97 protein-coding genes, 1 tRNA gene and 3 riboswitches (1 of these 101 running past the window's edge) are annotated in these 115,343 nt (G+C 63.2%); of the genes, 62 read left to right on the top strand and 36 right to left on the bottom strand.

The genetic code is table 11. From position 1 onward, the window contains the following. The 5 genes from ACIQC5_RS04255 to ACIQC5_RS04275 form a co-directional block, all read left to right on the top strand. The coding region (locus tag ACIQC5_RS04255) for an L-serine ammonia-lyase, iron-sulfur-dependent, subunit alpha (RefSeq protein WP_400278707.1) at nucleotides 1-195 on the top strand (195 nt) is incomplete at its 5' end. A 38-nt stretch (nucleotides 196-233) separates the two neighbouring features. Continuing rightward, nucleotides 234-1,055: a DNA/RNA non-specific endonuclease gene (locus tag ACIQC5_RS04260; protein WP_400278709.1), complete on the top strand. Its 822-nt coding sequence runs from the start codon at nucleotides 234-236 to the stop codon at nucleotides 1,053-1,055. Between the two features lie 143 nt (nucleotides 1,056-1,198). Then, nucleotides 1,199-2,287 carry a lipid II:glycine glycyltransferase FemX gene (locus ACIQC5_RS04265; protein WP_400278710.1) on the top strand — a complete coding sequence of 363 codons (1,089 nt, stop codon included), beginning with the start codon at nucleotides 1,199-1,201 and terminating at the stop codon, nucleotides 2,285-2,287. Between the two features lie 107 nt (nucleotides 2,288-2,394). Continuing rightward, nucleotides 2,395-3,708 carry a peptidoglycan bridge formation glycyltransferase FemA/FemB family protein gene (locus ACIQC5_RS04270; RefSeq protein WP_400278712.1) on the top strand — a complete coding sequence of 438 codons (1,314 nt, stop codon included), beginning with the start codon at nucleotides 2,395-2,397 and terminating at the stop codon, nucleotides 3,706-3,708. A gap of 27 nt (nucleotides 3,709-3,735) precedes the next feature. Continuing rightward, nucleotides 3,736-5,223 (top strand): threonine/serine exporter ThrE family protein, encoded by a 1,488-nt coding sequence (locus ACIQC5_RS04275; protein ID WP_400278713.1) that lies wholly within the window; start codon nucleotides 3,736-3,738, stop codon nucleotides 5,221-5,223. Nucleotides 5,224-5,338: 115 nt separating this feature from the next. On the opposite strand, the gene ACIQC5_RS04280 is transcribed toward ACIQC5_RS04275, so the two are convergent. Next, nucleotides 5,339-6,181 carry a siderophore-interacting protein gene (locus ACIQC5_RS04280; protein ID WP_400278715.1) on the bottom strand — a complete coding sequence of 281 codons (843 nt, stop codon included), beginning with the start codon at nucleotides 6,179-6,181 and terminating at the stop codon, nucleotides 5,339-5,341. A gap of 52 nt (nucleotides 6,182-6,233) precedes the next feature. Next, nucleotides 6,234-7,001 carry a uracil-DNA glycosylase gene (locus tag ACIQC5_RS04285; RefSeq protein ID WP_400278717.1) on the bottom strand — a complete coding sequence of 256 codons (768 nt, stop codon included), beginning with the start codon at nucleotides 6,999-7,001 and terminating at the stop codon, nucleotides 6,234-6,236. A gap of 107 nt (nucleotides 7,002-7,108) precedes the next feature. Here ACIQC5_RS04285 and ACIQC5_RS04290 point away from each other — a divergent pair, with 107 nt between their 5' ends. The 5 genes from ACIQC5_RS04290 to ACIQC5_RS04310 all read left to right on the top strand — a co-directional run bounded on the left by ACIQC5_RS04290 (nucleotide 7,109) and on the right by ACIQC5_RS04310 (nucleotide 11,782). Continuing rightward, nucleotides 7,109-7,444, top strand: coding sequence for a DUF3263 domain-containing protein (locus ACIQC5_RS04290; RefSeq protein ID WP_400278719.1), 336 nt, complete (start codon nucleotides 7,109-7,111; stop codon nucleotides 7,442-7,444). A gap of 49 nt (nucleotides 7,445-7,493) precedes the next feature. Further along, nucleotides 7,494-8,111, top strand: a complete 618-nt coding sequence (locus ACIQC5_RS04295; protein ID WP_400278721.1) for a LytR C-terminal domain-containing protein — start codon at nucleotides 7,494-7,496, stop codon at nucleotides 8,109-8,111. A 147-nt stretch (nucleotides 8,112-8,258) separates the two neighbouring features. After that, nucleotides 8,259-8,462: a cold-shock protein gene (locus tag ACIQC5_RS04300; RefSeq protein ID WP_216926027.1), complete on the top strand. Its 204-nt coding sequence runs from the start codon at nucleotides 8,259-8,261 to the stop codon at nucleotides 8,460-8,462. A 302-nt stretch (nucleotides 8,463-8,764) separates the two neighbouring features. After that, nucleotides 8,765-10,390 (top strand): chaperonin GroEL, encoded by a 1,626-nt coding sequence (gene groL, locus ACIQC5_RS04305; RefSeq protein WP_400278724.1) that lies wholly within the window; start codon nucleotides 8,765-8,767, stop codon nucleotides 10,388-10,390. Nucleotides 10,391-10,642: 252 nt separating this feature from the next. Beyond that, nucleotides 10,643-11,782: an RNase H family protein gene (locus ACIQC5_RS04310; protein ID WP_400278725.1), complete on the top strand. Its 1,140-nt coding sequence runs from the start codon at nucleotides 10,643-10,645 to the stop codon at nucleotides 11,780-11,782. A 70-nt stretch (nucleotides 11,783-11,852) separates the two neighbouring features. Here the strand turns inward: ACIQC5_RS04310 and ACIQC5_RS04315 are convergent, their stop codons facing one another. The 4 genes from ACIQC5_RS04315 to ACIQC5_RS04330 form a co-directional block, all read right to left on the bottom strand. Beyond that, nucleotides 11,853-12,143, bottom strand: a complete 291-nt coding sequence (locus tag ACIQC5_RS04315; RefSeq protein WP_400278727.1) for a WXG100 family type VII secretion target — start codon at nucleotides 12,141-12,143, stop codon at nucleotides 11,853-11,855. A gap of 175 nt (nucleotides 12,144-12,318) precedes the next feature. Then, nucleotides 12,319-13,764 (bottom strand): sensor histidine kinase, encoded by a 1,446-nt coding sequence (locus ACIQC5_RS04320; protein ID WP_400278729.1) that lies wholly within the window; start codon nucleotides 13,762-13,764, stop codon nucleotides 12,319-12,321. 2 nt (nucleotides 13,765-13,766) lie between these two features. Further along, nucleotides 13,767-14,477, bottom strand: coding sequence for a response regulator transcription factor (locus tag ACIQC5_RS04325; RefSeq protein ID WP_026543233.1), 711 nt, complete (start codon nucleotides 14,475-14,477; stop codon nucleotides 13,767-13,769). 87 nt (nucleotides 14,478-14,564) lie between these two features. Further along, nucleotides 14,565-15,209, bottom strand: a complete 645-nt coding sequence (locus tag ACIQC5_RS04330) for a LysE/ArgO family amino acid transporter (protein ID WP_400278731.1) — start codon at nucleotides 15,207-15,209, stop codon at nucleotides 14,565-14,567. A gap of 68 nt (nucleotides 15,210-15,277) precedes the next feature. On the opposite strand from ACIQC5_RS04330, the gene ACIQC5_RS04335 reads away from it, so the two are divergent. Both ACIQC5_RS04335 and ACIQC5_RS04340 read left to right on the top strand, forming a co-directional pair. Next, nucleotides 15,278-16,204 (top strand): LysR family transcriptional regulator ArgP, encoded by a 927-nt coding sequence (locus ACIQC5_RS04335; RefSeq protein ID WP_400278733.1) that lies wholly within the window; start codon nucleotides 15,278-15,280, stop codon nucleotides 16,202-16,204. Nucleotides 16,205-16,358: 154 nt separating this feature from the next. Continuing rightward, the gene (locus ACIQC5_RS04340) at nucleotides 16,359-16,586 is read left to right on the top strand and encodes a hypothetical protein (protein WP_400278735.1); all 228 of its coding nucleotides are present in this window, start codon (nucleotides 16,359-16,361) and stop codon (nucleotides 16,584-16,586) included. Between the two features lie 3 nt (nucleotides 16,587-16,589). Here ACIQC5_RS04340 and ACIQC5_RS04345 read toward each other — a convergent pair whose 3' ends face one another. From ACIQC5_RS04345 to ACIQC5_RS04365, 5 genes are all read right to left on the bottom strand, one after another. Further along, the gene (locus tag ACIQC5_RS04345; protein WP_400278737.1) at nucleotides 16,590-18,878 is read right to left on the bottom strand and encodes a multicopper oxidase family protein; all 2,289 of its coding nucleotides are present in this window, start codon (nucleotides 18,876-18,878) and stop codon (nucleotides 16,590-16,592) included. Nucleotides 18,879-18,890: 12 nt separating this feature from the next. Continuing rightward, a complete protein-coding gene (locus tag ACIQC5_RS04350; protein ID WP_400278739.1) occupies nucleotides 18,891-19,364 on the bottom strand; it encodes a hypothetical protein in 474 nt (157 codons plus the stop codon). A gap of 200 nt (nucleotides 19,365-19,564) precedes the next feature. Beyond that, the gene (locus ACIQC5_RS04355; RefSeq protein WP_400278741.1) at nucleotides 19,565-21,208 is read right to left on the bottom strand and encodes a DNA repair helicase XPB; all 1,644 of its coding nucleotides are present in this window, start codon (nucleotides 21,206-21,208) and stop codon (nucleotides 19,565-19,567) included. Between the two features lie 10 nt (nucleotides 21,209-21,218). Then, nucleotides 21,219-23,687: a helicase-associated domain-containing protein gene (locus ACIQC5_RS04360; protein ID WP_400278743.1), complete on the bottom strand. Its 2,469-nt coding sequence runs from the start codon at nucleotides 23,685-23,687 to the stop codon at nucleotides 21,219-21,221. 54 nt (nucleotides 23,688-23,741) lie between these two features. Then, a complete protein-coding gene (locus ACIQC5_RS04365) occupies nucleotides 23,742-23,957 on the bottom strand; it encodes a hypothetical protein (RefSeq protein ID WP_400278745.1) in 216 nt (71 codons plus the stop codon). A 237-nt stretch (nucleotides 23,958-24,194) separates the two neighbouring features. Between ACIQC5_RS04365 and ACIQC5_RS04370 the strand changes: the two genes are divergently transcribed. From ACIQC5_RS04370 to ACIQC5_RS04380, 3 genes are read left to right on the top strand one after another with little or no spacing between them, the layout of a single operon-like run. After that, nucleotides 24,195-24,578 (top strand): cold-shock protein, encoded by a 384-nt coding sequence (locus ACIQC5_RS04370; RefSeq protein ID WP_400278746.1) that lies wholly within the window; start codon nucleotides 24,195-24,197, stop codon nucleotides 24,576-24,578. Between the two features lie 8 nt (nucleotides 24,579-24,586). Next, on the top strand, nucleotides 24,587-25,210 hold the full coding sequence (locus ACIQC5_RS04375) for a DUF3027 domain-containing protein (RefSeq protein WP_400278747.1): 624 nt from the start codon (nucleotides 24,587-24,589) through the stop codon (nucleotides 25,208-25,210). A 43-nt stretch (nucleotides 25,211-25,253) separates the two neighbouring features. Next, entirely contained in the window at nucleotides 25,254-26,567 is a 1,314-nt protein-coding gene (locus ACIQC5_RS04380) for an MFS transporter (RefSeq protein WP_400278748.1), read from the top strand. Nucleotides 26,568-26,696: 129 nt separating this feature from the next. Here the strand turns inward: ACIQC5_RS04380 and serC are convergent, their stop codons facing one another. Then, the gene (gene serC / locus ACIQC5_RS04385; protein ID WP_400278749.1) at nucleotides 26,697-27,827 is read right to left on the bottom strand and encodes a phosphoserine transaminase; all 1,131 of its coding nucleotides are present in this window, start codon (nucleotides 27,825-27,827) and stop codon (nucleotides 26,697-26,699) included. Nucleotides 27,828-28,122: 295 nt separating this feature from the next. Between serC and ACIQC5_RS04390 the strand changes: the two genes are divergently transcribed. The 11 genes from ACIQC5_RS04390 to ACIQC5_RS04440 all read left to right on the top strand — a co-directional run bounded on the left by ACIQC5_RS04390 (nucleotide 28,123) and on the right by ACIQC5_RS04440 (nucleotide 41,618). Continuing rightward, the gene (locus ACIQC5_RS04390; protein ID WP_400278751.1) at nucleotides 28,123-28,818 is read left to right on the top strand and encodes a metal-dependent transcriptional regulator; all 696 of its coding nucleotides are present in this window, start codon (nucleotides 28,123-28,125) and stop codon (nucleotides 28,816-28,818) included. 203 nt (nucleotides 28,819-29,021) lie between these two features. Next, a riboswitch (cyclic di-AMP (ydaO/yuaA leader) is annotated at nucleotides 29,022-29,263 on the top strand. Nucleotides 29,264-29,267: 4 nt separating this feature from the next. Beyond that, the gene (locus ACIQC5_RS04395) at nucleotides 29,268-30,098 is read left to right on the top strand and encodes a M23 family metallopeptidase (protein ID WP_400278753.1); all 831 of its coding nucleotides are present in this window, start codon (nucleotides 29,268-29,270) and stop codon (nucleotides 30,096-30,098) included. A 140-nt stretch (nucleotides 30,099-30,238) separates the two neighbouring features. Further along, nucleotides 30,239-30,407, top strand: a riboswitch (cyclic di-AMP (ydaO/yuaA leader). Nucleotides 30,408-30,411: 4 nt separating this feature from the next. Next, nucleotides 30,412-31,119, top strand: a complete 708-nt coding sequence (locus ACIQC5_RS04400) for a C40 family peptidase (RefSeq protein WP_400278755.1) — start codon at nucleotides 30,412-30,414, stop codon at nucleotides 31,117-31,119. A gap of 101 nt (nucleotides 31,120-31,220) precedes the next feature. After that, nucleotides 31,221-31,988 carry an NlpC/P60 family protein gene (locus ACIQC5_RS04405; protein ID WP_400278756.1) on the top strand — a complete coding sequence of 256 codons (768 nt, stop codon included), beginning with the start codon at nucleotides 31,221-31,223 and terminating at the stop codon, nucleotides 31,986-31,988. A 312-nt stretch (nucleotides 31,989-32,300) separates the two neighbouring features. Then, nucleotides 32,301-32,801, top strand: a complete 501-nt coding sequence (locus tag ACIQC5_RS04410) for an HNH endonuclease (RefSeq protein WP_400278758.1) — start codon at nucleotides 32,301-32,303, stop codon at nucleotides 32,799-32,801. A gap of 42 nt (nucleotides 32,802-32,843) precedes the next feature. Further along, nucleotides 32,844-33,491, top strand: coding sequence for a molybdenum cofactor guanylyltransferase (locus tag ACIQC5_RS04415; protein ID WP_400278760.1), 648 nt, complete (start codon nucleotides 32,844-32,846; stop codon nucleotides 33,489-33,491). A gap of 21 nt (nucleotides 33,492-33,512) precedes the next feature. Then, nucleotides 33,513-33,839 (top strand): DUF6457 domain-containing protein, encoded by a 327-nt coding sequence (locus ACIQC5_RS04420; protein WP_400278762.1) that lies wholly within the window; start codon nucleotides 33,513-33,515, stop codon nucleotides 33,837-33,839. After that, nucleotides 33,836-35,179 carry a molybdopterin molybdotransferase MoeA gene (locus ACIQC5_RS04425; protein WP_400278764.1) on the top strand — a complete coding sequence of 448 codons (1,344 nt, stop codon included), beginning with the start codon at nucleotides 33,836-33,838 and terminating at the stop codon, nucleotides 35,177-35,179. Before ACIQC5_RS04420 ends, ACIQC5_RS04425 begins: the two co-directional genes overlap by 4 nt. 55 nt (nucleotides 35,180-35,234) lie before the next feature. After that, on the top strand, nucleotides 35,235-37,544 hold the full coding sequence (locus ACIQC5_RS04430; RefSeq protein ID WP_400278765.1) for an FdhF/YdeP family oxidoreductase: 2,310 nt from the start codon (nucleotides 35,235-35,237) through the stop codon (nucleotides 37,542-37,544). 7 nt (nucleotides 37,545-37,551) lie between these two features. Continuing rightward, nucleotides 37,552-38,418: a formate dehydrogenase accessory sulfurtransferase FdhD gene (gene fdhD, locus ACIQC5_RS04435; protein ID WP_400278767.1), complete on the top strand. Its 867-nt coding sequence runs from the start codon at nucleotides 37,552-37,554 to the stop codon at nucleotides 38,416-38,418. A 173-nt stretch (nucleotides 38,419-38,591) separates the two neighbouring features. After that, nucleotides 38,592-41,618: an alpha-mannosidase gene (locus ACIQC5_RS04440; protein WP_400278769.1), complete on the top strand. Its 3,027-nt coding sequence runs from the start codon at nucleotides 38,592-38,594 to the stop codon at nucleotides 41,616-41,618. Nucleotides 41,619-41,667: 49 nt separating this feature from the next. On the opposite strand, the gene ACIQC5_RS04445 is transcribed toward ACIQC5_RS04440, so the two are convergent. The 5 genes from ACIQC5_RS04445 to ACIQC5_RS04465 form a co-directional block, all read right to left on the bottom strand. Then, nucleotides 41,668-42,483, bottom strand: a complete 816-nt coding sequence (locus ACIQC5_RS04445) for an amino acid ABC transporter ATP-binding protein (protein ID WP_400278771.1) — start codon at nucleotides 42,481-42,483, stop codon at nucleotides 41,668-41,670. Then, nucleotides 42,470-43,129: an amino acid ABC transporter permease gene (locus ACIQC5_RS04450; protein ID WP_400278772.1), complete on the bottom strand. Its 660-nt coding sequence runs from the start codon at nucleotides 43,127-43,129 to the stop codon at nucleotides 42,470-42,472. The genes ACIQC5_RS04445 and ACIQC5_RS04450 overlap by 14 nt, the downstream gene beginning before the upstream one ends. Continuing rightward, nucleotides 43,130-43,945, bottom strand: a complete 816-nt coding sequence (locus tag ACIQC5_RS04455; protein WP_400278773.1) for an amino acid ABC transporter substrate-binding protein — start codon at nucleotides 43,943-43,945, stop codon at nucleotides 43,130-43,132. A 242-nt stretch (nucleotides 43,946-44,187) separates the two neighbouring features. Further along, nucleotides 44,188-44,895, bottom strand: a complete 708-nt coding sequence (locus ACIQC5_RS04460; protein WP_400278774.1) for a hypothetical protein — start codon at nucleotides 44,893-44,895, stop codon at nucleotides 44,188-44,190. Beyond that, nucleotides 44,892-45,614 carry a hypothetical protein gene (locus ACIQC5_RS04465; protein WP_400278776.1) on the bottom strand — a complete coding sequence of 241 codons (723 nt, stop codon included), beginning with the start codon at nucleotides 45,612-45,614 and terminating at the stop codon, nucleotides 44,892-44,894. Before ACIQC5_RS04465 ends, ACIQC5_RS04460 begins: the two co-directional genes overlap by 4 nt. 246 nt (nucleotides 45,615-45,860) lie before the next feature. Here ACIQC5_RS04465 and ACIQC5_RS04470 point away from each other — a divergent pair, with 246 nt between their 5' ends. Next, complete coding sequence (locus ACIQC5_RS04470) at nucleotides 45,861-47,522, top strand: ABC-F family ATP-binding cassette domain-containing protein (protein WP_400278777.1); 1,662 nt, start codon at nucleotides 45,861-45,863, stop codon at nucleotides 47,520-47,522. A gap of 4 nt (nucleotides 47,523-47,526) precedes the next feature. Continuing rightward, nucleotides 47,527-49,440: an ABC transporter ATP-binding protein gene (locus ACIQC5_RS04475; protein ID WP_400278778.1), complete on the top strand. Its 1,914-nt coding sequence runs from the start codon at nucleotides 47,527-47,529 to the stop codon at nucleotides 49,438-49,440. A gap of 92 nt (nucleotides 49,441-49,532) precedes the next feature. Here the strand turns inward: ACIQC5_RS04475 and ACIQC5_RS04480 are convergent, their stop codons facing one another. The 3 genes from ACIQC5_RS04480 to ACIQC5_RS04490 all read right to left on the bottom strand — a co-directional run bounded on the left by ACIQC5_RS04480 (nucleotide 49,533) and on the right by ACIQC5_RS04490 (nucleotide 50,463). After that, nucleotides 49,533-49,949, bottom strand: coding sequence for an NUDIX domain-containing protein (locus tag ACIQC5_RS04480; protein ID WP_400278780.1), 417 nt, complete (start codon nucleotides 49,947-49,949; stop codon nucleotides 49,533-49,535). Then, entirely contained in the window at nucleotides 49,946-50,389 is a 444-nt protein-coding gene (locus ACIQC5_RS04485; RefSeq protein WP_400278782.1) for a DUF6314 family protein, read from the bottom strand. Before ACIQC5_RS04485 ends, ACIQC5_RS04480 begins: the two co-directional genes overlap by 4 nt. A 1-nt stretch (nucleotide 50,390) precedes the next feature. Beyond that, nucleotides 50,391-50,463, bottom strand: a tRNA-Arg gene (locus tag ACIQC5_RS04490). Between the two features lie 106 nt (nucleotides 50,464-50,569). Between ACIQC5_RS04490 and ACIQC5_RS04495 the strand changes: the two genes are divergently transcribed. Continuing rightward, a complete protein-coding gene (locus ACIQC5_RS04495) occupies nucleotides 50,570-51,364 on the top strand; it encodes a hypothetical protein (protein ID WP_400278783.1) in 795 nt (264 codons plus the stop codon). Nucleotides 51,365-52,059: 695 nt separating this feature from the next. Beyond that, nucleotides 52,060-52,899 (top strand): hypothetical protein, encoded by an 840-nt coding sequence (locus ACIQC5_RS04500; protein ID WP_400278785.1) that lies wholly within the window; start codon nucleotides 52,060-52,062, stop codon nucleotides 52,897-52,899. Here ACIQC5_RS04500 and ACIQC5_RS04505 read toward each other — a convergent pair. Then, nucleotides 52,835-53,464: a hypothetical protein gene (locus ACIQC5_RS04505; protein ID WP_400278786.1), complete on the bottom strand. Its 630-nt coding sequence runs from the start codon at nucleotides 53,462-53,464 to the stop codon at nucleotides 52,835-52,837. The two genes, ACIQC5_RS04500 and ACIQC5_RS04505, sit on opposite strands and share 65 nt — an antisense overlap. A 33-nt stretch (nucleotides 53,465-53,497) precedes the next feature. On the opposite strand from ACIQC5_RS04505, the gene ACIQC5_RS04510 reads away from it, so the two are divergent. The 13 genes from ACIQC5_RS04510 to ACIQC5_RS04570 all read left to right on the top strand — a co-directional run bounded on the left by ACIQC5_RS04510 (nucleotide 53,498) and on the right by ACIQC5_RS04570 (nucleotide 69,264). Next, nucleotides 53,498-54,331 (top strand): inositol monophosphatase family protein, encoded by an 834-nt coding sequence (locus tag ACIQC5_RS04510; RefSeq protein WP_400278788.1) that lies wholly within the window; start codon nucleotides 53,498-53,500, stop codon nucleotides 54,329-54,331. Nucleotides 54,332-54,414: 83 nt separating this feature from the next. Further along, nucleotides 54,415-56,970, top strand: a complete 2,556-nt coding sequence (gene pcrA / locus ACIQC5_RS04515) for a DNA helicase PcrA (protein ID WP_400278789.1) — start codon at nucleotides 54,415-54,417, stop codon at nucleotides 56,968-56,970. Nucleotides 56,971-56,993: 23 nt separating this feature from the next. Then, entirely contained in the window at nucleotides 56,994-57,683 is a 690-nt protein-coding gene (locus tag ACIQC5_RS04520) for a hypothetical protein (protein ID WP_400278790.1), read from the top strand. Nucleotides 57,684-57,936: 253 nt separating this feature from the next. Next, entirely contained in the window at nucleotides 57,937-59,106 is a 1,170-nt protein-coding gene (gene sucC / locus ACIQC5_RS04525) for an ADP-forming succinate--CoA ligase subunit beta (RefSeq protein ID WP_400278792.1), read from the top strand. 12 nt (nucleotides 59,107-59,118) lie between these two features. Then, a complete protein-coding gene (gene sucD / locus ACIQC5_RS04530; protein WP_400278794.1) occupies nucleotides 59,119-60,021 on the top strand; it encodes a succinate--CoA ligase subunit alpha in 903 nt (300 codons plus the stop codon). A gap of 241 nt (nucleotides 60,022-60,262) precedes the next feature. Further along, nucleotides 60,263-60,667, top strand: coding sequence for a tautomerase family protein (locus ACIQC5_RS04535; protein WP_400278796.1), 405 nt, complete (start codon nucleotides 60,263-60,265; stop codon nucleotides 60,665-60,667). Nucleotides 60,668-60,830: 163 nt separating this feature from the next. Beyond that, entirely contained in the window at nucleotides 60,831-61,850 is a 1,020-nt protein-coding gene (gene iolC, locus ACIQC5_RS04540; RefSeq protein WP_400278797.1) for a 5-dehydro-2-deoxygluconokinase, read from the top strand. Beyond that, a complete protein-coding gene (locus tag ACIQC5_RS04545; RefSeq protein ID WP_400278799.1) occupies nucleotides 61,847-62,803 on the top strand; it encodes a deoxyribose-phosphate aldolase in 957 nt (318 codons plus the stop codon). The genes iolC and ACIQC5_RS04545 overlap by 4 nt, the downstream gene beginning before the upstream one ends. A gap of 6 nt (nucleotides 62,804-62,809) precedes the next feature. After that, the gene (gene iolD / locus ACIQC5_RS04550; protein WP_400278800.1) at nucleotides 62,810-64,756 is read left to right on the top strand and encodes a 3D-(3,5/4)-trihydroxycyclohexane-1,2-dione acylhydrolase (decyclizing); all 1,947 of its coding nucleotides are present in this window, start codon (nucleotides 62,810-62,812) and stop codon (nucleotides 64,754-64,756) included. A 37-nt stretch (nucleotides 64,757-64,793) separates the two neighbouring features. After that, nucleotides 64,794-66,305 (top strand): CoA-acylating methylmalonate-semialdehyde dehydrogenase, encoded by a 1,512-nt coding sequence (locus tag ACIQC5_RS04555; RefSeq protein WP_400278802.1) that lies wholly within the window; start codon nucleotides 64,794-64,796, stop codon nucleotides 66,303-66,305. 26 nt (nucleotides 66,306-66,331) lie between these two features. After that, nucleotides 66,332-67,249 carry a sugar phosphate isomerase/epimerase family protein gene (locus ACIQC5_RS04560; RefSeq protein WP_400278804.1) on the top strand — a complete coding sequence of 306 codons (918 nt, stop codon included), beginning with the start codon at nucleotides 66,332-66,334 and terminating at the stop codon, nucleotides 67,247-67,249. Nucleotides 67,250-67,291: 42 nt separating this feature from the next. Beyond that, on the top strand, nucleotides 67,292-68,305 hold the full coding sequence (locus tag ACIQC5_RS04565; protein WP_400278806.1) for a Gfo/Idh/MocA family protein: 1,014 nt from the start codon (nucleotides 67,292-67,294) through the stop codon (nucleotides 68,303-68,305). An 86-nt stretch (nucleotides 68,306-68,391) separates the two neighbouring features. Continuing rightward, a complete protein-coding gene (locus ACIQC5_RS04570) occupies nucleotides 68,392-69,264 on the top strand; it encodes a sugar phosphate isomerase/epimerase family protein (protein ID WP_400278808.1) in 873 nt (290 codons plus the stop codon). Between the two features lie 71 nt (nucleotides 69,265-69,335). On the opposite strand, the gene iolB is transcribed toward ACIQC5_RS04570, so the two are convergent. Both iolB and ACIQC5_RS04580 read right to left on the bottom strand, forming a co-directional pair. Further along, nucleotides 69,336-70,229 (bottom strand): 5-deoxy-glucuronate isomerase, encoded by an 894-nt coding sequence (gene iolB, locus ACIQC5_RS04575; RefSeq protein WP_400278810.1) that lies wholly within the window; start codon nucleotides 70,227-70,229, stop codon nucleotides 69,336-69,338. A 12-nt stretch (nucleotides 70,230-70,241) separates the two neighbouring features. Further along, nucleotides 70,242-70,982 carry a GntR family transcriptional regulator gene (locus ACIQC5_RS04580; protein ID WP_400278812.1) on the bottom strand — a complete coding sequence of 247 codons (741 nt, stop codon included), beginning with the start codon at nucleotides 70,980-70,982 and terminating at the stop codon, nucleotides 70,242-70,244. 314 nt (nucleotides 70,983-71,296) lie between these two features. Between ACIQC5_RS04580 and ACIQC5_RS04585 the strand changes: the two genes are divergently transcribed. The 4 genes from ACIQC5_RS04585 to ACIQC5_RS04600 all read left to right on the top strand — a co-directional run bounded on the left by ACIQC5_RS04585 (nucleotide 71,297) and on the right by ACIQC5_RS04600 (nucleotide 75,445). Continuing rightward, nucleotides 71,297-72,292, top strand: a complete 996-nt coding sequence (locus tag ACIQC5_RS04585) for a substrate-binding domain-containing protein (protein WP_400278814.1) — start codon at nucleotides 71,297-71,299, stop codon at nucleotides 72,290-72,292. A 53-nt stretch (nucleotides 72,293-72,345) separates the two neighbouring features. After that, nucleotides 72,346-73,395, top strand: coding sequence for an ABC transporter permease (locus tag ACIQC5_RS04590; protein ID WP_400278815.1), 1,050 nt, complete (start codon nucleotides 72,346-72,348; stop codon nucleotides 73,393-73,395). Nucleotides 73,396-73,407: 12 nt separating this feature from the next. Next, nucleotides 73,408-74,334: an ATP-binding cassette domain-containing protein gene (locus tag ACIQC5_RS04595; protein WP_400278817.1), complete on the top strand. Its 927-nt coding sequence runs from the start codon at nucleotides 73,408-73,410 to the stop codon at nucleotides 74,332-74,334. Nucleotides 74,335-74,422: 88 nt separating this feature from the next. After that, nucleotides 74,423-75,445: a Gfo/Idh/MocA family oxidoreductase gene (locus ACIQC5_RS04600; RefSeq protein ID WP_400278819.1), complete on the top strand. Its 1,023-nt coding sequence runs from the start codon at nucleotides 74,423-74,425 to the stop codon at nucleotides 75,443-75,445. A 369-nt stretch (nucleotides 75,446-75,814) separates the two neighbouring features. Here the strand turns inward: ACIQC5_RS04600 and ACIQC5_RS04605 are convergent, their stop codons facing one another. Then, the gene (locus ACIQC5_RS04605; protein ID WP_400278821.1) at nucleotides 75,815-78,712 is read right to left on the bottom strand and encodes a chitobiase/beta-hexosaminidase C-terminal domain-containing protein; all 2,898 of its coding nucleotides are present in this window, start codon (nucleotides 78,710-78,712) and stop codon (nucleotides 75,815-75,817) included. A 120-nt stretch (nucleotides 78,713-78,832) separates the two neighbouring features. Further along, complete coding sequence (locus ACIQC5_RS04610; protein ID WP_400278823.1) at nucleotides 78,833-79,633, bottom strand: gamma-glutamyl-gamma-aminobutyrate hydrolase family protein; 801 nt, start codon at nucleotides 79,631-79,633, stop codon at nucleotides 78,833-78,835. A gap of 84 nt (nucleotides 79,634-79,717) precedes the next feature. Between ACIQC5_RS04610 and ACIQC5_RS04615 the strand changes: the two genes are divergently transcribed. Beyond that, on the top strand, nucleotides 79,718-80,863 hold the full coding sequence (locus ACIQC5_RS04615; RefSeq protein WP_400278825.1) for an LOG family protein: 1,146 nt from the start codon (nucleotides 79,718-79,720) through the stop codon (nucleotides 80,861-80,863). On the opposite strand, the gene ACIQC5_RS04620 is transcribed toward ACIQC5_RS04615, so the two are convergent. The 3 genes from ACIQC5_RS04620 to ACIQC5_RS04630 all read right to left on the bottom strand — a co-directional run bounded on the left by ACIQC5_RS04620 (nucleotide 80,860) and on the right by ACIQC5_RS04630 (nucleotide 84,034). After that, on the bottom strand, nucleotides 80,860-81,792 hold the full coding sequence (locus tag ACIQC5_RS04620; protein ID WP_400278826.1) for a matrixin family metalloprotease: 933 nt from the start codon (nucleotides 81,790-81,792) through the stop codon (nucleotides 80,860-80,862). The two genes, ACIQC5_RS04615 and ACIQC5_RS04620, sit on opposite strands and share 4 nt — an antisense overlap. A 102-nt stretch (nucleotides 81,793-81,894) precedes the next feature. After that, nucleotides 81,895-82,797, bottom strand: a complete 903-nt coding sequence (locus tag ACIQC5_RS04625) for a matrixin family metalloprotease (protein ID WP_400278828.1) — start codon at nucleotides 82,795-82,797, stop codon at nucleotides 81,895-81,897. Between the two features lie 85 nt (nucleotides 82,798-82,882). Then, on the bottom strand, nucleotides 82,883-84,034 hold the full coding sequence (locus ACIQC5_RS04630) for a VIT1/CCC1 family protein (protein ID WP_400278830.1): 1,152 nt from the start codon (nucleotides 84,032-84,034) through the stop codon (nucleotides 82,883-82,885). Nucleotides 84,035-84,300: 266 nt separating this feature from the next. Here ACIQC5_RS04630 and ACIQC5_RS04635 point away from each other — a divergent pair, with 266 nt between their 5' ends. Continuing rightward, nucleotides 84,301-84,492, top strand: a complete 192-nt coding sequence (locus tag ACIQC5_RS04635) for a hypothetical protein (protein ID WP_400278832.1) — start codon at nucleotides 84,301-84,303, stop codon at nucleotides 84,490-84,492. Here ACIQC5_RS04635 and ACIQC5_RS04640 read toward each other — a convergent pair. Both ACIQC5_RS04640 and ACIQC5_RS04645 read right to left on the bottom strand, forming a co-directional pair. After that, entirely contained in the window at nucleotides 84,489-84,851 is a 363-nt protein-coding gene (locus tag ACIQC5_RS04640) for a hypothetical protein (RefSeq protein WP_400278833.1), read from the bottom strand. The genes ACIQC5_RS04635 and ACIQC5_RS04640 overlap by 4 nt on opposite strands. 15 nt (nucleotides 84,852-84,866) lie before the next feature. Next, nucleotides 84,867-84,986: riboswitch (SAM riboswitch) on the bottom strand. 225 nt (nucleotides 84,987-85,211) lie between these two features. Next, nucleotides 85,212-86,753: a sodium:solute symporter gene (locus ACIQC5_RS04645; RefSeq protein ID WP_400278835.1), complete on the bottom strand. Its 1,542-nt coding sequence runs from the start codon at nucleotides 86,751-86,753 to the stop codon at nucleotides 85,212-85,214. Nucleotides 86,754-87,021: 268 nt separating this feature from the next. Here ACIQC5_RS04645 and ACIQC5_RS04650 point away from each other — a divergent pair, with 268 nt between their 5' ends. Continuing rightward, the gene (locus ACIQC5_RS04650; protein ID WP_018777077.1) at nucleotides 87,022-87,597 is read left to right on the top strand and encodes a helix-turn-helix domain-containing protein; all 576 of its coding nucleotides are present in this window, start codon (nucleotides 87,022-87,024) and stop codon (nucleotides 87,595-87,597) included. 113 nt (nucleotides 87,598-87,710) lie between these two features. Here ACIQC5_RS04650 and ACIQC5_RS04655 read toward each other — a convergent pair whose 3' ends face one another. Both ACIQC5_RS04655 and ACIQC5_RS04660 read right to left on the bottom strand, forming a co-directional pair. Next, nucleotides 87,711-88,544 carry a DUF559 domain-containing protein gene (locus ACIQC5_RS04655; RefSeq protein ID WP_400278837.1) on the bottom strand — a complete coding sequence of 278 codons (834 nt, stop codon included), beginning with the start codon at nucleotides 88,542-88,544 and terminating at the stop codon, nucleotides 87,711-87,713. A gap of 281 nt (nucleotides 88,545-88,825) precedes the next feature. Beyond that, nucleotides 88,826-90,799 (bottom strand): amino acid transporter, encoded by a 1,974-nt coding sequence (locus ACIQC5_RS04660; RefSeq protein WP_400278838.1) that lies wholly within the window; start codon nucleotides 90,797-90,799, stop codon nucleotides 88,826-88,828. 230 nt (nucleotides 90,800-91,029) lie between these two features. Here ACIQC5_RS04660 and speB point away from each other — a divergent pair, with 230 nt between their 5' ends. From speB to ACIQC5_RS04700, 8 genes are all read left to right on the top strand, one after another. Beyond that, nucleotides 91,030-92,091, top strand: coding sequence for an agmatinase (speB, locus tag ACIQC5_RS04665; RefSeq protein ID WP_400278839.1), 1,062 nt, complete (start codon nucleotides 91,030-91,032; stop codon nucleotides 92,089-92,091). Then, complete coding sequence (locus ACIQC5_RS04670) at nucleotides 92,088-93,791, top strand: thiamine pyrophosphate-binding protein (RefSeq protein WP_400278840.1); 1,704 nt, start codon at nucleotides 92,088-92,090, stop codon at nucleotides 93,789-93,791. Before speB ends, ACIQC5_RS04670 begins: the two co-directional genes overlap by 4 nt. Before the next feature lie 195 nt (nucleotides 93,792-93,986). Beyond that, nucleotides 93,987-94,469 carry a MarR family winged helix-turn-helix transcriptional regulator gene (locus tag ACIQC5_RS04675; protein WP_400278841.1) on the top strand — a complete coding sequence of 161 codons (483 nt, stop codon included), beginning with the start codon at nucleotides 93,987-93,989 and terminating at the stop codon, nucleotides 94,467-94,469. A 10-nt stretch (nucleotides 94,470-94,479) separates the two neighbouring features. Further along, nucleotides 94,480-96,576 carry an MFS transporter gene (locus tag ACIQC5_RS04680; protein ID WP_400278842.1) on the top strand — a complete coding sequence of 699 codons (2,097 nt, stop codon included), beginning with the start codon at nucleotides 94,480-94,482 and terminating at the stop codon, nucleotides 96,574-96,576. A 238-nt stretch (nucleotides 96,577-96,814) separates the two neighbouring features. Next, nucleotides 96,815-98,548 (top strand): ABC transporter ATP-binding protein, encoded by a 1,734-nt coding sequence (locus ACIQC5_RS04685; RefSeq protein WP_400278843.1) that lies wholly within the window; start codon nucleotides 96,815-96,817, stop codon nucleotides 98,546-98,548. Beyond that, nucleotides 98,545-100,632 (top strand): ABC transporter ATP-binding protein, encoded by a 2,088-nt coding sequence (locus ACIQC5_RS04690; RefSeq protein ID WP_400278844.1) that lies wholly within the window; start codon nucleotides 98,545-98,547, stop codon nucleotides 100,630-100,632. Before ACIQC5_RS04685 ends, ACIQC5_RS04690 begins: the two co-directional genes overlap by 4 nt. 59 nt (nucleotides 100,633-100,691) lie before the next feature. Beyond that, nucleotides 100,692-101,108 (top strand): acyl-CoA thioesterase, encoded by a 417-nt coding sequence (locus ACIQC5_RS04695; protein ID WP_400278846.1) that lies wholly within the window; start codon nucleotides 100,692-100,694, stop codon nucleotides 101,106-101,108. Between the two features lie 9 nt (nucleotides 101,109-101,117). Further along, the gene (locus ACIQC5_RS04700; RefSeq protein WP_400278848.1) at nucleotides 101,118-101,885 is read left to right on the top strand and encodes a copper homeostasis protein CutC; all 768 of its coding nucleotides are present in this window, start codon (nucleotides 101,118-101,120) and stop codon (nucleotides 101,883-101,885) included. A gap of 92 nt (nucleotides 101,886-101,977) precedes the next feature. Here the strand turns inward: ACIQC5_RS04700 and ACIQC5_RS04705 are convergent, their stop codons facing one another. The 4 genes from ACIQC5_RS04705 to ACIQC5_RS04720 all read right to left on the bottom strand — a co-directional run bounded on the left by ACIQC5_RS04705 (nucleotide 101,978) and on the right by ACIQC5_RS04720 (nucleotide 105,744). Then, the gene (locus tag ACIQC5_RS04705) at nucleotides 101,978-102,415 is read right to left on the bottom strand and encodes a Rid family detoxifying hydrolase (protein WP_400278850.1); all 438 of its coding nucleotides are present in this window, start codon (nucleotides 102,413-102,415) and stop codon (nucleotides 101,978-101,980) included. A gap of 58 nt (nucleotides 102,416-102,473) precedes the next feature. Further along, nucleotides 102,474-103,865 (bottom strand): MFS transporter, encoded by a 1,392-nt coding sequence (locus ACIQC5_RS04710; protein ID WP_400278851.1) that lies wholly within the window; start codon nucleotides 103,863-103,865, stop codon nucleotides 102,474-102,476. Nucleotides 103,866-104,026: 161 nt separating this feature from the next. Beyond that, nucleotides 104,027-105,247 carry a MalY/PatB family protein gene (locus ACIQC5_RS04715; RefSeq protein ID WP_400278853.1) on the bottom strand — a complete coding sequence of 407 codons (1,221 nt, stop codon included), beginning with the start codon at nucleotides 105,245-105,247 and terminating at the stop codon, nucleotides 104,027-104,029. Next, nucleotides 105,244-105,744 (bottom strand): DinB family protein, encoded by a 501-nt coding sequence (locus tag ACIQC5_RS04720; RefSeq protein ID WP_400278854.1) that lies wholly within the window; start codon nucleotides 105,742-105,744, stop codon nucleotides 105,244-105,246. The genes ACIQC5_RS04715 and ACIQC5_RS04720 overlap by 4 nt, the downstream gene beginning before the upstream one ends. A gap of 90 nt (nucleotides 105,745-105,834) precedes the next feature. On the opposite strand from ACIQC5_RS04720, the gene ACIQC5_RS04725 reads away from it, so the two are divergent. The 4 genes from ACIQC5_RS04725 to ACIQC5_RS04740 all read left to right on the top strand — a co-directional run. Further along, nucleotides 105,835-106,398, top strand: coding sequence for a CGNR zinc finger domain-containing protein (locus tag ACIQC5_RS04725; RefSeq protein WP_400278856.1), 564 nt, complete (start codon nucleotides 105,835-105,837; stop codon nucleotides 106,396-106,398). A 191-nt stretch (nucleotides 106,399-106,589) separates the two neighbouring features. Then, complete coding sequence (locus tag ACIQC5_RS04730) at nucleotides 106,590-109,685, top strand: glycoside hydrolase domain-containing protein (RefSeq protein WP_400278858.1); 3,096 nt, start codon at nucleotides 106,590-106,592, stop codon at nucleotides 109,683-109,685. 1 nt (nucleotide 109,686) lies between these two features. Further along, complete coding sequence (locus tag ACIQC5_RS04735; protein WP_400278860.1) at nucleotides 109,687-111,624, top strand: DUF5107 domain-containing protein; 1,938 nt, start codon at nucleotides 109,687-109,689, stop codon at nucleotides 111,622-111,624. A 184-nt stretch (nucleotides 111,625-111,808) separates the two neighbouring features. Continuing rightward, a protein-coding gene (locus tag ACIQC5_RS04740; RefSeq protein ID WP_400278861.1) for a family 43 glycosylhydrolase crosses the window boundary here: on the top strand, nucleotides 111,809-115,343 show its 5' portion. The gene runs 776 nt beyond the window's last position; the window shows 3,535 of its 4,311 coding nt (coding positions 1-3,535); the start codon lies at nucleotides 111,809-111,811; the stop codon falls past the right edge of the window.

A 115,343-nucleotide genomic window follows, 5' to 3' on the forward strand; every position in this document is an offset into this window, starting at 1 on the left:
CCGTGTATTGAGCGGAACGCGATTGCTGCGGCGAAGGCGATCAATGCCGCGAAGATGGCGTTGTGGGGGGATGGGACGCACCGGGTGTCCTTGGACGAGGTGATCGTGACCATGCGCGAGACCGGCAAGGACATGTCCTCCAAGTACAAGGAAACCGCGATGGGCGGCCTGGCCGTGAACGTCGTCGAATGCTGACCCTTTTTACTGTCAGTCCCTAGTGCCATGCTGTATCCATGAGCGGGGGATACGACAAGGATTTCTTGAGGGCACGTCTCGAACTGCCTAGTCCGTCGGCAACGACGATTCTGTTGGATTACACGCATTTTTCCGTGCGCTTTCGGGCTGCACGGAAACTTGCGGCGATTGTGGGCGTCAACATCAGTGGCAGGGAACTGAGTCCGTTGGCTCGTGAGGGGACGTGGCACTTTGATGACAGGATTCCCAAGGAGCAGCAGGCAGGCCCGGACGTTTACAAGAACAATGCCTTCGACCGCGGACACCTGGTCCGCCGGCTGGATCCAGTGTGGGGAGACCCTGCAACGGCCAAGAAAGCGAACCAGGACACGTTTGCGTTCACCAATGCCGCGCCACAGGTTGATGACTTCAATCAGGGCAAGGAACTGTGGGTAGGGCTTGAAGACCACGTGCTGGGCCATGCGGACGCGTACGACGCCAAGCTCACCGTGTTCACCGGGCCCGTTCTTCTCGACGACGACCTCCCGTACAGGGGCGTACAGGTTCCGCGGAAGTTCTGGAAAATCGTAGTTTGGACCAACGATGCCAAGCTGGCCGCCGCCGGCTTTGTGCTGGACCAATCGCCATTGCTGGGCAAGGTCGAACTGAAAAAAGCGATCGATCAACGGCTCCTGGAAGGCGAACCGCCGCCGTTGGGACCGTTCCGGACATTCCAGGTGCCCATTGGGCAGATTGCGGACCTGACCGGACTCAGCCTCAGCCGGCTCACCAATGCCGATCGCCTTACCAAGGGCCAGCGGGAGCTCGGCAAAGAACCTAAGGCCATCAAGTTGGAGAGCCCGGAACAGATCCGTTTGTAAGTAGCCTCTACGGCTCGCAACCGCTCGGTTTCCAGCAGATCCGGGCTAAATAGACGAATCGGCCCATTTTTCCCGGCCCGATAGACTTGAAGCTGCATGTCCGCATGCGCACCACGCTTTGAACACTGCACTGAACCCTGAGATTGGACACGGCCACCTTGCGAGAATTCACCGCCCGCTTTGCCACCGCCGAGGAAATCGAAAACTGGGACAAACACGTCACTGGCAATCCGAACGGCGGCAACATGCTGCAGTCGGCCGCCTACGCCGCGGTCAAGGACGGCAACGGCTGGCTGGTTCGCCACCTGGTTCTGGAAACCAAGGAGTATGCCAGCTACAACCTGCTCCTGGAGAAGAAGTTCCCTGTCCTGGGCCGTCTCTGGTATCTCATCAAGGGACCGGACGCGGCGTCAGTGGAGGACATCAAGCCCATGCTTGCAGCCATCTCTGCGCTGGCCCGCGAACAGAAGATGAACGTCTTCACCATCAAGATCGAGCCGGACGTGATTGATTCGGTGGAGGTGGCCGCTCAGCTGACCGGCGCCGGCTTGGTGAAGGCACCCAACATCCAGTCCAACGACTCCACGGCGCTGCTGGACATCTCGGCTCCAGCCAATGAGGTGCTCCGGAACATTTCGTCGAGGGCCCGCAATGCTGTTCGGCGGGCGGAACGCGAAGGCTGCGAAGTGTTGCAGGAGGAGCCCGGCGAGGAAACGTACCGCAAGCTTTATGCGCTGATGCAAAACACCGTCAACGCCAAGGGCGCAATGCCGCTGAGGAGCTATGAGTACTACTCCACATTCTGGGAAGAGTTCTGCAGCCGCGGCCAAGGGCACTTTTTCTTTGTCTACGAAGACGGCGCGCCAAGCGTAGGCGCCTTCGTGATCAATTACGGATCCAAGGCCACCTACAAGGACGGCGGTTCCACCCAGAACCGCAAGCAGTATGGTGATTCGCACTTGGCCCAGTGGGCTGCGATCCAGCGGATGCAGGACTTGGGGTGCGTGGAGTACGACTTCTGCGGCACGCCTTCGGCAACGAGGATCAAGGACAAGTCCCACCCGCTGTACGGCATGGGGTTGTTCAAGACGAGCTTCACCAAAACCGTCACCGACTTCGTTGGCTGCTATGACCTCGTCCTGGGACCTGTCCGGCATAAGCTGTGGCTCAAGGGTGCTGAGCGCATCTTCCGGCGCCTCGAAACCATGCGAACGGGTGGCCAGTTCTACTGACCGACAGCGACCAGCAGCCAAATCTTCAGGCCCGCCCCGGCCACCAACGGGTGCAAATCTACTTAGGTGAGGTAATTTCTTTGACTCCGATCGAGGCTGGAACCGACATGGAATTCGTGATTCTCAGTGACGCTGACTTCGAGACCTTTGCCAAGGGCCATCAGCAGGGCAGTTTCATCCAGTCAGTGGACCTCATGCGCTTCCAGCGCGCCCGAGGGCAGGAAGTGGAACTCTTTGGCGTGAGACGTGGCGGCAGCCTGATCGCCGCCGGCAAGCTCGTCTACACGGCGAACCGGATCGGTTACAAGATCTGTGACTGCGCCAAGGGACCACTGATGGACTACAGCGACGCCGCAGCGGTGAGTTTCGTCGTCGAACAGTTGAAGAAGCATGCTGCCTCAAAGAAGGCCGCGGAGCTGCGGATTTCGCCAAACGTGAGGTACATCGCCCGCGACGAAGAGGGCGCGGAGCACCCTGAAGTAGAGGACAACCGTCCACTGCTGAAGTCCTTGGAAAGCCAAGGTTTCAAGCACCAGGGCTTCGACATGAACTTTGCCAACATCAACTGGATGTTCATCAAGTCCCTCGACGGGATCGCGGATTCAGAAGAGCTCATCATGGGCATGAACTACCGGACGCGCAAGGCCATTCGGAAGGCCGAAAAGAACGGCGTTTACCTGGAGCAGGCCACGCTGGAAACGCTGGACGACTTCTACAACGCGCTGAGCACGGCCGGTGACGAAAAGGGCTTCACCTACCGCGAGCGTGAGTACTACGAGCAACTACTCCGCAACACCTCGGATGAGTTCACCAAGCTCATGATGGCCAAGATCAACATCCCGGAGTACCGGGCCTCGATCACCGAACGCCTGGATGCTGAATCGAAGGTTCTCGCGGACCTCAAACGGGAGGTCGAGGAGACCGGCAGCAAGAAGAAGGCCAACCGTGTCAAGGTAGTCCAGGATCTCGTGGACAGCTACGAACGCAGCCTCAAGGACATCGAGCGCTTCCCGGACTCTGTAGGTGTGGCCACCGTGGCTGCCATCCACTTTGCATGCTCTGGCGACGAACTCGTATGCGTCATCGGCGGCACGGTGCAGGACTACATCTACTTCAACGGCGCAACGTCGCTCTATTGGGGCATGTTGTTGCACGCCCTCAACAACGGCTACTCCCGCTACAACTTCTATGGAACATTCGGGATCCAGGGCCAGGACGAGACCGGCCATGGAGGTTACGAGTTCAAGAAGGGCTTCGGCGGTGAGGTGGTCCAGTTGATCGGCGATTTCGTTGCGCCCGTGAACCCCGTGGTATTCACGGCCTACCGCGTGGCCAGGAGGCTTGCAGGAGCCGCCCAGACGGTACTGGCAAAATTGCCGGAAGCACGAAAACTGCTGGGAAAGATCCGGAGTAAGAACTAATCAACAAAGCCAAGGGAGGAACACTGCGTGACTGACCGCCCAGAGGGCTCCGGCAGCAGGCCCCACACCGACGGCTTGCCCAAGACACAGCCGCTGCGACCCTCTCAAATCCGGCAAAACGCCAATGCTAAACGCATGCTGATGCGGTTGGTCCAAGGCGATAGCCCACCCACCGCGCCCATGAACATCGTGGACCGGCTCGCGGGAAGTCCGTACGCCAACCCGACCATCCAAGTGGTCGGCGTGGATGCCTCGGCACGAAAGACCATCGACTTCGCCCTTCACCTGGCCGAAGTCATGTTCCGTTACGGCGCGGGCGCCCTGGAGGTGGAGACCAGCATGATTGCAGTCACGGCGGCGCTGGGGCTGAAGAACGTTGAAGTGGACATCACCAACCAGTCGGTGGCCATCAATTACGCGCCGAAGGACCAGACCCCGATTACGCTGCTCCGCGTGGTGCGCTCCTGGACCAACAACTACGCCGGCCTGGCCCAAGTCCACCAGCTGGTGACCGACATCGTGGCCGGTGGAGTGGGGCGCGACGAAGCCGTCCGACGCCTCAACGACATCGTCCGCAGCGCCAAACCCTTCCCTCGCTGGATGGTCACTGTGGCGTTCGGCGTGTTTGCGGCCGTGTTCGTGGGGGTCCTGGGCGGTGGTCCCGGCGCTTCGGCACTGGCTTTCGGCTCCAACCTGCTCATAAGCCTGGTGGCCCGGCAACTCAGCCGTTGGCGCACACCGGACTTCTTTATCACCATGGCATGCTCCTTCCTGGTCACCTTCATCGCGCTGATGCTGCGTTGGGCAGGAGCGGACATCGCGCCGTCCATTGTGGTGGCAGGTGGAATCCTGCTGTTGTTGCCAACCGGTAGGCTTGTCTCCTCCGTGCAGGATGCCATCAACGGCTTCCCGGTCACGGCCGCCGGGCGGTTCCTCTCCACGCTGCTTACCTTCGGCGCGATCGTTGCAGGCATCGCCGTCGCTGTGGTGGTGGGGACCCTGATCGGCAGCGAAGTCCTGGACGTCACCAAAACATTCCCCGATGCGTATCCTTTGTGGGGCCAGGCCATCCTGATCGCCGTCGCGGTGGTAGCCATCGGCGTCACCGAGCAGACCCAGATGCGGCTATTGCTCCCGACGGCGGCAGTCGGCTTGGTGGGCTTCTTCGTCTTGTGGGGCGCTACCACGGCCGGGTTCGGGGACCGCTTGTCGCCCGCCGTCTCAGCGGTGGTCATCGGCCTGCTCGGGCGGGTAGTGGCCTTGAAACTCGGTGCTCCCCAGCTGGTGGTGGCCGTTCCGGCAGCATTGATCCTGTTGCCCGGTCTCACTATATTCCGTTCGATGTATGTATTGACCGTCGAAGAAGCCGACATCCTGTTGGGTGCCGGTGGCATGCTGAATGCCGCGGCGATCGTCATGGGAGTGGCCGCAGGCATTGTGCTCGGCGACAACCTGGCACGGCCGCTGACCAAGGGCCTGTCCAGCAACGAGCGCCGCCGGGTCAGGCGCCGCTAGAAACCCACGACGGCCGCTGGAAACCGGCACAACGGCCGCTGGAAACGGGAACAAAAAAGGGGCGCAGCAATAGCGGCGCCCCTTTTGCTGACTGGCAGCCAGGTCAAGCCAGCGGCTAGATCTGCCCCACGGGGAGTTTCTTCTCTGCCTGGAATACTTCCTCCACGCGACCCTGGGCCCAGTAGCCGGACAGCGAAACCTGTGAGCGTTCCAGCCCGCGCTGGGCGAAGAAGATCTCGCGGAGGCCCTTCATATAGCCGCGCTCACCGTGGGCAAAGACGTCCACGCGTCCAGGCAACCATTCGGCGGCACGAAGGGCGTCCAACAGGATTTCGCTGGAACCGGCGGGTACTCCGTTGCGCTGCAGCCAGTGAAGCTCGACGCCGACGGGCGCGGAAATGGGCTGGATGTCAGCCTCGGTATCGACCTCGAGGAAAGCCAGGCCGCGAGCGTCAGGGGAGAGCGCTTCGATGCACGCAGCAATGGCCGGTAGGGCGGCGTCGTCGCCGGCAAAGAGGTGCCAGTCGGCGTCGGGTGCCGGGTTGTACGCGCCGCCCGGGCCGGTGAAAATCAAGGAGTCGCCGGGTTCCGCTGCAGCTGCCCAGGGACCGGCGAGGCCCTCATCGCCATGTACTACGAAGTCGATGGCAAGTTCCTGCGCCTCAAGGTTCACCCAGCGGATGGTGTAGGTCCGGGTGTGGGGCCACTGGTCCCGCGGCATGGTTTCGCGGATCGCCCAAAGGTCCAAGGGCAATTGATAGTCGACGCCGGGCTGGGGGAACACGATCTTCACGTAGCGGTCCACGAATTCGTTGTTCGCGTAGTCGCTGAAGCCCGGGCCGCCGGCAACGATCCGCACCATGTGGGGCGAGAGCTGTTCCCTGCGGAGCACCGTCAGGTTGACCTGGGGCCGGGTGTTGCGGCTGGCGGACGAAGTCACGGGAAGGGCGGCAGTCATGTAGGCAAGCCTAAGCTAATTCCCTGCATGGTGGCTGGGTGTGAGTCGTAGATTACAAGACAGGCAATTCCCAATTGATCGCCTCGGAGCCCTGGGCAAGCAGTAGCTCGTTGGTCCGGCTGAACGGCTTGGAGCCAAAGAATCCGCGCGATGCGGAGAGCGGACTGGGGTGGGCCGACACGATCGCCGGTGACCCGTCCAGCAGCGGAATGACGGCTTCGGCGTCCTTGCCCCACAGAATCGCGACCAGCGGGCTCGGGTGCCCCGCGGCGTCCTTGCGGTTGGCGACGGCGATGACGGCCGCCGTCGTAATAGCTTCCCAGCCCTTACCCCGGTGCGAGCCTGCCGCTCCGGCCGCGACGCTCAGGACGCGGTTCAGCAGCAGGACCCCTTGGCCGGTCCATGCGCTGAGGTCGCCGTGGACGCGGGGCGGCAGGCCAAGGTCGTCATGGAGTTCGCGGTAGATATTGGCCAGGCTGCGTGGAATAGGCCGCGTTTGCCGTGACACGGCGAAGGAAAGTCCGACGGCGTGTCCCGGCGTTGGGTAGGGGTCTTGGCCCAGGATGAGCACTTTGACATCGGCCAGCGGCTCCTGGAACGCCCGGAGCAAGTTGCTGGCCGCGGGGAGGACGAGCGTGCCATTCGCCGACTGTGCGGAAACGAAGCCAAGGGCGTCGCGCAGTTGTCCCTCCACCGGACGCAGGGCGGCTGCCCAATCGGGGGCCATCAGCTGGTCCAAGGGTTGATGGAGCAGTTCCTCGAAGTCCGGACCTGGGGCGGCCGCCGGTTCAAGGTCAAAGAGTGCTTCCTCGCCAGTCACCCAGCTATTGTCTCCCGCGCGGCGACACGCCTGCGAATGACAGCGTTGTTATTCGCCCGTAACATGGGGGTAGGACATTTTCCCCCAGAGCCTCGAAGGAGTGTGCCGTGGCAGAACCCGCACCGGAACACCTGTCGCCGCAGGCCACCGGGTTGGCCTTCGAAGATCTTGCCGCCGAGACCCGCAGCGACTCGCCCTTGAGCGAGCGGGACCAGCAAATGCTGGCCCTGGAACGGCAGTGGTGGAAGTACGCCGGCGCCAAGGAACAGGCCATCCGTGAGCTGTTCGACCTGTCAGCAACACACTATTACCAGATCCTGAATGCGTTGATCGATACCGAAGACGCATTGGCTCACGATCCCATGCTCGTCAAGAGACTGCGTAGACTACGTACGTCGCGCCAGCGTGCGCGGACTGCGCGCCGCTTGGGGTCCGACGCGTAGAACGCCAGGCTGATCTCTCAGCAGCAACCAGCAAGGACAACGCTTCACCATGACCAAATTTGCCAGGGATGAATTCGACCGGGTCCCACAGAACACGTCCCGGCAGGGCGTTCACCGTGACGCCCAGGAAACTGCCCGCCCCACCTTGTGGCCGGTCCTTACAGTCGGCGCCGTGGCCTTGGTGCTCGGCCTGGTAGCGTTCCTGATCCTCCCCAGGCTTGGTCTGGTGGCACCTGGTGCGTCGTCGAGCGTTTCGACGCCCGCCCCCCAGCAGAGCGACTCCACGCCGTCGCCCGGTTCGTCGGAGAGCAGCGCCCCCATTGCATCTGGCGAACCAAGCCCGGGGACGTCGCCTTCCGGGGTTCCGTCCGAAACGCCGAGCTCGGCACCGGTGGACAAGACCACAGTCATTTCGGTGTACAACGGCACGGCGACTGCCGGCCTGGCCAGCCGCGTGGCGGGCCTCGTCCAGGGCGATGGCTGGCCGTTGGGCACCGTGGGCAACTGGGGCGGCTTGCCGCAGCAGACGTCCGTGATCTTCTACAACGGCCCCACCCAGAAGGCCAACGCCGATGCTCTGGGCAGTCTTCTGGGCATCAAGTCGATCGTGGAATCCCCGGAAATCCAGCAGCCCGTGGTGGTTGTTGTGGGACCCGGATATCAGTAACCTGCCCAACTCGGTTAAGCCTCAATAACAAAACCGCTGGCCCGCCCCCACACGGCAGCGCCAGCATGGTGACTGTGGTTACAGTTGATTGATTCCGGTACGGAGATCCCGGCAACCGGACTTGGCTACTTTGAAAGTGTGGGCATCATGGCTTTGGGAACCGTCAAATGGTTCAACGCCGAAAAAGGCTACGGCTTCATCACTGTGGATGACTCCGGCGACGACGTCTTTGTGCACTGGTCTGCAATCCAGATGGAAGGCTTCCGCGCCCTTGAGGAGGGCCAGCGCGTCGAGTTCGAACTGGGTGAAGGCCAGAAGGGCCCCCAGGCAGAAAGCGTCCGCGTAGCCTGAGCAGATCAGCTAAGCGCTGAACCGACCCTTTATTTGTCGCCCATCATGGCGCCTCTGCTTGCACTCTCCCCGGTCGAGTGCTAATTATTGATTTAGCACTCCTGCGCTCCGACTGCTAATTCCGTCACCGGCTTCGTCTGGTGTCGGACGGTATTTGGGGCTGGGAGGATCAAGAAACACCTTGGTGGGGTGAGGTCCGGAGCGCGGGGCATACAGAGGCCGCAAGCAAAGAACCGTCCGTCGCGGGCACCCCATCTGACAGGTTCCTTCTTAACGACTGTCCCGAAAGGACTACTGCCGTTATGGCCAAGATCATTGCATTTGATGAAGAGGCACGCCGCGGCCTCGAGCGGGGCCTGAACATCCTCGCCGACGCCGTCAAGGTCACCCTCGGCCCGCGTGGACGCAACGTCGTCCTCGAAAAGAAGTGGGGCGCCCCCACGATCACCAACGATGGCGTTTCCATCGCCAAGGAGATCGAGCTGGACGATCCTTTCGAAAAGATCGGTGCAGAACTGGTCAAGGAAGTTGCCAAGAAGACGGATGACGTCGCTGGCGACGGTACCACCACTGCAACCGTCCTCGCCCAGGCACTGGTGAAGGAAGGCCTGCGCAACGTAGCCGCCGGCGCCGACCCGCTGTCCCTCAAGCGCGGTATCGAGAAGGCTGTTGAAGCTGTTATCCGCGAACTGCTCGCTTCCGCCAAGGAAATCGAAACCAAGGAAGAGATCGCAGCTACGGCTTCCATCTCCGCCGGTGACCCGGAAATCGGCAACCTGATCGCCGAAGCCCTGGACAAGGTGGGCAAGGAAGGCGTCATCACGGTCGAGGAGTCCAACACCTTCGGCCTGGAGCTCGAACTTACCGAAGGCATGCGCTTCGACAAGGGTTACATCTCCGCTTACTTCGTCACCGACGCTGAGCGCCAGGAAACGGTCCTCGAAGACCCGTACATCCTGATCGTCAACTCCAAGATCTCCAACGTGAAGGAACTCGTCACGGTTCTGGAGAAGGTCATGCAGTCCAACAAGCCGCTGCTGATCATCGCCGAAGACATCGAGGGCGAGGCCTTGGCCACCCTCATCGTCAACAAGATCCGTGGCACCTTCAAGTCTGTTGCCGTCAAGGCTCCGGGCTTCGGTGACCGCCGCAAGGCACAGCTTGCCGACATCGCCATCCTCACCGGTGGCCAGGTCATCTCCGAAGAAGTTGGCCTCAAGCTCGAAAACGCTGGCCTGGAACTCCTCGGCACCGCCCGCAAGGTTGTTGTCACCAAGGACGAGACCACCATCGTTGAAGGTGCCGGCGACGCCGACCAGATCGCTGGCCGTGTTGCACAGATCCGTGCCGAGATCGAAAACTCCGATTCCGACTACGACCGCGAGAAGCTGCAGGAACGCCTGGCCAAGCTGGCCGGCGGAGTTGCAGTCATCAAGGCCGGTGCCGCAACCGAAGTTGAGCTGAAGGAACGCAAGCACCGCATTGAGGACGCTGTCCGCAACGCAAAGGCTGCCGTTGAAGAAGGCATCGTTGCTGGTGGTGGCGTTGCCCTCATCCAGGCCGGTGCCAAGGCATTCGCCAACCTGAACCTGCAGGGCGACGAAGCAACCGGCGCCAACATCGTCAAGGTTGCCATTGACGCTCCGCTGAAGCAGATCGCCTTCAACGCTGGCCTCGAGCCGGGCGTTGTTGTGGACAAGGTTCGTGGCCTGCCTTCGGGCCACGGCCTGAACGCTGCCACGGGTGTCTACGAAGACCTTCTGGCTGCTGGCGTCAACGACCCCGTAAAGGTCACCCGCTCGGCACTCCAGAATGCTGCTTCCATCGCTGGTCTGTTCCTGACCACCGAGGCTGTAGTTGCCGACAAGCCTGAGAAGAACGCTCCGGCTGGCGGCGGCGACGACATGGGCGGCATGGGCGGCTTCTAAGCCCCTGAGCTGTTGCAAGACGTCGCTGTAGCATGACGTCGCTGTAGCAATGCAGCGCCCAGCACCACGCTTTAGAGCAAACGACGGCGGTCCCTCCTTTTGGGTGGGGCCGCCGTCGGCGTTAAACATCCCGGTAGGGGACCGATCTTGCTCCCGTGAGCACGCATAGCCACTGTGGAGCGACAAAGTGCTGTCCCCTGGTTGTGTGCTAGCACGGTTTCAGTGTCAGTGAGGTCTGGCAGGATTGAATACATGACGATTATTGCTGCCGCCGATGGCTCTGCCCTCGGTAATCCTGGGCCGGCCGGTTGGGCCTGGTACGTAGATGACTCCTGTTGGCGCGCGGGAGGTTGGCCCCACGGAACCAACAACCAGGGTGAACTGATGGCCGTCCTGGACCTTTTCCGGTCCACCGCACACATCCCGCACGAGGACCTGCGGATTCTTTGCGATAGCCAGTACGTCATCAACTGCATCACCAAATGGATGCCGGGCTGGAAGCGGAAGGGCTGGCGGAAAGCCGATGGCAAGCCCGTTCTGAACGTGGACCTGCTCAAGGACATTGACCAGGCCATTGTTGGGCGCAAGTACACCTTCGAATGGGTCAAAGGACACGCAGGTCACGACCTCAACGAGGCAGCAGACGAACGTGCACGGGCCGTTGCCACCGCTTTCCAGCAGAAGACATCAGTGCCGGCGGGACCGGGATTCCCGGGTGCCCCCGTTTCTGACGGAGCGGATGTGCCTGATCGTGCTGGCGTGATGAGCGGAGTCGAAGTTCCACGCCGAGCTCCGGAGACGAGCCGTGCTGCAGCTCCCGAAGCTTCGCCGGCATCCGCCCCAGTGCGTACTCCAGCCCCCGCAGCTCCCAAAGCTTCGCAGGCATCCGCCCCAGTGCGTACTCCAGCCCCCGCGGCTGCCTTGGCACAGGCGCTCAGGTCAGCGCGCAGCACCATGCCCCATTCCGAACCCACCCTGTTCGGCGAGTCCGGCATTTTTGGGCAGGCTGATCTTTTCAGCGAGCTGGATGACGACGTAGCAAGCCAGGAAGTCTCGGCCGAGGAATCGGTGCTGGCCTTGGAGCGTGAGCTGCTGCGCCCCGATGTTCGTGCAGATATCGGCAGGACCGGCGTGCTGCTTCACCCGGACTTCGCGGAGATCGGCAGTACAGGCCGCTTCTGGACCCGCGACGCCATGATGATGGCGCTTGAGGAAGACCCCGGCGAGCCCATCGAATTGGAGCTGCTCAGCGCAGACCGCCTTAGCGAGAACACCATCCTGCTGAACTATCGCAGCTTCGCCCGCTCGGGCTCTGCGCTCCGGAGCTCCGTCTGGATGCTGGATCGGGGCCAGTGGCGGCTCCGTTTCCACCAAGGCACTCCCGAGAAGTAAAGGAATCCAATGTCCTGCGGGATCGGCGCATAGGGGGAAGTTGGCCGACCCCGCAGGGGTTCATTGAGGGCTAGTACGAGAAGCGCTGCGTGTTGCCCTGTTCCACCTCTGCGTAGCTTGCCGCGGCGGACGCCAACGCCAACGTGATGGAAGCCAACGACTCCTCCACCTTGCGTTGAGTCAGGGACCACTCAACAACCAAGGACTGGAAGTTGGTGGCAGCGGAGCCTTTCCAAGTCGCTTGGAGCTCTTCCAGCCCGCGATTCATGGTTTGGACGTCCCCGCTGATGCGGTCAACGGTTGCCTTGACGTTCGACGACTTGAGCTGCAGCAGCTCGGTGTCGACGGAAATGACGCTCATAGGTAATGCCTTTCGACGAAGATGTTCCGCTCAAGCGCGGTAGGTGGGTGGCCACAACATCGAGCCTAGGCAGACCCTTCCGGTCGCGAAACCGGCTTTCGTCGCTATGTGGATAACCTCAGCCGCATGGATAACTCAGCTAGGTGGATATCCCCAGCTGCGTGGATATCCGCCACTACGTGGACAGCAGCTCGGCTGGTTCCTGGTGGAACGGCAAGCTGACCACCAAAGTGGCGCCACCGCCGTCGGTCTCCTGGACGCGAACAGTACCTCCGTGCGACCCAACGATGGCAGCCACGATCGCCAGGCCAAGTCCGCTGCCGCCCGTCTCGCGGGTCCGCGAGGTGTCGGCACGGTAGAACCGCTCGAAGATCTTGTTGGTTTCTTCCTCGGGAATGCCGGATCCATGGTCGCGGATTTCTATGACTGAGACCGCGCCTTCGGGGGTTGTCCGGACACCGACGGCCAGCTCGATGGGGCTGCCCTCCGGGGTGTACCGCAGCGCGTTGCCCACCAGATTGCCGATGACTTGCCGCAGCTTTGCTTCGTCGCCCTGGACCGGCGCCGGCCCTGGGGAGGAGTCGCCGAGCCCAGTGAGCGTGATGCGCCTGTTGCCGGACGAGGCCTTGGTATCCACCACGGCGTCATGGGCCAGCAGCTGAAGATCCACAGGCTTGAGCTGCAAGGGCCGTTGCTCGTCCAGTCGTGCCAGCAGGAGGAGGTCTTCCACCATGGAGCCCATGCGCTTGGCTTCGCTTTCGATCCGGCCCATTGCCATGGAGACGTCGTCCGGTGTGGCCAAGGCACCATGGCGGTACAGCTCGGAGAATCCGCGGATGGTAACCAACGGTGTGCGCAATTCATGGGAGGCGTCGGCTGCGAAACGGCGCATACGGCCCTCAGAGGCAGCGCGGGCTGCGAACGAGGCTTCGATGTGGGCCAGCATCGCGTTCAACGAGCCACCAAGGCGGCCCACCTCCGTGTGCGGGTTGTCGATTTCCACACGACGCGAGAGGTCGCCGGCCGCAATGGCTGCAGCGGTCTTTTCCACCCGGGCGAGTGGCCGGAAGGACCGGGCTACAGTCCAGGTGGCGATGAAGAAGGCCGCCACCAGTGTCAGCAGGCCAACGCCCACCACCACCAGCACGGCGTGCTCCATGACTTTGTCCACCGGTGTCAGGGGCAGGCCGATGATGACCACGCCGTTCTGGCCGTTCGCAACGACACCGACGGCGACGACGCGCCAGTTGCTGCCTGCTGTCCCGCTTACTTGGAAGGGCACATTCCCGCGGGCTTTTGCTTCGGTGGGGGTGATGTTCGAAATCGCCGGCCGGTCCGTCTGGCTGCCGCCGAAGGGGTACGGCGAGAGACCCGGGACATACAACGTCAGGGAGTAGTCCGTAGGCACAGCCGGGTTGGGCTCGGACAGCTTGTCGAAGGACTGCTGATCGGCGGCAAGCGCGACGGCGGCCTTGAGTTTGTCGTCAACCTGGCCTTGCAGATAACTCTTCACCAGCGTAAGTGTCCCGGCCCCTGTCGCAGCCAGGGCGAGGAGGAGCAGTCCCATGATGATTGCTACCAGCTGCGACCTCAGGGACGCCGATTTCCAGCGTTGCAGCAAGGTCAGCGCTTCTCTGCCGTCCGCAGCACGTAGCCCACGCCGCGCTTGGTTTGGATGAGGGCTGCGGCATCGGGGTCGATGTCCACCTTGCGGCGCAGGTAGGAGATGTAGGACTCCACGATGGACGCGTCACCGTTGAAGTCGTATTCCCAGACGTGGTCGAGGATCTGGGCCTTGGAGAGCACACGGTTGGGGTTCAACATCAGGTAACGCAGGAGCTTGAATTCCGTCGGCGAGAGCTCAATGACCGTGCCGCCGCGGCGGACCTCATGGGCGTCGTCGTCGAGTTCGAGGTCGTCGACGCGGATTACGGCGTCATCATCCTCCAGCGGCTGGGTTCGGCGGAGGACGGCGCGGATACGGGCCACAACCTCGTCCAGGCTGAACGGCTTGGTGACGTAGTCGTCGCCGCCGACGGTCAGGCCGGTGACCTTGTCTTCGGTGTCGTCCTTCGCCGTGAGGAACAGGACCGGGAAGTGCTTGCCGGCAGCGCGGAGACGGCGCGTGACCGTGAATCCGTCCATGTCCGGGAGCATGACGTCCAGGACCGCGAGGTCCGGGGCATGGAGGTCGGCAGCAGCAAGGGCTTCACGACCATTGGACGCGGCCACGACCTCGAAACCTGCGAAGCGCAGGGACGTGGAGAGAAGCTCGCGGATGTTGGGTTCGTCATCGACGACAAGGAGCTTGGCTTCGGGGCCGTTCTTTTTCATGACATCCATGATGCTCCCAGTTTCTGTGAGTTATCTGGATGTCGGATGTGAGCGGGCTGCACGGCTTGCCGGTGCGGGATGGGAGGTTCAGCTCCCCAAGGCCAGGCCCACGCCCAGTCCAGCCATGGTCACCGCGATGCCACCGTCCAGAATTCGCCACGACGCCGGACGGGCAAAAAAGCCCCGAAGCAACCGCGCGCCGAATCCCAGCGAGCAAAACCACAGGATGCTCCCCAGCATGGCCCCGGCGCCGAACCACCACTGCAGCGACGTCCCTTGGGCGCTGGCAATCGAACCGAGCAGGGCAATGTCGAGGTACACGTGCGGATTGAGCCACGTCAAGGCCAGGATGGTGGTCACGGCAGCCGCAAGGCCGCGTTTCGCACCGCCGTCGTTAGCTGTTCCGGAAGGTTTGTCTGCTGCCGTCAGCGCTTGCGGACGCAACGCGCGGCGGGCGGCCATGATGCCGTAGGTGACCAGGAACGCGGCACCAATGTAGCGGAGAATCACGACGGCGAGCGGCGCCGCGGTGATAAGGGCGCCGGTGCCGAGTACCCCAGCCGCGATCAGGACGGCGTCGGACAGGGCGCAGACGGCCACGATTGCGCCGACGTGTTCGCCGCGGATTCCTTGGCGGAGAACGAAGGCGTTTTGAGCGCCGATCGCGACGATCAACGCCAAGCCTGTGGCCAGGCCGAGGCCTGCGGAAGTGAGAATGTCAGGAGAAGTCACCTATCGAAACTATGCGCGCTCCTGTCTTTAGACCAGCTAAAGATTCTGATGCTGCATAAGATGTTCTTATGTCCCATTTCCCGTCGGAACAACTGTTGACCTTCTCAACTGTCCTTTCGGAAGGCACCTTGGATGCCGCTGCCCGGCTCCTGCACATCACGCCGTCGGCAGTGTCCCAACGACTCAAAGCCCTCGAACAGTCGGCAGGCAGGGTCCTCCTGCAGCGGAGCAACCCGGTTCAAGCCACAGAAGCCGGGGAAGTGATCCTCCGCCTCGCCCGCCAGGTGGCCCAGCTCGAGGCTGACGCCGGGCGGGAGTTGGGACTGAGCTCCGACGGCGCCCGCCTGGCTGTGCCCATTGTGGTCAACGCCGACTCGTTGGCAGTGTGGTTCCTGCAAGCTCTCTCCCGTGTTCCCGTGGACCTCAATGTCACCTTCGACCTTCATCGCGACGATGAGCAGCACTCCACAGGGCTCCTGCGGTCCGGCACGGTGATGGCCGCAGTAACTGCGACCCCGGACCCCGTCCAGGGCTGCCGTGTGGAGAGCCTCGGTGTAATGCGGTACCGCGCTGTGGCCCAGCCGGAGTTTGTGAAGATGTGGTTCCCGGATTTCCCCCACGGCCTGGACGCTGCCGCGCTGAACACCGCGCCCACTGTGGACTTTGACCGGAAGGACACGTATCAGTGGGCTTTCGTGGAATCGTGGTCTTCCTCGTTCGCTAAAAGCCACGTTCCGGAGCGCCGCGGACCCCGCCATTATGTCCCCGCCTCGCAGGACTTTGGAGACGCCATTCGGCTAGGGCTGGGATGGGGCCTGATTCCGGAAGTCCAGTGCGGGCCGGACATTGAGGCAGGCCGACTGATTGAGCTGGCTCCGGACCGGCCCTTTGACGTGCCCCTTTATTGGCAGCGGTGGCGGACGGCGTCGAACGTGTTGGATGTGCTGAGTTCGACCGTCCGGGAGGTGTCGGCCGAGTTCCTCCTCCAGCCCTGAGAGTGCCGGAGCGTGAGTTCGCAGGAACCCTTTGCGTTCGCACGGAAGGTTCCGGCGATGCTGACGGCTTCCCACGAGCTCGACGGAGGAGCCAATGTCCGAACACGCCGCCGGGCACCACAAAATTGTCAGTGCCCGGTTCCACACTTGAAACATGGCACAACAAACAGCTCAAGCAAGCGCCCCACACCAGCAGGCTCCCGAGGACGCGTACGAATATCACGTCAGCTACTCGGACTCCCAGACCGGCCCTGTCAGGGTTGAGGAGTTCGCGGACCTCGCTGCCGCCGAACGCTTTGCCAGTCTCCAACTGCGCGATGCGGAATGCTGGGCGATCGTAGAGCGCGTGGACATCCACCATCACCTCCGCCTGGTGGCCTGAGTCCTACTCGGGCCGGTTGTGCGAGTGGCCGCCGTGCACGAACGGTGATGACACGCCCTCGTACTTCAACAGCATCATCATGCCTTCGGCCGCATGGTCCAGGTTGTGGCAGTGGTCCATCCAGATGCCCGGATTATTCGCATGGAGCAACACTTCCCACACTTCTCCCGGCAGCACGTCCACTGTGTCCAGGACCAAGGGGGAACCACTGGGCGCCACTCCGTTGCGGCTGAGTACCAGCACGTGGTGACCGTGCGGATGCATGGGATGCGGCTCGGCGGTCCGGTTCACGATGGTCACTTTCACAGTGTCACCCTCTGCGACCTCAATTGCCGGCACCAAGGGATACGCGGCGCCATTGACGGTGAAAGCGTAGCGGGGGACGCCATCTACAAAGCGAAATTGCCGGTCCAGCACCACAACCTCTTCGCGGGTCACGGGGTGTTGGGAGGAGGCCGCGGCCGTTGGTTTCCCGTAGGTCAGCAGATCCAGCTCCGGCGTTGTCGCGAACACAGCGGCCGGCGGCCTGTCCGGTAAAGATGCCGCTGACCCCGGCGGCGCAAGCGCGACGACGGCGCTGGTCGCAGCATCGGAGCGTAGCGTCACCGCCGCGTCCGGCATGGTGAAGGAAACATCCATGCGGCCGCCGGCTCCGAGGCGCAGCAGTTTCCCTGAAACGTCCTCCGGTTCATTCACCTCCGTTCCGTCGACCGCCACAACCTTGAACGACGTGCCGCCGAACAGATAGCGCTGTGGCAACGAATCAGTGTTGATGAGCCGCAGCCGGACCGTGGAGCCCGGCACCACGGCATGCTCACTGCTACGGTCTGAGGAGCCCAGCATCCCCAGACCGCTGAGGTCGTGCCCGGCCACCACGATGTCCGCGTCTGCGCGCGGCATGGTGGGATCGTGCACGACGAATGTGCCGTAGAGGCCTTTGCGGACGCCCTCGGCGGAGTCTTGATGCGTGTGGTACCAATAAGTGCCCGACTGCGCAGCCACGAAGCGGTACGTCATGGATTGCCCGGGCAAGACGGCGTCCTGCGTCGCTCCGGCCACTCCGTCCATGGCATTGGGAACGTCGTAGCCGTGCCAATGCAGCGTGACGCCAGGGACGATATCCCTGTTTTTCAGCTCAACCTCCACCACCTCACCGAGCTGGGCTTCAATGGCCGGCCCAGGGACGCTACCGAACGTCCAGGCCTCGACTGACTGCCCCGACGGCAGGGTCACCTGTTCCACCCGAGCCGTCAGTTCGTAGTGCCTGACCACCGCGTTCGCTGGAACATTCCCCACCAGGCTGGTCACCGGCGTCGGGTTTGCGACGGTTGCGGTGATGGCACCGTTGTGATGCCCGACGGCGGTAATCACCGCACCATCCGCGGCCCGGCTGCCCAGCCAGGCAAAGGTGCCCGAACCCAGGACGGTACAGGCCATGAGCCCGGCGACTGCTGCCGCGGTCGTCGGACGCCTGCGCCGGACGGGGCCGGCGAAACCTGTCACAGCACCCACGGAAACGACTGAGGTGGAGCTGGCCGAACTGACTGGGATCGAGCCGGTGGGAGTGGCTGGGCTGGGGTCGGGGGTCCTTCGCGCCGGACGGGGGAACACCACGAGTTTGGCCAGTAACACCGCTCCGCCGATGAGGAAGAGGAGCACCGCAATGGTCCACAGAGCCGGGAACGGGCCCAGGACGAATATCACCGCCAAGGAGCCAACTGCGGACGCCGCTGCGGCCACCATGCCGAGCACCGCCCATTCCCTGGTATGCCGGCCGGATGGGGCATGCACGTCGGTGCTCTGGGCGACACGCTCCGGACGCCTAACTTCCGGACGCGTGAAGCCGGTGTTCCGTCTCCTCAGCAAGTACGGAACACCGGCCATCGCGGCCCCAACCGCGGGGATGGCGGTCAAAGGCATGCTGATGGTTGCTCGTTCGCTGGCAAACCACCAACTGCCCGCCACCAAAGCGGGAAGCAATGCATAGCGCCCTGCCGTGGCTGCCAATGCGACAACCATGGCCAGCAGCGCCAGGTCGAGCCGGCGCAGCGACCCCACGGCTGGCGATTCGCCGGCCGAAGCGTCCGAAAACGCCGAACCCTTCGAACCCGACGAAGCCCCCGAACCTGTCGAACCCTCTGACCGGTTCAAAAGCTCCGAACGCTCCGAACCGTTCAGAATCTCTGTGTCATGAACCGGAACCATCGCGGCCAACCATGCGGCCGCGATCCAAGCACCAGCCGCAAGAATGGCCAGCACAAGATCCACCGCCAACAGCTGTGAAGTATTCACAGCCGCTGATGATCAGGCCGTGGAGGATGACGCTGAGGCATCCGATGCTGCAGCTTTCGGAGGCAAGGGCTGTGGGTTGAGGGCTGCCGCGCGTGCCCGGTTGAACAGCCAATAGGACATGAAGATGATCAGCAGTCCGGTCATCGGGTGGATCGAGGCCACCCATGAGCCGGACGGCGTAATGAAGTCTTCAGAGGAGCCCGTCAGCATGCCGCCGATGATGAAGATCATTAACTGGACCCAGGTCAGCAGGAAGATGCCGGCAGCGAGCCAGATGGTCCGCGAGCCCGCCCGTGCCAAGGCAGCGACAATGACAGCCAGCAGCGCGGCGTAGCGGAGGACGAACTGCCCGTTCATGACGTGCCAGACGCCCGCCTCACGCTGGGATTCGATGGTGTTCTGGAAGTGGAAGTAGCCAGCAAAGAACAGCTGGGCAAGCGAGGACAGCAGGATGATGGCCGCCAGGACCAGGAGAGTCTTACGCATAGGGAGTCCTCTGGCACGGTGTTCACAGATTCTTCAAGGCCTATGAACCGCCGGCTCCCTGGCTTCGGGTTACCCCCATGCCGACGGCTGGCCGCCGGGCTGCCTGGACCAGGGGCAGCCTTTGTGGGCGGAAAGCTTCTGTAGGAATCGTAAAGTCGCTGGAGAATAATAGCAAGGGGCCTGACGAACAAAGCCGCGGGCTAGACCTTGCCGACGTCTTTCGCGTCCATGATCCTGTACGCATAGCCCTGTTCGGCGAGGAACCGCTGGCGTTTGGCAGCGAAGTCCTGATCCAGCGTGTCACGGGCAACCAGTGAGTAGAAGCGCGCGGCACGTCCGTCCTGCTTCGGGCGAAGGAGACGGCCCAGACGCTGCGCTTCTTCCTGGCGGGAACCGAAGGATCCCGAGACCTGGATGGCTACTGACGCCTCCGGGAGGTCGATGGAGAAGTTCGCCACCTTGGACACCACCAAGGTGTGGATCTCGCCTTTGCGGAAGGCATCGAAGAGCCGTTGCCGAGCCTTGACCGTGGTCTCTCCCTTGATCAGTGGAGCGTCCAAGCGTTCGGCGATCTCGTCGAGCTGATCGATGTACTGGCCGATCACCAGCAGTTGTTCGCCTTTGTGTGCCGCGACGAGCTGCTCAACCAGTTGCGTCTTGGTCTCAGACGTCGCGCACAGCCTGTACTTGTCTGCGTCATCGGCCATGGCATAGGCCACGCGTTCGTCGCGGGGGAGATCCACGCGGACTTCAACGCAATCTGCCGGCGCGATGTACCCCTGTGCCTCGATGTCCTTCCACGGGGCGTCGTAGCGCTTGGGGCCGATCAGGCTGAAGACCTCGCCTTCGCGTCCGTCTTCACGAACCAGCGTTGCCGTGAGCCCGAGCCTTCGGCGGGCTTGGAGATCAGCGGTCATGCGGAAGATCGGGGCGGGCAGGAGATGGACCTCGTCGTAGATGATGAGTCCCCAGTCGTGCCCATCCACGAGTTCAAGGTGCGGGTAGAGACCACCGCGCTTGGTGGTCAGGACTTGATAGGTGGCAATGGTGACGGGCCGGACTTCCTTCACGGCACCGGAATATTCGCCGATCTCATCCTCGGTCAGCGAGGTCCGTTTGAGCAGTTCGTCTTTCCACTGCCGGGCTGACACCGTGTTCGTGACCAGGATCAAGGTGGTGGTGGACGACGTCGCCATGGCTGCCGCGCCGACCAGCGTCTTACCGGCACCACACGGAAGAACGACGACGCCGCTGCCGCCGGCCCAGAAGTTCTCGGTGGCCAACTTTTGGTACGGGCGCAGCTGCCAGCCGCTTTCGTTGAGCATGATGAGGTGTGGTTGGCCGTCGACGTAACCGGCGAGGTCCTCCGCGGGCCAACCGAGTTTGAGCAGGAGCTGCTTCAATTGTCCGCGTTGCGAGGAATGGACCACCACCGTTTCGCCGTCAATCCGTGGGCCCAGCAAGGGGGCGATCTTCTTGGCGCGGATGACTTCCTCGAGCACAGGGTAGTCGTCGGTGCGCATGACCAATCCGTGCTGGGGATCCTTTTCCAGTCGCAGCCGGCCGTAGCGGGACATGGTCTCTTCGATGTCGACCAGCAAGGAGTGCGGCACCGGGAATCGGGAGTACTTCAGCAGGGTGTCCAGTACCTGCTCGGCGTCGAGACCTGCGGCGCGGGCGTTCCACAGCCCCAGCGGCGTTAGCCGGTAGCTGTGCATGTGTTCCGGCGCTCGTTCCAGCTCCGCGAAAGCAGCAATGGCGTGCCGGGCCTCGGTGGCGAGCTCGTGATCTACTTCCAGCAGGATGGTCTTATCGCTTTGTACGATCAGGGGACCGTCGGTCACTCTTGATTCCTCACGTGCGCAGTTCTCCTGCTGGTTCGACGTCTATGATGCGGTGGATGGACAACACCCGTTCCGTTTCCTTGCCGGGATCGAAGACCCTGACACGTCCACCGGAGACACTCACTGGAACCACGGTTTCGGTGTTCGAATTCCCCAGGCTGTCTACGACGTTCATGGTCACGGGCTGTTTCAGCCGGATGGCCTTCTGGAGGGTTTCCAATCCCAGTTGCGTGGACGCTTCGCCCGTCACATCAGCCGGGACGCTGCGATGCTGCCGGAGGATGCCCAGCTGGGCTTCGACGTCGTCGTCCGGTGGCGCGGTCCTTGGAGCCGTGTAGACAGGGCGGGCGCTGCCAGGTACCGCCGTGGTCCGTTTGAAGCGAACGACGGCGGTCTCCGCCTCCTGCACGGAAGGCGACAATCCCAGCTCACGCAAAACACGCGCAGTCTCGCGTGGGCTGGCCGACGACGTCAGCACGGTGGGTGCGATCCGCACCAAGCTCAACGCAGAGGTTCCGGGCTCATGCAGGAGGTCGGCAATGGCGGATTCGTCATCGCTCTGGATGAAGCTGGCACTCGTCCCGATGCGCAGGCGGCCATGGCGGCTCGCCGTATCCTGCACGAGGTAGGCCAGCGGCTGCGGGACATCCGTGGCCGAGTGTTCCCGCAGAAAGGCCAACAGCGCTTCTGCGTCCTTTCCGGCGTCAAGTGCCCGCCGGATGGATTCGGCAGAGAACCGGTAGATGGACGCCGGCCCCTGGCCCTCCGCGTCGGCCATGAGGAGCAGCGTTTCGCTGAGCGCCGGCGCAAGGTAGCCGGGTGCCACGGCGGTGAGATCCGCTTGCAGGAGGATGTGGTTCACGGCGGCGGGCAGATGCTCGCCAAGAATGGTCAGTGCTTCCTCCGGCTGGCCGGCGGCGATGGCCGCACCCAGTTGCGTGAAGGCGCCGGAACCCATCAGGCCAAGCAACGTGGCTTCCTCGAGAATGCCGCGGACCAGCGAGCTGAAGCGTCGGGACATCCGCGGCTGCGTCCACTCAGCCCGCTGCAGCACGGCAGTCGCATCAAGGACGGGCGCCTTGCCGTCTGTCGCCCCGGCCTCGATGGTGAGCTCGTCCAGAATTTCCAGGATTCGACGGCGGACCACCGGCGCGTCTGGCCGCTGGGCTTCGGCGGACAACGCGTTAATGGTGGTTCCGGCAGCGCCTTGATGGGCTGCCGACGCAGAGGCCGGTCCGGTCAGTGGCTGGCCCACGAGCGAGGGAGCACGTTCACTGGCGAGCCAGGCGTTGACCAGCCAGAGCCATTGCTCCTGCCGCGGCAGGGCGAGCCATTCAAGTGACGGGGGCTGGACCCAGGTGGAACTATCCACGTCCAGTCGCAGCAGGCCGGACAGGGCGCAGAGCTCAAGCAGGATCGCGGTTTCGTGGACTCCGCACCTCATGGCCTCGGCGAGCCGGCGGAGTTCGCGGACTCCCACGCCGCCGCTGCGCAATGTTGCCAAGGGCTGCTCACGTACCGCGAACAGGAGTTCCCCGGTCAACCGCAGCGTCTCGGCGATGGCACCCATGGCGGCGTTGCGTCGCAGGGCAGCACTCGTGTGACCGAGCTCGGGCACGGGCGGTTTCAAGGTGAAATCGTCCACGATTGCCCCGCCGCGCAGGGCAATGCCCACGCTGTGGGGAAGCTCGACGTGGCCGGCATCCAGGGGAACCAGAAGCCCCCTCGCCAAAAGCCAATCAACGGGCCCAACATCGGCGCTCTCGTGCGTCACTGAGGCCCGGCGTTGTGCCTGGGGGACAGCGCCCATGGCCCAGCTGCCGAATTTGTCCAACAGACCCCGGGTTCGTTCCGGCGCCGCAGCCAGAATCTCGCGGAGGCCCTCCGGACTGGACGTCCACCGCTGCAGGGAAAGGGCGGCGTCCATGGGGGTGCTGGCGGGATGGACCCCGAGACCGAAGTGGTGGAGCTCGCTGACCAACTGCACCACGCGCTGGGCGAAGGCCGGCTGGAGCCGGACCAGTTCGGTGTAGCTCCGTCCCAGGCCGGCAGGGTAGATGCCAATGACGTCCTTGAGGCTGCCCACGGGAAGGTAGAAGCGTTGTCGCGAGGTGGAGGTTGGCGTCCCGGCGGGCGGGTCCGCCCGGTGCACCAGTGCCAGCATTTGGAGCTTGGCCAGGATCGGGTCCAACGCCGAGAGGGTGGACCCGGCGACCACCTTTTTCAAGCCCGCGGCAGAAACGCTGTGGCCGGTATCTGCGTTGGTACACAGGTGCAGGGTTTCCAGAACCTGCATCTCGGGCTTGTTCAGCCGTTCCAGGGCCCTTTGCACGCTGACACGGGCGCTGGCCCGCGCCGCCAAAGCTGCAAAGTCAGGAGCTACCGGCGATATCAGGTCCGGTCGCGCGGCAAAAAGGGCCCGCAGCGAATCGTCGCTGCGCGCTTCCAGGTCCTTGCTGAGCGCGCGAATAAGGGACATCAATCCAACGTTACCGCCACCGGGGTAATCATGGCTGTTCCGGGGATGGTGGTCCTACTGGCGTCGTCGCTGCCGGATGGCGTCGAGCACCAGAACTGCCCCCAACATGAAGGCCACAGGCAACCCGTAAAGAGCCGTGGAGGTGATCCACACCGGGGCCGCGTCGCCTGTGGAGGCGATGGCGATGACCGTGCCGACGGCGGCCAGGGACAAGATGGCAATGGCGGCGGCGACAATCATGAGGGGACGGCGGTAGCCCGGGGAAGTCATGCCAATAACGCTAGCAGCAGCCCTTGTCACGGATACGCCGGAACTGTCTGCGGAGTTGGCCGCCCGGTGTCGGTTGCTCTACGCGAACGCCCTAAAGCGGGAATAGGGGGTCCGGCAGGATAACCTTGGAGGAACAGACCAACACGGACCGGGCTGCCACCCTCGATCCCGCAGAAACCTGTGGATGCGGTGACGGCCCGACGTGTCTCCCAAGCAAGAACGAAGAAGGTTGATTACGTGCCCACCGGCAAGGTCAAGTGGTATGACAAGGAAAAAGGCTTCGGATTCCTCGCGGCCGAAGACGGCCAGGAAGTATTCCTGCCCAAGACGTCGCTCCCCGCGGGCGTAACGGAACTCAAGGCCGGTACCCGCGTGGAGTTCGGCGTTGCCGATGGCCGCCGCGGTGCCCAGGCGCTCGGACTGCGCGTCCTGGAAAAGACGCCGTCCATCGCCAAGGCCAAGCGCATGAACGCCAAGGACCTGGCGCCCTTGGTGCAGGACCTCGTCACGGTCCTCGACAACCTGTCAGGTACGTTGTCTTCAGGAAAGTATCCCGAAGGCAACAAGGCCAAGGCTATTGGCATGGCCCTGCGCAAGGTTGCCGACGAGCTGGAAGCCTAGGAACTGTCATGACATCGGAATCCGCACAGGATACGCAGGCCGGAAGGGACGCCCAGGCAAGTCCTGGGGACGCGACTGCCGCTGCCCAGGCTCCTGGAACCGGGGTCGCCCCCGCGCGGAAGCCCGCCGCGGCCAAGCCGCGTGCCGGCGTCCCGGTGTGGCGCACCGGCAAGCCGGACGCCTTCCTGGCTGACGCCGTCGACGTCGCACGAACAGCAGTTGAAGGCATCGCGAACCCCGGTGAAGTGGGCCCGCACATTGGGGCCCGCTCGGAGGGCGACCGCGTGGTCACGCACCTCTTCGAGTCACGGCTCGGCGGTTACCTGGGCTGGCAGTGGTATGCCGTGGTGACCCGCAACTCCCGGTCCAAGATTGTGACTGTGAGTGAACTCGGCCTCTTGCCGTCGGAGGATTCCATCCTGGCACCGGAATGGGTGCCGTGGGCCAAGCGTGTCCGGCCCGAGGACGAGACGCCCTTGGTGGAAGAAACCGTGGGGGAAGTCACCGAGGAAGCAGTGCAGGCTGAAGAGGACGACGCAGCGGAAGCTGACTCCGAAGAGTCTGACGAAGCTGATGACGCCGAGGGCCCCGACGACGATTCTGACGACTCCGACGAAACCGGGGCTGAATAAGCGTTGCGGGACGACGGGGTGAACACATCGAAGGTGGACAGTGATGTCCACCTTTAGATCCCTCGGAATCCTCAACTACCGCATCTGGTTCTTCGGTGCCCTGGTATCCAACATCGGCACGTGGATGCAGCGCACAGCGCAGGACTGGCTGGTCTTTGACCACCTGACAGACCACGACGCCGGCGCGATGGGAATAACGCTCGCCCTCCAACTGGGTCCCCAGCTCTTTCTGGCTCCATGGGCCGGATTGCTGGCCGACCGCTACAGCCGAAGAAACCTGATCTTCCTCACGGTCTCTGCCATGGGACTGCTCAGCGCGGGTCTCGGTCTCCTGGTGTTGGCCGGCGCTGCCGAGCTGTGGCATGTCTACATCTTTGCCCTGCTTCTCGGGATCGTCTCGGCCCTGGACGCGCCGGTCCGGCAGACGTTCGTCTCCGAGCTCGTTAAGGACGACTACCTCTCCAACGCAGTCGCGCTCAACAGCGCGTCCTTCAACGTGGCACGCATGATCGGTCCTGCCGTTTCCGGTGTGTTGACGGTGGTGGTGGGACCCGGCTGGGTCTTCCTCATCAACACCCTGTCCTTCGCGGGAATGGTCTGGGCTCTGATCCTTATCCCAGTCTCATCCCTTCGATCCCAGCCGCGCGCAGCGGCCGGGAAGGGGCGTATCCGGGAAGGCCTCCGCTATGTCCGCAACCGGCCGGACATCCAGGTAGTCATGGCCGCCATCTTCATTGTGGGGACGTTCGGGCTGAACTTCCCGCTCTTCATCGCCGCTATGGTGGGCACCCAGTTCGGCATGGACGCCGGCGCGTTTGGACTCTTGAACTCCGTGATGGCCGTTGGATCCGTGACGGGAGCGCTCCTTTCGGCCCGGCGCGGGCGACCCCGGCTGAGACTGATCTTCCTGGCCGCCGGAGGGTTCGGTGTGGCCAGCGCCCTGGCCGCGCTTGCTCCCAACGCCGTTCTGTTCGGCATGGCCCTGGTGCCCTGCGGCTTGTTCGCGCTCACTGTCATCACGAGTGCCAACGGCTACGTGCAGTCCACCACAGAGCCTGTCATGCGCGGCCGCGTGATGTCGCTGTACATGGCCATTTTCATGGGCGGAACACCCATCGGAGCCCCTCTGGTGGGTTGGGTTGCCAACGCCGGCGGGCCACGATGGGCCGTGGGCGTTGCAGCGGTGTCCGGCGTCAGCGCCGCCGTCGTGGGTTTGATCTGGATTATCAGGGCCAAGCAGCTGCGGCTCCGCTTCGACCGACGCGCGCGCGGGATGCGGTACTTCCGCGTTGAGTCGTTGCTGGCACGGAACCCGGAGGAAGAGGACGACGACGACGGTTCCCGCCGCGTGACCTAGCGGCAGCCTCTGCAGCCCATGGGGCAGCGCTTTTTTTGGGGGGAAGCGCTTAAAAGCGTCAGCGCCGCCCGGGAAGAATTCCCGGACGACGCCGACCCAGCCGTTCGCGCGGAAAACCGCGCGTGGTGGTTACTTCTTCAGTTCGCCCACGACGTAGTCGATGCTGGCAAGCAGGGCAGAAACGTCGTCCGGCTCGATGGCGACGAACGTTGCGATGCGCAGCTGGTTGCGGCCGAGCTTGCGGTACGGCTCGGTGTCCACGACGCCGTTGGCCCGCAGTACCTTGGCGATGGCCGCCGCGTCAATCGAGTCGTCGAAGTCGATGGTGGCAATGACGTTGGAGCGTTCCTCTGCTTTGGCGACGAACGGTGTGGCGTACTCGGAGGCTTCCGCCCAGGAGTAAATGCGGCTCGCGGAATCGGCGGTCCGCTTGCTGGCGAAATCCAGGCCACCGTTGCTGTTGAGCCACTGAACCTGTGCGTCAAGGGTTACCAGCGTGGACAGCGACGGCGTGTTGTAGGTCTGGTTCAGGCGGGAGTTGTCGATCGCAGTCTGGAGGTCCAGGAAGTCCGGGATCCAGCGGTCGCTTGCCTTGATGCGGGCAGCGCGCTCGATCGCGGCGGGGGAGAAGAGGCCCAACCACAGACCGCCGTCGGATGCAAAGTTCTTCTGCGGGGCGAAGTAGTAGACGTCGGACTCAGCCACGTCCACGTCCAGGCCACCTGCAGCCGAGGTAGCGTCCACCAAGACGAGCGAAGCTTCATCCGCACCCTGGACGCGCTTCACGGGAGCGGCCACGCCCGTGGACGTCTCGTTCTGGGGCCAGGCGTAAACGTCCACACCGGCCTCAGCCTGGGCTGCGGGACGGGTGCCCGGCTCGGACTTGATGATGGAGGAAGCGTCCAGGAACGGGGCCTTGTTGGTGGCTGCAGCAAACTTGGAACCGAATTCACCAAAGGACAGGTGCTGGGCCTTCTTCTCAACCAGCCCGAAGCTTGCGATGTCCCAGAATGCTGTTGAGCCGCCGACGCCGAGCACCACTTCGTAGCCTTCCGGGGCGCGGAAGAACTGGCTGAGGCCCTCGCGGACCGAGCCCACCAGGTTCTTGACGGGTGCCTGGCGGTGGGAAGTGCCCAGGATGGTTGCCGATGCTGCGGACAGCGCCTCGACCTGTTCCGGGCGGACCTTGGACGGTCCTGCGCCGAAGCGTCCGTCCTTGGGCAGCAAGTCGGCGGGAATAGTGATGCTGGCGTCGCTCACGTGTGGCTCCAATGTGAAGTAGCGGTCGAGATGGGTCGTGGCAGGTGGCATCGGCTGCCCCTTCGACTCCCCAATTCTGCCTGACTGTGTGCGTACGCGGATACCTGTCCTTGTCATAGTCCGCCACGTGGAACGCCGAGGCCGCTCCGGTAATGAAAATTATCCGGAGTAATTCCAAATAAGCTAGGCTTGGGGTTGGCGTTCCAGAGGTTGCGGCTCCAAGCCGTTTGGCCTTGACCGGGACGTTGTACGGTGGAGATTACGCAAGAACTGCGTTCGAGGAGAGCTGAGCTGGATGACGGATCTGATCGATACCACTGAGATGTATCTTCGGACCATTTTGGAGTTGGAAGAAGAGAACATCGTGGCTCTTCGCGCACGTATCGCGGAGCGTCTCCGCCACTCCGGCCCCACGGTTTCCCAGACCATCGGCCGCATGGAGCGCGATGGCCTGGTGGTGGTCTCCAATGACCGTCACCTCGAACTCACCGAGTCCGGCCGCAAGCGGGCAACCGAGGTCATGCGTAAGCACCGCCTCGCCGAGCGACTGCTCGCCGACGTCATCGGCCTGGACTGGGCCTACGTGCACGACGAAGCCTGCCGCTGGGAACACGTGATGAGTGAGCGCGTTGAGCGCAGGCTTTACGAGCTGCTGGAACACCCCACCGAATCGCCATACGGCAACCCGATTCCCGGACTGGAAGCCCTCGGCGGCAGCCCCAGCCAGCCATTCTCGCGCGGTGTGGTCAACCTCATCGACGCCATGGACAACTATGCTGCGGATTCCAAGGTCATGGTCAGTCGTCTCGCGGAGCCCATCCAGGTGGAGCCTGAACTGCTGACCCAGCTGGATGAGGGCGGAATCCGTCCAGGCGCACCGGTGTCCCTTGAGCGAGTGGGGGAGTACATCTCCGTTCGCGTACCCGGCATCGAGGGTGCCCTTGAGCTGCCTCCCGAGGTAGCCGCGCACGTCTTCGTTACGGTCAGCTGACCACCCTTTCGTCCCTGCGGAACACGCTGCCCGGCGGGTACGTGGTCCATCTCACTGTGCCCTTTTGCGGGCGTGTGACCTGCGGTTTTGACCAAAGAGTGATAAGGGCCTTCGCCAACACGGTTGTTTTGGAAGATAACGAATTTATTACTGCGGGGCTTAATCGCCTATAGTTATCTACTAACGCCGATACCAAAGCGTTACCTGATCTGGAGCCGAGCTCTGCCAGCGGATCGGGTGTGTTATCCACCACTGGCAGAGGCGGGGGAACCACAAGCGGCTGTCTAAAGAAGCAGCCTTGGGGTGAAGTCCGCAGCAGAAGTGCCCACTATCGCAGTTCCTTTCGGGGATACCTGTGTGCCGTGAGCGCTTCGTGCGGACCGGGTCTTTGAACTCTCTGACCCGAATCCGACAGCTAACTTCGCAGGCTTTCCAGAGAGGAACAGAGTTTGACATCGCAGAACGTCAGGGGCCGCCGCCGCGCGTCCGGCCCCGCTGCTGAGCTGCGGCCAGCCCGCGTAGTAACGGAAACCCGGCCGCGCGACACCCACCGTGAGGTGCGCCGCCGTAAGAGCCCGATGCGCCAGGTAGCCGACTTCGCCGCAGCCAGTGGCGTCGGGCAGAAAGCCGGTGTTGCGCTTGCCGCCACCGGACTTGCCCTGACTGTCGGTCTGCCGGCCACAAGCCCGGTCATGGCCACGTCGGAATCCGGCCAGACGACGTCGGCCTTGTCGGTCGCCGGAGGCAGCCAGCCCGAGGTTTCCGCAGAAGCAAGCGCCAAGATTGACTTCAGCCGTGCAGCGGTCGCTACCAAGGCAGACCCGGACGGCAAGCTCAAGCAGCTGCTGAGCGCCCAGTCCGCAGGCAGCATCCAGCGCGCGTCCTCCCTTGGCACCCTTGGTAGCCCTCTGGACACGCTGGTCACGGCATCGCCCTTCGGCTACCGCGTCAGCCCCCTGACTGGCGGAACCGGCGACTTCCACCGCGGCCAGGATTTCGTTGCCCAGTGCGGCACTGCCGTGCACGCCGCTGCGGCCGGCAAGGTCACCTTCGCGGGCTGGCACGCCTACGGCGGAGGCAATCGCGTAGTGGTGGACCATGGCAATGGCCTGGAAACCACGTATAACCACCTGTCGTCCTTCACAGTCAAGGTTGGCCAAACGGTCAACCGCGGAGACACTGTAGCCCTCAGCGGCACCACAGGCGCTTCCACGGGGTGCCATCTGCACTTCGAGGTCCAGGTCAACGGCGAAGTTGTAGACCCCATGGGCTGGCTCTAACAGTCAGCTGATGGTTGACTATCGCATCGAGGACACACCCCGTGACCTGAATGTGACATTCAGCCCCAACTGTTGTACCGTCTAAAGCGCATCGGCTTTTTAGGGGGCCGGTGCACTTGGGTGGATTGCCTAGCTCTGCCACCACTCAAGATCCGTTCGCATAAATCGTCTGGCAGGGGCGGGGGAACCACTTCTGGTCTTCGCAAGAAGGCCTTGGGGTTAAGTCGCAAAGCTTCTTAGGAAGCAGCGTGGCCGGATGACTCCCATCCGAATCCGACAGCTCACCTCGCAGGCATTGGGAGAGGCTACCTTCGTGTCTTCACGCACTACCCCTGCGCGCCACCGCGCCCAAACGGTTCACCCGCTGAACACTCTTTCCAAGGCTGTTTCCACCAATGCCGGCACCGTAGGCCGCCAGGCCGCCGTTCTGGCCGCAGCCTCGGGTCTCGTCCTCAGCGTTGGCCTGCCAGCCCAAGCGGCTGACACGGACGTCTCCAAGTCGGAAGCCTCAAGCACCCAGCAGCTGGTTGTTACCGCAGAGCCCACGGCAACCGTTTCCTTCGAGAGCCCCGTCGTGGCCACCAAGGAAGCCCCCAAAGTTGTCCAGCGCGCTTCCCAGCGCACCCAGGATGCAGCCACCGGCACTCTGACGGCCCAGTCCTCCAAGACCGGCGATGCAGCTTCCAGCGCCGCAGCATCCGGTCTTGCCGCAATTGCGTACACCGGCATCGGCCACCCGTACGTATGGGGCGGCACGTCCCCCAACGGCTGGGACTGCTCCGGGTTCACGCAGTGGGTCTACGCCCAGGCCGGCATCAGCATCCCGCGCGTCAATGCCTGGACGGCCATGACGCCCACCAGCACGCCTGCGCCCGGCGACCTTGTCATGCAGAACGGCGGAGCCCACGTTGGCATCTACGTCGGCAACGGCATGATGATCAGCGCACTGAACCCCAGCCAGGGCACGCTCCTGCATTCTGTAGCCTCCACCGGCTCGTCTTCGTTCTACACCCTCCGCTAGAAAAATCCCGTTCGGGGTACGCCAGCATGCCCCCCAAGTGCTGGCTCGCCCAAGAACCGCACGTCGCCCCAACCGATGTGCGGAAACGAAAGTGAGTAATCATGACCAGTGCAAACCTTGCACGGCATCGCGCTGAGGCCCCCAAGACCAGCTCCCTTGCCGTCATTGCCAAAGCTGTCAGCGACAACGCCGGTGGCGTTGGCCGCCAGGCAGCCGTCATCGCAGCAGCTTCCGGCCTGGTCTTGACCAGCGGTGTCGCAGCCCATGCGGCCGATGCGAACGTTCAGCGGGAGTCCACCTCCACGTCCACGCTGGAAGTCCAGACAGTCGCGCAGGCAACCATTGCTGCCGACTCCACAGTCTCCATCTCCTATGAGCGCCCGGTTGTCTCCACCGTAGAGGCCCCTGCGCCCGTAGCGGAGAAGGCGCCTGCCAAGGAAACCGCCACGGCAAAGACGACGTCGGGAGCCACCGGCGGCGCGAATGTTGCGGTCAGCACCGCGGCAACGGGCGCGAAGGCTCCTGCCGCGTCCTCCGGCACCGGCGCAGCAATCGCTGCTGCCGCGTACGCTCAGCTCGGCGTCACCCAGGACTGCACCATGCTGGTGACCAACTCCCTGGCAGCTGTCGGTATCAACTTCCACGACTGGCCCGCAGGCTACCTCTCCCTTGGTCGCACGGTCAGCGCCGCTGAGGCCCAGCCGGGCGACCTCGCGTACTACGCCAATGGTGGCTACGGTGGAATGGCCCACATTGCGGTCTACGTCGGCAACGGCATGGCAGTGCACGGCGGATGGAACGGATCCACCACTGCACTCTTCAGCGTGAACGTTGGTTCCGGCCCCGTTTTCATCCGCGTCGGCGGCTGACCAACAACTCCAACAGAACACCCCGCAGGCATGTGCCGCGGGGTGTTCTGCTTTTAACACGCCGAATGTGCCCGAACGTGCCGAATGTGCTGGAAGGCGCCGGGCCATCAGTGTTCTGCCGGGAAGACCGCAGGCGACGGCATCAAGTGTCCTCCACGTGAACTTTGGCCGACACTGCACCGGAAACGACAGAAAAATTCGTTGATACGGCATGTGAATGCTTACTCTTATGGTGTCGATCCACAGCCCGTACATGCAGAGGGCAGCCGGCCCTCGTGCCCCTGACGGGTGCGGCCGTGAAGAGGTACGTGCATGCGCACACTCGTTCTGAATGCTGGATATGAACCGCTGGCGGTAGTCACCTTCCGCCGGGCGCTGGTCCTTGTGCTGACTGGGAAAGCTAGCGTAGTGGCCGAAGGCGACGAGCCTGTCGTCGGGCCACAGGAGATCCTCGGAAGACCTTCCGTGATCCTCCTCAATCGCTACATCCGTCCCCGGTACAACAGGATCACTGCCGTGAGCCGACGCGGAGTTCTTCGCCGCGACGGCCATCGCTGCGCCTACTGCGGGAAAACAGCGCACACCATTGACCACGTCCACCCCAAATCCAGGGGCGGCGCGGATTCCTGGGAAAACCTGGTGGCGGCCTGCTTGCGGTGTAACAACGCCAAGAGCGACCATACGCCCGCCGAGATGGGCTGGAAACTTCGTTTCACGCCCGCGGTGCCCACAGGAACCATGTGGCAGATCAAGGAACTCGAGAAACCTGCGCCGGACTGGGACCCGTTCCTCTTGCCGGAATCCGCTGCCTGATCGATTTCCGCCGTGCTCCCTTCATCCCGGTAATCTGGGCAGATGGAGTTCGACGCCGTGATCCTGGCGGGTGGCCGGTCCACCCGCCTCGGTGGCGTGCCCAAGGCCGGGTTGAAGTACGACGGCGCCACCCTCCTGACGCATGCCTTGCAGTCGGCGCGGGTTGCTGTTGCCGTGGTGGTGGTTGGGCCCGACGCCCCGGCTCTTCCGGCCGGCGTGCTCACGGCGCGGGAGGAACCTGCCTTTGCCGGTCCGGCGGCCGCCATCGCTGCTGGATTAGTGGCCTTGCGCACCCGCCCCACACGTTCGCCATGGACCCTGGTTCTCGCCTGTGACATGCCACGTGCCGCGGCAGGCGTCGCCGCGCTCGTTGAAGAACTGGCGCCGCTTGTGGAGCAGCTCCCGCCGAGGGAAGAAGGTCCTGCGGTATTCGGAGGGGGCTCTGAGGTAGAGGGGGCCATGGCGGTTTCAGCGGATGGGCGGAGCCAGCCACTCTTGGGGATCTACAGCACTGCGGCTTTGGAACGCGAAGTTGCCGTAGCTTCCGCCGGATCCGGGTTAACGAACTCCTCCGTCTTCCGGCTGCTTGCTAGGCTGAAGCTGCTGGCCGTTTCCGTGCCAGGCGGTTCCACGGACGACGTCGACACGTGGGACGATGCCGCGGCATTGGGCATAGACAGTGACAGCTGAGCGAACAAAGTGGAGGCGGACATGAAGAGCCAGGAAGAGACGCTCGAGGAATGGTGCCGCACGCTGTTGCAGGCCTTCGAGCTCGAAGACGTAGATGTGGACATCAATGAGATCCTCGCAGTGGCGGGAGTCGCCGCCCACTCCGTGGTTCGCCCTGCCGCTCCGCTGACAACCTTTATTGCCGGTTTCGCGGCCGGGATGGCATCAGGTACGGGCCAAGCCAACGATGCAACGTCCATGGGCGCCGCACTGAAGCTTGCCCGCGAATTGGCCAAACAGTACTCCGAGCCAGCCGGCACGGAACCAGCGAAAGCCGCGGATCCGGCACACGGGACCGACGCCGAATGACGGAGGCCCCCGGACAGGGCCACCACGCGGCACACACTTGGCATGAGGCCCGGCAGCGCGCCTTTGAGGTCGCTGCTCCTATCCCTGCAGGCCAGGTGCCGCTCAAGGCAGCCCTTGGCCGTACTCTGGCTTCCGATGCCGTGGCAGTGCAGGACATGCCCCACTATGCATCGTCCGCGATGGACGGCTGGGCCGTGAATGGCAGCGGTCCATGGATACTGAGCGAGCCAGGCCAGAGGCTGGCACCCCATCAGGCCAGTGCGATTGTGACCGGGGGGCTCGTTCCTCCCGGCGCGAAAGCGGTTCTGCGGAGCGAAAGCGGTGTCATCACCACGGACGACGACGGGCTGCCGGTGCTTGCGCTTGGCGGCACCGCGAAGCCGGGTGAGCCGCGCAACGGCCAGCACATCAGGAAAGCAGCCGAGGAGGCTGCATCGGGCGATGTCCTGGTCAAAGCCGGGACCGTCTTGAACCCCGCGCACATCGCCCTCGCCGCGCTTGCTGGCTTGGATGAACTGGAAGTCCTGGGGAAGCCACTGGTGAAGTTCGTCATGACGGGCGGGGAAGTAGTGGCCGAAGGTGTGCCTGCGCCGGGCCAGGTCCGGGACACTTTTGGCCCTCAGTTGGGCGCCGTTGTTGAACTGCTGGGCGGCATCGCTGGCGAGCACCTGAAAGTAGGTGACACCTACGCCGATTGGTTTGCCGCGTTGCAGGACGCGGAGCCGGTTCCCGGTGAAACACCAACCGGGATCGAGCCGCCGGCCGACGTCGTCATTACCACCGGAGGAACGGGACGTTCCGGAACTGACCATTTCCGCAGGGCCGTGGCAGAACTCGGCGGCCGCTTGCTGATAGACGGCATAGCCATGCGCCCGGGCCATCCGGCAGTCTTGGCTGAGTTGCCCGACGGCCGGTTCGTCCTAGGCCTGCCGGGGAACCCTCTGGCCGCGATGATGGCCTTGTTCACCGTCGGTGCACCCCTGTTGGCCGCGCTGGGCCACCGCGCCCTGGACGACGTCGGCGAGGTTCCTTGCGGTTCCATGATCGACGCCGATCCCGGCCGCACCCGCCTGATGCCGTTCAAACTGGTGTACGGGTTGGCTTCACCGGCCCAACACGCCGGCCCGGGAATGATGCGCGGCCTGGCCGGCGCGGACGGCGTGATGGTAGTGCCCCCGCACGGAGTCCAAATGGGCGAAATGGTTCCGGCGTTCCCACTGCCCTGGGGCAAACCGCTCCCGGCGCCGAAACCGGTTGACGACAAGCCAAAGAAGGCGCCCGCGCGCCAACAAAAGAAGGCGCCTGCTGGTCCGGTGGACTGGAGCGGGCTCGACGGCTGACCTTGCGGATGGACGCAGGTGGCCAGCGGGTGTTCCGGCTTGCAATGATGGACTCATGAACAGGCATGCTCCAGAACAGGACATCAACGAAGATGACCTGCAAGTCCACCCGCCCAAACGAGCTGCAGCTGGTGTCAAAGCCGTCACCGTTGCCCTCGAAAGGGGCTATGCCCAGGCAGGCGTAGCCCGCACGGTGCGCTCCATGCTCCGGGTCAATCAGCACGACGGCTTCGACTGCCCGGGGTGTGCGTGGCCGGAATCCATCACGGGCAGGCGCAGCCCTGCGGAGTTCTGCGAGAACGGCGCCAAGGCAATCGCCGAGGAAAGCACTACCCGTACGGTTGGCGCAGAATTCTGGGCGCGGTATTCCATTGCAGACCTTGAGGACAAGACCGAGTACTGGTTGGGGAGCCAGGGCCGGATCGCCGAGCCGGTGGTCATCAAGCCCGGCGACACGCACTATTCACCTATCAGTTGGACCGAGGCGTTCGCCCTGATCGGTGAGCACATCAATGCCAGCACGCCCGATCGGTGTGTCTTCTATACGTCAGGCCGGACGGCCAACGAGACCGCCTTCATGTACCAGCTGTTTGCGCGGAGCCTGGGTACGAACAACCTGCCTGACTGTTCCAACATGTGCCACGAGTCCTCCGGCAGCGCACTCAATCCGACCATCGGCATCGGCAAGGGGACCGTCTCCCTGGAGGACATCCACCACGCAGAGCTGGTGTTGGTGGTGGGCCAGAACCCTGGAACCAACCACCCCCGCATGCTTTCCGCCCTCCGTGACTGCAAGAACAATGGCGGAAAGATCGTGGCCGTCAACCCTCTTCCCGAGGCCGGGCTGCTGAACTTCAAGGATCCGCAGTCGCTCAACGGCGTCATCGGCGGCGGCACCACTATCGCTGACGAATTCCTGCAGATCAAGGTCGGTGGCGACCTCGCGCTGTTCCAGGCGCTGGGCCACCTGCTCCTGGAAGAAGAGAAGCGGAACCCGGGTACCGTCGTCGACCATTCCTTCATTGAGAAGCAGACCGATGGATTCGCCGCCTATGCCCAGGCCCGTTCCGTGCTGGACTGGGCCGAGACCGAACGCGCCACGGGACTCACGCGCGCGGAAATCGAGAAGGTGGCCGGCATGATGGCGGCGTCCAAGGCCTCCATTATTTGTTGGGCACTAGGCCTGACGCAGCAGCCGCACTCCGTGGACACACTGCGCGAAATCATCAACCTGCTACTGCTCCAGGGCAATTTCGGCAAGCGTGGAGCCGGCGCGTGTCCGGTCCGTGGCCACTCCAATGTCCAAGGTGACCGCACCATGGGGATCTGGGAGAAACCGCGCGAACCCTTCCTGGCCGCGCTGGATGAAGAATTTGGTTTCAGGATGCCCCGCGAGCACGGCTATGACGCAGTGGAAACCCAGCATGCCCTGGAAAACGGCGACGTGGATGTGTTCGTGTCCATGGGTGGAAACTTCGCTGCTGCGGGTTCGGACACTGTGGCGTTGGAAGCAGGCCTCAGGAACGCGGGCATGACCGTCCACATCTCCACCAAGCCCAACCGGGCGCATGTGGTGCACGGCAAGACGTCCCTGATCCTGCCCACCTTGGGACGCACGGACACTGACGACAAGCACCCCAAGGGCAAGCAGTTCCTGTCCGTGGAGGACTCCATGTCTGTCATCCACAAAACGCAGGGCCGGCTGACGCCGGTTTCGGAGCACCTGTTGAGCGAGCCGGTGATTGTGGCACGCATGGCGCAAGCCACGCTGGGAGACGACCACAGCGTGGACTGGCGGGCCATGGCTGAAGACTATGACGTGATCCGGGACCACATCTCCCGCGTCATTCCCGGGTTCGAGAAGTTCAACGAACGCGTCCGCAGCAAGAACGGATTCGTGCTGCCCAACCCGCCACGTGACACCCGTACGTTCGCCACGGACATTGGCAAGGCGAGGTTCTCGGTGAGCCCGCTCGAGTACCTCGAAGCACCTGAGGGCCACCTCATCCTGCAGACCGTTCGCAGCCACGACCAGTACAACACCACGTTCTACGGCCTCGATGACCGGTACCGTGGCGTCTCCGATGGCCGCAGGGTGATCCTGGTGCATGAGGACGACATCCGCAGCCTGGGCTTCCAGGACAGGGAGCTGGTGGATGTGGTGTCCACCTTCGCGGGGACCGAGCGGCGGGCCAATCGGTTCCGGCTCATCGCCTACCCCACGGCCAAGGGCTGCGCGGCGGCGTACTTCCCCGAGGCAAACGCGCTGGTTCACCGCGAACTCGTGGCGCGTGAATCCAATACACCCGGCTACAAGGCCATGACAGTGCGGTTCGTCAAGCACCACACTGAAGAGGAGAGCTGATCCTGACGTGGGACGCGTGACCCAGCGCCGCAAGGTGCACAAATTTGTCCTGGATGGTTCACCCCAGTCGTTGGAGCACCCGGTCCGCTTCAAGGAAGACGTGCTTGCCGTGGAGGAGCCGTTGGAAATCAGGCTGGGGGACATGTCCTTCTCGGTGACCATGCGCACGCCGGGCGATGACTTCGATCTCGTGGCAGGGTTCCTCGTCTCCGAGGGCATCGTGTGGGAGCCATCCCAGCTCATTTCCGAGCGCTTCTGTTCAGGGGAAGATGAGAATGGCGTCCAGACTTTCAACGTGGTGGACGCTCAACTGCGGCCCGACGTCGAGCGTCCGGACACCGGCCGCAACGTCTACACGTCCAGTTCGTGCGGTATCTGTGGGACTGACTCCATCGAGGCGGTCCGCAAGTCATCCCACCACAGCCCCAAGGATGACGGGCTCACAGTTCCAGTGAGGGCGATCGCCGCGCTCCCGGACCGTCTCAGGGAGGCGCAGGCGGTCTTCGAGAAGACCGGTGGCGTCCATGCTGCCGGGCTCTTCCGGATCCACGACGACGGTACTTCCGAGCTGCTGTGCCTCCGGGAGGACGTGGGTCGCCACAACGCTGTGGACAAGGTAGTGGGCTGGGCTTTGCGTTCCGGCATGCTGCCGCTGAAAGGGACTGTCTTGCAGGTGTCCGGGCGGGCGTCCTTCGAGCTGGTCCAGAAAGCAGCCATGGCGGGTATCCCCGTGCTGGCGGCCGTCAGCGCCCCGTCCAGCCTCGCCGTGGAACTTGCTGACGAAGCCGGCATCACGCTGGTGGGATTCAGCCGTGGACAGAGCCTGAATGTGTATGCAGGAAGAGACAGGATCGAGGGAGATTCGGCTGCTTAGGCCAATGACGTGCCGGGGATAGTCGTCGATCACTTGGCTATTGAGCAGGAACGACGTAGATTTTATCCATCGATTGGAATCGCGGGGTGCTCCGTAGCGCCATCCATGCCCAACAGCTTGGACCGCCGGTCATCACGCCTCGCCACCCAGCCAAACGCCTAAGGGGACCTTAATTGCACGACGACCGCCGGATCACTGAACAGCGTCTCGATCGATTCGTTCGGGATCGCATTCTTCCGGCCATTTACGGCAGATCCGTCCCGTTGCAGCTCAGTAGCTGGGAGGTTCCGGGAGAGCCTGTTCCGGCCGCTGAAGCGATGCGCCAATTGTTCGTCCCGCAAGAACCCGGCGTGCCGTGGGGTAAGGCCTGGAGTACCAAATGGCTTCGACTGCAGGGTGAGGTTCCCGAAGGCTGGGGTACGGCGGATGGGACCGCCGTAGAGATCATCGTGGACCTGGGATTCAGCAGCGATGCTCCCGGGTTTCAGTGCGAGGGCACCGCCTGGCGTGCCGATGCCAGCATCATCAAGGCAATCTCACCACGCAACTATCACGTCCCCCTCAAGTTGCTGGGCGGCGGACTATCGGTGGACTTTTACGTCGAGGCCGCAGCCAACCCGGACGTGGCGCAGGGCTGGTCGTTCGTTCCCACACCGATGGGAGACAAGGCCACCTCCGGCGACGAGCCAAGATACCGCCTTGGCCGCATCGCGATCGCCGAACTCAACGAAACTGTCTGGGAGCTCAACCAGGATGTCTGGACGCTCAGCGGTCTCATGCACGAACTTCCCATGGAACTGCCCCGGCGCCACGAGATCCTCCGTGCACTGGAACGGATGATGGACATCATGGATCCGGACGACATCGCCGGGACCGCTGCTGCCGGACGGAAAGCCCTGGCCGAGGTCCTCAAGCGGCCGGCTTACGCATCCGCCCACGAGCTCCTGGCCACGGGCCACGCGCACATTGACTCAGCCTGGCTATGGCCAGTTCGCGAAACCATCCGCAAGTGCGCCCGAACCTTCTCCAACGTGGTGGCCCTCATGGATGAAGACCCGGACTTCGTCTTCTCCTGTTCCTCGGCCCAGCAGCTCGCCTGGATCAAGGAGTTCTTCCCCGAGCTCTTTGTCCGCATCCGGGAAAAGGTCAAGGCCGGACAGTTCATTCCCGTGGGTGGCATGTGGGTGGAATCCGATACCAACATGCCCGGTGGCGAAGCCATGGCCCGCCAGTTCGTGGAAGGCAAAAGCTTCTTCCTCCAAGAGTTCAGCGTCGAATGCGAGGAAGCCTGGCTGCCCGATTCGTTCGGCTACTCCGGTGCGTTGCCGCAGATCGTCAAGTCTGCCGGTTCCCGGTGGTTCCTTACCCAGAAGATTTCCTGGAACAAGGTCAACCGCATGCCCCACCACACCTTCACGTGGGAAGGTATTGACGGCACCCGCCTGTTCACGCATTTCCCGCCCGTGGACACCTACAACGCTGAACTACACGGCCGGGAACTAGCCCATGCTGAACGCAATTACCGCGACCACGGCCGCGGCACCATGTCGCTGGTTCCGTTTGGTTACGGCGACGGCGGCGGCGGACCAACGCGCGAGATGGTGGCTGCGGCCCACCGCACCGCAGATCTTGAGGGCTCGCCGAAGGTCCGCATGGGCACAGCCAAGGACTTCTTCACCAAGGCCGAAGCCGAGTACAGCAACCTCCCCGTGTGGGTGGGTGAGATGTACCTGGAAATGCACCGGGGCACCTACACCAGCCAAGCCAAGACCAAGCGGGGCAACCGCCGCAGCGAGCACCTCCTGCGCGAGGCCGAGCTGTGGTGCTCCACGGCTGCTGTCCGACTCGGGGCGGCCTACTCATACCCTGAAACAGAGCTCAAGAGGTTGTGGCGGCTGGTCCTCTTGCAGCAGTTCCACGACATCCTGCCCGGCAGTTCCATCGCGTGGGTACACCAAGACGCCGAGCGGAATTACGCGGCCATTGAGCGCGATCTCGAAGCGATCATCGCCGACGCCGCCGAAGCCCTGGTAGGGGAGGGCAACACGCAGTTCCTGCTCAACGCCGCCCCGCATGACCGCGAGGGTGTCCCTGCTCTGGCTATTGCCGAAGCAGTGCCCGCAGGGACAGCCGTTGACGTCACGGAAGATGGCGGCGGATTTGTGCTGGACAACGGGATCATCCGCGCGGTGCTGGACGCCAACGGCCTGCTAACGTCCTTGGTGGACCACGCGAGCGGCCGGGACGCGATTGCGCCGGGTCAGTTTGGCAACCATCTGGAGCTCTTCCGTGACACGCCCAATGAGTGGGACGCCTGGGACATTGAGGAGTTCTACCGCCACAATGTCACGCCAGTGACCCACGCGGACGCCATCGACCTGGAGCGGACGGCAACTGGCGCCGTCGTCGTGGTCAAGCGGTCCGTGGGTGCCTCCTCGCTGAGGCAACGCATCACGCTCGACGCCGGCGCGCAGTCGCTGGCGATCGCCACCACGGTGGACTGGCAGGAGCGCGAAAAGATGCTCAAGATCGCCTTCCCGCTGGACGTCAGGGCTGACCGTTCAGCCTCGGAAACGCAGTTCGGCCATGTCTTCCGGCCCACCCACACCAATACCTCGTGGGAGGCTGCCAAATTCGAAATTTGTGCGCACCGCTGGATCCATGTGGCCGAGCCGGGTTATGGCGTGGCCGTGAGTAATTCGTCCAGCTATGGCCACGACGTCACCAGGGCTGTCCGCGACGACGGCGGAACCACCACCACGGTCCGCGTTTCCCTGCTGCGCTCGGCCAGGTTCCCGGACCCCGAAGCCGATCGCGGCGAGCACTCGCTTGACTTGAGTATCCGGCCCGGTGCCGGCATCAGTGACGCCGTGGAGGAGGGTTACAGGACCAACCTGAAGCCACGGTACATGACCGGCGGGCACCAGGTGGACCCGCTGGTGGCGGTGTCCAACCCCGCGATTGTGGTTGAAGCAGTCAAGCTGGCCGAGGATGGGTCAGGCGACGTGATCGTTCGACTGTACGAATCCTTGGGCGAGCGCTCCGCTGGCTCTGTGGCAGCGAACTTCGAGGCAAGGGCAGTGGTTGCCACCGATCTCCTTGAACGGCCCGTGGAGGCCCCTGGAGTGTCGGCCACGGCCAACTCAGCAGAGCTGGTCCTGCGGCCTTTCCAACTGGTGACCCTGCGCTTTACCCGCTGACTGCTTGGGGTGTCCGGCCTGGCCGGGCACCCCGCAGCAGGGCCAATAATCAGACGTCGTGCTGGAGCCGCTTCACGAAGAGCTTGGTGCGCTCCTGGCGGGGTGCCCGGAGGACCTCGGCAGCGGGACCGCGTTCCACCACCACACCGCCGTCCATGAAGATGACCTCGTCCGCAACGTGTTGGGCGAACGCCAGTTCATGGGTCACGATCACCATGGTCCAGCCCTCCTCCGCCAGTTCCTTGATGACACCGAGGACTTCGCCAACGAGTTCGGGGTCCAGGGCAGAGGTGGGCTCGTCGAAGAGCAGCAGTTGCGGCTTCAGGGCCAGCGCACGGACAATGCCAACGCGCTGTTGCTGCCCGCCGGATAGTTCAAAGGGGTAGGCGTCCCGCTTGTCAGCCAAGCCAACACGTTCCAGCAAGCGTTCTGCCTCGGCGATGGCCTCGGTTTTGGGGCGTTTCTGGACCTGGACGGGCCCTTCGATGATGTTCTTGAGCACCGTCATATGCGGGAACAGGTTGTAGTGCTGGAAGACCATGGCGCTCCGGTCGCGGAGCGCGGCAATCTCGTTCTTGCCCACTTTGGCGCCGAAATCGATGGAAAGTCCGGAGCCGGCCGAGGCGTCGGAGCCCGCGAAGGTCACCGTACCGCCGTCGGGAATCTCCAAACCGTTGAGCGAGCGGAGAACAGTGGTCTTCCCCGAACCGGAGGGCCCGATCAGCGCAACCACCTGACCGCGTTTGATGTCGATGTCGATGTCGCGCAGCACAACGTTGCTGCCGAAAGCCTTGGCCAGGTTCCGGGCCCTCAAGACGGATGTGACACGGGGCTGGTGCTGCTGAGGTGCATCAGTGGGCGACATAGCGGTCCAATCTCCTTTCCACGTCGGACTGCGCGGTGGAAAGGACCAGGCAGATGATCCAGTAGACCAGGGCTGCCTGAAGGTACAGGGCCATGAACTCCTGGCTGAAGGCGGCGATCTGCTGGGCATTGCGGAACAGCTCGGTGACCAGGATCAGGGAGGCGAGGGACGTGTCCTTCACCAAGGAGATGAACGTGTTGGACAACGGGGGGACGGACACGCGGGCGGCCTGCGGAAGGATGATGCGGACCAGTGCCTGCGGGCGTGACATGCCGATGGTGTGTCCGGCTTCCCACTGGCCCTTGGGCACCGACAGGATCGCGGCCCTGATGATCTCGGCCGCGTAGCCGCCCACGTTCAGGGAGAACGCGATGATGGCGCTCGGCCACGGATCAAGCTTGATTCCGAGGCTGGGCAGTCCAAAAAAGATCACGAACAGTTGGACCAGCAACGGCGTGCCTCGGATGACCGAGACGTAGAACCGGCCGATGCCCGATACCAGCCAGTTGGAACTCAGCCTCATCAGGGCAACCAGCAGGGCCAGGACCAGGCCTATGGCAAAGGACGCGAGCGTGAGCGGGATGGTCCCTGTGACGGCACCACCGATGATCGGCCCGAAGGAACTCCAGATGAGATCCCAGTTCATCTATTTGGTGACGTCCGCGCCGAAGTACTTCTCGGAGATCTTCGCCAGTGTTCCGTCCGCCCGGAGGTCCGTGAGGGCCTTGTCCACGGCCGTGGTCAGCTCGGTGGAGCCCTTGCGGAACACGAAGGCGCTATCGGTCTTGTCCGGCGCCTCGGCGGCGACCTTCAGGCCGGAATCAGGCGTGTTCTTGGCGTAGTCCAGGTACGTGAGTTTGTCGTTCACGGTGGCATCCACGCGTCCTTGTTGCACCAACGTGGCGGACTGCGCCCAACCTTCGACAGCCTGGACATTGGCGCCGGCTTCAACGGCCATCTTGTAGAAGTTGCTGGTCAACGACTGTGCCGTCGTCTTGCCTTTGAGGTCAGCGAACGAGTTGATGCTGGAGTTGTCCGACTTGGTGACCACCACTCCGGTGGAGACCGTGTACGGCGTGGAGAACTCGTACTTGGCCTTGCGCTCATCGTTGATGGAGATCTGGTTGGCGATGGTGTCGAAGCGCTTGGAGTCGAGGCCTGCGAAGATGCCGTCGAACTGGGTTTCCTGGAACGTCGCCTTCACACCAAGCTTGCCGGCAACAGCCTTGGCAATCTCAACGTCGAATCCCGTGAGCTCGCCGGCCCCGTCAGCGTGGAAGCTGAAGGGGCGGTAGGTGCCTTCGGTGGCGATGACGAGTTCACCCTTGGATTTCACATCCGAAAGGGACGTGTCACCGCCGGTCTGGGCGGGGGTGGACCCACCGCCGCAAGCAGACAATGCGAGAGCGGCCGAGGCCAGGGTAGCTGCAAGAACCGAGCGGCGGGTGCGAAGGCTGTTCATGGAGCCATCTTAGTCACGGGCCGTGCCGCACCATGGTGAAGGACCGCCGTGAAGCGGGCGGAAAATGCCGTTAAAAAGGCTGAGTGGGGGCGGTCCCCAACAGCCCGCCACCACTCATCCCCCCAATTGTGATCCCACAGGCGCCACGTGCACCGGAAACCCGTTCTCTGATTCCGGGGCCAGGCCGCCTTTGCGTTCACACATTCATGATTGTGCCACGATCTAATGGTTTTGTGAAAGTCTTACGCCGTGCGTCGTGCTTTCCTCCGGGCATAGGCCTTGGAAAACCAGATTCCTGCCAGCCCAATGGCTGTCGCGAGTACGGCCGAGTAGTTGATCAGGGAACGCAGCCACAGGTGTACGGCCGGGATCAGCGGGAAGAACTGGGACACCAAAAGCAGCGTCAGGCCAAGGAACAGCAAGGCGGATGCGCCCCGGAGCAACAGAGGGGCGCGGCCCGCCACTGTTCGCCAGATCGCGGGCAGCAGGCAGACTGAGACAAACCCGGGATAGAACCGGCCCAGGGCAGCGTAGGCCTCCAGCGACGGTCCCCACGTCAGCCCGGTCATGCCCACCGCGGAGCCACGTGTATCCGTGATGACGAAGAAATAGATCGTCAGTGCCGCAGTGATGGAAAGGACCGTGAGCCCGAGCGGACCGCGGATTGCCTTAGCGGCTGAGTCTGAGCCAAAGCCAGTGGCGATCTTGATGCCCATCAGCAGGAAGGTGCCATAGAGCAGGAACCGCAGCAACAAGTTGGCCACGTTCATTCCGCCCAGCCACGAGTCGATGGCGAGGTAGGGGCCCTCGATGCTCAGCAGGATATCCAGTGACATCAGGGCAAAAATGTAGAAAACCACGCGGTTCTCGCCGCGCAAAGCGCTTGGGAGACGGGCAGCGGTGATCGCAAGGCAAATAATCAGCGTGACCCAAGGCAGGACAGCCGTCATCCGAGGTTCTCCCAAATTCGTTCAGTTCGTTCATGGTCTTGTTCTTGGCGGCGCAGGGTCTTTCCAAGCGCCTGAAGCCGATCTCCGGCCAGTGTTACCAGTTCGCCCAGCGACATCCGGTCGAGTGCCTCGCGGCGTCCGTTGGGCGTCCAACCGGCTTCGGCTTCCGTGATCAGGCCTCCTGCCACCAGGCCTCCGGCGGGCCCGACACCGGCTGCACGGGAGGTCGCGATGGCCAGTTCCGGCGGGAGTCTGTTGGCGGTCAGGTGCGCGGAGAAATTTTGCGGCGCAATACCGGTGGCTTCGCTGACGCGGTGCCGCAACTCGCCGTCGTCGATCGCGTCCACCCAGTTGCGCACGGCGGTAGGGTGCGGTGTCCCTGACAACTCGGCAGGCGGCGTCGTGCCGGGCTCGCTGCGGTCCACCACTGCCCTCAGCAGGTCGATGGTGGCAATCTGGCTGACGAGCTCGCAAGCCGTGGGCGGAACGGGCTCGCCGCGGAGGTCGGCGTAGAGGTCGAACGTGGCCAGGGCCTCTACCGGGCTCACGCCATAGGCGCGGCTGATGCTGACCAGAGTGGACTCCGCCACCTTGCCCCGGACCATTTGTTGGGCCAGTGTTGTGCGTTTGATCCCGGAGATCCTGCAGACGTCCGCGGTACTGGCGTCCGGCGCAACGCCATGAAGCCAGCGTTGGAACGCCTTGGACGGTAAGGGCATGTATGGCTTTCTTGGGTGTTTCAAACGGACAATTCCGGCCTATCCCAGGGGAAGGCCGGACTCTGGAGTACGGAAACGATTTTACGCCGACGCCACATTGAATTATGCTTGATGCTTGAACCCGTTGGTCCGTACACCCCCCAAGTCCGGACCAACGGGTTTTTCCATGCCTGTGACACACACGCCAGCAAGTACGCTGCCCGTGGCGCTCTTCGTCGCCACCCAGGTGCAGCGGGAGGATAGAAATTGACTGCAACCTTGGTAGCCAAGGATCTTGCCGGTGGCCACGGCCACCGCACTCTCTTTTCGAAACTTTCCCTGACCGTGGCGCCCGGTGACGTCGTCGGCGTCGTGGGTGCAAACGGCGCCGGCAAGTCAACGCTGCTGCGCATCCTTGGCGGTGTAGACCAACCCCAGGAAGGCACTGTCAGCCTGGCGCCGTCGGACGCGTTCGTCGGCTGGTTGCCCCAGGAACACGAGCGCACCGAGGGCGAGACCATCGCAGCATACATTGCGCGCCGCACGGGCTGTGCACAGGCCACCGCAGAAATGGAAGCCACAGCCGAGGCCCTCGGTTCCGGGGCTCCCGGCGCAGATGATGCTTACTCCCTGGCCTTCGACCGGTGGATGGCGTCCGGAGCGGCGGACCTGGAGGACCGGATCCCCGCAGTCCTGGCGGATCTCGGCCTCGAACCCGGCCCCGATGCCCTCATGACCGGCCTGTCCGGCGGGCAAGCCGCCCGAGTGGCGCTCGCTGCCCTCCTGCTCAGCCGATTCGACGTCGTGCTCCTGGACGAACCCACCAACGACCTCGACCTTGAGGGTTTGGCCCGCCTCGAAGCATTCGTGCAAGGCCTGCGTGGCGGTGTAGTGCTGGTGTCCCACGACCGCGAATTCCTGGCCCGCTGCGTCACCACCGTGGTGGAACTGGACCTCGCCCAGAACTCCGTGGCTGTTTACGACGGCGGGTATGAAGCATTTCTCGAAGAACGGGCCGTGGCCAAGCGCCACGCCCGCGAACGCTACGAGGAATTCGCCTCCACCAAGGCAGACCTTGTTTCCCGGGCACGGACGCAGCGCGAATGGAGCTCCCAAGGCGTCCGTAACGCGATGAAGAAAAACCCTGACAACGACAAGATCCGACGCGCGGCGAGCACTGAATCCTCCGAGAAGCAGGCGCAAAAGGTCCGCCAAATGGAGTCGCGCATCGCCCGCCTCACCGAGGTTGAGGAACCGCGCAAGGAATGGCAGCTGCAGTTCAGCATCGGCCAGGCGCCACGCTCAAGTGCCGTCGTCGCCACTCTGCGCGACGCCGTTGCCCGCCAAGGCGACTTCACGCTGGGACCGGTCAACCTCCAGCTCAACGGCGGCGAACGCATCGGCATCACCGGACCCAACGGTGCCGGCAAGTCCACTCTGCTGCGGCTGCTGCTCGGAACGCAGTTGCCCGACGACGGCGATGCTTCCATGGGTGCCTCGGTGGCCATAGGCGAAATCGACCAGGCCCGCGGACTGCTCGACGGCGGGCGGCAGCTGGGTGACGCCGTCGAAGCCGTCCTGGTCGACTGGACCAGCGCGGACGTCCGCACGTTGCTGGCCAAGTTCGGCCTCAAAGCCGACCACACATCCCGCACGGTGGATTCGCTGTCCCCGGGCGAGCGGACCCGTGCTGCGCTCGCCTTGTTGCAGGCCCGCGGCGTCAACCTGCTGGTGCTCGATGAGCCCACCAACCACCTTGACCTTCCGGCCATTGAGCAGTTGGAAGAAGCCCTCGAGAGTTACGAAGGGGCCCTGCTGCTGGTCACCCACGACCGCCGGCTACTTGAAAACGTCCGCCTGGATAAGCGATGGCATCTTGAAAACGGCCGCGTCCAGGAACTTCACCACATTCCCGGCCAGGAGAACTAGAACCATGAGCATGGACCGCGTGGCCTGGAGCTCGCTGTACAACATCACTACCGCCAAGAGCGGCTCGCAGCCGTTCTCCAAGGAAACCTTGAAGCGCGTGATGGGCTTCGCAGCCCCGCACAAGGGCAAGCTCATTGCGTTCGTGATCGCCTCCATCGTGGGGGCCTTCCTGGCCGTTGCCACACCGGTGCTCGCCGGTCAGGTTGTTGACGCCATCATCGCCAACGCCGGCGTGGGCACGGTGATCTGGCTGGCCGTGCTGATCGCAATCGTCGCTGTGGGCGAAGCCGGAGTAGGACTCGTCACCCGCTGGCTCTCCTCCACCATTGGCGAGGGCGTGATTGTGGACCTGCGCACGCGGGTGTTCGACCACGTGCAGCGCATGCCGATCGCCTTCTTCACCCGGACGCGCACCGGAGCCTTGGTCAGCCGGCTCAACAACGACGTCATTGGCGCGCAGTCGGCCTTCGCAGGGACCTTGTCCGGCGTGGTCAGCAACGTGGTTGCTTTGGCCCTGACGCTGGCCGTCATGCTCAACACCTCCTGGCTGGTGACGGTACTGGCCATGGTGCTGCTGCCGATCTTCCTCATCCCGGCGCGCCGCATGGGCTCGAAGCTGGCCGACCTCCGCCGCGAAGCCGCGGCCCACAACGCAGCAATGGGCACACAGATGACAGAGAGGTTCTCCGCGCCCGGAGCCACGCTGGTGAAGCTCTTTGGCCGGCCGGATGAGGAATCCCATGAGTTCGCAGCCCGGGCAGGGCGCGTGCGCGACATCGGAATCCGGACCGCGATGCTGCAGTTCACTTTCGTGACGGCCCTGACGCTGGTATCGGCGCTCGCTTTGGCCCTCGTTTACGGCTTGGGCGGCTGGCTCGCCATTGGCGGCCAGCTGGCACCAGGCGACGTCGTGGTCTTGGCGCTCTTGCTGACCCGCCTCTACGCCCCACTGACTGCGCTGTCCAACGCCCGCCTGGAAATCATGAGCGCCCTGGTCAGCTTCGAGCGCGTTTTCGAAATCCTGGACCTGAAGCCGCTCATCACGGAAAAGCCGGGTGCTGTGACAGTCCCGGCCGGCCCCGTTGCCGTGGAATTCCATGACGTCCGCTTCGCCTACCCGTCGGCAGAAAAGGTGTCGCTGGCCTCGCTGGAGGATGTTGCCACCTTGGACACGCGCGGCGGAGAAGAAGTGCTGCACGGGGTCAGTTTCCGCGTGGAACCCGGCCAGACGGTGGCCCTGGTGGGCTCGTCCGGCGCCGGAAAGTCGACCGTCGCCCAGCTGCTGTCACGCCTGTACGACGTCGACTCCGGAGCCGTGCGCCTCGGCGGCGTCGGACCCGGGGCGGGAGTGGACGTCCGCGACCTCAGCTTCGATTCACTGCGCGACACCATGGGTATGGTGACCCAGGACGGGCACTTGTTCCACGAAACCATTGCCTCCAATCTCCGTCTGGCCCGGCCGGACGCGAGCGAGGACGACATGTGGGATGTCCTGCGGCGTGCCCGCCTTGAGCCCATGATCCGTTCCCTTCCGGACGGCCTGGAAACCGTGGTGGGGGAGCGCGGATACCGGCTCTCCGGCGGTGAACGCCAGCGGCTCACCATCGCCCGGTTGCTGATCAAGCAGCCGCGGGTGGTCATTCTCGACGAGGCCACTGCGGCCCTGGACTCCACCAACGAAGCCGCCGTCCAAGCGGCCTTGGGAGAGGCACTCGAGGGGCGTACCGCCGTCGTGATTGCCCACCGGCTTTCCACCATCCGCGCGGCGGACGCGATTCTCGTGGTCGAAGACGGCAACATCGTGGAACGCGGAACGCACACCGAGCTTTTGGCCGCGGATGGACGCTACGCCGAGCTGTACCGGACGCAGTTCGCGGAAGCAACTGCCGTGGCTGAGGAAGCTCTGCCGGAACTCTAACGCCGTCCGCACCCAACGGGGTCCTGCTGGGGTCCTGTTGGGTGCTTGTAGGCCGCGATCCGACACTTACTTGGGTGTCAGCGCTTGGGTTGTCAGCGCTTTGGGGCTGTGAGCGCGGGGAGGACGTGCTCCGTCAGGAGTGGTGCCAGATCGTCCGGCAAGGGTGCCGTGAAGTCCAGCCAGCGGATCTCGGCAATCTCGGCCGAGGGGTGCGCTTCCCAGATTCCGGGTGCGGTGAATACTGTTGCTTCGATATTGGTGGCGGCCTCGTTGGCGGCCGCCGCCAGCCAGACGCCCAAGGGCTCAAGGTCTTGGGGCGCAACTTCGATGCCCACTTCCTCCAGCAGTTCCCTTGAGGCAGCCTCAGCCGGGGTTTCGCCGGCCTCGGGCTTGCCGCCCGGATGCATGAATTTGTCGGTGCCCCGCTTGCGGACGGTCAACAGATGGCCTTCGTGGTTGTAGACGCATACGGCGCTCACGATGATCAAGTCTGTTCCTGTCCCACTCATGGTTGCCTCCTCAGCTGCGATTCCAGCAGTAAATCCTTGGCGGGACCGTGCACGTCCCACGTGAAACGGAACGAATCGGGGCCCTCCCAGACGTAGCTGACGTGGTAATCATCGGGGTCGCACCAGTGTTTGTCCTGGCTGGCTCGCTCCGAGAAGCTCATGGTGTGGAACGGCCTGCCATCAGGGAAATACACGTCCATGGCCTCGAGCCCTGCCGTGGGCTTGAGGACATACTCGCGGAAAGCCGGGCCCGAGTGGGTAGGCCAGTGCATGGTTCCGTCTTCGCGGTAGTCAAGGCCACCGTCGGGGTTCTCGGAATAGCGCACGACGCCGGTAAAGGTTCCGCGGGTGCCGGACGACCGGTCAAGGAGAGTTCTCTGCACGTCCCAACTGCCGGCCAGATAGGCCCGCAAGTCCTGAATGGGCTGCTGGTGGTTCAAGTGCCCTCGATTGGAATCGAACCAACGACACCGGCTTTAGGAGAGCCGTGCTCTATCCACTGAGCTACGAGGGCCTGTGCGTCCTGGGTTGGGAGTCCCCTTGGTGGGCTCCTTGGCCGGACACGACTACAAGCATACAAGCTGCCGGGGCGGTGCCCGAACACCGCTAGGCTGGCCACCATGAAAGGGCATGTGGCACCACCCGTGGAGGCAGGAAGTTTCTTTCCCAACGTTCGCAGCATCCGGGCAAATATCGGTGGCTGGGCTCAACTGAGCGTGGTTCAATACTTCGTCGCGGAGGCTGCCGTCATCGAAGCCTGGGCCGGTCCGGAACCTTACAGCCGGGCCACCGGATTCATCAGCGACCTGGGCGCTGTCTCGTGCGGAGTGTATGAGGATCGTGCTGTTTGTTCGCCGTTGCACGTGGTGATGAATGCTTCTTTTGTTGTCCAGGGCCTGGCCTTGATCCTCGGAGCGCTGTTCCTCACGGCCGGACTCTTGTGTGTGGCGGCACGGCCAGGAGTGCGGGCCCAACGGTTCAACGTTGCCCCGGTCGACTCCTCGGCCCAGCCGCGGCTCTTGGCGAATTCGTGGGTCATGGCCGTGGCAATACGGATCTTGACCGGAATATCCGGAGCCGGCACCGTCATTGTGGGCTTTGTGCCCGAGGACCTGGGCTCCCCGTGGCACTTTGCGGGGGCGCTGATGTTCTTCATTGGAGGTGGGTTCGCTTTGCTATTGCTGGGCATCCTGTGGTTCCGGCAGACGCCCATGAGCTGGTTCCTCGCGGCCTGCGGCTCCTTGTGCATTGGCGCCTTGGTGGTGGGCGGTTTGACGGGCATGGACGTTCCCCAGCCTGGCACCCTGGAACGCCTCATGGGCTACCCCGTGACCATTGGCATGGCTGCCGCGGGGTTGGTCATTGCCCAGCGGGTTCAAGCAGAGCGGAAGTCGGCGCACCTTCGGGTGGGCTGAGGGCGTGCTCTCTCGGGTCTTTGGCTCGGGGAGCAGGGTGCGCACCCGTTGCCGCCGTTCGCCGTCGTGTTTTTTTGGGGCAGCGCACCCGTTACCGCCGTTCGCGCCCGTAGGTACTGGTGCGTAGGGCGCGAAGTGGTGCGGCACAGAGGTAGGAGTGGTGCGGGGGGCGGGTAGTCGTGCGGGGGTTGGTCCTGGCCGTTTGGGTTGGTTGTGCCGGGTGCTCTCCTCGCCGGGTGCTCTGGCCTCCGGGGCAGCGCACCCGTTGCCGCCGTTCGCGCCCGTAGGTGCTGGTGCGTAGGGCGCGAAGTGGTGCGCCACAGAGGTAGGAGTGGAGCGTAGGGCGCGAAGGGGTGCGCCGAACGAGAACGAGTGGTGCGCCACCGGGGCGGGTAGTGGTGCGGGGGTGGGTCCTGGCCGTGAGGGTTGGTTGTGCCGGGTGTTCTCCTCGCCGGGTGCTCTGGCCTCCGGGGCAGCGCACCCGTTGCCGCCGTTCGCCGTCGTGTTTTTTTGGGGGGCGCACCAGTTGCCGCCGTTCGCGCCCGTAGGTTCTGGTGCGTAGGGCGCGAAGTGGTGCGCCACAGAGGTAGGAGTGGAGCGTAGGGCGCGAAGTGGTGCGCCGAACGAGAACGAGTGGTGCGCCACCGGGGCGGGTAGTGGTGCGCCGCATAGGACGCCGGGTCTATTCTGGCGCTATGACGACGGCGGGTGGTCCGCGCGGCGCTGACCGGGGACTTCTGCCTGACCTCGCTGGGCGGCGCGAGCTGGTTGGGGGTTGGGCAGCGATCACGCTCATCCATTACTTCATCGTGGAAGCAATCGCCATGACTGCTTGGCAGGGCGACCCCGGCTACGACCGCCGAGCCCACGTCATCAGCGATCTCGGGGCAGCCCATTGCGGACCGTTCAACGGTTACGAAGTGTGTTCGCCGCTCAATTGGCTGATGAACGCCTCGTTTGTCCTCCAAGGTGCTGCGATGGTGCTCGGGGCTGTCCTGGTGAGTTCCGCCGTGTTGTCCGTAGCGGCGGAGCCTGGCGCGCGCGTCATCAGGCCCAGTATGGCCTCGGCCACAAATTCAGCCACAAAATCAGCCGAAGCCTTCCCCTGGATCGCAGCCGGCGCGGTGCGCGTCCTGGTGTTCGTGGCGGGCATAGGCCAGGCGATGGTGGGACTGATCCCGGAAGACACAGATCTGGCGCTGCATCTGACTGGTGCGGGCTTGTACTTTATCGCCGGTCCGCTGGCGTTGGTGATCCTTGGCTTGGTGTGGCGGGGACACACTCAGATGTCATGGATGGTGCTCTTGTTCGGAGTAGTTTCCTTGGGAACCACCATCTACGTCCTCGCCGCGGGGCTAAGGGTGGACGAGCCGGGGGCAATCGAGCGCACCATGGCCTATCCGATCATCCTGGGATTGTCCCTGGTAGGCCTGATAGTTGCTCAACGCGTGACGAAGGAACGGAAAGCCGTCAGGACTTTGCGCCAGCGGTCTTCCGTCCCAGGAACACCGCAGCCCCGCCGCACAGCAGACTGATCAGGAAAAGCACCCAAGAAGCCACGGTGACCGCAGAAGCGAGAGCCACCGAACCGGCGTCGGGAGTTTCTGCAGCCAGCATCGAATCGATGGCGACGTTCGACCAAAGATGAGCCACGGCGAACAGCAGGGGAGCCGCCCACATGGCCCAGCGCCACGACTTGCGCGCAACGTTGGTGCCGATCAACAGCAACCAGCTGAACCCGAAGATCAATGGGAACAGCGTCCCGGCTGTCTTATGGACGTAGTTGAGTTGGCCGCGAGCGGACTCGTCCATGGCGGCACGCAACTGGGCAACGTAGTCCTGGGAGAAGCCGCCGATCAGGGAATCCGGCATGGCCAGGCCGCCCGAGAGCTGCGTCATCTGGTTCAGGGTGAGCAGGTGCAGGTACCAGAACAGGAACAAGCTGGCCACAACACCCGCAATGACGATCAGTTTGGAATTGCTCTGCGCCTTTTCCGGTGTCCGCTGCGTAGTGGGGTTGATCACAGGGGACAGCGAGTGTTCAGGGACGGCCGCTTTGGCTCCGTGCTTCTTGATTCGCTGCGCTGGTGTCTTGGCCATGTCATTCATTATCCCGCCACATAAGCTGGATCCATGACCACCGGCAGGCACACCGCAACTGAACTTGATCCATCCCTCGACGATTACCAGCTGGCCAGCGCCCTGGTCCGCGAAGCAGGCCAGTTGGCGCTGCTCATGCGGATGGGCGGATTGCAGGGCGAACGCAAGACGTCGGTGTCCGACGTCGTCACGGCAGCCGATCACGCAGCCGAGGCTTACGTCCTGGAACAGTTGCGGCGCTGCCGCCCGGATGACGGCATCCTCGGCGAGGAGGGCGCGTCCGTTGCTGGAACGAGTGGTCGGACCTGGGTCATTGACCCTGTGGACGGCACCTACAACTTCCTGCATGGCTCCACGTACTGGTGCTCGGCGATCGCCTTGAAACGAGACGACTCCAGCCACGCAGCCGACCCGTCGGTGATCCTTGGCGCGATCTACCAGCCCGAGCTGGACAAGCTCTGGCTCGGCGGCGAGCAGCGCCCGGCCACTCTCAACGGCGAACGGATTACGGGTCCAAGCGACGCCTCCGTGGCCGAGCTGTGTGCCGCCACGTATATCCACCCCACATGGCTGGCCGACCCCCGCACCGCTATGCCTTGGCACGCTGCGGCGGTCTCCGCGGCATCGCTGCGCATGTTCGGCTCCGGCTCATGTGACCTCGGAAGGGTCTCCGACGGCGAACTCGGCTGCTGGTTCCAGCACAGCTGCCCGGAATGGGACTGGCTTCCCGGCAAGGCGATCGTCCGCGCCGCAGGTGGGGACACCGCCGTCGTCCAGGTCAATGGACTGAACTGGTTCGTGGCGGGAGGCCCGACGGCGGTCCGCGAGTTGAGCGCGGCCCTCACCTCGGTTCCGCAGTTCGCCTAGACGGCTGCCTGGTGGCTGGCGGATGGCTGCTCGAGGACCCCAGCCTCTGAGTGTCGGAGGCACCGCCTAGACTGGTAGACACCATGGATATGTTGTTTGACCCTTACGCAGACGGACCCTTCAACGCAGGCACCAAGGCCGCAACCAAGGCTGCCCCGGCGCTTTCGCGTGCTGGCGGCGGCATGCCCGGCGCCCGCTTCGGCGAGGGCGGCGGCGGGTCCACCGGCGGGTCTGTGGACAACTCCCAGGGCCCTGCAGCAGGGGGCTGGGGCAACCACGGAGCAGCCGGCCTGCCCTCTGCCGATGCCCTGCTTCAGGGACTCAATCCGCAGCAGGAAGAAGCCGTCAAGCACGCCGGCAGCCCGTTGCTGATCGTGGCCGGCGCCGGTTCAGGCAAGACCCGTGTGCTCAGTAACCGGATCGCCTACCTCATTGCCACCAAGCGGGCACACCATGGCGAAATCCTGGCCATCACCTTCACCAACAAGGCTGCCGCCGAAATGCGCGAACGCATCGAAGCCCTGGTGGGCGGCCGCGCCAAGAGCATGTGGATCTCCACGTTCCACTCCTCTTGCGTCCGCATTCTGAGGCGCGAGGCCGCCAACGTAGGCCTGAACTCCAATTTCTCCATCTACGACTCCGCGGATTCTCTGCGCCTCATCACCTTGGTGGCCAAGAACCTGGATCTGGATCCCAAGAAGTTCGCGCCCAAGGCCATCCAACACAAGATCTCGGCGCTCAAGAACGAGCTCATCGACGCCGATTCCTACGCATCCTCGGCGAATTACAACGACCCCTTTGAGCAAGCCGTGTCCGAGGTCTTCAAGGGCTATACCCAGCGGTTGCGCCAAGCGAACGCCATGGACTTCGATGACCTCATCGCGGAGACCGTCTACATGTTCCGGGCTTTCCCAGCTCTCGCAGAGTCCTACCGGCGCCGCTTCCGGCACGTCCTGGTGGATGAATACCAGGACACCAACCACGCCCAGTACGCCTTGGTCCGGGAAATCGTCGGCCTGGGCACAGACACTGCCGTGGAGCCGAGCGAACTCACTGTGGTGGGCGATTCCGATCAGTCCATCTATGCCTTCCGCGGCGCGGATATCCGCAACATCGTGGAGTTCGAGGCCGATTACCCGAACGCCCGCACCATCAAGCTGGAGCAAAATTACCGCTCCACCCAAAACATCCTGAGCGCGGCCAACTCGGTGATTTCGCGAAACCCCAATCGTCAGGAAAAGCGATTGTGGACTGCCGAGGGCGACGGAGAAAAAATCGTCGGCTACGTGGGGGAGAACGAGCACGACGAAGCCCAGTTCATCGCCAAGGAAATCGACCGCCTGCAGGACGAGGATGGGCTGCGTCCCGGCGACGTCGCGATCTTCTACCGCACCAACGCCCAGTCCCGTTCCATTGAAGACGTTCTGGTCCGTGTGGGCCTGCCGTACAAGGTTGTTGGCGGCACCCGGTTCTACGAACGCAAGGAAATCAAAGACGCCTTGGCGTACCTGCGCGTCCTGGTCAACCCGGACGACGACGTCAACCTGCGGCGCGTCCTGAACGAGCCCAAGCGAGGCATTGGCGACCGTGCCGAGGGTGCCGTTGCTGCTTTGGCGGAGCGGGAGAGGACATCGTTCATGGCTGCTGCCCGCCGTGCCGATCAGGCACCCGGCATGGCGACACGCTCGGTGAATGCAGTACTCGGTTTCGTGAAGCTGTTGGACGACCTCGCTGAAGTCGCTGTCGGTTCCGGCGCGGCCGCCGCGTTGGAGGCCGTCCTGGAGCAGACCGGATACCTCGCCGGCCTCCGTGCCAGCACGGATCCGCAGGACGAATCGCGCGTAGAGAACCTCGCTGAGCTCGTGGCCGTTGTCCGTGAGTACGAGCGCGACAACCCCGAGGGCTCGCTGGGCGAATTCCTGGAGCAAGTCTCCTTGGTGGCCGACGCCGACCAAATTCCCGACGCCCCCGGAGCCGATATTGACGCTGCAGTGGCAGAGGCCAAGCGCATGGGCGTCGTCACGCTGATGACGCTGCACACTGCCAAAGGACTCGAATTCCCCGTGGTGTTCTTGACCGGCATGGAGCACGGGATCTTCCCGCACCAGCGGTCGGCTACAGACCCCAAGGAATTGGCCGAGGAACGTCGCCTCGCCTACGTGGGGCTCACCCGGGCCCGCAAACGCCTCTACGTCACCCGCTCGGAAGTCCGCAGCATGTGGGGCCAGAGCCAGTACAACCCTGCCAGCCAGTTCCTCGAGGAGATCCCGGCGGAGCTTCTGGACTGGAAGCGCGAAGGCAGCACACGCCAGTCCGGTGGATGGGGCAGCGCGCCTGTGGGTTCCAGCCGCTACGGCGGATCGTTCTGGGGCGCTGGCACTGCCCGCGGCGCCGCCGCCAGCCCCACCGCAGGGTTCGACGCCGACGTCCCGGCCGCCGTCGTACGCAACAGGGTGCAGCCACAAAAGGAAGTTATTTCCGTGGTGGTCGGCGACAAAGTCAACCACACCAGTTTCGGCAACGGCGTGGTGCTGGGCTTGGAAGGCGCGGGGGACAAGACGGTGGCCAAGGTGAAGTTCGACGTCGGCGAGAAGCGGCTCCTGCTGCGGTACGCGCCGCTGACCAAACTGGATGCCTAACCACGCACGGCATAATTGGTGCCATGCGACGGACTGTTTTGGGGATTCTTGCCGCCTTGCTGCTGGTGTTGGCCACGGGTTGCTCGTTTGCCACCAAGGATCCGGACTACGTTCCGCCCGCACCGCTGGCTCCGCTCGAGCAGCTTGAGCGAGTCCCCGTCACGCAACAGACCACGCTTTCGGCGGGCGAGGATGTCACGGCGTTTGTGACGGCGGACCGGAATATTGCGTGCGCCATGACGTCGTCCCGTGGAGGGCACCTCAACCTGCCTTATGAAGCGAACTCCTACTCCGACGCAGCGAATAACAAGTTCGCCATTGTTCCCGTGGTGCACTGCGAGCTGGCCGCCTACGCCAAGCCCGAGGCAGCCGACATCGCCGACGACTGTGCCGGGACCGGACTTGGATATCTCGGCGGAACGGTGCTCCTTGCGCCCGACAAAGCCGTGTACGGCTCATGTCGTTCCGGCGTAACACAAATGGAGTCCGAGTACGGACCCAAAGGCAGCCACAGCGGACCCATCTCCAAGCTCGGCGAGCTGGCTGACGGCCAGAACATCGAACGCAACGGGTTGCGGTGCTCCGCCTACAACGGCGGCGTTGCCTGCGGAAACGTCTCAGGCGGGGTGGCGTTCTTCGTCAGCCGCGCGGGGTACGAGTTGATTTCCGACGGCGGCAAAACGGTCCGCGGGAACCTGAAAGACACGCCGTAGACACTTGCTCCACCCCAAAAATCCGCGTCATCATGCGGTTTTTCTACATCCGATAGAAGTGTAAGGTTACTCACATAACAGGTAGTGTGTAGCTGGCGGAGCGCCTCAAAGGGCTAGAGTTCCGAGAGGACCTTACGCAATGTGACCGGCATGAATCCCGGTTGTTTGCTGCGTATTCTCCGTAGCTGGCTATCGCGGTCATCGCGGTTCCCGGCTGTATAGAAACTACTTCGACGTAGAAGGACACTAAACCGTGGACCTGTTTGAATATCAGGCGCGCGATATGTTCGAAGCGCACGGTGTACCCGTGCTCGCCGGCATCGTGGCGCACACTCCTGAAGAAGCAAAGGCAGCTGCCGAGAAGATCGGCGGCGTAACTGTCGTCAAGGCACAGGTTAAGGTTGGTGGCCGCGGCAAGGCTGGCGGCGTCAAGGTTGCCAAGTCTGCCGAAGAGGCGCTTGAGCACTCCACCAACATCCTGGGCATGGACATCAAGGGCCACACCGTCAACAAGGTGATGATCGCCCAGGGTGCGGACATCGCCGAGGAATTCTACTTCTCGGTCCTTCTGGACCGAGCCAACCGCAACTACCTGGCCATGTGCTCGGTTGAGGGCGGTATGGAAATTGAGCAGCTGGCCGTTGAGCGTCCCGAGGCCCTGGCCAAGATCGCCATCGACCCCGCTGTGGGCATCGACCAGGCCAAGGCTGACGAGATCGTCGCAGCTGCAGGCTTCGCTGAGGAACTGCGCGGCAAGGTCGCCGACGTCATTCTGAAGCTCTGGGACGTCTTCAAGAAGGAAGACGCAACCCTGGTTGAGGTCAACCCGCTGGTCCGCACCGGTGCAGGCGAGATTGTTGCCCTCGACGGCAAGGTTTCCTTGGACGAGAACGCTGACTTCCGTCACGTGCACCACGCACACCTGGAAGACAAGGACGCGGCTGACCCGCTCGAAGCCAAGGCCAAGGCCCAGGACCTCAACTACGTCAAGCTGGACGGCGAAGTAGGCATCATCGGCAACGGCGCCGGTCTTGTGATGTCCACCCTCGACGTCGTTGCTTACGCCGGCGAGAACCATGGCAACGTGAAGCCCGCCAACTTCCTGGACATCGGTGGTGGAGCTTCCGCCGAGGTTATGGCCAACGGTCTGGACGTTATCCTGGGCGACTCCCAGGTTAAGAGCGTCTTCGTGAACGTCTTCGGTGGCATCACCGCGTGTGACGCCGTGGCAAAGGGCATCGTGGGTGCGCTTGCTGAGCTTGGTTCCTCTGCGAACAAGCCGCTGGTGGTTCGCCTTGACGGCAACAACGTCGAAGAAGGCCGCCGCATCCTGACCGAGGCCAACCACCCGCTGGTTACCCTGGCCGCCACCATGGACGAGGGCGCCGACAAGGCAGCCGAGCTCGCCAACGCCGCTAAGTAAAGGGACGCGACAATGTCTATCTACCTCAACAAAGACTCCAAGGTCATCGTTCAGGGCATCACCGGCGGCGAGGGCACCAAGCACACCGCACTGATGCTCAAGGCCGGCACCAACATTGTTGGTGGCGTCAACGCCCGCAAGGCCGGCACCACGGTCCTGCACGGTGAGAAGGAAATCAACGTCTTCGGCACCGTCAAGGAAGCCATCGCTGAAACCGGCGCAGACGTTTCCATCGTCTTCGTTCCGCCGGCATTCACCAAGGACGCTGTGGTTGAAGCCATCGAAGCCGGCATCGGCCTCGTTGTAGTCATCACCGAAGGCGTTCCGGTTCAGGACTCCGCCGAATTCTGGGCACTTGCCCAGTCCAAGGTGGACGCTGACGGCAAGCAGGTCACCCGCATCATCGGGCCGAACTGCCCCGGCATCATCACTCCGGGCGAAGCCCTGGTTGGTATCACCCCGGCGAACATCACGGGCAAGGGCCCCATCGGCCTCGTGTCCAAGTCCGGTACCTTGACCTACCAGATGATGTACGAACTGCGCGACCTCGGCTTCTCCACCGCGATCGGCATCGGTGGCGACCCCATCATCGGCACCACGCACATCGACGCCCTGGCTGCGTTCGAGGCTGACCCCGAGACCAAGGCAATCGTCATGATCGGCGAAATCGGTGGCGACGCTGAAGAGCGTGCAGCCGACTTCATCAAGGCCAACGTCACCAAGCCGGTTGTCGGCTACGTTGCTGGCTTCACGGCTCCCGAGGGCAAGACCATGGGCCACGCGGGCGCCATCGTCTCCGGCTCTGCCGGCACGGCCCAGGCCAAGAAGGAAGCTCTCGAAGCTGCAGGCGTGAAGGTCGGCAAGACGCCTTCCGAGACCGCTACGCTGCTGCGCGAAGTTTTCGCAACGCTCTAGTTTCAAATACAGCAGTACGACGACGGCCCGGCGCCTTCCCCACGGAAGGTACCGGGCCGTCGTCGTACTTTAACCGCTCGTTGTGGGGCCTGGTTTGCGTGTTATTCCTGGGTTAGGGGGCGCAGAGTGGGCCCCGCATCGAAAGTCATGGGCCTGTCCGGGAGATCCAGACGGGCCTTTGCTGTACCTTCGCCACGATTGTTTGTTAGTATGTCAGGACAAACTATTTCAGGAGGGCGACATGCCACTTGTTCGAATCGACGTCAACCAGGGTCGCTCGCAGGAAGAGCTGACTGCCATTAGCCGCCGCATCCACGACGCCATCTTGTCCGAGTATGGAATTCCCGAGCGCGACTACTTCCACATCCTGACGGAGCATCCTCAAGGCCAAATTGTGGCGCAGGATGCAGGCCTCGGTTTTGAGCGGACTTCCGGCGTGGTGATGATCCAGATCTTCACCCAGGGTGGTCGGAGCCAAATGGCCAAGAGTTCCCTGTTTGAAGCCATTGCTGACGGCCTTGCCGAGGTGGGAATCGCCGGCGAGGACGTCTTTGTGGGGTACGTCGAGAACTCGCCGGGAGACTGGTCCTTCGGCTTCGGTCGGAGTCAGTACGTCACGGGAGAACTGGCCGTTCCGCGCAAGTAGACCCGCCCTGTGTCATGTTGTAAATATGTCAGTACAAACCTTTGACAGGACATGAAATCTGGTGCAAAGTAGTCATGTGGCCCCGCTCACTGAGGGGTAGCAAGGCACTGGGGCCCAAGCGCTCAAAGGTTCAGAGTTCACAAGAGAAAGGTCAACGATTACCGTGACCCACGAACTGCTCACGATCGGGCGCATCAGCGTTGATATCTACCCAAATGACATCGGAGTGGACCTGGAGGATGTCACGTCCTTCGGCAAGTACCTCGGAGGCTCACCCTCCAACGTAGCTGTCGCCGCAGCGCGCCACGGCCGCCGCACTGGCGTCATCACGCGCACCGGCGACGACGCCTTTGGTAACTATCTCCACCGGGAACTGCGCAAGTTCAACGTTGACGATTCCTTCGTCTCCCCGGTCAAGGAGTACCCCACGGCGGTGACGTTCTGTGCGATCAAGCCTGCTACGGATGAGTTCCCGCTCTACTTCTACGGACGATTCCCCACGGCTCCGGACCTGCAGATCGAAGCATCCGAGCTCGATCTCGAGGCCATCCGCGACGCAGGGATCTTCTGGTCCACCGTCACTGGCCTCTGCCAGGAGCCCAGCCGCAGCGCACACATCGCCGCGCACGAGGCCCGCCCGCGGACCGGCCTCAAAGAAGGCCAATTCACCATCCTGGACCTGGACTACCGGCCTATGTTCTGGGCCTCGGAAGAGGAAGCCCGCGCTGAGGTTGCCAAGGTTCTCCCGCATGTGACCGTCGCTATCGGCAACGATAAGGAATGCGCGGTTGCTGTAGGGGAGGGGACGCCCGATGAGCAGGCGGACCGCCTGCTGGCTGCCGGCGTCGAAATCGCTGTGGTGAAGCTTGGTCCGGAAGGCGTCATGGCCAAGACCCGTACTGAGCGCGTCGTTTCCGCGCCGGTCCCGGTGGAAACCGTCAACGGACTGGGCGCCGGTGATTCCTTCGGCGGCGCGTTCTGCCACGGACTGCTGTCCGGCTGGCCGCTGTCCGAAGTCCTGGATTACGCGAACGCCTCCGGCGCGATCGTCGCCTCACGCCTCTCCTGCGCGGACGCGATGCCGACGCCGGATGAGGTCACCTCGCTGCTCGCGGAACGCGGCCGGCCCATCCCCGGTGCTTCCGCACTGACTGACACTCTTGCAGAAGGAGCAGTGCGTTGAGCCTCAACGATGACCCCCGCCGTTATGAGCACTTGAGCCGCATTCGGCTCGAGGACCCGGAAGCTGTTGCCCGCGCGGCCGCCACCCGTCGCCGTCACCCCGGCCTGAAGCACGGGACGCAGAACTTCATTGTTGCTGCCGACCACCCGGCCCGTGGCGCACTGTCCGTTGGCTCGGAGCCGATGGCGATGGCGGATCGTCGCGACCTCTTGGACCGCCTGCAGATCGCTCTGGCGAATCCGGCGGTTGATGGCATCCTGGCCTCGCCGGACATCATGGATGACCTCCTGCTGCTCGGTGCCTTGGAGGGCAAGCTCGTCTTCGGTTCCATGAATCGGGGTGGCCTGGCCGGTCTGGTCAACGAGTTTGATGACCGTTTCACCGGACACACTGCGGCTGCTTTGCAGGCGCTCGGGGCCGATGGCGGCAAGATGCTGACCCGTATCTGCCTCGGCGACCCGGATACCGTGGCTACTCTCGAAGCGACCGCCAAGGCCATCGATTCTTTGGCCGAGCGCAAGCTCATCGCCATGGTTGAGCCGTTCCTGTCTGTCCGCGATTCCCACGGCAAGGTCCGCAACGACCTCCGTGCGGACGCCGTGATCAAGTCTGTCGGCATTGCCGAGGGCCTTGGTTCCACCAGCGCCTACACATGGATGAAACTCCCGGTGGTGGACGAGATGGAACGCGTCATGGCTGCCACCACGTTGCCTACCGTGCTCCTGGGCGGAGATCCTGTCGGCACGCAGGACGAGGTCTTCGCCAGCTGGCAGGCAGCTCTTGCGCTCCCCGGCGTCCAGGGCCTGACGGTGGGGCGGACACTGCTATACCCGGCCGACGGCGATGTGGCAGGTGCCGTTGCCACCGCAGCCTCGCTGCTCAACAACCCGGCGTCGGTGGCCGCTGCTGCCGAAACCTTGTCAGACCGCATTCCAGTGAAAGTATCGGAGTAGCTACCCATGGGATCTGTAACCCGTCGGATGACCGTGGCGCAGGCCGTGGTCGAGTTCCTATCCAAGCAGTACACCGTGGATTCCATTGGCGGCCAGGAGTACCGTGAGCGCCTGATTCCGGGCACGTTCGGTATCTTTGGCCATGGCAATGTTGCCGGTGTGGGCCAGGCCTTGAAGCAGTACCAAGCCGCGGATCCGACCATCATGCCGTACTACCAGGGCCGCAACGAGCAAGCCCAGGTTCACCAGGCTGTTGGCTACGCACGGCACACTCGTCGCCGCCAGACCTTCGCGATCAGCACCTCCATTGGTCCGGGTTCCTCGAACCTGCTGACCGGTGCCGCGTTGGCCACTACCAACCGGTTGCCGGTGTTGCTGCTGCCGAGCGACACGTTCGCTACCCGTGCCGCGGATCCTGTGCTGCAGCAGTTGGAACTGCCTTACGCGTATGACATCACGGTCAACGATGCGTTCCGTCCGTTGTCCAAGTTCTTTGACCGGGTATCCCGTCCGGAGCAGTTGTTCTCCGCGTTCCACCACGGCCTGCGTGTCCTGACGGACCCGGCCGAGACCGGTGCTGTGACGATTTCCCTGCCGCAGGACGTCCAGGCCGAGGCATTCGACGTCCCTGAGGAGTTCCTGGCCGAGCGTGAGTGGCGGATCCGCCGTCCCGAGGCCGAGGATGACGACATCCGCCGCGCAGCGGAGGCCATCCGTGCAGCCAAGCGCCCGTTGATCATCGCCGGCGGCGGAGTTCTGTACGCCTACGCCAACGAGGAACTCGCTAAGTTCGCTGAGCTGACAGGCATCCCGGTAGGCAACACGCAGGCCGGTGTTGGTGTCCTGCCGTGGGACCACAAGTTCTCCCTTGGTGCCATCGGCTCCACAGGCACGACGGCGGGCAACGCCATCGCTGCCGAAGCGGACCTGATCATCGGCATCGGCACCCGCTACGAAGACTTCACGACCGCGTCCCGCACGGCGTTCCAGAACCCGGACGTGAAGTTTGTGAACATCAACGTCGCTCCGATCGATGCCTACAAGCACGGCACCACGCTGCCGATCGTGGCGGACGCCCGCAAGGCCCTGGTGAAGCTCAACCAAGCGCTGGGCGGCTACCGTGTGGGTGCCGACCTTGAAGAGAAAATCGTCGCGGAGAAGAAGCGTTGGAACGCGATCGTGGACGAGGCATTCGAGACCCGTTACACGCCGCTGCCGGCTCAGAACGAGATCATTGGTGCCACGAACAAGGCCATGGACGATCACGACGTTGTTATCTGCGCCGCGGGTTCCTTGCCCGGTGACCTGCACAAGATGTGGCGAGTCCGTGACCCGTTCGGGTACCACGTGGAATACGCATACTCCTGCATGGGTTACGAGATCCCCGGTGGCCTGGGCGTGAAGCGCGCTGCGCTGGCCGAAGCCGCAGCAGGCGGCGTCGACAGGGACGTTGTGGTCATGGTGGGGGACGGCTCCTACCTGATGATGCACACCGAATTGGTCACCGCCGTCGCCGAACGCATCAAGCTGATCGTGGTCCTGATCCAGAACCACGGCTACGCCTCCATCGGTTCCCTCTCGGAGTCCCTTGGTTCGCAGCGCTTCGGTACCCAGTACCGGGTCCTGGACAAGGAAAAGCACAGCTTCGACGCCGGTGAGAACCTGCCCATCGACCTGGCGACCAACGCTGAATCCCTGGGCGCGAAAGTCATCCGGATCGAACCAGGCGAGAACGTCATCGAGGCCCTCGGCGCTGCGATCAAGGAAGCTAAGTCAGCCCCCGAGACCGGCCCGATCGTCATCCACATCGAGTCCGATCCTCTGCTGGATGCCCCGAGCTCCGAGTCCTGGTGGGACGTGCCCGTCTCGCAGGTCTCCGACCTCGAATCCACCCAGCAGGCCTACAAGACCTACACCGACCACAAGAACCGCCAGCGCAAGCTGCTCGGCTAACCCAGCCTCAAAGCCACAGACCAAAGGAAGTCCGCACATGTCGACGACGACCACACTGACCACCATTCACCACTTCATTAACGGCGCTGAAACCACTGGCGAGGGCGACCGCACCCAGCCGGTGTTCAACCCGGCGACCGGGCAGATCACCGCTGAATTGCGTCTGGCCAACGAGGCTGATTTGAATGCCACTGTTGCTGCCGCGAAGAAGGCCGCGGAGTCTTGGGGGGATATTTCCCTGGCCAAGCGCACCGCTGTGCTGTTCAAGTTCCGTGAACTCGTTGCCGCGCATGTGGATGAACTTGCCGGGTTGATCACGGCCGAGCATGGCAAGGTCCTTTCCGACGCGAAGGGCGAGATCGGCCGTGGTTTGGAAGTGATCGAGTTCGCCTGTGGCATCCCGCAGTTGCTCAAGGGTGACTACTCGGACCAGGTCTCCACCGGCATTGATGTGTTTTCCTTCCGCGAGCCCCTGGGCGTGGTGGCCGGTATCACGCCGTTCAACTTCCCGGTGATGGTGCCGTTGTGGATGGCGCCGATGGCGATCGCCACGGGCAACGCGTTTATCCTCAAGCCTTCCGAGCGTGACCCGTCCGCGCCGATGCTGCTGGCGAAGCTGTGGAAGCAGGCGGGCCTGCCTGATGGGGTGTTCCAGGTCCTGCACGGCGGTAAGGAGACCGTTGATGGGCTGCTGACCCACCCGGATGTGGACGGCATTTCCTTTGTTGGTTCCACCCCGATCGCGCAGTACGTCCACGAGACCGCCACCCGCCATGGCAAGCGTGTGCAGGCCTTGGGTGGGGCGAAGAACCACGCGATCGTGATGCCCGACGCGGATCTGGACAACGCCGCGGACCACCTGGCCGCTGCCGCTTTCGGTTCTGCCGGTGAACGGTGCATGGCGATCTCGGTCGCTGTGGCTGTGGGGGATGCTGCTGATCTGATCGTGAAGAAGGTCGAAGAACGCGCCGTGGCTGTGAAGGTCAAGAACGGTACCGAGCCCGACGCCGAGATGGGTCCGGTCATCACCCCGGCTTCCAAGGAACGCATCGTGAAGATCGTCACCGAGGCCGAGAGCGCCGGTGCTGCCATGGTGGTGGACGGCCGGGACCTGGTGGTCCCGGGCCACGAAGAGGGTTTCTGGGTGGGCCCCACCGTGATCGACCACGTGAGTACCGCAATGAGCGCGTACACCGAGGAAATCTTCGGGCCCGTCCTGGTGGTGGTCCGCGTCGCTGACCTGGAGGAAGGCATCGCGCTGATCAATTCCAACCCGTACGGCAACGGCACCGCGATCTTCACCTCTTCGGGCGCGAACGCCCGGAAGTTCCAGCGCTCGGTGACCGTGGGCATGGTGGGCATCAATGTGCCCCTGCCCGTCCCGGTGGCCTACCACTCCTTCGGCGGCTGGAAGAACTCCCTCTTCGGTGACAAGCACATCTACGGCCCCGAAGGCGTCTCCTTCTACACCCGCGGCAAGGTCATCACCTCCCGCTGGCCCGAAACCCACCACGCCTCCGGCGCCTCCTACAACTTCCCCTCCAACTAACCCTCCCGAAGAAAGACACCGCTGTCATGACTGACGTCGAGAACAAGCTCATCATCGGCACCGCCCCCGATTCCTGGGGCGTGTGGTTCGCAGATGACCCCCAGCAGACTCCGTGGGAACGGTTCCTGGATGAGGTTGCAGACTCCGGCTATAAGTGGATCGAACTGGGTCCGTACGGCTACCTGCCGAACGATCCCACCCGTTTGGCTGAAGAGCTCAAGCAGCGCGACCTGAAGGTTACCGCCGGAACGGTCTTCACGGCCTTCCACCGGGGTGCGAAGCAGTACGACGAAGCTTGGGAGCCGGCCCGCAAGGTTGCCGAACTCACCGCAGCCATGGGTGGCGAGCACATCGTGGTGATTCCCGCGATGTGGCGCGACGACGTCACTGGCGAGGCCGTGGAAAACGGCGAACTGACCGACGAACAGTGGGCTGACCTCTTCGCCGGGCACAACCGCATGGGCAAGGTGCTGCTGGAAGACTTTGGTCTGCACCAGCAGTTCCACTCCCACGCAGACTCGCATGTTGGCGCGCAGAAGGACATCGAAACCCTTCTGGCCGCAACGGATCCGCAGTACCTGAACCTTTGCCTGGACACGGGCCACGCTGAATACTGCGGCGCCTCCAGCCTGGAGCTCATCAAAAACTACCCGGACCGCATCGGTTACCTGCACCTCAAGCAGATCAATCCCGAGATCCTGGCCGAGGTCAACGAGAAGAACATGACCTGGGCAGCAGCAAACCTGGCCGGTGTCATGACCGAACCGCCCAACGGCCTGCCGGACCTGCGTGCCGTTATCGAAGCAGTTGAGGGCCTCAACCGGCCGATCTTCGGCATCGTGGAACAGGATATGTACCCGGTAGCGTTCGATGTGCCCATGCCCATCGCGAAGCGAACCCGCAACTATCTGCTCTCCTGCGGATCCCGCACACGGGTCCAGTAGCGCGGTCCAGTAACAAACCGAACCTCACGAAGGATAGAAACAGTGACAAAGATTCTCCGCGTTGCCGTCATCGGCGCAGGGCGCATGGGTGCGGACCACATCAAGCGCCTCAGCACACGCATCCACGGCGCTGAAGTAGCCGCCGTCGTCGACGTCGACCTTGCCCGTGCGCAGGCCGCGATCGAAGGCATCGACGGCGCTGTGGCGCTGGCAAGCGCCGATGAGGCGCTCAACAACGGTGACGTCAACGCCGTCCTCATTGCTACGCCCGGGTTCCTCCACGAGGAAATCCTGTACAAGGCGCTGGAGAAGGACTTCCCGATCCTGTGCGAAAAGCCGCTGACCCCGGACGCTGAGAGCGCGTGGAAGGTTGTGCAGGCCGAGCAGGCTTTGGGCCACAAGCGCATTCAGGTGGGCTTCATGCGACGGTTCGATGCCGAGTACGCGGCGCTGGGGTCGATCATCCGCAACAGCGAATTGGGGGAGCTGTTGATGCTGCACCACCAGCACCGCAACCCCACCACGCCTGAGGGGTTCACCAACGAGATGCTGATCAACGACTCCGTGGTCCACGAGTTCGACGCGATCCGCTTCTTCACCGGCGAGGAAATCACGTCCGTGCAGGTCCGCCTGGGCAAGGCCACGCGCAACGCCCCCAACGGCCAGCACGACCCACAGCACGTGCTGATTGAAACTGAATCCGGTGTCCTGGCCGACGTCGAAATCTACGTCAACGCAAAGTTCGGCTACCAAGTGGCAACTCAGGCGTCCTTCGAGGACGGCATCGTGAGCATCGGCGGCGACAGCGGCCCGTACGTCCAGACCGCCGGTAAGTGGGGCGGCAACGTCACGCCCGGTTTCGAGGATCGTTTCGGCGCAGCGTACGACGTCGAGGTGCAGGGTTGGGTGGACGCCGCACTTCGCGGTGAAATCGGCGGTCCGACCGCCTGGGACGGGTATGCCACCGCGGCCTGCTGCGAGGCCGGCGTCGAAGCCCAGAAATCGGGCGAAAAGGTCAAAGTCCAGCTGAACACCAAGCCGGACCTGTACAACTAGCAGCGCTGCGTTCCACAGCGGTGGCTGGCCAGCAGTACCGGGCCGGCCACCGTTTTCTTTCCCCGGAAGACCACAAAGGAGTGACCATGAAGATTGCCCTGGATCCCACACCGTTCCACCACAGCCACAGCCTGCTGGAGTTCCCGCGCGTGGCAGCCGACCTCGGCTACAAGTACCTGCAGATGACCCCGCACGCGGACCTCATCCCGTTCTTCAACCACCCCAAAGCCGATGACGAACTCGTGGGCAAGCTCAAAGCTGCATGTAAGGACGCAGGCGTCGAAATCGCCTCCGTGCTGCCCGTGCTGCGCTGGTCCGGGCCGGACGAAGACGCCCGAGAGGCCGCCGTTCGCTACTGGAAGCGCGCCATCCAGATCGCCGTGGATCTTGGCGTCCAGACCATGAACACCGAATTCAGCGGCCGACCCGAGAAGGCTGAGGAGTCTGAGCGGGCGTTCTACCGTTCCATGGAGGAACTCCTGCCGATTATCGAGCGCGAGGGAATGGACGTGCTTATTGATCCGCATCCGGACGACTTCGTGGAAGATGGTTTGGCCGCGCTGCGTGTCATCCGTGGCATCAACTCGCCCAACATCGGCATGGTCTACGTTGCCTCGCACACCTTCCACATGGGCAACAAGCCGTTGGAGATCATGCGGGCCGCCGGCGACAAGCTGCGACTGGTGCACGTCTCCGACACCATGAACCACCATGCCTCCCACGGGTTGCGCTACATCACCAACCCGCCCGGCAATGCCGTCCGAGTCCACCAGCACCTGAAGATCGGCGACGGCGACGTCAACTGGGACGAGTTCTTTGGCGGCCTGAAGGAGATCGGATTCCTGGACAAGGAGAACACTGTGATGGTCTCCTCAGTTTTCGCCGAGGACGACAACGCCGAAGATGTTTCCCGCTACCAGCTCAAGTCCATGGTCGATTACGTGGCCCGGACCAACTAGCCCGGGTTCTTGTACAGCTAATGCCCCTAAGACCGTGTCTTAGGGGCATTAGCTGTACATAAACCCGGACGTTACGCGCCGAACGGGAGCCTGGGATCGATGTCCTGGCCCTCCCACGTCTGGCGGATCCAGCCATGGTGGGGGTCGTCGCTGATGAGCCACTCGCGGACTCGACCGGGGCCGGCCATCACGTTCAGGTAGTAGAGGTCGTAACCGGGGGCGGCCATTGCCGGTCCGTGCCAACCGTAGGGGACCAGGACAACGTCGCCGGTGCGGACTTCCGCGGAGACATCGATCGGTCGGTCGTCGGAAGCGTACACCCGGGCGTAGCCGATTGCGTCGGAGTCTTCCGGGGCGGGGGAGTCCGGAGCGACGCGCGTTTCGAAGTAATAGATCTCTTCGAGGTGCGTCTCGCCGTCCTTCTCCTCGTCGTGCTTGTGGGGAGGGTAGGAGGACCAGTTGCCGGCAGGGGTGATGACTTCGCACACGATGAAGCGGTCTGCTTCCAGCGCCGCCGGAGTGCCGAAGTTGTGCACTTGGCGGGAGCAGTTTCCTGCCCCGCGCAGCTCGACTGGTGTTTCAGCCGCTGTCACGAGCCTAGTGGGGTACCCGGCCCGGGCCGGTGCGGTCGCAACCGCAACCCGACCGCCGTCGTTTGAGCTGATGGTGACGACCTTGTCGATGCCGGAGTACAGGACGTCGCTTGGTCCGTGGAAAACGGACTGCCGGCCGCCCAGAACGTAATCGTCGCCGTCGACCGTTACGGTGAACGAACCGCTCAGCGGAACCACGATCCGCTCTTCCGCAGCGGCGGGAAGTTCGACGGCGGCACCTGCGGCGAGCGTCGCGACCTTCAGTCCCGTATGGGCCCAGCCGTCGACTGCGATGGTGGAATCGGAGGTGCCGAGGGAGACGTCCCATTTGCCGTCAGTGGCGGTTCCCAGCGGGTATACCCAGTTGGCCATAAGTAGTAATCCTTAGCGCTGTACGAGTGTCATTTCAAAACTGTAGGAATCGGCGCGGTAGACGTGATGGCCGGTTTCGACCATTCGTCCTGTGTCGTCCACTGCGGTGCGTTCCATGGTGACCAGGGCTGATCCAACCTCTGTTTCGAGGAGTGGAGCCTGGTAGTCATTGGCGATCATGGCGCCGATGCGCTGTGAGGCCAGGCGGAAGTTGACGCCGCCTCGGCGGAGGATCGCGTAGAGGCCTTCGTTGGACAGTTGTGCTTCGTCCATGCTGGTGATGTCGTCGCGGACCCAGTTCTCCATGAGGGCCAAGGGCTTGCCGCCTACTTTGCGGAGTCGCGTGAAGTGGTAGACCTTGGATCCGGCGGGGAGCTGCAGCGCGGTCAGTGTGGCTGCGTCCGCTTCGATGTGGGAGAAGCTCAGCACATCGGTGGTGGGTTTCTTGCCGTTGTTGCTGAGGTCGTCGAAGAGGCTGGAGAGTTCCAGGGGGCGGCGAACCTGGCTTGAGACAACCTGCGTTCCCACGCCGCGTTTGCGGACCAGCAGGCCGGCGCGGACGAGTTCGTCCATTGCTTTGCGCATGGTGGGGCGGGACAGGTTGAGCTGGGCGGCGAGGTCGATCTCGTTGTCCAAACGGCTGCCGGGTTCCAGCACCCCACTGTGGATTGCGGCCTCGATGCCCTGGACAACCTGATGGTAGAGGGGCACTGGGGACGAACGATCGATGCTGAGACTGAGTTGGTTCGCCACTGGATTCTCCTAGAACGCCGCTGATTGCCGGAGGGGGAGCATTGTGTGGCCCCCGCGCCGCTTTGGCTTTGTCCGCCCATGTTCGCTTGATAGGACATACTGCCATTTTTGATGATAGCAGCCAGTCAGGGGCCGTCAAGGATCTGCGCTGATCCTTTGATGAAGGGTATTCATAAACATGCCTTTACGTAAAAACATCCTAATGTCAGGACAAAGTATTGACAAAGTGTGAGGCGAGTCACCATGATCGATGTAGCAGGCGATCCGGGTACGAGTCTCCGGACGCCCTGAAGCTGACATCAAAGGAGATAACGGTGGCAAAATTCTCATGGCGCAAGGCGACCCTGATCGCAGCAGTGGTTCCCTTGGTGGCACTGAGCGCCTGTTCCAGCCAAGGTGGCAAGCCGGCAGATACCGGCGGCGGTGCTGCCGCCGGTCAGGTGGCGACCACCGAGCGGATGAAAGTTGCGTTGATTACCCACGCTCCTCCCGGTGATACGTTCTGGGACACTGTTCGTAAGGGCGCTGAAGAAGCCGCGGCCAAGGACAACGTGGAGCTGCTGTACACCGGCGACAGCGAGGCAGGACGCCAGGCGCAGCTGATTCAGCAGGCTGTGGACCAAAAGGTGGATGGTATTGCCGTTACGCTTGCTACCCCTGATGCGCTGAAGGATTCACTGAAGAAGGCCACTGAAGCGGGGATCCCGATCGTTAGCCTGAACGCCGGCGAATCGGTGTCCAAGCAGTTGGGCGCCTTCACGCACTTCGGTTCCAACGAGAAGCTCGCAGGTGAAGCGGTGGGTGAGCGGCTGGCCGCAGAAAACTACAAGCACCCCATCTGTGTCATCCAGGTACAGGGCCACGTTGGCTTGGAAGCTCGTTGTGCAGGTGTCAAGGCGAAGGTTCCTGGAACGGAAATCCTGTACGTCAACGGCGCTGACATGACCTCCGTTGAGTCCACGGCGACTGCCAAGCTCCAGGCCTCCAAGGACGCCGACGTCATCATCGGGCTGGGTGCCCCGATCACCCTGACCCTCCTGAAGTCCGTCTCGACCTCTGGAAGCTCCGCGAAGGTTGCAAGCTTCGACCTCAACAAGGAACTGGCACAGAAGATCGCTGACGGCAGTGTTCTGTTTACCGTGGACCAGCAGCCCTGGCTGCAGGGCTATGGCGCCGTCGACGCCCTCTGGCAGAACAAGCGTGGCGGTTTCAAGATCGGTGGCGGGCAGTCTGTGCTCACAGGGCCGGCCATTATCGATAAGGCCAACGCCGCCGACGTCCTGAAGTTCGCTGAGCAGGGTATCCGCTAGAACTGACTCGCCGGGCCCGGTGGAAACCGGGCCCGGCAGCAAGGAACATCATCATGACTATTGCCCCAACTGCCGCAAAGCCAAGCGTCGCCGACGAGCGCGTTGGCAAACGCAACCCGCTCCAGAAGCTCCTGGGCCGTCCAGAGGTCGGTGCCCTGGTCGGCGCCGTCGTCCTCTTCATCTTCTTCGCGTCGGTCTCCCAGACCTTCACCCAGCCGAACGCTTTCGCGACCGTTCTCTACGGAAGCTCCACCATTGGCATCATGGCCGTCGGTGTTTCGCTCCTGATGATCGGCGGCGAGTTCGACCTCTCCACTGGCGTTGCCGTCATCACGTCGGCTCTCACCGCATCACTCTTCAGCTGGTACTTCACTACCAACGTCTGGGTAGGAGTCACCCTGGCCCTGGTAGTTTCACTTGGAGTCGGTCTCATCAACGGCTGGATTCTGGTCAAGACCAAGCTGCCCAGCTTCATCGTGACGCTGGCGTCCTTCCTGATGCTGACCGGGCTCAACCTTGGCCTCACCCGCCTGATCGGTGGATCGGTTTCGTCCCCATCGATTTCCAACATGGATGGTTTTGAATCGGCGCAGGCCGTGTTTGCCTCGTCCATTTCCATTGGCGGCGTTGACGTCAAGATCACCGTATTCATCTGGATCGCTCTGGTGATCGTGGCTTCCTGGGTCCTGCTGCGCACCAGGGTTGGGAACTGGATCTTCGCTGTTGGCGGCGACGCCAATGCTGCCCGCGCGGTCGGTGTTCCGGTGACCAAGACCAAGATCGGCCTGTTCATGGCGGTTGGTTTCTGTGGCTGGATCCTGGGCATGCACAACCTCTTCGCGTTCGATTCGGTCCAGTCCGGTGAAGGTGTGGGCAACGAGTTCCTCTACATCATCGCCGCAGTGATCGGTGGCTGCCTTTTGACCGGTGGTTATGGCTCCGCGGTGGGTGGCGCGATTGGCGCCTTCATCTTCGGCATGGCCAACAAGGGCATCGTGTACGCACAATGGAATCCAGACTGGTTCAAGTTCTTCCTGGGCCTGATGCTGTTGCTGGCCACCATCGTGAACTTGATCGTCAAGCGCCGAGCAGAGCTCAAGTAAGGGGCCGGAACAATGAATGCACACCAGATCGATCAGCAGACCTTGCTGAAAGACGAAAAGGACCCATTGACGCACACGCCCGTGCACCTGCTCTCGCTCGACGCAGTTGGCAAGCACTACGGCAACATCATCGCCTTGCGGGATGTGACCATGGCTGTGGACAACGGCCGTGTCACCTGCGTCCTGGGCGATAACGGTGCAGGTAAGTCCACGTTGATCAAGATCATCGCCGGACTCCACCAGCACGACGAAGGCACCTTCAAGATCATGGGTGAGGAGCGCAAGCTCGGTTCGCCTCGGGAAGCGCTCGACGCCGGTATCGCGGCTGTGTACCAAGACCTCGCCGTCGTTTCACTCATGCCGATTTGGCGGAACTTCTTCCTCGGCTCCGAACTGACCACCGGTGTGGGGCCGTTCCGGCGGATGGATGTCCAGAAAATGAAGGACATCACGCTCAAGGAACTTGCCGAGATGGGCATCGACCTGCGCGATGTCGAACAGCCCATCGGCCAGCTCTCCGGCGGTGAACGCCAGTGTGTCGCGATTGCCCGTGCCGTGTACTTCGGCGCGAAGGTCCTGATCCTGGACGAGCCCACTGCGGCGCTGGGTGTCAAGCAGTCCGGCGTCGTGCTCCGCTACATCCTGCAAGCGCGTGACCGCGGCCTGGGCGTCATCTTCATTACCCACAACCCGCACCATGCCTTCCCGGTGGGTGACAGGTTCCTGCTGCTCAAGCGGGGCAAGTCGATCGGTTACTACGAGAAGAAGGACATCACCCTCGAGGAACTGACCGCCCAGATGGCCGGTGGCGCCGAATTGGCCGAATTGGCCCACGAGCTGGAGCAACTCGGCGGCCACACTGAAGCGTTGTCGGAGGTCAAAGCGGAGGTGGCTGGCGTCGCTGACGCAGCACCGGACAGCAGCACCAAGCGTCACTAGCTGTCCCGCGAATGGACCCCGGCCGTTTGAGTCAGCCGGGGTCCTTCCGTTGTTCAGCCAAGATTTACAGGAGGAAAGAGGAATCAGCATGAAGGAAGTGACACTGGGTCTGGTGGGTGTGGGCCGTATTGGCATCATGCACGCCAAGAACATTGCAGCGCTCAATGAGGTCCTGAACCACGACGGAATCAACGTGCGGCTCAAGCTCACCGATATGGCCGCGGATCATGCCCGGTCTGTCGCGGCAGAATTCGGCGCGGAGTTCCTGCATTCTGTGGAGTCAATGATTGGCTCCGGGATCGATGGTCTGGTCATAGCCACCGGAACGACGACGCACCCCGACCTCATTCGCGCCGGCGTGGACGCCGGGATCCCGGTCTTCTGCGAGAAGCCGGTGGCTGTGAACGTTGCCGAGTCCCTGCCTGTTGTGGAGTACATCCGCGAAAAGGGCGGGACCGTCCAGATCGGCCATCAACGCCGTTTCGACCCCGGCTACATCGAAGCCAAACGCGCTTACGACGCCGGTGAACTCGGCTGGATCCACTCGGTTCGCGCCGTGACCTGCGATATGACTCCGCCGCCCGTCGAGTTCCTGGCCACGTCCGGCGGTCTCTTCCGGGACTGCTCCGTACACGACTTCGACATCCTGCGCTGGCTGACCGGCAAGGAAATCGTGGAGGTATACGCCAAGGGTTCCAATAACGGTGACCCGGCAATCGGCGAGGTTGGCGACGTCGATACCGCCCTTGCGGTGGTGACGTTCGACGACGGCACGGTAGGTACGGTCTCGGCCACACGTTATAACGGGGCCGGGCATGATGTGCGGCTTGAACTGCAGGGCTCGGCCCGCACGATTCTGGTGGGAATGGACGAGCAGATGGCAGTGAGGTCCGCGGAAGCTGGTGTGGCGTTCCCTTCCGGCTCCGCGCACACGACCTTTGCCGAGCGGTTCGACCAGGCGTACCGCTCGGAGATGGCGGCCTTTGTGCAGGTGGTCCTTGGCGAACGGAAGAATCCGTGCACCCCCGAGGACGCCGTGGCAGCCTCCAAGGTGGCTGACGCAGCGCAGGAATCCCTCGAAACGGGCGCCCCCGTCCGGGTGCTGGCCTGACGCTCTTTCACGTCCCGACGGTTTTTCCCGGATCTTCTCTCACGTCCTGCGGCCTGTGGCCGAAGGCTCTTTCACGTCCTGCGGGCGACGTCGGCACTCAAGTTGAGTGCCGACGTCGTGCGCCTGCATTTGCTCGTGAAAGAGGATCGCCCAAAAACCCGTGGGATGTGGGAGAGGATCGCCCAAAAACCCGTGGGATGTGGGAGAGGATCGCCCAAAAACCCGTGGGATGTGGGAGAGGATCGCCCGAAAGGGCGTGGGATGTGGGAGAGGATCGCCCGAAAGGGGCCGGGGCGGGGAAGTCATAGCTGACGCGGGCCGGAAGAGTCTGGGGGAAAACTCCGACCCGCGCCAGGTCCATGGGGCTGGTCAGGCAATCACTTTCATGCCTTGCCAACCGGTGCCGAGGCTTATGGGCGGCACACTGCGGAACACTCCGGTCCCGGAACCAGGGTAGAGCCAAAGGGTGTCTCCGATGCGCGCCACAACATCGTTTTTACCATCCCCGTCGAGGTCCCGGGGACCGGCTATGGCTGTCCGGGTTTCCCAACCGGTGGAGATCTGCGTCCACTGCAGCCAGCCGGCCGCACCGTTGCCGGGGTACACCCATAGCGAGCCGTTGGAACTTTGCCGTGCCAGGACGTCGCCTTTGCCGTCGCCGGTGAAGTCGCCGGTGCTGATGATCGAGTTCATGACGTTCCAGCCCCAGCCAACCGTGTACGGCGTTCGCTGCCCGCCTGCGCCATTGCCTTCGTAGAGGCGCAAATCGCCGTTGCTCCTGCGGCCCATGAAGTCTGGAATGCCGTCGCCACTGAAGTCGCCGGGCGAGAAAAGCTGGGTCATGGTGGACCAGCCGGTGCTGACCTGCTTTCTGGACCCGAAGCTTCCTGCTCCATCGCCCGGATAGAACCAGAGGATGTCGCCACCGCGCGCCAGCAGGTCCGGCTTGCCGTCGCTGTTGAAGTCGCCGGGAGTGATGGTGTCGGTGATGGTGGACCATGCCGGCGCGGGCAATGCCATTTGCCGGGTCAGGAGTCCGCCAGTTCCGTTGCCCGGGTACAAATAGAGGTTGCCGGCGGTATCTGCCGCCAGGACATCTGCGCGTCCGTCGCCGTTGTAGTCATGGGACGACGGCGGACCGGCGGCCGGTACGGTGTAGGTTTGCGTGCCCACAGAGGAGGGGTTGCCGGCGGTGTCCACTGCGAGGTACTTCAGGACAAGCGTTGAGGTACCCATGGAGATCGGGGTGGCCGCGTTGTACTTGAAATTGGTGGCGGATTCCGTCGCTGTGGGGGTGCTGCCATCGACCGTGTAGTAGATCGTCGCGGGCTCATTGGCCGATAGGGCAATGGTGGAGCCGCTGGCCAGGGCGCGTCCGGTGGGATTGGCCGTGACCACGGGAGCCGTGGTGTCCGGCGGCACCGTGTACGTTTGCGTGCCGACATCCGAGGCATTGCCCGCGGTGTCTACCGCAAGGTACTTGAGCACCAAGGTGGCGTTGCCTGTCACGATCGGGGTGGCCGCGTTGTACTTGATGTTGGTGGCAGATTCCGTGGCCGTGGGAGTGCTGCCGTCGGTGGTGTAGTAGATGTTTGCGGGCTCATTGGCTGAGAGCGTGATGGTGGTTCCCGGAGCGTACGCGCCGCCCTCGGGATTGGCCGTCACCACAGGCTTGGTGATGTCAGGGCCCGTGGAATACGTCTGGGTGACCACCGTGGAGGAGTTATTGGCGGTATCCACGGCGAAGTACTTCAACGTGAGGGGACCGTTCAGGGTGATCGGCGTGGAGTATTTGGTGCTCGTTGTGGTGGGAGTGCTGCCGTTGATGGTGTAGTAAATCGTCGCGGTCTCGTTCGCGGTGAGGGTGATCTGCTGGCCTGATGCGTAGGTTCCGCCTTGGGGTGCTGCGGTCACTACGGGAGCTACGTTGTCCACGCCCAGGTAGGCCTCGAATTCTGCAAGACCTGCATTGGTGGTGCCTGCGCTGACGGAGGCGATGTTGAGACGGACCGAGCTCACTGTCTTGGAGGGAAAGTTGATGGTGAGTCCTGAGCCGTTGTTCGGCAGGGCAGGCACAGGCACCGTAGTGCCATCCGAGAATTGCAGGTTGCCGCCGGTGATCTGATCGGTGAGGAGCGGCCGGTCATTCAACGTCACGGCATTGATGGTCCGTGTGGGGGAGAAGTTGTACTGAATCCAGCTGCCGGCCTTTTCGCCTGCGGTTACCCATTCCCGCGCTGCGTCCATCGGGGCGCCCCACGCGTAACCGTCGCGGGCCTTCTCCGGGCTTTGCGCGGACGCCTTCTGGGACGAAGCAGTCACCGTGGTTCCGGCAGACTTGGCGGCATTGCCAACCCATTCGATGGCAGTGATGTACTGGCGTTTGAGCCACTCGTCGTAGGGGGAATCAGGGCAGCCCTCGCCGGGGCTGCTGCAGAGGTACATGTCGAAATCGGCGAACCGAACAAAGGTGTCCACCTTGGCGGTGAGTTCGGCGCCGGTCACGTTCTGCGGGTATTCGTCGATGACGTAGGCGTCGTAAGCCAATGAAGTGTGCGGGCCTGTGTAGCTCCTGGTGGCCAACTGGGCGAATTTCGCGGTGGCCCAATGGTCGCTGTGGTCATACGGGCTGTTGAAGTTGCCTGTCCAGTCCTGCGTGCGGAAAGTGGTGGGCTGGAAGTTGGCCACCAAACGGTTCAACGCGGTCTGGAACTGCGACTTGGTGAACGTGGCGGCGTTATCCACGGGCCTGATCGAGCCCAGCCTGCCATCCCAGAGCTTAAGGATGCTCTGGTCGTTGTAGGCGGCGCTGCCGTCCCCGTTGGGGAAGCCATCGGGGAGTCGCATGTACACCACCGAGATATTGGGGGCTCCGGTCAGCGTGCGCATGGTCATGGGCCTGTTCGGCACGCCCGCATCGGAGGTAGTCCAGCTATTGGCGACGCCGGCCATTTTGGCGTAGCTCGCCTGAATCCCGGACTCCAGGCTCCGCCAGTACGTGGCGCCCTCTCCGGCCTCGCCGGCGGTGGTAAACACGGTTTGGACGCAACGTTGGGCTTGGATGTCCCTCATGAAGTCGGGGCTGAGGAAGAGCAGGTCGTCATCGGTGTGTGCCACGATCTGAAGGGCGCCTCCCGTCCCGGCGCAAGGGGGAACCGCAGCTGCCGCCGGGGCAGCCGCTGCGAACACCAAACCGGTGGTGACCAGCGACGAGCCCAACAAAAGAGAAATGATGCGGCGGAAGTACTTTGGACGGTCCACAACCATGCTCCTCGAGCAGATGTTGGGCCCCCCAGCCGGCAAACTTACAACGCCCAAGAGGGACGTTATTCGAATGGAGTTATGCGCCGTAATCGCTTCAGCCGGCTGAACGCGATGCGGTGCGAGTTACGATACACCTCCCGGACGGTGGTGCATAGAGGCCCGGCAGACGTCCACGAACGCCTTGAACGGCGCAATCCGCTCGGCGTCAGGGAGTTGATTCGCCTCGGGATGCCACTGCACCGAGGCAGCCCAGCGGGAGGGGTCTTCCAAGGCCTCCACCGTGCCGTCGTCGGCTATTGCTGTAACGACGAGGCCGTCGCCCACGGTGTCCACCGCTTGGTGGTGGCCGGAAGCGATCTTGATGGTGGTCCCGTTCGGTGCGCCATAGAGCGCAGCGGCCTTGGACCCGGGAGAAAGCACGACGTCGTGCCAAGCCCATTCACTCGCAGAAGGGTCGCTTGGGCTCAGCCCGTTATGAGTCACGGCTGACGGTGACATGTCCTGGATCAAGGTCCCGCCATAGAGCACGTTCAGGAGTTGGTGACCCCGGCAGACACCGAGCAGCGGCAGCCCGGCGTCGAGCGTTGCGCGTGCTACATCCATGTCCAGATGGTCCTGATCGGGGTTGACGTCGTACAGGGAATCCAGCGGATCCTGCCCGTAGAGGCGCGGTTCAATGTCGCCGCCGCCCGGCAGCAGCACGCCGTCGAGCCGCTTCATTTCCGCGGCGAGACGACCAGCGCTGTCGGCAGAAACCGGTGTCAGCAGGACCGGATCAGCCCCCGCCAGGCGGAGGAGGTCCACGATGTATGTGAAGAGTTCGTTGGCCTCTCCCACACGGGCATCCGGGTTGTCCGAACTGCTGAGACGGACAGGAACGCCGATGCGCGGACGGGCGTCAGGGGTGGCTTCTGAACTCTGCATCCTTCATCTTGCACCGAACCCGGGCTCCACACACAAACGGTATCCACGAGTCCGCTGAGCTTGTCCCACCATTACGCTGAAACCATGACTCCCTCCGGCGCCTTGAACCCCAGCCCGCGGACCCTCGACGTGGAGAGTGTGGTCCATTTTGATCGGCTCGTGGGAGCCGGCGCGGGATCGATGCACGGCTGGCATGCACAGTCGCTGGACCTGCGCGGACGCTCCCGGGACCTCAAGGCGCTGGACCCGCAAGGTGCGATCTTCCTTGGATGTACGTTCGACGACGGCGTGGAGGACAGCCTGCGGGCTCGCGGCGCGCTCATCTTTCCCAAGTTGCGCGGAGTTCCGTTCAACCCGTACCGCGGCAGCCTCTACACGGCCAAAGAACTGTATACCGCCAAAGACCAGGACATCTCCTCCACAGAGTACGAGGCCACGTTGGATGCACAGGTCTATCAGTGGAGCATCCTCCCCGGCCAACGAAGCAGCCTTGATGCCACCCTGGCCGCAGCACTGCACGACCATGCCATTGGCGACACCCTGGATGAGCTTCTGGATGCAGGCGAATTCGCGGGAACAAAGCTGGTGGGTGTCATGGGCGGGCATGCTGCCCAGCGCGGAACCACGGAATTCGCTGACGCCGCCCGCTTGGGGAGGCTTCTGGCACAAGCCGGGTTCACAGTAGCCACCGGTGGTGGTCCCGGCGCCATGGAAGCGGCCAACATGGGCGCCTACCTCAGTGGACTGCCCGACGCCGACTCCGCAGACGCGCTGCAGGCGCTCGCCGTCGTACCGGGGTTCCGCCCGTCCGTGACGGCATGGGCGCGCCAGGCGGCCGCCGCCGTCGAGCGTTATCCGGTGGGCACCGCGTCACTGGGCATTCCCACATGGTTCTATGGTCACGAGCCGCCCAACCTGTTCGCCACCCACATCGCCAAATACTTCGCCAACGCGGTCCGGGAGGCGATTCTCCTGGAGCTCTGCAACGGCGGGATCGTGTTCCTTCCCGGGGCTGCAGGGACCGTTCAAGAGATCTTTCAGGACGCGTGCGAGAACTACTACGGAGCGCCGGAGACCATCACTCCCATGGTCCTGGTGGGGCGGAAACATTGGGAACGGACGTACCCTGTGTGGCCCATGCTCCAAAGCCTGGCGAAGGGCAAACCCATGGCCACCCGGATCTTCCTGGTGGACACCGTGGATGAGGCGTTGGAGATCGTGAGCCGCTAAAAGTCTTTGCTGCAAGGGCCCATGCCCAGTTGGGCCAGACCCGTCCGGTCGCCGGCGGCGTATTCGCGCACCCATGATGCCTGGTCATACATGAGCTGACGTGGATCATCCACGTGGTCCAAGCCCAGCAGATGGCCAAGCTCGTGCATGATCACTGCCACGCCGATCTCCTGGCCCCTTGGTGTGTCAACGATCCCCGCGAATTGGGGCGCATCCAGCGACACTGTGCCGGTCACGTACGCCTTGTAGCCGTTGCTCAGGCCGATGGACGAACTCCCGCCCAATCCCACGGTTTGGCCGGTGAGGCGGGGCACTTGCTCGGGGGTGGTCCAGGCTATGAGCACGGGCGCCCAGCGGTCCCCGTACCTCTCGGGTTGATAGCCGTTCCTGCTGGTGGAAGGTACCTCGGTGGTGCGGCCGTCGTAGATGAACCGGAGTCCAGTAGCCCAGCTGGCCTGCTGAATGGCTTCCTCCACCAAAGGCTGCCAGGAGTCCGGTGCGAGCTCGCTGTTGACCACATAGTGGATGGGTCTGCACGGGGAGTAGGCCAACGGAGTGCCGTCGGCTTTCAACGCGAGGAACTTGTAGGCCGTGCTGGTCCGGTCCAAGGGCGGCGGGGTGCCGAGCGGAGCGTCGGCTTCTTCCAGCCCGGGCAACGGATCCTCGCGTTGGCCGAACGGCACCAACCCCGGGCGGGGTGCGTGGCTTTGCGTGGCGGAGCCTGACAGAAGCTGTTGCAAGTCACCGCTGAAGTAGGCGCCGGCGCATACCAAGCCGAGGATAGTGAACAAGAACAGGATGGCCGCGACGCTGCTGTGCTTGATGGGCGGCGTCGGTGCGTGCTGGTGCGGCGGCGTGGGTTCGTGCGGCGGCGAGTTGGGCGGAGGGGGATAGGGGTCCGGCCATTGTGGCGACCCATAAGGTTCCATGGAACCCCCTGACGCGGCGGCCCGAACCGGACAGTGGGGTGCCGCCGTCGGCCGTTTCCGTCAGCATAGAACCGACGGCCGCGGGAGTCCATGACGAACTTGTCAGATGTCCTTGCGGCACGGCGAGGTGGCGAGCAAGTGCAGGCCGGTGAGGTCGCCTGCGGCCAAGCCGTCCGGAGCGCCGATCTCCGGATACATGAGCTGGACTGGATCGTCCACGTGGTCCAAACCCATGACGTGGCCCAGTTCGTGCTGGATGACGGCCAGAACGTAGTCCGCGCCGCCGGGCTCTGCGAGCAGCTCGGCTACCTGCGGCGAGTCGAGCTGAAGGCTGCCGCTGATGTAGCTTTTGGGGCCGTTGTTGAGCGAATACATGGTGCTCCCGCCAGTGCCGATCACCTCGTCGGCCAAGGGCGGAACAACCTCCGGGCTGGTCCAGGAGATCAGCAGCGGCGCCCACCGGTCCCCATACTTGGCTGGTTGGTAGGCTTCGCGTTTCTCGGCAGGAAGCTCATCCGTGGTGCCGTCATTGACGAACTGGATGCCGGAGGCCTCGGAGATGTTCGCGATGGCTGCGGTGACCAAGGCATCGGTTCCCTCGGGAGCGGCCGCGGCGTTTACAACGTAATGCAGCGGGCGGCACGGCGAATAGCCCACCGGAGTGCCGTCGTCGTTGACTGCCAGGAACTTGTAGGACTCGTTGATGGTGGCTGGCGGCAAGGGCTTGGCCAGCGGAGCGTCGGCTTCCTCGAATCCGGGAGGAGGAGCATTGAGCGCGCGCTGGGGGACCGTTTTGCCTGCCTCGGTTTGAGGCTTGGCGGCCTGGGTGGCGCCGGGAATCAGTGATGTGATGCGGGGATCGCCGTGGAGGAATCCGCTCACCACAACGGCGCCGACAGCGGCAGCGACGGCCATCAGGACGCCACGGACAACGCGTGCCGCTGATCCCGCCGGTCGCGGCTGCGTCCGGTCCTGGCTGTCCGAGTCCACTGGTCTTCCCTTCATCGCGCCTGTCCACGCTGAGTGCGCTGAGGAACGAGCCAACATTACGGGCAGCGGACAGGACGGACCAAACCCGGCAGGATCCGGGCTACACGATCACTGCGCCAAAGGCGAGCCCGAGCCCGTAGGTTGCTGCGGCCGCGCCGAGGCCGATGGCCAGTTGGCGCAGCCCGCGGCTCAGCGGCGAGGTTCCGGACAGCAGCCCGACGACGGCGCCAGTCGCCAGGAGCGCGACGCCCACCAGGGCGCCGGCTACTACCAAAGCGGCGAACCCCGTCATGCCGAAGATGAACGGGAGAATGGGCACGATCGCGCCGGACGCGAAGAAGCAGAAGCTCGACATGGCGGCGCCCCACGCGGAGCCCACACTCTCGTGTTCGTCGGCGGTTTCCTCTTCTTCGGGGTGGAAAGAGAGGCTGGGATCGCAGTCGCAGCTGAACAAACCCATGCGTTCAGCGGCGCGGTGTTCGGCGGCTTCGCGGGTCATGCCGCGGGCGAGGTACACCAGGACCAACTCGTTGTGTTCTATATCCAGGGATGGTGCCGCCGTGAGCGTTGCCTGCGTGGGCAGCGTGGCGTTAAGCAGTTCCCGCTGCGAACGGACTGAGACATATTCGCCGGCGCCCATGGACAGCGCACCGGCCAGCAAACCGGCCACGCCACTCATGAGCACTACAGGGCTGGGCACTCCGGTGGCGGCCATGCCCATGACGAGCGACAGGTTGCTCACCAGGCCATCGTTAGCGCCAAAAACCGCTGCCCGGAAAGTGCCGGACAACCTGTTGCGTCCGCGCGTTGCCAGCCCGCGGACTACTTCCTCGTGGATTTGCTCGTCGGCAGCCATGGCCGGGGTTGCTGCAGGGTCGGTGCTGTAGGGGGAGCGGCCTTCTGCGCGTTGGGCCAGGGCCAGAACAAAAACGGATCCAAAATGGCGCGCAAAAAAACCCAGCAGCTGGCTTCGGCCAGAGGCTGCCTTGGGCATCCCGGCGTGCTCCCCGAGCAGTTTGAGCCAGTGGGCCTCGTGCCGGCCTTCGGCTTCTGCGAGAGCCAGCAGGATCTGCCGTTCCTCGCCATCGCGACGCTGGGCGAGTTCACGGTAGACGGCAGCTTCGGCTCGTTCATCGGCCAGGTATTGCCGCCAGCGCTTGATGTCCGCGGACGACGGCGCTGCAGCTTGCGTTGACGGAATGGTGTCCGGAGCGGGGCTCGACGGACGGTGGGATTCCTGGTGCTTCTGCACTTTCTCTCCTGTGCTGGGTGGGGTAGTTGCGGCCCCATTGCACGCCCACTGTACCGCTTATTGGCGCGGATTTTTGGCTGGTATTCCTTATCCGGAATGTTCGGTGCACCGTAAATTCCGGCGGGTGCGACGCCCCTCGCACCCGCGTTTTGAGCGCTGTCTTGACCCCTCGGATTGCCAGTGCTCAGATGGATAGACAGGGGCGGGGGGCCTCCCCGCAATTGGTCAGCGGGCTGCTTTCGGGCCCACGAGACGGAGGTTGCAGCATGGACACCACCGAATCACACGCCAACCACCCGGCGCGGGCAACCATCGAGTCGGACCCCGCGTACGACTACAGCGAGGATCAGGAAGTCGACGAAGCATGGGTAGACGAAATCGACGTCCCGGACGATGACGAGCGCGTGGTCCCGCTCGACGAAGCCGAGGAATTCCGCCAGGACGACGAGGAAATCTAGGCCGTTTCGCTGTGATCCTTTGGGCCCTCCGGATGGCTGAACCCGAAGTGACGCTCAATACCTGCGGATTTCCCGACGGCGGCAACCGTCACGGTCAGCGTCAGCGTTGACTGACACCAACGGGTGGGGCGCACAGCTTGCGCCAGGGCCCTGGCTATCAGCCGTGCTTCGGGGTGCCGGTAACGAACGAGGCCGCCACCCACCATCAGAGTGACGGTTCCCAGGACGACGTCGACGCCGGGAATCACCCGGATTGGGTGCGCGGACGTTGGGCTTGGGGTGGTTGCTGTACCGCTGTGCGTTGTGGCGCTGCTCGTGGCGCTGCGTGGTCCGGCTGGGATGACGGCTTGGTACGGCAAGGAATGCTCCTTGGGGGAGTGCTCTTGCCCGCTCGGTTGTCTCTGGTCCGGGGCGGGCCGCTTCCTCATCCGAACCACCCGTGAACATGGGGTTGGTGTGTGGCCAGTCGGAGCTTGGCGCCACCTCTCTTGAAGCAGGCACCACACTACCGGATGCGTCCACACGGCGGGACCCCCAAAGTCCTTTGTTGCGGGGCCCGCTCTGCGCCCCAAATGCGCGATCAAGCGCGCAAAGCGGGCCTCACAACGAACGTTCCCGGACTCCGCCGGGCACAGCACAACGGCGGCGCTGCCCCGGAAAGGGGCGGCACCGCCGTCGTGAACTGCTTATTGTTTTGTCTTTGGCTGCAGCTGTCCCGGTTAGTTGGGAGTGTGGCTGCTGACCGGGTGAGCCTCAAGCGGTAGCTCGTCCGAGACCGCTCCGGCAACGCGCTTGTCCCAAGCGGCGCGGACCGCAGGATCGGTGGGCGGCGTGGCGAGCGAGATCACGACGTAGGCCACGAACGACGCCAACAGGCCGTAGTAGATCGGTTCGTTGGCGTAGACGCCGTCAACGCTCGGAATGACTCCGGTGGCGAACAGGATCAGCAGGGACAGCGTCAGCACCGAGCCGATTGCCATTGACCACGCAGCGGCGATGCCGGTTCCGCGCTTCCAGACGAGGCCGCCCAGAATCGCAACCAGGAGGCCACCTACCAGGATGTCGTAGGCGATGGTGAGCGCAACCACCACATCCTGCGCAGCCATGGAGATCAGGACAGCAACGATGCCGAGGCCAAGAACCCAGTAGCGGTTTGCCTTGACGTCGTGCTCGGGGTTTTCCGTGTCATCTGTGTTGATGATCTTGCCAAACCAGCTGGCAACGAACGGAACAACGTCAGCACGGGCCACCGTTGCTGCGGCAATCAGGGCGCCGGAAGCGGTGGACATCATGGCCGCAACAGCCGCAGCCATCACGAGGCCGCCGATGCCGACAGGCAGGATGTGCGTTGCAACCTCGGCGTACACCACGTCCTTGCCAAGGTTGGCAACGTCGATGTCCGGGAGGGCTACGCGGGCGGCCAAGCCGATCAAAGCGCCGGCAACACCGTAAAGAATGCAGTAAACGCCGGCAGTGGCGCCGCCCCAGCGGGCAACCTTGGCAGTCTTCGCCGTGAAGACGCGCTGCCAGATGTCTTGGCCGATCAGGAGTCCGAGCGTGTAGACCACGAAGTACGTGATGATCGTCTGGATACCGATGCCGTCGATCTGGAAGAAGCTTGCCTCGACGCGCTCACGGATTCCGTCGAGTCCGCCCGCTGCATTCAGGACGAACGGGAGCATGAGGAAGAAGATGCCAACGGTCTTGATGATGAACTGGACCTGGTCGGCCAGGGTGATGGACCACATGCCGCCGATGGTCGAGTAAACAAGCACGATTGCACCGCCTACGGCGATAGCCAGCCAGCGTTCCCAGTCGAAGAGGACGACGAAGATGGTGGCGTATGCACCGGTGGAGGTCGCGCAGAGCATAAGGGTGTACGCCAGCATCACGATTCCGGAGGTCTGCGTGGCTTTGCTGCCGTAGCGGAGGCTCAGCATCTGGGAGACCGTGTAGATCTTGAGGCGCTGGATGGTGCCCGCGAAGAGCAAGCTCAAGAGCAGGACGCCGGCGCCGATTGCGACAACGAGCCACATACCGGAAATGCCGAACTTATAGCCCAAGCCGACGCCGCCGACGGTGGATGCTCCACCCAGGACGACGGCGGCCATGGTGCCGGTGTAGAGGAAAGGTCCCAGGCGGCGGCCGGCTACCAGGAAGTCGCTGTTGTTCTTGGTGCGGGACTTGCCCCACCAGCCGAACGCCAGCATGGCAAGCAGGTACACCACCACAATGGCGATGTTTATGAACGAAGAGTCCATGAGTGGCTCCTTGGAGCTGATGCACGAAGGTTGGGGTTTTCGACGATACTCCTGCGAAGCGCCGAAGTCTCCGTGCTGATGATGGGAGATGGGGATGTGTGTTGTGTGCCTCACAGACAACACTTGTTGCCTATGAGGATATGTTGTGATCGGAGTAACAGTCAAGATGCTTTGGTCATGGTTCCGCTGGTTCTGGCTCTCCTGGGCCGTGATCCCGCTAGTATTGCTGCAATGACAGGGCCGCAAGAACGGCCTGAAAGGTTCGTGAATGAAGGCTCTCCCCGTTGAACCAAGCAATGTCCCCGTTGCCATTGGTTCCAGAATCCGCGCAGCCCGCCAGGCGCAGCGCCTCACCATCGAACAAGTGGCCGATGCCACCGGACTGACCAAGGGCTTCCTGAGCAGGGTTGAGCGCGATCTGACGTCGCCGTCGGTCGCCTCGCTCGTTACCCTGTGCCAGGTCCTGTCCGTGTCCGTGGGCGACTTGTTTGCCGCTCCGGAAACACACCTCACACGGCGCGACGACGGTCCTCGCATTTCCCTGGGGGGCCAAGGGATCGTGGAGCGGCTCCTCACTGCGCGCTCCGAGCGGCGCCTCCAGATTCTGCAGGCGACGATCGAGCCGCGGGGCCGGGGTGAGAACGAACTCTATGCCGTGGATTGCGACGTCGATGTCCTGCATGTGGTCAAGGGCCGCATCAAGCTGATCCTCACCAACGAAGAGTACGACCTTGAAGAAGGGGACACCCTCTCCTTCCCGGGCCGCGAACCCCACACCTGGATCAACCCCACGGATGAAACCGTCGAGGTGCTCTGGGTGCTGGTGCCTGCGGCGAGTCGGTAGCCTGCTACTTCCCTTGCTCGGGGGCGCGCTCCTTCCCAGTTGCCTCCCGATTTGTGCGCCCTGCGAAGGGGCGAGCCTTGGAATTCCGGGGCTTGGGGGCGGCGAACTCTGGACTAACTGGGGAGGAACGTAGCAGCCCGTTGCTGCAGAACTGCCCGAACTTCAGCGATTACGCGGTCCGGTTCGTACCAAATGACCTCAGGAGGGTAGCGCAGCACTGAAAAGCCCTTGACTGTGGCTGTGTTGTTGCGCGCCAGATCGTTGCGCAGGGCCTTACGGCTTGAGTGGAACGCGAAGCCATCCACTTCAATGATCAGAAAACCTTCAATGAGGATGTCCACACGGCCGATCCCCGGGATGGATACCTGTGCGTCGAATGCGATGCCGTTGGTGCGAAACAGGTGCTGCGCGTCCACTTCCACGATTGACTCCGCGCGAAGATCCAACTCCCGCAGTGCCGTCAGGACGGGCCGCGACTTGTCCGCAGCCAGTTGATCCTTCAGCAATCCGAGCGGCACGCCGTGCAGTCGGATGGCGGATATGGCCATTGCTGCCGCAGCGGGCGGCTCGAGGCACACCATGGCATGCAGCACCACGTCCTCCACTGCTGCTACAGGCAGTGTGGGGTGAGGATCAAACCGGACGGTTCTGTGCCTCACGAATCCGGTGCCATTGCCGTGTCGGCATGCCAAATGATGGTGGCTGGGTGCGGCCCTTAGCCAAAGCCCATAGTGCTCGGCCGCGCTGGCGCAGGAAACACGGGCGTTATGGCGGATGGCTGCGGCGAGTTCCTTTTTGTGATCCCGGACCAAGAAGACACCTCGGCGCGGCTGGATAACTCCCTGGGATCTTAAGTTGGCTACGTCTGATCGCGAGTATCCTGCGTCCAGCAGTTGCCCGGTCCGGGCTACCCCGCCCACTTTTTGAAGGTATTGGAGTGCGTCCATTCGGCAAGTCCACCGGTTTTGGGCGGCGGCAGGAACGCGCAACTTGCCGTATGTGGGTAACTGGCTCCGCCGCTCCTTCCCAGTTGCTCCACGTTTGGAGGGCTGCGCAGCACCGCCGGCCCCGGGATTCCGGGGGCCGGCGTTGGTGCCGTGGTCACTAAGTGGGAGGGAGCGGCACCAGCTGGGAGGGAGCGGCACCAGCTGGGAGGGAGCGGCACCAGCTGGGAGGGAGCGGCACCAGCTGGGAGGGAGCGGCACCAGCTGGGAGGGAACGCCGGGAGCTACCCCACGTGGACCCACGGGCGCCGCGTGATGTCCGGCTCTGCCTCGCGCAGGACCTCCCGCGTGACCGGTGCGATCTCGCCCTCGCCGAAGAACAGGAACTTGCTGAGGTTCGCGATCGGGTTGCCCTCTGTCCAGCGGAAGTAGATGTGGGGCATAAGGCCCGTGACATCGCGGATGTGAAGGAGTACTGCGGCCAAGGTGTTGGGCACGTTGTTGCTGTGCACTTCCAGGATCTTGAAGCCGTGCCGCTCCTTGCCCACTACCTGGAGTTCCTGCTCGAAGTCTGAGCTGTCGTCCACGATGATCTCGATGAATACTGCGTCGCAGTCCACCGGCAAGTGGTTGGCTTGCTGCGCATGCTGGAGCTTCTCCCGGTATCGGCCGGCGCTCAGGCGCTTGGGCTCATGGGCGATGATCCTGACTGGGCCTTCAACCTTGTCCGCAGTGAACTCGAGGGCCCGTTCATCCATCTTGATGTGGGTGGCGCGGAGCTCGAACGCACGCCGCATGCGGGAGATGAAGCTGACCACCATGATGCCCAGGATGAACAGTGCCGCGATCTTCAGGCCGTCGGGGCGCTCGATCGAGTTGACCACCGTGGTGTAAATGAAGACGAGGGACACCAGTCCGAATCCGATGAACTGCGCGCGTTGCTTCTTTCGCCGTGCGGACAGTGTGACAGCAATGGACGCGGATGTGATGAGCACGAGCACGCCGGTTGCGTAGGCACCACCCTGGGCGTTGACGTCGGCCTGGAAGATGATGGTGACGGCGAAGGCAATGACGGTGAAGACCAGGACCAGGGGACGCAATGCCCGTGCCCATGCCGGGGCCATGCCGTAGCGGGGCAGGTACCGGGGGACGAGGTTGAGCAGGCCGGCCATGGCCGAGGCCCCGGCAAACCAAAGGATGGCGATGGTGCTGATGTCATAGACCGTGCCGAATCCGTCGCCCAGGAACTTGTGGGCAAGGTAGGCGAGTGCGCGGCCCTCGGCCTTGCCTCCGGACTCGAACTCCGCAGCGGGAATGAGCATGACCGTGGTGAAGCTCGAGGTGATCAGGAACGAGCTCATGATGATGGCAGCGGTGGTCAGGAGCTTGTGAGCACCCTTGATCCGGCCGGCAGGATTCGCTTCGGTGTCGGAAGCGTGGCCCTTGATCTGGGGCATCACTGCAACGCCGGTCTCGAAGCCGGACAGGCCAAGTGCCAGGCGCGGGAATACCAGAAGCGCGAGCGCGATCATGAGGATGGGATCACCGTGGGAGGTGGTGAGGGCCGTCCACCAATCCGAAATGACGTTGGCCTCTGTGAAAAGGTGACCCATGGAAACCAGCACGACCACCAGGTTCAATGCCAGGAAGGCTGCCACCAGGACGACGGCAACGTTGATGGCTTCCTTGAACCCCCGAAGGAAGACGACACCGAGCCCGGCGACCAGTGCCAGCGTGATGACCACCTGCTGCCCCTCCAGGAAGTGGGGAGCGAAAGGGTTCTCGATCAGGTGGGCCGTGGCGTCGGCTGCGGAGAGCGTAATGGTGATCATGAAGTCGGTGGCAGCGAATCCCAAAAGGGCCAGAACGAAGAGTTTGCCGCCCCAGCGTGGAAGCAGCCGCTCCAGCATGGCGATGGAGCCTTCGCCGCGTGGGCTTTCCTTCGCCACGCGTCGATAGACCGGCAAAGCGCCGGCGAGAGTGACGACGACCAGGAGCAAAGTGGCCAAAGGGGACAGCAAGCCTGCCGCCAATGCCGCGATGGCGGGCTGGTATCCGAGGGTGGAGAAGTAGTCCAGGCCGGTGAGGCACATGACTTTCCACCAAGCTTGCGGCTTGTGGGCGTCTGAGGGGCGGCCGTGTGGACCCTGCCGCTTGCCTGAGGTTTCCGGCATTCCTTCCAGTAGCCATGCTTTGAGGTGGAAGGATTTCTTTCGCCGGTCGGCCGGGTCGGCCGGAGGCCTGGTCAGGGTAGTCACGGGGTCCTTTCGCGCAGCCGGTTGCTGCTTACGCAAGGAGCGTATGGCCGCGCTCGCCGCGGGGGCCCCGGTTTTTATGGAATCTTTACGCCGTATGTGACCGGCATCTCAGGCATCCAACAACGAAATCTCACTTGTAAACAGGTGATGCATATTAGACAACTTTGAGTGTATGATGGGTGTCACAGTTACTGATCCAATCCCCCCATCTACATAAGGAGTGGCGCATTTTGGAAGAGCTTCGCATTGAGGCCAACGGGAACCTCGGTCCCATTGATTCGTCCCGTATCCCGCGCTACGCCGGTGCCGCCACCTACGCCCGCCTGCCCCGCCTGGACCAGGTCGCCAAAGCCGACGTCACGGTAGTCGGCGTCCCCTTCGACTCCGGCGTTTCCTACCGGCCGGGAGCCCGTTTCGGCGCCAACCACGTCCGTGAAGCCAGCCGCTTGTTGCGTCCGTACAACCCGGCCTGGGACGTCAGCCCGTTTGAGAACATCCAGGTCGCCGACGCCGGCGACATGGCGGTCAACCCGTTCAACATCAACGAGGCCATCGAGACCATCCAGCAGAACGCCCTCGACCTGACGGCGAATGGCAGCAAGCTCGTTACCCTCGGTGGCGACCACACCATCGCCCTGCCGTTGCTCCGCGCAGCCGCAGAGCGTGCCGGTGAACCGGTGGCCATGCTCCATTTCGATGCGCACCTGGATACCTGGGACACGTACTTTGGTGCCGAGTACACGCACGGTACCCCGTTCCGTCGCGCCGTCGAGGAAGGCATCCTGGATACCGAGGCCATCAGCCATGTGGGTACCCGCGGTCCGCTGTACGGCAAGAAAGACCTCGACGACGACCACCGCTTTGGCTTCGGCATCGTCACCTCCGCGGACGTCTACTACCAGGGCGTCCTGGAGACAGTTGCCAAGATCCGTGACCGCATTGGCAACCGCCCGCTGTACATCTCGGTAGACATCGATGTCCTGGATCCGGCGCACGCTCCCGGCACCGGTACTCCCGAGGCCGGCGGCATCACCAGCCGCGAACTCCTCGAAATCATCCGTGGCTTCCGCGGCATGAACCTCGTGGGTGCGGACATTGTGGAAGTTGCTCCGGCCTATGACCACGCAGAAATCACCGGCGTCGCAGGTAGCCACGTGGCCTACGAACTCGTGACCCTCATGGCAGACAACGCTGTGGAAGGCGATCGGGTCGGCGCCCCGAACGGCTACGCTCAGCAGGCCCTCGGCGCCCGCATTGCAGAGCTGGCAAAAGCAACGGGAGAGCAGCGATGATCGATTTCGATCCCGGCACGGCGGCGCCTACCAAGGGGACCAATCAGCGCAACGGTGGGGACCTCGTCGTCGAGACCCTCGAGGCCCTGGGCGCGAAGACCGTCTTCGGTATCCCGGGCCAGCACGCATTGGGTCTTTTTGATGCCATGGGCCGGGGAAACCTGCATTTCGTCTCCTCACGTGTGGAGAACAACTCGGCCTTCGCCGCTGATGGCTACTCCCGCGCCACCGGTGAGGTGGGCGTGCTGTTCTTGTCCACCGGTCCGGGCGCGCTGACGTCCCTGGCCGGCCTGCAGGAGGCCTACGCCACCGGCGTTCCGATGGTTGTTGTCGCCAGCCAGATCCCGCTCGACGGCCTGGGCGCGCGCCGCAAGGGCATGCTGCACCAGCTCGATGACCAGAAGGCTTCGGCCGCGAACGTCACCAAGAGCCAACGACTGATCCAGCACGCCTCGGGTATCCCTTCGGCCATCCAGGATGCTTGGACTGAGGCGATTTCCTCGCCGCAGGGACCTGTGTGGATCGAAATCCCGCAGAACGTCCTGCTGGATCCCATCATGGTTCCGCCAGTCGAAGACGCCCTCGCCGAGGCGGCGGACAATCCGCCGCGCGTCGAGCTGATCCGCGAGGCCGTGAAGTGGCTTTCGACGGCGGAGCGTCCGGCGATCATCGCTGGCGGCGGTACCCGCCGTGGCCGGGCTGAGAAGTCGCTGCTCTCCATTGCCGAGCAGCTGCGCGCGCCGGTCATCTGCACACCTGGCGGCAACGGTGCGTTCCCGTGGACCCACGAGCTGTCCTTGCAGTCGTGGATCGAGGACCGGTACATGACCGACGTCCTGGAAGACGCCGATGTCCTGATCGTCATCGGCTCATCTCTGGGTGAAGTGACCTCGAACTACTTCACGTTCGAGCCCCGAGGTCGGATCATCCAGATCGATGCCGAACCGCGCGTCCTTGAATCGAACCGGCCGGGCCTGGGCATCCGTGCCGACGCCGGCCAAGCCCTTGCGGCATTGGACGAAGCCCTCGCAGCAGCAGGGGCAGCGGACGCCACCCAGCGATCCTGGCATGGGACCACACCGGAGGACGTGGTCAAGGAGTCCTTGGCCAAGGTCAAGGCACGCTTGGAATCACAGGACCTGGCCAAGGAACTGAAGTTCATGGCCGACATCCGCGAGGCTGTCCCGGCTGACATGCAGACGTTCTGGGACATGACCATCTCCGCTTACTGGGGCTGGAGCTGCTGGGATGCCCGGCAAGGTCAGTTCCACTCCGCACAGGGCGCCGGTGGCCTCGGCTATGGTTTCCCCGCAGCGATCGGTGGTGCTGTGGGCCTGGAAACCACGGGCAAACCTAGCCGTGTACTCGCAGTGTCCGGTGACGGTTCCGCAATGTACTCCATCTCCGAACTTGCCACAGCCAAGCAGCACAACGTCCCGGTCACCTGGCTGATCGTGGACGACGGCGGCTATGGCATCCTGCGCGAATACATGGTGGGCGCCTTCGGCCAGGCCACGGCCACCGAGCTGGCCCGCCCAGACTTCGTGAAGCTTGCCGAGTCCTTTGGTGTCCCGGCCCGCCGGGTGGCCCCGGAGGAAGTGGGGAACGCGCTCAAGGCGTCCTTCGAAGCGGACGGCCCCAACGTCGTCGTAGTCGAAACCCTGCTCAAGATGTTCGGCCCCACGCACCTGGACGACTAAAACAACACGTCATCAGCCCCCGCACGGTCATCCGTGCGGGGGCTGATTGCGTTATGGGGCCCGCTCTGCGCCCGAATTCCCGGGAATCGAACGCAGAGCGGGCCTCACAACGGGCCGCACGCACGTCATCTTTAGTTTCCCAAAGCAATCAATCTGAGTTATAGTTGCTTTAGGCAAACAAAAAGGGGTGTTTCCATGTCTGTCGGTTCTGCCACGGCAACCGATCTTGTTCATCAGATCTTCGACCTCCAGCGCACGTTGCGCTGTGTGGTGACAGCCCACATGGCGAGGGTTCCCGACGTCGGGATGGCTGTCCAAGGTGTCATGAGGTTCATCGGCGAGGGGGAGACCCGCGCGACCTCTCTGGCTGCCCGCCTTGGTGTCAGCGCGCCGGTGCTGAGTCGCCACATCGCCGAACTCGAGGATCTGGGCTTCGTTGCCAGACGGCCTGACCCTGCGGATGGCAGGGCGCAGCTCCTGGCATTGACCGAAGACGGCGCTGCAAAACTTCGAGACTTCGAAGAGCAGCGAAGCGTCAGGCTGCGCGACTATCTGGCGGACTGGAGCGAAGGCGACGCGCTCGAAGCATCCCAGGTTTTGCACAAACTCACTGAGTCCCTCAAGGACTCGATCCGGGCAACGGCGGCCGGCTCCACAACGACGAACTTCACAGCTTAGGAGCCCACGCATGGCCAAACCAGCACTTCAGAACGGCGCCGCCGCAGCCGGCGCCGCGGCGCCCATGACCCACCGACAGATCATGGAGGCTTTGACGGGCCTGCTCGCAGCATTCTTCACAGCGATCCTGAGCAGCACGATCGTCGCCAACGCGCTCCCCACCATCATGTCCGAACTCAAGGGCACGCAAACGGACTTCGCGTGGGTCATCACGGCCGCGCTGCTCGCCAACGCGGCCACCACGCCCATTTGGGGCAAGCTCGCTGACCTCTTCGACAAGAAGGTCCTGGTCCAGCTGAGCATCATCATCTTCGTGGCCGGTTCGGTCATGGCCGGCCTGTCCGAGACCATCCCGCTGCTGCTGACAGCCCGCGTCATCCAAGGCGTGGCAATGGGCGGCCTAACCGCTTTGGCGCAGGCGATCATCGGCTCGATGATTCCGCCGCGCGACCGTGGAAAGTACTCCGGCTACATGGGCGCCGTCATGGCCGTGGGCACGGCAGGCGGCCCACTTCTGGGTGGCTTCATCGTTGACAGCCCGCTCGGATGGCGCTGGACGTTCTTCGTCTGCGTGCCGCTGGCCGTCGTGGCGCTCATCCTGCTCCAAGTGACCCTCAAGATCCAGCACATCAAGCGCCCCGCCAAGATCGACTGGCTCGGTTCCATCCTGCTGACCTCCGGCGTGAGCTTGCTCCTGATCTGGGTTTCCTTCGCCGGCAACCCCGACTACTACGACTGGTTCTCTTGGCAGTCCGCCCTCATGGTGGGTGGCGGCGTAGCCCTGCTGGCCGTCCTGGTGTTCGTGGAAACCAAGGTTGCGCAGCCGATCATCCCGCTCAAGATCATCTCCGAGCGCACCACGGCACTTGCCATCGTTGCGTCCGTTGCCGTTGGCATCGCCATGTTCGGTTCGTCCACGTTCCTGGGCCAGTATTTCCAGGTTGCCCGCGGAGCCACGCCGACTGAGGCAGGCCTGCTCACGCTGCCAATGATCGCCGGCAACCTTGTTGGTTCCGTGGCATCGGGCATCCTGATCAGCCGCTTTGGCAAATGGAAGCGGTTCCTGATCGCAGGCAGCGTCCTCCTGATCGGTGGTCTCGCGTTCGCCGGAACCATGGACCACACCACTGAGCTGTGGATCGTGGCCATCTACACCGGCGTGTTCGGCCTGGGCCTCGGCATGCTGATGCAGAACCTGGTGCTCGCCGTGCAGAACACCGTTCAAGCGAAGGACATCGGCACGGCCAGCGCTTCGGTTGCGTTCTTCCGCTCGGTAGGCGGCGCGATCGGCGTCTCCGTCCTCGGTGCCATCATGTCCAACCACGTGAAGGACCTGGCCGTTGAAGGAATGGCTGCTGCCGGTATCCCGGTCCAAGGCGGAGCATCAGGGGCCAGCATGGACCTGGCCGATATGCCCGCTCCCATCGCAGGGATCATGCGCGCTGCTTACGGTGACGCGACTGCCCAGATCTTCCTGATCTCCGCGATCATCAGCGTGGTGGCACTCCTGGCGGTGCTGTTCATCAAGGAACGCCCGCTGCGGCGCACCGTGGATGCAGCGTCCGAGAAGGAACTCCTCGCTACGGCTTCGGGTGACGCCGGAATGTCCTTGGACACGGCCTCCATGGATGCGGTCGGGGCCGGATCGGGCAAGGGGGCTGGCTCGGTCGGTGCCAGCTCGCGCCTGACAGGAACGCCCGACGGCGGCGCAAGCCGCCCGGGTGCCGATCGGCGGGATCCGGCAACCAGCGGCGACCGCCACGCAACGTCGGGTGGGGCCTCCGAGGACCTCGACCTCGAGTTCGCCCGGATCCTGACCCAAGAACGCCCGCACGCGGCGGCGGACGTGAAAGAGCTGCAGGAGCAGTTGTCCCGGACCCAGTACGTCCTGGCGGAGCAGCAGTTGCAGCTCAGCCGGGCCAACGTGGAACTGCAGGCGCGGTTGAGGGAACAGCAGTCCGTTGCCGCACAGCAGGCGACAACCGCGTCCGAACTCGTCGCGCTCCGGAAGGAACTCAAGCGCGAGCGCAGGCAGCAGGAACGCATGGCGTTGTTGCTTCTCCAGGGCGTCGAGGACCGGCCCGAGCACGGAAAGCACGCGGGCTAGGACTACTGCCAAAGCGCCGGTCGGGACTCCCGGCCGGCGCTTTGTTGTGCACGCGGGACCCTCTCTGTGCACCAGCGGGCGCATTCAGGACACGGCAGATACTCCGCAGGGATGATCTTTTCCGTAGGTTGTTTCGCTGGGGCAACGGATTTCGTAGAGTGGGGAGGCTAATACTGTCAGCCCCTGCTGCAACACTTCACTTACTTCATTCACGCACTCTTTCTAAGGACCCGTGGGCATGCTTGTCACCCTTATACGGCGCTACTCCAAGCCGTATTTGCCGCAGATAGTGGCCGTCCTCATATTCCAGTTGGCGTCTACCATTGCCACGCTCTACCTCCCCAGCCTCAACGCCAAAATCATTGACGAGGGAGTTTCCCGGGGAGATACCGACTTCATTTGGCGGACCGGGGCGCTCATGCTCGCCGTTGCCCTGGGCCAGGTGTTGACCGCCGTCGCCGCTGTGTACTTCGGCGCCCGTACCGCGATGGCGATCGGCCGCGACCTTCGGCGCAGCGTCTTCCGCCAGGTCAGCAGCTTCTCTGCCCAGGATGTCAACCGCTTTGGTGCTCCCACCCTGATCACCCGCGGTACCAACGACGTCCAGCAAGTGCAGATGCTGGTGCTCATGGGACTGAACTTTATGGTCTCCACACCCATCATGTGCGTGGGCGGGATCATCATGGCGCTGCGCGAGGACCTGAGCCTTTCCTGGCTCGTGTGGGTTTCCGTGCCCATCCTCGTGGCCGTAGTTGGCTACCTCGTGGTGCGCCTCATGCCGCTGTTCCGTTCCATGCAGACCAAGATTGACGCCATCAATGGCGTTTTGCGCGAGCAGATCATCGGTATCCGCGTAGTCCGGGCCTTCGTCCGCGAGCCCTACGAACGCAAACGCTTTGCAGATGCCAACCAGGACCTCACGGCCGTTTCGGTCAAGATCGGCAACCTCTTTGTCCTGATGTTCCCGGCCATTGGCATGATCCTGCACCTCTCCACTGCTGCAGTGCTGTGGTTCGGCGGCCAGCGTGTGGATTCCGGCGACATGCAGGTCGGTGCTCTGACAGCATTCCTGCAATACCTGCTCCAGATCCTGATCGCGGTCATGATGGGCACGTTCATGGCCATGATGATTCCCCGCGCGTCCGTTTGTGCCGACCGCATCGGTGAGGTGCTCGACGTCGAGCCTTCCATCCACAACCCGGCCTCACCCGTGGTGCCGGCGGAGAAGAAGGGCCGCGTGGAGTTCCGCGATGTCACGTTCAAGTACCCGGGTGCTGAGGCTCCCGTGCTGAGCAATATCTCCTTCACTGCCGAGCCCGGCCAGACCCTGGCCATCATCGGCTCCACCGGTGCCGGCAAGACCACGCTCGTTTCCCTGCTGCCGCGGCTTTACGATGTCGCCTCAGGTGACGTACTGCTCGACGGCGTTCCGGTCACCGAGCTGGACGCATCGGAGATCAGCAGCCGTGTGGCCGCTGTACCGCAGAAGCCTTACCTGTTCTCCGGAACCATCGAGCACAACCTGCGTTTCGGCAAGACCGAGGCTACGGACGAGGAACTGTGGGAGGCGCTGGAGACGGCTCAGGCCAAGGACTTTGTTATGGAGAAGTCGTCCGGCCTTGGCCGCAGGGTGGCACAAGGTGGGACCAATGTCTCCGGTGGCCAGCGCCAGCGACTCTGCATTGCCCGGGCCCTGGTTACCAAGCCGAATGTCTACTTGTTCGACGATTCATTCTCCGCATTGGACGTCGCAACGGACGCCAGGCTGCGTAAGGCGTTGAAGGAAAAGACGCAGGATGCCACGGTCATCATCGTGGCACAACGCGTTTCCACCATCGCGGACGCGGACCAGATCCTGGTCCTGGACAACGGCCGGATTGTGGATCGTGGAACCCACGACGAACTTCTTGAGACGTCGCCCACCTACCAGGAAATCGTTGAATCCCAGCTGAGCGTGGAGGAAGTGGCATGAGCGAGCAGAACCAGCAGAAGAAGCGTGGCTGGGCTGCCAAGGCAGAAGCCGCGAAAGCTGCCCGCGCCTCGGCCGAGGCAGAAGTTGCAACCGAGGTGCTTGAGGACGAGGACGACTTCGTAGAGGAAGAATACGTCCCCTCGGAGGCCGACGGCGGCATGTTCGGTGACGTTCCGGCCAAGAAAGCGAAGGCATTCTGGCCGTCCGCCAAGCGGCTCATGGGCTTGCTCAAGCCCGAGAGCGTCGGCGTGTATATCGTGATCGGCCTCGTGGTGGTTTCCGTTGTGCTCAACGTGATTGCCCCTAAGATCCTCGGTAGCGCCATGGACGTCATCTTTGGTGGCGTGATCGGCAAGCAACTGCCTCCGGGCGTCAGCCAGGAGCAGTTCGCCGACATGATGCGCCAGCAGGGTCAGGACAACTTTGCGGACATGGTCTCCAAGATGCAGCTGACCAACGGGATTGATTTCTCCAAGCTGACGTTCCTGATTTCGATCGTGCTGCTGATGTACTTCGTGGCCAACATCTTCCTGTGGGCACAGGGCTGGCTGTTGAACAGGATCGTCATGCGGGTTATCAAGAACCTCCGCGATGACGTCGAAGCCAAGCTCAACCGTCTCCCGTTGAACTACTTCGACACACGCCAGCGCGGCGACATCCTGTCGCGAGTGACCAACGACGTCGATAACGTCCAGCAGGGCCTCCAGCAGGCCTTCGCCCAGTTGGTCAGCTCTGTGCTGACGGTTTTGGGCATCATTGTGATGATGTTCATCGTGTCCTGGGAATTGGCGCTTATTGCGTTGATCGCCCTGCCGCTGTCCGGCATCATGGCGGGCGTCATTGGTGCACGCAGCCAGAAACTCTTCGCTGCACAGTGGAAGAACACCGGCGCCCTCAACGGCCAGATCGAAGAGTCGTTCTCCGGACATGACCTCGTGAAGGTCTTTGGCCGCGACGCCGACATGCTGGTCCGTTTCGACGAACGCAACGAGGAACTGTACAAGGCCTCCTTCGGAGCCCAGTTTGTTTCCGGCATCATCTTCCCCGCCATGAACTTCATCTCCTACTTGGCCTACGTCGGAATTGCTGTTGTGGGTGGCCTGCGGGTTGCTTCCGGTTCCATGAGCCTTGGTGACGCCACGGCCTTCATCCAGTACTCGCGTGAGTTCACGCAGCCGCTGGGCCAGATCGCAGGCATGGCGAACATGCTGCAGTCCGGCGTGGCTTCCGCGGAGCGCGTGTTCGAATTCCTTGACGCTGAAGAGGAAGTCGAAGAAACCGCAACCCGGCACCTTCCCGCCAAGACCGACGGCCACGTGGAATTCGAGCACGTGTCCTTCAGCTACGTTGAGGACAAACCGTTGATCGAGGACCTCTCGTTCAGCGCCGAGCCGGGCCACACTGTGGCAATCGTGGGCCCAACGGGTGCCGGCAAGACCACGCTGGTGAACCTTGTGATGCGCTTCTACGAGCTCAACTCCGGACGCATCACCCTGGATGGCGTGGACATCAAGGACCTCAGCCGCTCCGAGCTGCGCTCCAAGGTGGGCATGGTGTTGCAGGATGCATGGCTCTTCGGTGGCTCCATTTACGACAACATCAAGTACGGCAACCTGGACGCCACAGAGGAACAGATCATGGAGGCGGCTAAGGCCACCTACGTGGACCGCTTCGTGCGCGCCCTGCCGGACGGTTACCAAACGATCATTGATGAAGAAGGCACCAACGTCAGTGCCGGTGAAAAGCAGTTGATCACCATCGCACGCGCGTTCGTGTCCGATCCTTCACTGCTGATCCTGGACGAAGCCACGAGCTCCGTGGATACCCGTACGGAGTTGCTGCTCCAGAAGGCCATGGCAGCGCTTCGGACAGACCGGACGAGCTTCGTGATCGCCCACCGACTGTCCACCATCCGCGATGCTGACACCATCTTGGTGATGGAGAACGGCAAGATCGTGGAGCAGGGCAACCACAACGAACTGCTCACACTGCAGGGTGCCTATTACCGGCTCTACATGTCCCAGTTCGCCGGTGAGGACGTGGAAGAATCCGCAGTGGATGATTCGACGGCGGTCCACAGCTGAGTACCGAATCCTCCGGTCGCGATTCCATAGAGCCCCAGCGCATAGAGGTCCTTCTGCCCATGCGCTGGGGTGACATGGACGCTTATGGCCACATCAATAACGTGCAGATCGTGCGCATGCTTGAAGAAGCCCGTATTGCGGCATTCGGACCTCCCCGTGGGGCGGGCCTGCCCGGTACGGAGCCTCCGGCGGCCCTCTTCAACGATGTTGAGGAGGGCACCATGACCCTGGTGGTGGAGCACAAGGTCCGGTATGTCCGGACCTTGGAGTACCGCAACATTCCGGCAGTAGTGGAGATCTGGGTCGGTGCCATCAAGGGTGCCTCCTTCGACCTCCACTACGTCATCAAGGATCCGGTCACGCGGGAAGACTGCGTCAAAGCCACTACGCATTTGGCTTTCGTGGCCGAGGCCACCGGGAGGGTCCTCAGGCTCACTCCCGAGCAGAAGGAAAAGCTGGAGCGTTACCGCGCGTAGAGTTTCAGCATGAAACTTGAAATCGCCGTGGTAAGCGCGGCCGGAGCTGGCACGTCCGCATCCGAGGGCGCCGACCGCGTCGAGCTGTGCACCAGCCTTGAGTTGGGCGGTATCACACCCAGCCAAGGGCTCATGGAAGCCAGCATGGAGCACGTGGATGGCCGCCTTGAAATCCATCCGCTGATCCGGTGCCGCCCCGGGGACTTCCGGTATTCGGCGTCGGAAGTTGACACCATGGTCCACGAAATCCGGCATCTGCTCGCGCAGGGCGCACACGGTGTGGTTATCGGTGCCCTGACCGCGGAAGGCGATGTGGACGTCCACGCGATCCAGCGTCTGGTCGATGCGACCCGGGCGGCCAACCCGGCGGCGCAGTTGACCTTCCATCGCGCGATCGACCAATCCCGTGATCCGTTCGCTGTGCTGGATCAGCTGGTGGATCTTGGCTTTACCCGGGTCCTTACCTCGGGCCATGAAGCCACTGCGGGCGCAGGCCTGCAAACCCTTTCCGAGATGGTGGACAGGGCTGCTGGGGCCCTCGAAATCATGGCCGGTGGCGGCCTGGCTTTGGCTGACATCCCGGCAATGCATGCTGCCGGCTTGTCCGCGGTCCACCTGTCCGCCAAGAAAACGGTCTCCACCCTGCGGGAAGGCGCCATTTCCCTCGGCGCCCAGGACGGTGCCGATCCCACGGCCTACACAGTGACAGACCGCGAAATGGTCCGCGCTGCGCGGGCGGAGATCAATGCGCTGGAGTTGGATGCTCCGCCGGCGTAGTTTCGGCACGCAGATCACGTGATTCAGACCTTAGCCAAACAGCCCAGACGGGGAACCGGCACCGGGCAGATGCCAGCCCCCGCCCTCTCGCCCTATAGTGCTGCTTCAAGAGGCGACGCGAGGTCGAGTGCCGCTGTCACTTCGATTTCGACCAAGGCGTCAGGATGCGGCAGCGCGGAAACTGCGATGCAGGATCTGGCGGGGAAGCTTTCATTGAACGCTTGTCCGTAGATCCGGTTAACGTCGGCGAAGTCCTCGATTCGTGTCAGGAAGATGGTGGCCTTGATGACGTTCCGCAGGCTACTCCCTGCCTGGTTCAGGATGCTGGAGATATTTTCGAGGATTTGTCTCGTCTGCGCCGATGCATCGTTTGGGCGTTCGATGACGAGCGTTCGGGGATTGATCGGCAATTGGCCGCTGACGTAGAGAATGTTGCCGTGCCTGATCGCTTGGGCGTAGGGTCCGGCGGCGGGTGGGGCGGTGTCCGTTGCGATCCTGCTGATGGTATTTGTTGCTCTCGTCGTGTCCATATGGGTCTCCTGATCCGGCATGTTTGGGAGGCCTGCAGGGCCTCCCAAACACAACGGGTTAGTGGGAAATATCTTCAAGAACTGCGTGTTTTGTTTCGGGCAGGGCGATCAGGACTATGGCAGCGGCAAGGACAAACAATGCGGCACTGGCGCTGAAGACCAGGCTGGTGCCCCCTGCTGCGAGCAGCAAGGGGACCACGATCGGACCTAGCAAGGCTCCGAGGCGGCCTGCTGCCGTGGCCGTGCCGACGCCGATGCCACGGGCCCTGGTGGGGAACAGTTCAGGGGTAAAGGCGTAGATGGAAGACCACATCCCGAAGAAGAAAAACTGCAGTAGCGATCCGTAGATCATCAGCTGGGTTTCGCCGGAAGCTTGGCCGTAGAAAAACGCGGCAACGGCCGACAGGACTGTGTAGAGGGCGAGGCAGTACTTCCGGCCGATGACTTCGATGAGGAAGGCGGCAGAGAGGAAGCCTGGGATGCCCCAGAGCGCCATAAGGAGAATGAATCCGATGCTCTTGACGACGTCGAATCCGCTGTCAGTGAGAAGCTTGCCGATCCACGTGGTCAGCCCGTAGTAGCCGAAGAGGATGCAGAACCATACGAGCCACAACATGATGGTGCGTTGACGGTACTCAGGAACGAACAGGGCACGGATGCCTCGGTGCTCTTCTGAGGACGTTGCCGAAGGACCAGTGACGTCATAGTCGGGGAGTTGTAGCCCCGAAGCTTTGGATACGGCGGTTTCGATGCTCGTCATGACACGGTCCGCTTCGAGGGCCAGACCGCGCGAAGCCAGCCAGCGCGGGGACTCTGGAACGCTGCGTCGGATGACCAGTGCCCAAAGGGCGAGGATCGCTTGGAGGGCAAAGAATCCGCGCCAACCCCACGTCGGGACCATGAAGTAGGCGATGGCTCCAGCCGTGATAAAGCCGACAGGCCACGCGCCTTCGAGAAGTGCGGCGTATCGGCCCCGCTTATTGGCGGGCATGAACTCCGCGATGAGGGCCGCAGCAACGGGGAATTCCGCTCCCATGCCGACGCCCAGGAGAAATCGGAAGCTCGCGACGCTGTTGAAGTCCCAAGCGAAAACAAGAGCCAGGCTCGCCACTCCCCAGACAAGGATGCTGTATTGGAAGACGCGCTGCCTGCCGATGCGGTCAGCCAGGGAGCCGGCCGCAATAGCGCCCGTCAGCATTCCGGCGAAGCTGGCGCTGCCCAGCAGCCCTGCCTGCGCAGCGGATAGGTGGAATTCAGTGCTTATCGGTGAGAGAAGGAACGTGATGGCGCCAAGGTCGATGGAATCGAAGAGCCATGCGGTGGCGACTACAAGAAAAATGCTTCGCTGGAACCGGCTCCAAGGCAGTCGCTCGAGCCGTGCAGAAACAGCGGAGGGTGACCCGGCTGATTGATGTCCGGAACCAATGTTGGTAGTTGAGGGTTCTAACAAGTTTTTCTCCCTAGGGTGGAATGCGGTCATCGTTGACCGCGGCGGCAAACATACGTCACCCCCTTAGTGGGTGACGAAGCGTGTCATCAGTTTGATGTAATGCTCGTCACCGGTCAAGGGGGTGACTTAGTCATTCCTGTTTGGTGACAACTGTGAGTTCGTTAGAAGACGCAGCTTTTCTCGGACCATGCCCTTGCTGCCGGCCGCGTCGTGGCGCCACGGATGCGCCCCAGGATGTCGAGGAGGTTCGACTTGCTGGTGGCAAAATTGATCCGCACGAACGCTGTGGTGTCGATGGCAGTGTGTTGCGAGAACTCGGCACCTTGACTCAGCCGCACCCGCGCCCTGAGTTCCAGGTCAGCCGCAGGGTCGCCCTGATCCACCCCGGCGCTGGAGAGGTCGAGCCAAGCGAGGTAGGTCGCCTCTGGGGCATAATGCTTCACTTCGTAAGGCAGGTCATGAGTCCAAAGCCTGATGATCTGTCTATTGGCTGAAAGGGTCGCTTTCAGCTGGGCCAGCCATGGCTCACTCTGCGTCCATGCGGCAACTGTCGCCACTCGGCTAAGAATGCTTGGCTGGCCAAAGTAGTCCAGCGGTTCACTGTCCAGCGCGTCCCAAACGGACTGTGGTCCGACGTGGGCAACGGCGCATCGCATGCCCGCAATGTTGAAGGCTTTGGTGGCCGAGGTTGCGGTGATTGTGCGGGACTCGGCATCCTTTCCGAGTGAGGCGAATGGGATGTGGCGTTGGTCATCGAACGTTAGATCCGCATGGATTTCGTCCGACAGCACCACGAGATCAAGTTCCTCGGAAGTGCGCGCCAGGCTTGCCAGCTCTCCTGCGGTGAAAACCCTGCCGGTAGGGTTTTGGGGGTTGACCAGCACCAGCATTCGGCAATTCTCTTGCCTCAATCGGCCCGTCAGCCCCTCGGGGTCGAACCCCCAACTGCCACCGACGTCCACCATGGGGAGGGGGATGATTCTGCGACCAGATCGCTCGATTGTCGCCAGGAACGGCGGGTAGGTGGGTACGTGGATGGCGATGCCATCCCCGGGAGCCGTTGAATGTTCGATCATGACTTGGAGCACCTGGATCAGATCCGTGTAGATCCGAGTTCTGCCAGGGCTTGGATTCCAACCGTGGAGGCTGTTCATTCGCGCCTCGAATGCCTCAATGACGGGATCCTCGCCGCGCCAGAAGGGATATCCGAGGTCATGTCGCTCGACGACCTCACTTATGGCGTTTCGGACTGCGGGTGGCGTTCCGAAATCCATGTCGGCCACCCATGAGGCCAAGACATCGGACTGGAGGGCGCCCCATTTCACTCCGTGGCCGCCTCGCAGCCGTTCGCGGTTGATGGTGTCAAACTGTCCGCCGCTCATGACCGAACCCGGGAGCTCGCCGGAATGAGGAGTCCTGAATGCTCGGCGATGATGACGTCTCGCATCAGTTCCATCTGGCCGTGGTGCTGCGCGAGTTCCTCGTAAACGTGCTGGAGGGCTCCGCCTTGGGTGAGCGTGCGGTCCGGGCCTTGGAAGTCGACCGGTGGAACACTGCGGAGGGGTGCCTCGGGCTCGGCGCCAAGTACGTCCTCGATCAGTTGAGCCTTGGCGGTTTGAACCTCGTTCAGGAGCGGTTGGACGGACCCCGATGCGAGGAATTCCGATTCCCGGTCCCGGTCTGTGTCCCGGCCCGAGATGAGGTGTCCCACCCAGTAGTCGATGACGCCTACGCAGTGGGTGAGCAGGGCGAAGGGCGAATTGGCGCCCTCCAGGGAAGGTTTGCGGTTGGCGAGGTCATCTCCCAATCCGCGGACGATCGAAGTCATGCCATCAAGGGCGCGCTCCGTGAAATACAAGTAATCCTGACGATCAAGCATTGCTGTTCCTTTGCTCGCAACCGGCACCGTCACCGGCTTAGGGGGTGACTCAAGCTTGCTGCCAGGTCCGTCACCTGTCAAGATGGTCACATGGGCTTTGTTTTCGTCAGTGGTAACGCCGCGTTGGATTTCGTCGGTACGTTGAAGTGGCGCCGTTCGGACCTTGAAGAGCTGCTCAATTTGCCCGGTGATGTTGGCGTCTGGGCTGATGAGGCGGGCATCATTACAACGCCACTGGCCGTGTCTGATGACGAGTTTGTGGAGTTGCTTGGGTTGCGTGAGGCTATTTATCGGATGGTGACCAGTGAAATGGCCGGCTTGCCACTCCAGGATGCCGATGTGCAGGCATTGAACAAGAAGCTCGAGGGCAGGATCCCACGCCTCAGGTTCGAGGCCGGCGGCTTGATCCGGACGGGAGACGCGAGCAGCCTCGCTACAAGCATTGCTACGGCTGCCGCCGAACTGCTGAGCGGGGACGAGAGGTCGAAGCTCAAAGAGTGTGGGCGTGAGAACTGCACGCGCATTTTCATTGATCGGTCTCGCAGTGGTACCAGGACTTGGTGCGGCATGGAAGAGTGCGGCAATCGCATCAAAGCTGCAAATTACCGGTCGCGTCGCAAGGCGAGGACCGAACAACTCACTACTGCCTCCTGACCCGGGGTGCAGGCACCCGTCGCAACGGGGGCCGTGCCTGCGTCGCCCCCATTTGTCGAGGGAATCCCTGCCCATATCGCAGTGATCGCGGATCGCAATGACTCTTTACACAGGCCGCTCTGCGTCGAATGATTGAAGGATTCACCAACTCGGTGAAATGAACGCGAAAGCAACCTTCAGGAGTCCCAGCGATGCCGCTGCCCGAGCCGGTCCTACCGGCCCCCACCATCAGTTCGAACCAACAGCCAAGGACCAACCAGCAAATAGCCGGCCACCCGGAGGTGGATTGCGGGCTGGGAGAGTGGGACAAACTGCTCTACGGCAATCACCGATTCGTGGTGGACGTGGCGCAGGAAAGCCAAGCCGATGCTTTCCGCGTGATCCTGCCTTGGCGCCGACAGGACAACCATCCTGCGTCAGTGGAAGTCATCGTGGTCTCGGCGGCGTCCGGAACCAGGGTCCGGAATGTGCTCGTGGAGCGCGCCGAGCAGGAATCCGGAACCCTCGTTTTCCAGGCTATCGACGGTCCCGGGACGTACTACTTCTACTACTTGCCGTACGCCATGCTGGGCAAAGCGCATTACCCGCAAGCGGAGTACCTCCCGCGTCGGCAGGCTGCAGACCCGGCCTGGACCGCCGTCGTCGGCCAGAATGGCCAAGCAGGGTGGGCCACAATGCCTGAACTGCCCATCGCAAACGTGCTTCGCTACGAAGCGGCGAGCGGGCGGGACTCGTTCGCTCCAATGAACTTCACTGCCAGCAAGGACGAGTTGGCGCGACTCCATGAACTGCATGCGGGCCAGACCTTCGTGCTCTTTCCGGAAGACCGCCTGCACCCCATTTCCATGCGGAATGCCTTGCCTGCGCATTGGGCCATCGGCGGACCCACAGCACAGTTCCACGGCAACGCCGAGCCGGGGGAGGACTACGTGGTCCAGATCGGACTCTATGCGCTGCAGGACCTCCGTGACGTCACCGTGGAAGCAACGGGAGGCGGCCACTGTATCAACACCGATGGGACGGACAGGCTCGGCCAGCCGCTCCAGAAGAGCCTGACGGTTTCCGCGGGTGAGGTTCAGGCGCTGTTCGTGATCGTACCCGTCCCGAGGGAGGCAGCCGGCAGGACGCTGACCGCCTCGGTCACAGTGCAGGACGCGGGCAAAGACCCCCAACTCGTCGAAGTAGCGCTCAATGTTGCGCCGCTCGAAGATGCGGACCCGAGCATTGTGGACGGCGGCTTCGGTGATCCCCGGTTCCTGCGCCGCCTCGCGTGGCTGGATTCGGCTGTTGCCCAGGACTCTGACCTCGTGGCGCCCTTTATCAGGGTGACCTTGGACCAAGGCACTCAAGAGCTCGGAATCCTTGGCCGCACGCTTCGCCTCACGTCGTCGGGCCTGCCGGCGCAGGTGACGTCAACCTTCACCGCGGGCGTCACGGCAACGGATGGTCCCGCCGTCGAGCTTCTCGCGAGTGCCGTGCAACTGGACCTCGACGGGGTCGAGTGGGAGTACTCGCCGCTGGAATTCACCGAAGACGGTCCGGCCCGGATCTCGTGGCGCGGTCATTGGACCGGCGAGACGACCGGCGAGACGTCCGGCCAAGCAAGCGGCAAGACTGCCATTTCGCTGGAGCTGAACGGCGTTCTCGACGCCGATGGGGCAGTTTCGTACTCGCTGAACCTCACGCCAAAAGAAACGCTGGACGTGTCCGACGTCGGGTTGCGGCTTGAGTTCCACCAGGCCGCGGTGCCGCTCGCCATGGGACTGGGCGTACCCGGCGGGCGGCGACCGGCCACCATCGATTGGCAGTGGGACGTGGCGTCGAAGAACCAAGACGCGCTATGGCTGGGAGGCGTGAACGCCGGAATGCAGCTGTCGCTGCGGGATGGGAACTACGAACGGCCGCTCAACACGAACTTCTACCGTGAGAAACCGCTGCAGGAACCGGAATCGTGGGCAAACCGGCAGTCGGTTTCCAACGGGGAAGACGAAGTCCGTGGCGGCGTCACGCTGCGCACCGAAGACAACAAAGTAACCCTCCGCGCTTCGAGCGGCGCCCGGACCCTGGAACCGGGGGAGTCGCTCAGCTTTGACTTCCGCCTCTTGCTGACGCCGTTCAAGCCAATCGAACCCGGCAAGCACCTGGCCAAGCGCTACTTCCACGCCCCTGCAAAGCCGGAAGACATCAAGGCCGCGGGGGCAACGGTGGTCAACGTCCACCACGCAACGGCCCCGGCGCCGTACATCAACGATCCCCTGCTCAGCGAAGAGACCCTGCGGGGCTACGTGGCGCAATGCCACAAGGCCGGTCTCAAAGCCAAGATCTACAACACAGTCCGTGAGCTGACCTTCCACAGTCCTGAGTTGCTGCCGCTCCTGCAGCTGGACCATGAGATTTTCAGTGACGGACCGGGCCTGGGCCACATCTGGCTGCAGGAACATGCCGGGAGCGGGTACGTCTCGGCATGGTTCGCGCCGAATGTGGACGACATCGCTGTGGTCACCACGGGAGAGTCACGCTGGGAGAACTTCTACGTGCGCAGCCTGCAGGAACTGGCTCGCGGCGAAGACGGGATCGACGGCATCTACTTGGACGACATCGCTTACGACCGCCACGCGATGCTGCGGGTCCGCAAGGTCCTCGAACGGGCTTGCGTGGCACGGGGCCAGCACGGCCCGGAGATCGACCTGCACTCTGCCAACCAGTTCACGGCCCACGATGGCTTCGCGTCCTCGGCCAATCTGTACATGGAGCAGTTGCCGTATGTGGACCGTCTCTGGCTCGGGGAGTACTTCGACTACGACACCACGGATCCCGACTATTGGCTGGTGGAGTTGTCCGGCATTCCTTTCGGCCTCATGGGCGAGATGTTGGAAGGCGGCGGCAATCCGTGGCGTGGCATGGTGTTCGGCATGACCGGCCGGGCACCCAACGTGGACAACCGGCCACTCTGGGAATTCTGGGCAGCCACTGGCCTGGAGCACGCCCGGATGTACGGCCATTGGGACACCGCAAATCCGGTCAGTACCAGCCGCCCGGACGTTCTCGCCAGCAGCTGGCTGACCGACGCCGGAATGGTGGTGGCGCTCGCCTCCTGGGCCGAGGAGACTGTGGACGTGACGTTGAATTTCGCCGGCGGCGCTGTCGCCACCGGCCGCTTTGAAACCCCGGCAATCCGCATGGAAGCCCCGGTAATCCTGGGCTTCCAAGACGCTTCGAGCTACGCGCCGGGCGACACCATCACCCTTGAGCCGCAACGCGGTCTCCTCCTCACGATCGGATACTGACGTGGCAGATACAGCAACCACCAACCTCACTGTCACCGCAATTTCACTGACCATGGCAGAGCTCGGTCCGCTGAATCCGTTGCCTGTGGTGGCCGCGGAGCTTGACCAGCCGTACACGGTGGGCGAGGGCGTTCCCGAGGAACTCCAAGTGTCCGCACGTTACGGCTTGGTCCCCAACATGTATCCGTATCTCATGCAGGACGGGTACAGCCGGGAGGCGGCACCCAAGGAGCTTCCCGCCGTCGTGTTCGAAAACAGCAGACTGCGCGCTGTCGTCCTGCCATCGCTGGGCGGCCGCATTTGGGAGCTGTTCGACAAAACCACCGGCAAGCAACTCCTGCACACCCACGATGCACCACAGCTGGCCAACATCGCCCTGCGCAAGGCGTGGTTCGCGGGTGGGCTGGAGTGGAACATCGGTACCCGCGGACATTCGCCCACCAGTTGCGATCCGCTGCATGCGGCACTTGTGCACACCCCGGACGGCAAGCACATCCTGCGCATGTGGGAGTTTGAGCGGCTCCGGGAAGTGGTGTTCCAGGTGGACATCTGGATGCCGGAGGACTCGGACGTGTTGTTCGCAGCGGTGCGGATCCGCAACACCAACAACCACGATGTACCCATGTACTGGTGGAGCAACGCAGCGATCCCCGAGACCGACAGAACCCGCGTGATCGCGCCGGCGGATGAAGCCTATGGCAGCGACTACACCACGGACATCACCCGCGTACGTCCCACGCAGCATGAGGGCTACGACGGCACCTGGCTTACCAACAGCCCGCACGCGGCCGACTTCTTCTTCGACATCGACCCTTCCGAACGGCGCTGGGTTGTGGCAGCAGACGACGACGGCGACGGGCTGGCGATGCTGTCCACGAGCCTCCTCCGGGGCAAGAAGCTGTTCGTCTGGGGCCAAGGCCAGGGCGGCAAACGCTGGCAGGAATGGCTGAGCCCGGGAGCGGGACCGTACGCAGAGATCCAGGCCGGATTGGCGCAAACCCAATTCGAGCACCTGGTCATGCCGGCCGGCGCAGAATGGGCGTGGGTGGAGGCATACGGCAACGGTCACCTGGACCCGGTCATCTCCCATGGCACGGATTGGGATGCTGCGGTGGCGGACGCCAGCCAGCGCCTGGACGAGCTGCTGCCCCATGAGGAACTTGAGGCCATGCTGCCCGCAGCCGTCAGGAACGCCGATGTGCCGCCGTCGAAAATGCTGCTGCTCGGAAGCGGTTGGGGCGAGGTGGAGAAGGTCCGTCGCCACAAAATCGGCGTGGACTGGATCGACGAGAGCGGAACGCCGTTCGTGGGAGAGAGCGTGACGGCCGAACAGCAGCCGTGGCTGGATCTACTTCACGGTAAAGCGTTCGACGGCGTGCCCAGCTTTGTTGCGGGGCCGGACTGGGAGGAGCTGCTCGCAGGGCAGGACGGTCCTGAAGCGACCTTCCATCTGGCCACGATGAAGCATGCCCGCCAAGACCTGGAAGGCGCCAAGGCCGGCTACCGTCGCGTCCTCGCGGCACAAGATGCGCGGCCGACTACCCGGGCGCTGGCGCACCGGGGGCTGGGATTGGTCCTGCTCGCTGATGGTTCAACCGGGCAGGGAATCCAGGAACTCCACGAAGCCGTCGAGCAGGATCCTTCCAGCAGCGCCCTGCTCACGGAAGCAGTCACGCTCAGCATCCGGCACGGGAACCCTGCCCTTGCGCTGGAACTGCTCGCCACCGCACCCGGGGCGAGTGCCGCCGTCGGACGCTTGAAATTCCTGAGGGCGCTGGCGCTGGCAAAGAGCGGCAATGCCGCTGAAGCCGCGGCCATCCTGCGCGAGGGAGTGGAGATCCCGGACCTTCGCGAAGGAGAAGACGGCATCTCCGCACTCTGGCAGGAAGTGTGCCCGGGTGAGGCTGTTCCGACGGGCTATCAATTCGGGATGCATTAGTCCCCTCGAAGGACAAAACCCGCAGGGGATAGCGCATTTCAGTGGGAATGCGCTATCCCCACGCTTCGTAGTGCGGACATATTTTCGTCATCGGAAATCAGGCCTTGACGGGTGACCTGGGTCACGGTATGTTTGCGTAAACTCATCTATGTTCACGTAAACATGAACGGATCGGATTTAGACAATGTTGTCGAACACGAACGCATCGTCGCGTCATCGCATCGCTGCGGCAATCGCTGCATCAACCCTCGCACTGGCCACACTCCCACTCCTATCCCCAAGCACCACCCCCGCTGCCTCGGCCGCGGACGAACCACTGGTCCTCACGCCCAACCCTGCGCAGGCAGGTCCGGCGTTCAAAGGCTGGGGCACAAGCCTCGTCTGGATGGCGAACGCCACTGGCCAATACCCGGAAGCCATCCGAAACGACCTGATTGACAAGGTCTTCGGTGACGACGGCCTGAACCTGAACATCGCCCGCTACAACATCGGCGGGGGCAACGCCACGGACATTCCCGACTACCTCCGTCCCGGTGGCGCCGTTCCTGGCTGGTGGAACCCGAATACGGGGCTTTCCGACCAAGCCGGCCCCATCACCACCAACTACGCGGACCGGGATCGGTTCCTGGCTGCGTGGACGGGTGAAAACGCCTCGGACTACAACCTCGACGCCGACGCTTCCCAGCGCGCCTGGATCGCGGCCATCAAGGACAAGGTGACCACGTGGGAGGCCTTCAGCAACTCGCCGCCCTACTTCATGACCGAAAGCGGCTACGTCAGTGGCGGGTTCGACGGGAACTCAGACCAGATCAAGCCCGCTGCAATCGGCAAGTTCGTCAACTACCTCAAGACCGCGGCACAGCACGTCGAAGAGTCTGAAGGCATCAGCTTCGATACCATCAACCCGCTGAACGAACCCAACACGGACTACTGGAAAACCACCTTGGGCGGCAACGGACTGCCCAACGGTGGAGGGCAGGAAGGCGCCCACGCAGGCCCCGCACTGCAGTCCCAGGTGCTGACGGCCATGGCCGCCGAGCTTGCCGAGCCCGGCACCACCACGGAGGCAAAGGTCTCCGGCCCGGACGAGACTTCCCCGAGCCGCTTCCTTGAGGACTGGAACGGGTGGACCGCGGAAACCAAGCAAGCCGTGAGCCAGCTCAACGTCCACACCTACTCCACCGGTGACCGTCTCGCGGTCCGTGACATTGCCAAGTCTGCCGACAAGCCGTTGTCCATGAGCGAAGTGGAAGGCAACTGGGGCGGTGACTCGTGGAACCCGGACAGCATTGAGAACGGTCTGGGCATCGCGACCCGCATCACCGACGACCTCCGCGAACTCGATCCTGAATCCTGGGTGCTGTGGCAGCCGGTAGAAGACCTCTACAACATGGAACTCGGCGAGAAGAAGAACTGGGGATCCGTCTTCATTGACTTCGACTGCAACGCCGACGGCGACTCGGTACGTCGGCTCGCTGCCGGCGCCGCTGATCCTTCATGCCGCACCGCAGTGAACTCGAAGTACAACACCATTCGCAACTTCACGCACTACATCGAACCCGGCGACCGCATCATTCCCACGAGCGACGGCAAGACCACGTCTGCGCTGAAGGCTGACGGCTCCGGGCTCGCCATGGTGCACACCAACGATTCCGACCAGGCCAAGACCGTCAAGCTGGACCTGTCCAAGTTCGCGACGATCGGTGCCGGCGCCACGGTGACTCCGGTGGTTACCACCCAGTCTCCGTCCGGCAGCCCCACGGCCAACGCTCTTGTGAGCGGCACGCCTGTCAGCATTGACGCCGGCACACGCTCGGCGACGCTGACCGTACCTGCCAAGTCCGTCACCACCTTCGTCGTCAATGGAGCATCCGGCGTTGCCGCCGATGCGCCGGCCGTGCAGGACGGCCAGTCCTACAGCTTCGTCGGAGTCCAGAGCGGCCGGGCCGTCACGGCGTCGGACGGCTCTCCGTCAACGGTGCTCAGCGACTCGATCGCGGCCGAAAATCAGGTTTGGACGGCCACCCGCATTGCAGATGAAGATGGCACAACCCGTGACCGCTTCGTCCTCAGGCTTGCTGACGGCCGGGCTTTGGCCGCCGATGCCAACGGAACCACCCTCCGCACTCTTACCGACCAGGAAGCCGGCGCGGACCCCTCGGCCCAGTGGCTCTTCAGCACCACCGATGGAACCAGCTTCAGCCTCCTCAACGCCGGACGCCAACAGGTCCTGGACGTTTCGAACCAGTCGACGCACTCCGGCGCATGGATCGGACTCTGGACCTCCAACGGTGGGGCCAACCAGGCCTTCACGCTCCGGAACGCCAGCGAAGGTACCGGGTACAACAGCTTCAGGCCCGGCCAGGACTGGCGGGACAACAACGGCAACCTCATCCAGGCACACGGTGGCCAGGTGGTTACGTCCAAGGACGCCGAAAACCGCACGATCTACTACCTTTACGGCGAGGACCGCACCAACGGATACCACTCGTCCCCGGGTGTGCACGCCTATAGTTCCTACGATCTCTACAACTGGAAGGACGAAGGCGTCGCCCTGAAAGCGATGTCCTCCGCGGACCAGTTCACCAATGATCCGTACTTCCAGAACCTGTACTCGGGCTACACCACGGAGCAGAAGAACGCCGTCTACCGTGACCTCGGCACAGTGCCCGTCAACGGGCAGACTCCGCCCATCCTGGAGCGGCCGAAGGTCATCTACAACGCCGCCACCAACAAGTGGGTCATGTGGGTCCACGCCGATGGTCCTTCGGAATGGTCCACCGCGCAGTACGCCAAGGCCAATGCAGGCGTCGCCATCTCGGATTCACCCTTCGGTCCGTTCCGATACATCGACAGCTACCGCCTCCACAAGGCAGCAGCCGGCGATCCGACCAACTTGGCGCCAAACAACCCCGGCATGGCCAGGGACATGAACCTCTTCGTAGATGACGATGGCACCGGCTACATCATCTACTCCAGCGAAGAGAACAAGACCATGTTCATCTCCAAGCTCAACGCTGACTACACCTACCTGTCCGCCTCGCCGGATACAGCCGTGGAGGGCGTCGACTTCCGGCGGGCCTTTGTCAACGTGTCCCGCGAATCACCGGCCATCTTCAAGTACCAAGGCCGCTACTTCATCATCACTTCGGGAACAACCGGCTGGTCGCCGAACCCATCAGAGTACGGCACATCAACCAGCATCCTGGGCGAGTGGACCCAGCTGCCGAATCCGTTCAGCAGCGACGTCGCGTGGAACTCCAACAACTCGCAGCCCTCGTCGGTAATCCCGGTCGACCCAGCGAATGGCAAGTTCATCTACATGGGTGACCGCTGGAACGGCGGATCGGACCAAGCGCTGGCAACCGCACCCATGGTCTGGCTGCCCATCCAGATGGGCGAAGGCGGCAAGACCCTCAGCGTCCTGTCACCGGCCGAATGGCGGCTTGAGGACCTCGACCCGAACGCGGCCTGGAACGTCACTGGAGTTCCGACCAGCCTTGCTGTCGGCGCGAGCTTCAACGTCAACTCCGTGACGGTCACGCAGAACGGGCAGAGCTCCACCCAGCCTGTGACGTGGCAGGTCACCGGGAACACGAACACTGTGGGTGTCATTACCGCTACGGGTACGCTTCCCGGTTTCGGTGGCCGGACGTTCACCCGGACCATCCCGGTTATCCCCAACGGCGTGCGCTACGCGGTGAACGCCGGCGGCAAGC

Source organism: Paenarthrobacter sp. NPDC092416 (genome assembly GCF_044755025.1).
Classification (GTDB): Bacteria; Actinomycetota; Actinomycetes; order Actinomycetales; family Micrococcaceae; genus Arthrobacter.

Bases quoted from the DNA above. Each gene is read 5' to 3' on its own strand.
- ACIQC5_RS04260 (WP_400278709.1), top strand. From the start codon at position 234: ATGAGCGGGGGATACGACAAGGATTTCTTGAGGGCACGTCTCGAACTG.
- ACIQC5_RS04270 (WP_400278712.1), top strand. From the start codon at position 2,395: ATGGAATTCGTGATTCTCAGTGACGCTGACTTCGAGACCTTTGCCAAG.
- ACIQC5_RS04280 (WP_400278715.1), bottom strand. From the start codon at position 6,181: ATGACTGCCGCCCTTCCCGTGACTTCGTCCGCCAGCCGCAACACCCGG.
- ACIQC5_RS04295 (WP_400278721.1), top strand. From the start codon at position 7,494: ATGACCAAATTTGCCAGGGATGAATTCGACCGGGTCCCACAGAACACG.
- ACIQC5_RS04300 (WP_216926027.1), top strand. From the start codon at position 8,259: ATGGCTTTGGGAACCGTCAAATGGTTCAACGCCGAAAAAGGCTACGGC.
- groL (WP_400278724.1), top strand. From the start codon at position 8,765: ATGGCCAAGATCATTGCATTTGATGAAGAGGCACGCCGCGGCCTCGAG.
- ACIQC5_RS04310 (WP_400278725.1), top strand. From the start codon at position 10,643: ATGACGATTATTGCTGCCGCCGATGGCTCTGCCCTCGGTAATCCTGGG.
- ACIQC5_RS04315 (WP_400278727.1), bottom strand. From the start codon at position 12,143: ATGAGCGTCATTTCCGTCGACACCGAGCTGCTGCAGCTCAAGTCGTCG.
- ACIQC5_RS04325 (WP_026543233.1), bottom strand. From the start codon at position 14,477: ATGAAAAAGAACGGCCCCGAAGCCAAGCTCCTTGTCGTCGATGACGAA.
- ACIQC5_RS04335 (WP_400278733.1), top strand. From the start codon at position 15,278: ATGTCCCATTTCCCGTCGGAACAACTGTTGACCTTCTCAACTGTCCTT.
- ACIQC5_RS04340 (WP_400278735.1), top strand. From the start codon at position 16,359: ATGGCACAACAAACAGCTCAAGCAAGCGCCCCACACCAGCAGGCTCCC.
- ACIQC5_RS04350 (WP_400278739.1), bottom strand. From the start codon at position 19,364: ATGCGTAAGACTCTCCTGGTCCTGGCGGCCATCATCCTGCTGTCCTCG.
- ACIQC5_RS04360 (WP_400278743.1), bottom strand. From the start codon at position 23,687: ATGTCCCTTATTCGCGCGCTCAGCAAGGACCTGGAAGCGCGCAGCGAC.
- ACIQC5_RS04365 (WP_400278745.1), bottom strand. From the start codon at position 23,957: ATGACTTCCCCGGGCTACCGCCGTCCCCTCATGATTGTCGCCGCCGCC.
- ACIQC5_RS04375 (WP_400278747.1), top strand. From the start codon at position 24,587: ATGACATCGGAATCCGCACAGGATACGCAGGCCGGAAGGGACGCCCAG.
- ACIQC5_RS04380 (WP_400278748.1), top strand. From the start codon at position 25,254: ATGTCCACCTTTAGATCCCTCGGAATCCTCAACTACCGCATCTGGTTC.
- ACIQC5_RS04390 (WP_400278751.1), top strand. From the start codon at position 28,123: ATGACGGATCTGATCGATACCACTGAGATGTATCTTCGGACCATTTTG.
- ACIQC5_RS04405 (WP_400278756.1), top strand. From the start codon at position 31,221: ATGACCAGTGCAAACCTTGCACGGCATCGCGCTGAGGCCCCCAAGACC.
- ACIQC5_RS04410 (WP_400278758.1), top strand. From the start codon at position 32,301: ATGCGCACACTCGTTCTGAATGCTGGATATGAACCGCTGGCGGTAGTC.
- ACIQC5_RS04415 (WP_400278760.1), top strand. From the start codon at position 32,844: ATGGAGTTCGACGCCGTGATCCTGGCGGGTGGCCGGTCCACCCGCCTC.
- ACIQC5_RS04420 (WP_400278762.1), top strand. From the start codon at position 33,513: ATGAAGAGCCAGGAAGAGACGCTCGAGGAATGGTGCCGCACGCTGTTG.
- ACIQC5_RS04425 (WP_400278764.1), top strand. From the start codon at position 33,836: ATGACGGAGGCCCCCGGACAGGGCCACCACGCGGCACACACTTGGCAT.
- ACIQC5_RS04430 (WP_400278765.1), top strand. From the start codon at position 35,235: ATGAACAGGCATGCTCCAGAACAGGACATCAACGAAGATGACCTGCAA.
- ACIQC5_RS04445 (WP_400278771.1), bottom strand. From the start codon at position 42,483: ATGTCGCCCACTGATGCACCTCAGCAGCACCAGCCCCGTGTCACATCC.
- ACIQC5_RS04450 (WP_400278772.1), bottom strand. From the start codon at position 43,129: ATGAACTGGGATCTCATCTGGAGTTCCTTCGGGCCGATCATCGGTGGT.
- ACIQC5_RS04455 (WP_400278773.1), bottom strand. From the start codon at position 43,945: ATGAACAGCCTTCGCACCCGCCGCTCGGTTCTTGCAGCTACCCTGGCC.
- ACIQC5_RS04460 (WP_400278774.1), bottom strand. From the start codon at position 44,895: ATGACGGCTGTCCTGCCTTGGGTCACGCTGATTATTTGCCTTGCGATC.
- ACIQC5_RS04465 (WP_400278776.1), bottom strand. From the start codon at position 45,614: ATGCCCTTACCGTCCAAGGCGTTCCAACGCTGGCTTCATGGCGTTGCG.
- ACIQC5_RS04475 (WP_400278778.1), top strand. From the start codon at position 47,527: ATGAGCATGGACCGCGTGGCCTGGAGCTCGCTGTACAACATCACTACC.
- ACIQC5_RS04480 (WP_400278780.1), bottom strand. From the start codon at position 49,949: ATGAGTGGGACAGGAACAGACTTGATCATCGTGAGCGCCGTATGCGTC.
- ACIQC5_RS04495 (WP_400278783.1), top strand. From the start codon at position 50,570: ATGAAAGGGCATGTGGCACCACCCGTGGAGGCAGGAAGTTTCTTTCCC.
- ACIQC5_RS04500 (WP_400278785.1), top strand. From the start codon at position 52,060: ATGACGACGGCGGGTGGTCCGCGCGGCGCTGACCGGGGACTTCTGCCT.
- ACIQC5_RS04505 (WP_400278786.1), bottom strand. From the start codon at position 53,464: ATGGCCAAGACACCAGCGCAGCGAATCAAGAAGCACGGAGCCAAAGCG.
- ACIQC5_RS04510 (WP_400278788.1), top strand. From the start codon at position 53,498: ATGACCACCGGCAGGCACACCGCAACTGAACTTGATCCATCCCTCGAC.
- pcrA (WP_400278789.1), top strand. From the start codon at position 54,415: ATGGATATGTTGTTTGACCCTTACGCAGACGGACCCTTCAACGCAGGC.
- ACIQC5_RS04520 (WP_400278790.1), top strand. From the start codon at position 56,994: ATGCGACGGACTGTTTTGGGGATTCTTGCCGCCTTGCTGCTGGTGTTG.
- sucD (WP_400278794.1), top strand. From the start codon at position 59,119: ATGTCTATCTACCTCAACAAAGACTCCAAGGTCATCGTTCAGGGCATC.
- ACIQC5_RS04535 (WP_400278796.1), top strand. From the start codon at position 60,263: ATGCCACTTGTTCGAATCGACGTCAACCAGGGTCGCTCGCAGGAAGAG.
- iolD (WP_400278800.1), top strand. From the start codon at position 62,810: ATGGGATCTGTAACCCGTCGGATGACCGTGGCGCAGGCCGTGGTCGAG.
- ACIQC5_RS04555 (WP_400278802.1), top strand. From the start codon at position 64,794: ATGTCGACGACGACCACACTGACCACCATTCACCACTTCATTAACGGC.
- ACIQC5_RS04560 (WP_400278804.1), top strand. From the start codon at position 66,332: ATGACTGACGTCGAGAACAAGCTCATCATCGGCACCGCCCCCGATTCC.
- ACIQC5_RS04570 (WP_400278808.1), top strand. From the start codon at position 68,392: ATGAAGATTGCCCTGGATCCCACACCGTTCCACCACAGCCACAGCCTG.
- iolB (WP_400278810.1), bottom strand. From the start codon at position 70,229: ATGGCCAACTGGGTATACCCGCTGGGAACCGCCACTGACGGCAAATGG.
- ACIQC5_RS04590 (WP_400278815.1), top strand. From the start codon at position 72,346: ATGACTATTGCCCCAACTGCCGCAAAGCCAAGCGTCGCCGACGAGCGC.
- ACIQC5_RS04595 (WP_400278817.1), top strand. From the start codon at position 73,408: ATGAATGCACACCAGATCGATCAGCAGACCTTGCTGAAAGACGAAAAG.
- ACIQC5_RS04600 (WP_400278819.1), top strand. From the start codon at position 74,423: ATGAAGGAAGTGACACTGGGTCTGGTGGGTGTGGGCCGTATTGGCATC.
- ACIQC5_RS04605 (WP_400278821.1), bottom strand. From the start codon at position 78,712: ATGGTTGTGGACCGTCCAAAGTACTTCCGCCGCATCATTTCTCTTTTG.
- ACIQC5_RS04610 (WP_400278823.1), bottom strand. From the start codon at position 79,633: ATGCAGAGTTCAGAAGCCACCCCTGACGCCCGTCCGCGCATCGGCGTT.
- ACIQC5_RS04615 (WP_400278825.1), top strand. From the start codon at position 79,718: ATGACTCCCTCCGGCGCCTTGAACCCCAGCCCGCGGACCCTCGACGTG.
- ACIQC5_RS04620 (WP_400278826.1), bottom strand. From the start codon at position 81,792: ATGGAACCTTATGGGTCGCCACAATGGCCGGACCCCTATCCCCCTCCG.
- ACIQC5_RS04625 (WP_400278828.1), bottom strand. From the start codon at position 82,797: ATGAAGGGAAGACCAGTGGACTCGGACAGCCAGGACCGGACGCAGCCG.
- ACIQC5_RS04635 (WP_400278832.1), top strand. From the start codon at position 84,301: ATGGACACCACCGAATCACACGCCAACCACCCGGCGCGGGCAACCATC.
- ACIQC5_RS04645 (WP_400278835.1), bottom strand. From the start codon at position 86,753: ATGGACTCTTCGTTCATAAACATCGCCATTGTGGTGGTGTACCTGCTT.
- ACIQC5_RS04650 (WP_018777077.1), top strand. From the start codon at position 87,022: ATGAAGGCTCTCCCCGTTGAACCAAGCAATGTCCCCGTTGCCATTGGT.
- ACIQC5_RS04655 (WP_400278837.1), bottom strand. From the start codon at position 88,544: ATGGACGCACTCCAATACCTTCAAAAAGTGGGCGGGGTAGCCCGGACC.
- ACIQC5_RS04670 (WP_400278840.1), top strand. From the start codon at position 92,088: ATGATCGATTTCGATCCCGGCACGGCGGCGCCTACCAAGGGGACCAAT.
- ACIQC5_RS04675 (WP_400278841.1), top strand. From the start codon at position 93,987: ATGTCTGTCGGTTCTGCCACGGCAACCGATCTTGTTCATCAGATCTTC.
- ACIQC5_RS04680 (WP_400278842.1), top strand. From the start codon at position 94,480: ATGGCCAAACCAGCACTTCAGAACGGCGCCGCCGCAGCCGGCGCCGCG.
- ACIQC5_RS04685 (WP_400278843.1), top strand. From the start codon at position 96,815: ATGCTTGTCACCCTTATACGGCGCTACTCCAAGCCGTATTTGCCGCAG.
- ACIQC5_RS04690 (WP_400278844.1), top strand. From the start codon at position 98,545: ATGAGCGAGCAGAACCAGCAGAAGAAGCGTGGCTGGGCTGCCAAGGCA.
- ACIQC5_RS04695 (WP_400278846.1), top strand. From the start codon at position 100,692: ATGCGCTGGGGTGACATGGACGCTTATGGCCACATCAATAACGTGCAG.
- ACIQC5_RS04700 (WP_400278848.1), top strand. From the start codon at position 101,118: ATGAAACTTGAAATCGCCGTGGTAAGCGCGGCCGGAGCTGGCACGTCC.
- ACIQC5_RS04705 (WP_400278850.1), bottom strand. From the start codon at position 102,415: ATGGACACGACGAGAGCAACAAATACCATCAGCAGGATCGCAACGGAC.
- ACIQC5_RS04715 (WP_400278853.1), bottom strand. From the start codon at position 105,247: ATGAGCGGCGGACAGTTTGACACCATCAACCGCGAACGGCTGCGAGGC.
- ACIQC5_RS04720 (WP_400278854.1), bottom strand. From the start codon at position 105,744: ATGCTTGATCGTCAGGATTACTTGTATTTCACGGAGCGCGCCCTTGAT.
- ACIQC5_RS04725 (WP_400278856.1), top strand. From the start codon at position 105,835: ATGGGCTTTGTTTTCGTCAGTGGTAACGCCGCGTTGGATTTCGTCGGT.
- ACIQC5_RS04730 (WP_400278858.1), top strand. From the start codon at position 106,590: ATGCCGCTGCCCGAGCCGGTCCTACCGGCCCCCACCATCAGTTCGAAC.